Source organism: Streptomyces sp. NPDC093089 (genome assembly GCF_044754405.1).
In the GTDB taxonomy this organism is placed as follows: Bacteria; Actinomycetota; Actinomycetes; order Streptomycetales; family Streptomycetaceae; genus Streptomyces.
Genome location: NZ_JBIVPA010000001.1, coordinates 33,049 through 146,463 on the forward strand (window position 1 = coordinate 33,049; position 113,415 = coordinate 146,463).

The 113,415-nt window shown below is 73.5% G+C and carries 96 protein-coding genes, 1 tRNA gene and 3 pseudogenes (1 of these 100 only partly in view); 28 read left to right on the top strand and 72 right to left on the bottom strand.

The window, feature by feature from the left end; genetic code table 11:
* Positions 1 to 153: 153 nt before the first annotated feature.
* The gene (locus tag ACIQFX_RS00155; RefSeq protein WP_402456944.1) at positions 154 to 2,676 is read right to left on the bottom strand and encodes an ATP-dependent Clp protease ATP-binding subunit; all 2,523 of its coding nucleotides are present in this window, start codon (positions 2,674 to 2,676) and stop codon (positions 154 to 156) included.
* A gap of 472 nt (positions 2,677 to 3,148) precedes the next feature.
* On the opposite strand from ACIQFX_RS00155, the gene ACIQFX_RS00160 reads away from it, so the two are divergent.
* Positions 3,149 to 3,739: an SCO3374 family protein gene (locus ACIQFX_RS00160; protein ID WP_402456947.1), complete on the top strand. Its 591-nt coding sequence runs from the start codon at positions 3,149 to 3,151 to the stop codon at positions 3,737 to 3,739.
* Here the strand turns inward: ACIQFX_RS00160 and ACIQFX_RS00165 are convergent.
* From ACIQFX_RS00165 to ACIQFX_RS00210, 10 genes are all read right to left on the bottom strand, one after another.
* Positions 3,718 to 4,050 (bottom strand): Lsr2 family protein, encoded by a 333-nt coding sequence (locus ACIQFX_RS00165; RefSeq protein WP_017240029.1) that lies wholly within the window; start codon positions 4,048 to 4,050, stop codon positions 3,718 to 3,720. The two genes, ACIQFX_RS00160 and ACIQFX_RS00165, sit on opposite strands and share 22 nt — an antisense overlap.
* Positions 4,051 to 4,175: 125 nt before the next feature.
* A complete protein-coding gene (locus ACIQFX_RS00170; protein WP_402456950.1) occupies positions 4,176 to 4,712 on the bottom strand; it encodes an amino-acid N-acetyltransferase in 537 nt (178 codons plus the stop codon).
* Between the two features lie 9 nt (positions 4,713 to 4,721).
* Entirely contained in the window at positions 4,722 to 5,141 is a 420-nt protein-coding gene (locus ACIQFX_RS00175) for a BlaI/MecI/CopY family transcriptional regulator (RefSeq protein WP_402456954.1), read from the bottom strand.
* Between the two features lie 129 nt (positions 5,142 to 5,270).
* The gene (locus tag ACIQFX_RS00180; protein ID WP_376485175.1) at positions 5,271 to 5,450 is read right to left on the bottom strand and encodes a hypothetical protein; all 180 of its coding nucleotides are present in this window, start codon (positions 5,448 to 5,450) and stop codon (positions 5,271 to 5,273) included.
* Positions 5,451 to 5,464: 14 nt separating this feature from the next.
* A complete protein-coding gene (locus tag ACIQFX_RS00185) occupies positions 5,465 to 6,037 on the bottom strand; it encodes a hypothetical protein (protein ID WP_402458520.1) in 573 nt (190 codons plus the stop codon).
* A gap of 143 nt (positions 6,038 to 6,180) precedes the next feature.
* The gene (locus tag ACIQFX_RS00190) at positions 6,181 to 6,987 is read right to left on the bottom strand and encodes a type III pantothenate kinase (protein WP_376485176.1); all 807 of its coding nucleotides are present in this window, start codon (positions 6,985 to 6,987) and stop codon (positions 6,181 to 6,183) included.
* The gene (gene nadC, locus ACIQFX_RS00195) at positions 6,987 to 8,003 is read right to left on the bottom strand and encodes a carboxylating nicotinate-nucleotide diphosphorylase (protein ID WP_402456957.1); all 1,017 of its coding nucleotides are present in this window, start codon (positions 8,001 to 8,003) and stop codon (positions 6,987 to 6,989) included. Before nadC ends, ACIQFX_RS00190 begins: the two co-directional genes overlap by 1 nt.
* The gene (locus tag ACIQFX_RS00200; protein WP_402456960.1) at positions 8,004 to 9,698 is read right to left on the bottom strand and encodes an L-aspartate oxidase; all 1,695 of its coding nucleotides are present in this window, start codon (positions 9,696 to 9,698) and stop codon (positions 8,004 to 8,006) included.
* Positions 9,695 to 10,825 (bottom strand): pantoate--beta-alanine ligase, encoded by a 1,131-nt coding sequence (gene panC / locus ACIQFX_RS00205; protein ID WP_402456962.1) that lies wholly within the window; start codon positions 10,823 to 10,825, stop codon positions 9,695 to 9,697. The genes ACIQFX_RS00200 and panC overlap by 4 nt, the downstream gene beginning before the upstream one ends.
* The gene (locus ACIQFX_RS00210; protein WP_402456964.1) at positions 10,822 to 11,769 is read right to left on the bottom strand and encodes a Rossmann-like and DUF2520 domain-containing protein; all 948 of its coding nucleotides are present in this window, start codon (positions 11,767 to 11,769) and stop codon (positions 10,822 to 10,824) included. Before ACIQFX_RS00210 ends, panC begins: the two co-directional genes overlap by 4 nt.
* Positions 11,770 to 11,894: 125 nt before the next feature.
* Between ACIQFX_RS00210 and ACIQFX_RS00215 the strand changes: the two genes are divergently transcribed.
* On the top strand, positions 11,895 to 13,064 hold the full coding sequence (locus tag ACIQFX_RS00215; protein ID WP_402456966.1) for a threonine aldolase family protein: 1,170 nt from the start codon (positions 11,895 to 11,897) through the stop codon (positions 13,062 to 13,064).
* A gap of 205 nt (positions 13,065 to 13,269) precedes the next feature.
* Positions 13,270 to 14,358 carry a DUF5937 family protein gene (locus ACIQFX_RS00220; protein ID WP_402456969.1) on the top strand — a complete coding sequence of 363 codons (1,089 nt, stop codon included), beginning with the start codon at positions 13,270 to 13,272 and terminating at the stop codon, positions 14,356 to 14,358.
* 210 nt (positions 14,359 to 14,568) lie between these two features.
* On the opposite strand, the gene ACIQFX_RS00225 is transcribed toward ACIQFX_RS00220, so the two are convergent.
* Both ACIQFX_RS00225 and ACIQFX_RS00230 read right to left on the bottom strand, forming a co-directional pair.
* Positions 14,569 to 15,243: a response regulator gene (locus ACIQFX_RS00225; RefSeq protein ID WP_376485193.1), complete on the bottom strand. Its 675-nt coding sequence runs from the start codon at positions 15,241 to 15,243 to the stop codon at positions 14,569 to 14,571.
* 22 nt (positions 15,244 to 15,265) lie between these two features.
* Positions 15,266 to 16,468, bottom strand: coding sequence for a sensor histidine kinase (locus tag ACIQFX_RS00230; protein WP_402456972.1), 1,203 nt, complete (start codon positions 16,466 to 16,468; stop codon positions 15,266 to 15,268).
* Positions 16,469 to 16,565: 97 nt separating this feature from the next.
* On the opposite strand from ACIQFX_RS00230, the gene ACIQFX_RS00235 reads away from it, so the two are divergent.
* Both ACIQFX_RS00235 and ACIQFX_RS00240 read left to right on the top strand, forming a co-directional pair.
* A complete protein-coding gene (locus ACIQFX_RS00235) occupies positions 16,566 to 17,684 on the top strand; it encodes an SAM-dependent methyltransferase (protein ID WP_402456975.1) in 1,119 nt (372 codons plus the stop codon).
* A 43-nt stretch (positions 17,685 to 17,727) separates the two neighbouring features.
* Positions 17,728 to 18,870 (top strand): NADH-quinone oxidoreductase subunit D, encoded by a 1,143-nt coding sequence (locus tag ACIQFX_RS00240; protein ID WP_402456978.1) that lies wholly within the window; start codon positions 17,728 to 17,730, stop codon positions 18,868 to 18,870.
* Positions 18,871 to 19,098: 228 nt separating this feature from the next.
* On the opposite strand, the gene ACIQFX_RS00245 is transcribed toward ACIQFX_RS00240, so the two are convergent.
* The 4 genes from ACIQFX_RS00245 to ACIQFX_RS00260 all read right to left on the bottom strand — a co-directional run bounded on the left by ACIQFX_RS00245 (position 19,099) and on the right by ACIQFX_RS00260 (position 22,660).
* Complete coding sequence (locus tag ACIQFX_RS00245; protein ID WP_402456982.1) at positions 19,099 to 20,136, bottom strand: hypothetical protein; 1,038 nt, start codon at positions 20,134 to 20,136, stop codon at positions 19,099 to 19,101.
* Positions 20,137 to 20,266: 130 nt separating this feature from the next.
* Complete coding sequence (locus tag ACIQFX_RS00250; RefSeq protein WP_402456984.1) at positions 20,267 to 21,277, bottom strand: ABC transporter substrate-binding protein; 1,011 nt, start codon at positions 21,275 to 21,277, stop codon at positions 20,267 to 20,269.
* Between the two features lie 26 nt (positions 21,278 to 21,303).
* Positions 21,304 to 21,972, bottom strand: a complete 669-nt coding sequence (locus tag ACIQFX_RS00255; RefSeq protein WP_402456987.1) for an ABC transporter permease — start codon at positions 21,970 to 21,972, stop codon at positions 21,304 to 21,306.
* A 1-nt stretch (position 21,973) separates the two neighbouring features.
* Entirely contained in the window at positions 21,974 to 22,660 is a 687-nt protein-coding gene (locus ACIQFX_RS00260) for an ABC transporter permease (protein ID WP_402456990.1), read from the bottom strand.
* Positions 22,661 to 22,803: 143 nt separating this feature from the next.
* Here ACIQFX_RS00260 and ACIQFX_RS00265 point away from each other — a divergent pair, with 143 nt between their 5' ends.
* Positions 22,804 to 23,775 carry an ABC transporter ATP-binding protein gene (locus ACIQFX_RS00265; protein ID WP_402456993.1) on the top strand — a complete coding sequence of 324 codons (972 nt, stop codon included), beginning with the start codon at positions 22,804 to 22,806 and terminating at the stop codon, positions 23,773 to 23,775.
* A gap of 3 nt (positions 23,776 to 23,778) precedes the next feature.
* On the opposite strand, the gene ACIQFX_RS00270 is transcribed toward ACIQFX_RS00265, so the two are convergent.
* The gene (locus tag ACIQFX_RS00270; protein ID WP_402456996.1) at positions 23,779 to 24,891 is read right to left on the bottom strand and encodes an alpha/beta hydrolase; all 1,113 of its coding nucleotides are present in this window, start codon (positions 24,889 to 24,891) and stop codon (positions 23,779 to 23,781) included.
* 219 nt (positions 24,892 to 25,110) lie between these two features.
* Between ACIQFX_RS00270 and ACIQFX_RS00275 the strand changes: the two genes are divergently transcribed.
* From ACIQFX_RS00275 to ACIQFX_RS00300, 6 genes are all read left to right on the top strand, one after another.
* On the top strand, positions 25,111 to 26,916 hold the full coding sequence (locus ACIQFX_RS00275; protein WP_402456999.1) for a phosphatidylglycerol lysyltransferase domain-containing protein: 1,806 nt from the start codon (positions 25,111 to 25,113) through the stop codon (positions 26,914 to 26,916).
* Between the two features lie 28 nt (positions 26,917 to 26,944).
* Positions 26,945 to 27,805 carry a dihydropteroate synthase gene (gene folP, locus ACIQFX_RS00280; RefSeq protein WP_402457002.1) on the top strand — a complete coding sequence of 287 codons (861 nt, stop codon included), beginning with the start codon at positions 26,945 to 26,947 and terminating at the stop codon, positions 27,803 to 27,805.
* Positions 27,802 to 28,290: a nuclear transport factor 2 family protein gene (locus ACIQFX_RS00285; protein WP_402457004.1), complete on the top strand. Its 489-nt coding sequence runs from the start codon at positions 27,802 to 27,804 to the stop codon at positions 28,288 to 28,290. The genes folP and ACIQFX_RS00285 overlap by 4 nt, the downstream gene beginning before the upstream one ends.
* Positions 28,291 to 28,411: 121 nt before the next feature.
* Positions 28,412 to 28,771, top strand: coding sequence for a dihydroneopterin aldolase (folB, locus tag ACIQFX_RS00290; protein WP_017240053.1), 360 nt, complete (start codon positions 28,412 to 28,414; stop codon positions 28,769 to 28,771).
* The gene (gene folK, locus ACIQFX_RS00295) at positions 28,768 to 29,367 is read left to right on the top strand and encodes a 2-amino-4-hydroxy-6-hydroxymethyldihydropteridine diphosphokinase (RefSeq protein WP_402457007.1); all 600 of its coding nucleotides are present in this window, start codon (positions 28,768 to 28,770) and stop codon (positions 29,365 to 29,367) included. Before folB ends, folK begins: the two co-directional genes overlap by 4 nt.
* 49 nt (positions 29,368 to 29,416) lie before the next feature.
* Positions 29,417 to 29,896 (top strand): DUF3180 domain-containing protein, encoded by a 480-nt coding sequence (locus ACIQFX_RS00300; protein ID WP_402457010.1) that lies wholly within the window; start codon positions 29,417 to 29,419, stop codon positions 29,894 to 29,896.
* 814 nt (positions 29,897 to 30,710) lie between these two features.
* On the opposite strand, the gene folE is transcribed toward ACIQFX_RS00300, so the two are convergent.
* The 6 genes from folE to dacB all read right to left on the bottom strand — a co-directional run bounded on the left by folE (position 30,711) and on the right by dacB (position 38,033).
* A complete protein-coding gene (gene folE, locus ACIQFX_RS00305) occupies positions 30,711 to 31,316 on the bottom strand; it encodes a GTP cyclohydrolase I FolE (RefSeq protein ID WP_402457013.1) in 606 nt (201 codons plus the stop codon).
* A gap of 97 nt (positions 31,317 to 31,413) precedes the next feature.
* Positions 31,414 to 33,429: an ATP-dependent zinc metalloprotease FtsH gene (gene ftsH / locus ACIQFX_RS00310; RefSeq protein WP_402457016.1), complete on the bottom strand. Its 2,016-nt coding sequence runs from the start codon at positions 33,427 to 33,429 to the stop codon at positions 31,414 to 31,416.
* 186 nt (positions 33,430 to 33,615) lie between these two features.
* On the bottom strand, positions 33,616 to 34,155 hold the full coding sequence (gene hpt / locus ACIQFX_RS00315) for a hypoxanthine phosphoribosyltransferase (protein WP_043226634.1): 540 nt from the start codon (positions 34,153 to 34,155) through the stop codon (positions 33,616 to 33,618).
* Positions 34,156 to 34,196: 41 nt separating this feature from the next.
* Positions 34,197 to 35,216 (bottom strand): tRNA lysidine(34) synthetase TilS, encoded by a 1,020-nt coding sequence (gene tilS, locus ACIQFX_RS00320; protein WP_402457019.1) that lies wholly within the window; start codon positions 35,214 to 35,216, stop codon positions 34,197 to 34,199.
* A gap of 208 nt (positions 35,217 to 35,424) precedes the next feature.
* Positions 35,425 to 36,564 (bottom strand): zinc-dependent metalloprotease, encoded by a 1,140-nt coding sequence (locus ACIQFX_RS00325; RefSeq protein WP_402457022.1) that lies wholly within the window; start codon positions 36,562 to 36,564, stop codon positions 35,425 to 35,427.
* Between the two features lie 71 nt (positions 36,565 to 36,635).
* Positions 36,636 to 38,033, bottom strand: a complete 1,398-nt coding sequence (gene dacB, locus ACIQFX_RS00330) for a D-alanyl-D-alanine carboxypeptidase/D-alanyl-D-alanine-endopeptidase (RefSeq protein ID WP_402457024.1) — start codon at positions 38,031 to 38,033, stop codon at positions 36,636 to 36,638.
* Positions 38,034 to 38,136: 103 nt separating this feature from the next.
* On the opposite strand from dacB, the gene ACIQFX_RS00335 reads away from it, so the two are divergent.
* Together ACIQFX_RS00335 and ACIQFX_RS00340 are read left to right on the top strand one after the other, a co-directional pair.
* Positions 38,137 to 38,628, top strand: coding sequence for an inorganic diphosphatase (locus tag ACIQFX_RS00335; RefSeq protein ID WP_024758444.1), 492 nt, complete (start codon positions 38,137 to 38,139; stop codon positions 38,626 to 38,628).
* Between the two features lie 117 nt (positions 38,629 to 38,745).
* Entirely contained in the window at positions 38,746 to 40,404 is a 1,659-nt protein-coding gene (locus ACIQFX_RS00340) for a threonine/serine exporter ThrE family protein (RefSeq protein WP_402457027.1), read from the top strand.
* 173 nt (positions 40,405 to 40,577) lie between these two features.
* Here the strand turns inward: ACIQFX_RS00340 and ACIQFX_RS00345 are convergent, their stop codons facing one another.
* Complete coding sequence (locus tag ACIQFX_RS00345; RefSeq protein ID WP_402457030.1) at positions 40,578 to 41,285, bottom strand: DedA family protein; 708 nt, start codon at positions 41,283 to 41,285, stop codon at positions 40,578 to 40,580.
* A gap of 151 nt (positions 41,286 to 41,436) precedes the next feature.
* Between ACIQFX_RS00345 and ACIQFX_RS00350 the strand changes: the two genes are divergently transcribed.
* Complete coding sequence (locus ACIQFX_RS00350) at positions 41,437 to 41,808, top strand: YbjQ family protein (protein WP_402458523.1); 372 nt, start codon at positions 41,437 to 41,439, stop codon at positions 41,806 to 41,808.
* 219 nt (positions 41,809 to 42,027) lie between these two features.
* Here the strand turns inward: ACIQFX_RS00350 and ACIQFX_RS00355 are convergent, their stop codons facing one another.
* Positions 42,028 to 42,789 carry a MerR family transcriptional regulator gene (locus tag ACIQFX_RS00355; protein WP_402457033.1) on the bottom strand — a complete coding sequence of 254 codons (762 nt, stop codon included), beginning with the start codon at positions 42,787 to 42,789 and terminating at the stop codon, positions 42,028 to 42,030.
* A 127-nt stretch (positions 42,790 to 42,916) separates the two neighbouring features.
* Between ACIQFX_RS00355 and ACIQFX_RS00360 the strand changes: the two genes are divergently transcribed.
* A complete protein-coding gene (locus tag ACIQFX_RS00360) occupies positions 42,917 to 44,206 on the top strand; it encodes an ion channel protein (protein ID WP_402457036.1) in 1,290 nt (429 codons plus the stop codon).
* 65 nt (positions 44,207 to 44,271) lie between these two features.
* Complete coding sequence (locus tag ACIQFX_RS00365) at positions 44,272 to 45,684, top strand: glutamate decarboxylase (protein WP_402457039.1); 1,413 nt, start codon at positions 44,272 to 44,274, stop codon at positions 45,682 to 45,684.
* 20 nt (positions 45,685 to 45,704) lie between these two features.
* On the opposite strand, the gene ACIQFX_RS00370 is transcribed toward ACIQFX_RS00365, so the two are convergent.
* From ACIQFX_RS00370 to ACIQFX_RS00400, 7 genes and pseudogenes are all read right to left on the bottom strand, one after another.
* The gene (locus ACIQFX_RS00370) at positions 45,705 to 46,964 is read right to left on the bottom strand and encodes an exo-alpha-sialidase (RefSeq protein WP_402457042.1); all 1,260 of its coding nucleotides are present in this window, start codon (positions 46,962 to 46,964) and stop codon (positions 45,705 to 45,707) included.
* A gap of 92 nt (positions 46,965 to 47,056) precedes the next feature.
* Positions 47,057 to 47,821 carry an ABC transporter permease gene (locus tag ACIQFX_RS00375; RefSeq protein ID WP_402457045.1) on the bottom strand — a complete coding sequence of 255 codons (765 nt, stop codon included), beginning with the start codon at positions 47,819 to 47,821 and terminating at the stop codon, positions 47,057 to 47,059.
* Positions 47,822 to 48,033: 212 nt separating this feature from the next.
* Positions 48,034 to 48,966, bottom strand: a pseudogene (locus ACIQFX_RS00380) (ATP-binding cassette domain-containing protein); the annotation flags it as partial.
* Positions 48,967 to 49,094: 128 nt separating this feature from the next.
* Positions 49,095 to 49,709 carry a PadR family transcriptional regulator gene (locus tag ACIQFX_RS00385; RefSeq protein WP_402458526.1) on the bottom strand — a complete coding sequence of 205 codons (615 nt, stop codon included), beginning with the start codon at positions 49,707 to 49,709 and terminating at the stop codon, positions 49,095 to 49,097.
* Between the two features lie 44 nt (positions 49,710 to 49,753).
* Positions 49,754 to 50,302: a DinB family protein gene (locus tag ACIQFX_RS00390; RefSeq protein WP_402457048.1), complete on the bottom strand. Its 549-nt coding sequence runs from the start codon at positions 50,300 to 50,302 to the stop codon at positions 49,754 to 49,756.
* A gap of 155 nt (positions 50,303 to 50,457) precedes the next feature.
* Complete coding sequence (locus ACIQFX_RS00395) at positions 50,458 to 51,915, bottom strand: aldehyde dehydrogenase family protein (RefSeq protein WP_402457051.1); 1,458 nt, start codon at positions 51,913 to 51,915, stop codon at positions 50,458 to 50,460.
* 62 nt (positions 51,916 to 51,977) lie between these two features.
* Entirely contained in the window at positions 51,978 to 52,850 is an 873-nt protein-coding gene (locus ACIQFX_RS00400) for a helix-turn-helix domain-containing protein (protein WP_376485253.1), read from the bottom strand.
* A gap of 322 nt (positions 52,851 to 53,172) precedes the next feature.
* Here ACIQFX_RS00400 and ACIQFX_RS00405 point away from each other — a divergent pair, with 322 nt between their 5' ends.
* Positions 53,173 to 53,670, top strand: coding sequence for an ATP-binding protein (locus ACIQFX_RS00405; protein WP_402457055.1), 498 nt, complete (start codon positions 53,173 to 53,175; stop codon positions 53,668 to 53,670).
* A 152-nt stretch (positions 53,671 to 53,822) separates the two neighbouring features.
* Here ACIQFX_RS00405 and ACIQFX_RS00410 read toward each other — a convergent pair whose 3' ends face one another.
* From ACIQFX_RS00410 to ACIQFX_RS00425, 4 genes are all read right to left on the bottom strand, one after another.
* Positions 53,823 to 54,035: a DUF397 domain-containing protein gene (locus ACIQFX_RS00410; protein WP_376488882.1), complete on the bottom strand. Its 213-nt coding sequence runs from the start codon at positions 54,033 to 54,035 to the stop codon at positions 53,823 to 53,825.
* A 264-nt stretch (positions 54,036 to 54,299) separates the two neighbouring features.
* Positions 54,300 to 54,464 carry a 50S ribosomal protein L33 gene (rpmG, locus tag ACIQFX_RS00415; RefSeq protein WP_402457058.1) on the bottom strand — a complete coding sequence of 55 codons (165 nt, stop codon included), beginning with the start codon at positions 54,462 to 54,464 and terminating at the stop codon, positions 54,300 to 54,302.
* A gap of 96 nt (positions 54,465 to 54,560) precedes the next feature.
* Entirely contained in the window at positions 54,561 to 56,765 is a 2,205-nt protein-coding gene (locus ACIQFX_RS00420) for an FUSC family protein (RefSeq protein ID WP_402457061.1), read from the bottom strand.
* A 62-nt stretch (positions 56,766 to 56,827) separates the two neighbouring features.
* The gene (locus tag ACIQFX_RS00425) at positions 56,828 to 57,961 is read right to left on the bottom strand and encodes a DUF2786 domain-containing protein (RefSeq protein ID WP_402457064.1); all 1,134 of its coding nucleotides are present in this window, start codon (positions 57,959 to 57,961) and stop codon (positions 56,828 to 56,830) included.
* 221 nt (positions 57,962 to 58,182) lie between these two features.
* Here ACIQFX_RS00425 and ACIQFX_RS00430 point away from each other — a divergent pair.
* A pseudogene (locus tag ACIQFX_RS00430) lies at positions 58,183 to 58,962 on the top strand (ABC transporter ATP-binding protein); the annotation flags it as partial.
* A 173-nt stretch (positions 58,963 to 59,135) separates the two neighbouring features.
* Entirely contained in the window at positions 59,136 to 61,379 is a 2,244-nt protein-coding gene (locus ACIQFX_RS00435) for an FtsX-like permease family protein (RefSeq protein ID WP_402457067.1), read from the top strand.
* A gap of 472 nt (positions 61,380 to 61,851) precedes the next feature.
* Here ACIQFX_RS00435 and ACIQFX_RS00440 read toward each other — a convergent pair whose 3' ends face one another.
* Together ACIQFX_RS00440 and ACIQFX_RS00445 are read right to left on the bottom strand one after the other, a co-directional pair.
* Positions 61,852 to 62,400 (bottom strand): GNAT family N-acetyltransferase, encoded by a 549-nt coding sequence (locus ACIQFX_RS00440; RefSeq protein WP_402457070.1) that lies wholly within the window; start codon positions 62,398 to 62,400, stop codon positions 61,852 to 61,854.
* 157 nt (positions 62,401 to 62,557) lie between these two features.
* Entirely contained in the window at positions 62,558 to 63,487 is a 930-nt protein-coding gene (locus ACIQFX_RS00445) for an NADP-dependent oxidoreductase (protein ID WP_402457072.1), read from the bottom strand.
* Positions 63,488 to 63,683: 196 nt separating this feature from the next.
* Here ACIQFX_RS00445 and ACIQFX_RS00450 point away from each other — a divergent pair, with 196 nt between their 5' ends.
* A complete protein-coding gene (locus ACIQFX_RS00450) occupies positions 63,684 to 64,928 on the top strand; it encodes a LuxR C-terminal-related transcriptional regulator (RefSeq protein ID WP_402457075.1) in 1,245 nt (414 codons plus the stop codon).
* Positions 64,929 to 65,027: 99 nt separating this feature from the next.
* Positions 65,028 to 66,713 (top strand): bifunctional 3'-5' exonuclease/DNA polymerase, encoded by a 1,686-nt coding sequence (locus tag ACIQFX_RS00455; protein ID WP_402457078.1) that lies wholly within the window; start codon positions 65,028 to 65,030, stop codon positions 66,711 to 66,713.
* 187 nt (positions 66,714 to 66,900) lie between these two features.
* Here the strand turns inward: ACIQFX_RS00455 and ACIQFX_RS00460 are convergent, their stop codons facing one another.
* Positions 66,901 to 68,217: a hypothetical protein gene (locus ACIQFX_RS00460; RefSeq protein WP_402457081.1), complete on the bottom strand. Its 1,317-nt coding sequence runs from the start codon at positions 68,215 to 68,217 to the stop codon at positions 66,901 to 66,903.
* A gap of 119 nt (positions 68,218 to 68,336) precedes the next feature.
* Positions 68,337 to 68,846, bottom strand: a complete 510-nt coding sequence (locus ACIQFX_RS00465; protein ID WP_402457084.1) for a SigE family RNA polymerase sigma factor — start codon at positions 68,844 to 68,846, stop codon at positions 68,337 to 68,339.
* A gap of 154 nt (positions 68,847 to 69,000) precedes the next feature.
* Here ACIQFX_RS00465 and ACIQFX_RS00470 point away from each other — a divergent pair, with 154 nt between their 5' ends.
* Both ACIQFX_RS00470 and ACIQFX_RS00475 read left to right on the top strand, forming a co-directional pair.
* Positions 69,001 to 69,387: a DUF6479 family protein gene (locus ACIQFX_RS00470; RefSeq protein ID WP_402457087.1), complete on the top strand. Its 387-nt coding sequence runs from the start codon at positions 69,001 to 69,003 to the stop codon at positions 69,385 to 69,387.
* A gap of 72 nt (positions 69,388 to 69,459) precedes the next feature.
* Positions 69,460 to 70,407, top strand: a complete 948-nt coding sequence (locus ACIQFX_RS00475) for a sigma factor-like helix-turn-helix DNA-binding protein (protein ID WP_402457090.1) — start codon at positions 69,460 to 69,462, stop codon at positions 70,405 to 70,407.
* Positions 70,408 to 70,621: 214 nt separating this feature from the next.
* On the opposite strand, the gene ACIQFX_RS00480 is transcribed toward ACIQFX_RS00475, so the two are convergent.
* The 8 genes from ACIQFX_RS00480 to ACIQFX_RS00515 all read right to left on the bottom strand — a co-directional run bounded on the left by ACIQFX_RS00480 (position 70,622) and on the right by ACIQFX_RS00515 (position 80,352).
* Positions 70,622 to 71,314 (bottom strand): pyridoxamine 5'-phosphate oxidase family protein, encoded by a 693-nt coding sequence (locus tag ACIQFX_RS00480; RefSeq protein ID WP_402457093.1) that lies wholly within the window; start codon positions 71,312 to 71,314, stop codon positions 70,622 to 70,624.
* Positions 71,315 to 71,415: 101 nt separating this feature from the next.
* A complete protein-coding gene (locus ACIQFX_RS00485) occupies positions 71,416 to 72,765 on the bottom strand; it encodes a lysine N(6)-hydroxylase/L-ornithine N(5)-oxygenase family protein (RefSeq protein WP_402457096.1) in 1,350 nt (449 codons plus the stop codon).
* A 70-nt stretch (positions 72,766 to 72,835) separates the two neighbouring features.
* Positions 72,836 to 74,116 (bottom strand): APC family permease, encoded by a 1,281-nt coding sequence (locus ACIQFX_RS00490; RefSeq protein WP_402457098.1) that lies wholly within the window; start codon positions 74,114 to 74,116, stop codon positions 72,836 to 72,838.
* A 216-nt stretch (positions 74,117 to 74,332) separates the two neighbouring features.
* Positions 74,333 to 76,789, bottom strand: coding sequence for an FAD-dependent oxidoreductase (locus ACIQFX_RS00495; RefSeq protein ID WP_402457101.1), 2,457 nt, complete (start codon positions 76,787 to 76,789; stop codon positions 74,333 to 74,335).
* The gene (locus ACIQFX_RS00500) at positions 76,782 to 78,410 is read right to left on the bottom strand and encodes a methionine--tRNA ligase (RefSeq protein WP_402457104.1); all 1,629 of its coding nucleotides are present in this window, start codon (positions 78,408 to 78,410) and stop codon (positions 76,782 to 76,784) included. The genes ACIQFX_RS00495 and ACIQFX_RS00500 overlap by 8 nt, the downstream gene beginning before the upstream one ends.
* Positions 78,407 to 79,006 (bottom strand): cupin domain-containing protein, encoded by a 600-nt coding sequence (locus ACIQFX_RS00505; protein ID WP_402457107.1) that lies wholly within the window; start codon positions 79,004 to 79,006, stop codon positions 78,407 to 78,409. The genes ACIQFX_RS00500 and ACIQFX_RS00505 overlap by 4 nt, the downstream gene beginning before the upstream one ends.
* A 222-nt stretch (positions 79,007 to 79,228) precedes the next feature.
* A complete protein-coding gene (locus tag ACIQFX_RS00510) occupies positions 79,229 to 80,134 on the bottom strand; it encodes a hypothetical protein (RefSeq protein ID WP_402457110.1) in 906 nt (301 codons plus the stop codon).
* A gap of 2 nt (positions 80,135 to 80,136) precedes the next feature.
* Positions 80,137 to 80,352: a hypothetical protein gene (locus ACIQFX_RS00515; protein WP_402457113.1), complete on the bottom strand. Its 216-nt coding sequence runs from the start codon at positions 80,350 to 80,352 to the stop codon at positions 80,137 to 80,139.
* 232 nt (positions 80,353 to 80,584) lie between these two features.
* Between ACIQFX_RS00515 and ACIQFX_RS00520 the strand changes: the two genes are divergently transcribed.
* Positions 80,585 to 81,802 (top strand): LuxR C-terminal-related transcriptional regulator, encoded by a 1,218-nt coding sequence (locus ACIQFX_RS00520; RefSeq protein WP_402457115.1) that lies wholly within the window; start codon positions 80,585 to 80,587, stop codon positions 81,800 to 81,802.
* 42 nt (positions 81,803 to 81,844) lie between these two features.
* Here ACIQFX_RS00520 and ACIQFX_RS00525 read toward each other — a convergent pair.
* The 4 genes from ACIQFX_RS00525 to ACIQFX_RS00540 all read right to left on the bottom strand — a co-directional run bounded on the left by ACIQFX_RS00525 (position 81,845) and on the right by ACIQFX_RS00540 (position 85,376).
* Positions 81,845 to 81,918 (bottom strand) — tRNA-Thr (locus ACIQFX_RS00525).
* Positions 81,919 to 82,003: 85 nt separating this feature from the next.
* The gene (locus ACIQFX_RS00530; protein ID WP_402457118.1) at positions 82,004 to 83,566 is read right to left on the bottom strand and encodes an alpha/beta hydrolase; all 1,563 of its coding nucleotides are present in this window, start codon (positions 83,564 to 83,566) and stop codon (positions 82,004 to 82,006) included.
* 282 nt (positions 83,567 to 83,848) lie between these two features.
* Positions 83,849 to 85,051, bottom strand: coding sequence for a DNA polymerase III subunit delta' (locus ACIQFX_RS00535; protein WP_402457121.1), 1,203 nt, complete (start codon positions 85,049 to 85,051; stop codon positions 83,849 to 83,851).
* 133 nt (positions 85,052 to 85,184) lie between these two features.
* Positions 85,185 to 85,376 carry a hypothetical protein gene (locus ACIQFX_RS00540; RefSeq protein ID WP_402457124.1) on the bottom strand — a complete coding sequence of 64 codons (192 nt, stop codon included), beginning with the start codon at positions 85,374 to 85,376 and terminating at the stop codon, positions 85,185 to 85,187.
* 188 nt (positions 85,377 to 85,564) lie between these two features.
* On the opposite strand from ACIQFX_RS00540, the gene ACIQFX_RS00545 reads away from it, so the two are divergent.
* Both ACIQFX_RS00545 and ACIQFX_RS00550 read left to right on the top strand, forming a co-directional pair.
* On the top strand, positions 85,565 to 86,956 hold the full coding sequence (locus ACIQFX_RS00545; protein WP_402457127.1) for a sensor domain-containing protein: 1,392 nt from the start codon (positions 85,565 to 85,567) through the stop codon (positions 86,954 to 86,956).
* A complete protein-coding gene (locus ACIQFX_RS00550) occupies positions 86,944 to 87,588 on the top strand; it encodes a LuxR C-terminal-related transcriptional regulator (protein WP_376487326.1) in 645 nt (214 codons plus the stop codon). Before ACIQFX_RS00545 ends, ACIQFX_RS00550 begins: the two co-directional genes overlap by 13 nt.
* Positions 87,589 to 87,790: 202 nt before the next feature.
* Here the strand turns inward: ACIQFX_RS00550 and ACIQFX_RS00555 are convergent, their stop codons facing one another.
* The 14 genes from ACIQFX_RS00555 to ACIQFX_RS00620 all read right to left on the bottom strand — a co-directional run bounded on the left by ACIQFX_RS00555 (position 87,791) and on the right by ACIQFX_RS00620 (position 108,212).
* Positions 87,791 to 90,436, bottom strand: a complete 2,646-nt coding sequence (locus ACIQFX_RS00555; protein ID WP_402457131.1) for an FtsX-like permease family protein — start codon at positions 90,434 to 90,436, stop codon at positions 87,791 to 87,793.
* Entirely contained in the window at positions 90,433 to 91,347 is a 915-nt protein-coding gene (locus ACIQFX_RS00560) for an ABC transporter ATP-binding protein (RefSeq protein WP_402457134.1), read from the bottom strand. The genes ACIQFX_RS00555 and ACIQFX_RS00560 overlap by 4 nt, the downstream gene beginning before the upstream one ends.
* A 148-nt stretch (positions 91,348 to 91,495) precedes the next feature.
* Positions 91,496 to 94,891, bottom strand: a complete 3,396-nt coding sequence (gene tmk / locus ACIQFX_RS00565; RefSeq protein WP_402457138.1) for a dTMP kinase — start codon at positions 94,889 to 94,891, stop codon at positions 91,496 to 91,498.
* A 129-nt stretch (positions 94,892 to 95,020) separates the two neighbouring features.
* Positions 95,021 to 97,852, bottom strand: coding sequence for a type I DNA topoisomerase (gene topA / locus ACIQFX_RS00570; protein ID WP_402457141.1), 2,832 nt, complete (start codon positions 97,850 to 97,852; stop codon positions 95,021 to 95,023).
* Between the two features lie 262 nt (positions 97,853 to 98,114).
* Positions 98,115 to 98,312, bottom strand: a complete 198-nt coding sequence (locus tag ACIQFX_RS00575) for a hypothetical protein (protein ID WP_376487318.1) — start codon at positions 98,310 to 98,312, stop codon at positions 98,115 to 98,117.
* A 248-nt stretch (positions 98,313 to 98,560) separates the two neighbouring features.
* The gene (locus ACIQFX_RS00580) at positions 98,561 to 99,352 is read right to left on the bottom strand and encodes an ABC transporter permease (RefSeq protein ID WP_402457144.1); all 792 of its coding nucleotides are present in this window, start codon (positions 99,350 to 99,352) and stop codon (positions 98,561 to 98,563) included.
* Positions 99,353 to 99,366: 14 nt separating this feature from the next.
* On the bottom strand, positions 99,367 to 100,140 hold the full coding sequence (locus ACIQFX_RS00585) for an ABC transporter permease (protein ID WP_402457147.1): 774 nt from the start codon (positions 100,138 to 100,140) through the stop codon (positions 99,367 to 99,369).
* On the bottom strand, positions 100,137 to 101,249 hold the full coding sequence (locus ACIQFX_RS00590) for an ATP-binding cassette domain-containing protein (protein WP_402457150.1): 1,113 nt from the start codon (positions 101,247 to 101,249) through the stop codon (positions 100,137 to 100,139). Before ACIQFX_RS00590 ends, ACIQFX_RS00585 begins: the two co-directional genes overlap by 4 nt.
* 75 nt (positions 101,250 to 101,324) lie before the next feature.
* Positions 101,325 to 102,329 carry an ArsR/SmtB family transcription factor gene (locus tag ACIQFX_RS00595; RefSeq protein ID WP_402457153.1) on the bottom strand — a complete coding sequence of 335 codons (1,005 nt, stop codon included), beginning with the start codon at positions 102,327 to 102,329 and terminating at the stop codon, positions 101,325 to 101,327.
* A complete protein-coding gene (locus ACIQFX_RS00600) occupies positions 102,326 to 103,888 on the bottom strand; it encodes a methyltransferase (RefSeq protein ID WP_402457156.1) in 1,563 nt (520 codons plus the stop codon). The genes ACIQFX_RS00595 and ACIQFX_RS00600 overlap by 4 nt, the downstream gene beginning before the upstream one ends.
* Positions 103,889 to 103,973: 85 nt before the next feature.
* The gene (locus tag ACIQFX_RS00605; RefSeq protein WP_402457159.1) at positions 103,974 to 104,624 is read right to left on the bottom strand and encodes a small secreted protein; all 651 of its coding nucleotides are present in this window, start codon (positions 104,622 to 104,624) and stop codon (positions 103,974 to 103,976) included.
* Between the two features lie 183 nt (positions 104,625 to 104,807).
* Positions 104,808 to 107,126, bottom strand: a complete 2,319-nt coding sequence (locus ACIQFX_RS00610) for a sodium-translocating pyrophosphatase (protein WP_402457162.1) — start codon at positions 107,124 to 107,126, stop codon at positions 104,808 to 104,810.
* Positions 107,127 to 107,384: 258 nt separating this feature from the next.
* Positions 107,385 to 107,843, bottom strand: coding sequence for an ATP-binding protein (locus tag ACIQFX_RS00615; protein ID WP_402457165.1), 459 nt, complete (start codon positions 107,841 to 107,843; stop codon positions 107,385 to 107,387).
* A gap of 15 nt (positions 107,844 to 107,858) precedes the next feature.
* Positions 107,859 to 108,212 (bottom strand): STAS domain-containing protein, encoded by a 354-nt coding sequence (locus ACIQFX_RS00620; RefSeq protein WP_015034520.1) that lies wholly within the window; start codon positions 108,210 to 108,212, stop codon positions 107,859 to 107,861.
* A gap of 80 nt (positions 108,213 to 108,292) precedes the next feature.
* Here ACIQFX_RS00620 and ACIQFX_RS00625 point away from each other — a divergent pair, with 80 nt between their 5' ends.
* Positions 108,293 to 110,995 carry a DEAD/DEAH box helicase gene (locus ACIQFX_RS00625; protein WP_402457168.1) on the top strand — a complete coding sequence of 901 codons (2,703 nt, stop codon included), beginning with the start codon at positions 108,293 to 108,295 and terminating at the stop codon, positions 110,993 to 110,995.
* A gap of 40 nt (positions 110,996 to 111,035) precedes the next feature.
* On the opposite strand, the pseudogene ACIQFX_RS00630 reads toward ACIQFX_RS00625, so the two are convergent.
* The 5 genes and pseudogenes from ACIQFX_RS00630 to ACIQFX_RS00650 form a co-directional block, all read right to left on the bottom strand.
* Positions 111,036 to 111,428, bottom strand: a pseudogene (locus ACIQFX_RS00630) (Rv3654c family TadE-like protein); the annotation flags it as partial.
* On the bottom strand, positions 111,314 to 111,673 hold the full coding sequence (locus ACIQFX_RS00635) for a TadE family type IV pilus minor pilin (protein ID WP_402457171.1): 360 nt from the start codon (positions 111,671 to 111,673) through the stop codon (positions 111,314 to 111,316). The pseudogene ACIQFX_RS00630 and the gene ACIQFX_RS00635, both read right to left, overlap by 115 nt.
* On the bottom strand, positions 111,660 to 111,905 hold the full coding sequence (locus ACIQFX_RS00640; RefSeq protein WP_402457175.1) for a DUF4244 domain-containing protein: 246 nt from the start codon (positions 111,903 to 111,905) through the stop codon (positions 111,660 to 111,662). The genes ACIQFX_RS00635 and ACIQFX_RS00640 overlap by 14 nt, the downstream gene beginning before the upstream one ends.
* A gap of 195 nt (positions 111,906 to 112,100) precedes the next feature.
* A complete protein-coding gene (locus ACIQFX_RS00645; RefSeq protein ID WP_402457178.1) occupies positions 112,101 to 112,871 on the bottom strand; it encodes a type II secretion system F family protein in 771 nt (256 codons plus the stop codon).
* On the bottom strand, positions 112,868 to 113,415 hold the 3' portion of the coding sequence (locus ACIQFX_RS00650) for a type II secretion system F family protein (protein WP_402457181.1). Its footprint extends 346 nt past the window's final position; the window shows 548 of its 894 coding nt (coding positions 347-894); the start codon falls outside the window, past its right edge; it ends in the stop codon at positions 112,868 to 112,870. Before ACIQFX_RS00650 ends, ACIQFX_RS00645 begins: the two co-directional genes overlap by 4 nt.

Below are 113,415 nucleotides of genomic sequence, written 5' to 3' on the forward strand. Positions count from 1 at the left end.
ACGCGCCCCCCCCCCCCCCCCCCCCCCCCCCCCCCCACCCCCCCCCCCCCCCCCCCCCCCCCCCCCCCCCCCCCCCCCCCCCCCCCCCCGCCCGCGGCCCCCCCCCCCCCCCCCCCCCCCCCCCCCCCCGCCCCTCTGCTCAGGCGCTACGCCTTACGCGTCCTTCGAGAGGTTCGGGCCGGTGCCGCCCGTGGCCTCGATCGGCGGGGCGTCCGGCAGGGCCGACTTCTCCTCGCCGCGGAAGGTGAAGGTGCGCTCCTCGCCCTCGCCCTCCGTGTCCACGACCACGATGTGGCCGGGGCGCAGCTCGCCGAAGAGGATCTTCTCCGAGAGCGTGTCCTCGATCTCGCGCTGGATCGTCCGGCGCAGCGGCCGGGCGCCCATCACGGGGTCGTAGCCCTTCTTGGACAGCAGCTCCTTCGCGGACTGGGAGAGCTCGATGCCCATGTCCCGGTCCTTCAGGCGCTCGTCGACGCGGCTGATCATGAGGTCGACGATCTGGAGGATGTCGTCCTGGGTCAGCTGCGGGAAGACGATGATGTCGTCCACACGGTTGAGGAACTCGGGGCGGAAGTGCTGCTTCAGCTCGTCGCTGACCTTCGCCTTCATCCGCTCGTAGTTGGACTTCGTGTCGCCCTGGGCGGCGAAGCCCAGGTTGAAGCCCTTCGAGATGTCCCGGGTCCCGAGGTTGGTGGTCATGATGATCACCGTGTTCTTGAAGTCCACGACCCGGCCCTGGGAGTCGGTCAGGCGACCGTCCTCCAGGATCTGGAGAAGGGAATTGAAGATATCGGGGTGGGCCTTCTCGACCTCGTCGAAGAGGACGACGGAGAACGGCTTGCGGCGCACCTTCTCGGTGAGCTGGCCGCCCTCTTCGTAGCCGACGTATCCGGGCGGCGAACCGAAGAGGCGGGAAACCGTGTGCTTCTCGCTGAACTCCGACATGTCGAGGGAGATCATCGCGTCCTCGTCGCCGAAGAGGAATTCGGCGAGGGCCTTCGAAAGCTCGGTCTTACCGACACCGGACGGACCGGCGAAGATGAACGAGCCACCGGGGCGCTTGGGGTCCTTCAGACCGGCACGCGTACGGCGGATGGCACGCGAGAGGCCCTTGACGGCGTCCTTCTGGCCGATGACGCGCTTGTGGAGCTCGTCCTCCATGCGGAGCAGGCGGCTGGACTCCTCCTCGGTCAGCTTGAAGACCGGGATGCCGGTGGCGGTCGCGAGGACCTCGGCGATCAGCTCGCCGTCGACCTCGGCGACGACGTCCATGTCGCCGGCCTTCCACTCCTTCTCGCGCTTGGCCTTGGCGGCGAGGAGCTGCTTCTCCTTGTCGCGGAGCGAGGCGGCCTTCTCGAAGTCCTGCGAGTCGATCGCGGACTCCTTGTCGCGGCGGACGCCGGCGATCTTCTCGTCGAACTCGCGGAGGTCCGGCGGCGCGGTCATCCGGCGGATGCGCATCCGGGAGCCGGCCTCGTCGATCAGGTCGATCGCCTTGTCCGGGAGGAAGCGGTCCGAGATGTACCGGTCGGCCAGGGTCGCGGCCTGGACGAGGGCCTCGTCGGTGATGGAGACCCGGTGGTGGGCCTCGTACCGGTCGCGCAGACCCTTGAGGATCTCGATGGTGTGCGGCAGCGACGGCTCGGCGACCTGGATGGGCTGGAAGCGGCGCTCGAGGGCCGCGTCCTTCTCCAGGTACTTGCGGTACTCGTCGAGGGTGGTAGCACCGATGGTCTGGAGCTCACCGCGGGCCAGCATCGGCTTGAGGATGCTGGCGGCGTCGATCGCGCCCTCGGCGGCGCCCGCACCCACGAGGGTGTGGAGCTCGTCGATGAACAGGATGATGTCGCCGCGGGTGCGGATCTCCTTGAGGACCTTCTTCAGGCGCTCCTCGAAGTCACCGCGGTAGCGGGAGCCGGCGACCAGCGCGCCGAGGTCCAGGGTGTAGAGGTGCTTGTCCTTGAGGGTCTCGGGCACCTCGCCCTTGACGATGGCCTGCGCGAGGCCTTCGACGACGGCGGTCTTGCCGACGCCGGGCTCACCGATGAGGACCGGGTTGTTCTTGGTGCGGCGGGACAGCACCTGCATGACCCGCTCGATCTCCTTCTCGCGCCCGATGACCGGGTCGAGCTTGGATTCGCGGGCCGCCTGGGTGAGGTTCCGGCCGAACTGGTCGAGGACCAGGGACGTCGAGGGCGTGCCCTCGGCAGGACCGCCGGCCGTGGCGGCTTCCTTGCCCTGGTAGCCGGAGAGCAGCTGGATGACCTGCTGTCGCACCCGGTTGAGGTCGGCGCCCAGCTTCACGAGGACCTGGGCGGCGACGCCCTCGCCCTCGCGGATCAGGCCGAGCAGGATGTGCTCGGTGCCGATGTAGTTGTGGCCGAGCTGGAGGGCCTCGCGGAGCGAGAGCTCCAGGACCTTCTTGGCGCGAGGGGTGAAGGGGATGTGCCCGGACGGGGCCTGCTGGCCCTGGCCGATGATCTCCTCCACCTGCTGGCGGACCGCCTCGAGCGAAATCCCGAGGCTCTCCAGGGCCTTAGCGGCGACACCCTCACCCTCGTGGATAAGGCCCAGAAGGATGTGCTCGGTGCCGATGTAGTTGTGGTTGAGCATCCGGGCTTCTTCCTGAGCCAGGACGACAACCCGCCGCGCGCGGTCGGTGAACCTCTCGAACATCGTTAATCGCTCCTCAGAGCGGTCAGTCAGTTAGGGGTCGATCCCCTCCCTGTCCTTCCGCAGCTTAGTCCCGCAAGCGGGGACCGCTCATTCCAACTGCCGACATCCGTCCGGATCACCCCCTCTTCCGCGGGGAGACCTGCTGCCGAACAGCCGACAAATGCTCCAACCCGATGGTGCGAGACGATGTTCCCGCAGGCCAAGTAGTTACCCGCGCCATCACTACGCCGATGGCGAACGTGAGACGCCGAAGCCCGCGAGTCGCCCCTCTCCACTAGGAATGTCTTACCCGTATGGACTGACACTCCATGCGGCGCACCCCGGTTCCCTCCGCTACCAGCGAACACCCTTGCGCGGTCGAATGCACGCGTACGCCCCATCACGGACACCTTGCGCGTCCGAAGGAGCACTGAACGTCACCGTGGAGCCGCCGGGGGCGTAACCAACACGCCCTCGCGGGAGTTCCCCGGGCATGGCCCTCACCGTCCCGACGCCCCGCACGCCGATCGACGGCGGCGTCGCGCGGTGGTACGAGGACTCGCTCGGCTGGGCGACGGTGGCCGGTCCGCCGGTGCAGCTCGTCACCGGACTGCGGTTCGACGTCCTGGAGCTGCCCGCCGCGGCCGGTCGGGGTGTGCTGCGCCGGATGGGCGCGGCGACGGGTCCGGTGGCCCTGATGGGGCGCCGGATGCGGCTGCTGGTGGCCGCGGGGAGCGCGGAGGAGCTCCCGGGACTGCTCGACTGGCTGGAGTGGGGCGGGATCTCACTGGATCTCGCCGGTCTCGGCGCCGACGGCCGGATGGCCGCGCCCCTTCCCCCGGGGCGCGGCGGCTCCGGCGCGCGGGGCGCCGCCGTGTGGCTGCGGGCTCCCGTGCCGGGGTGCGAGGTCGAGTCCTCGCTGCCGGCCCTGCGGTCCGCTCCGTGGGGCGGTGCGGATGCCCCCTGCCTGGTGCGTCTCGTGGCCGCCGCCGCCGCGGAGTGCCACCGGGTGCGGCTGCTGAGTGCCCGTACCCGGGGGTCGGCGGCTCAGCAGCTGTCGCCTCAGCGGTTCGCGTCCTCGTAGGCCGCCTTGACGGTGGCGGGCACGCGGCCGCGGTCGTTCACGTCGTAGCCGTTCTCCTTGGCCCACGCGCGGATCTTGGCGGTGTCGGGGCTGCCGGCCGCGACGCGGCCCTTGCCGCGACCGCCCGTGGTGCGGCCACCGGTGCGACGGCCACCCGCGGTGTACGGCTCCAGCAGGCCGCGGAGCTTTTCGGCGTTGGCGGTGGTGAGGTCGATCTCGTAGGTCTTCCCGTCCAGCGCGAACGTCACCGTCTCGTCCGCTTCGACGCCGTCGAGGTCGTCGACAAGAAGGACCTGAACCTTCTGTGCCACCGGATTTCCTTTCATCGAAAATGCAGTACGCGGAAAGGAAACCGCTTTTCCCGGAAAAACACAAACCCCTGGCAGAGGTTCAGAACCCTGGCAACGCGGGAAACGTGCGCGATTCGGACATAGGGTTACAGGTGCAGAAGCATCCGGCTGTTGCCCAAGGTGTTCGGCTTCACTCGTTCGAGACCGAGGAACTCGGCGACTCCCTCGTCATAGGAACGCAGGAGCTCGCTGTAGACATCTCCGTCGACCGGGGTCTCGCCGATCTCGACGAAGCCGTGCTTCGCGAAGAAGTCGACTTCGAAGGTCAGGCAGAATACCCGCCGCACCCCGAGCCATCGGGCCGTGTGCAACAACTTGTCGAGCACCTGATGTCCGACGCCGGCTCCCTTGAAGTCGGGATCGACGGCGAGAGTGCGGACTTCGGCGAGGTCTTCCCACATCACGTGGAGGGCGCCGCAGCCGACGACGGTGGAGTCGTCGTCGCGTTCCGCGACCCAGAACTCCTGGATCGACTCGTAAAGGGTCACGGTCGCCTTGTCGAGCAGGATGCCGCGCTGCACGAAAGGATCGACGAGGCGGCGGACCGCGGCGACATCGGTGGTGCGGGCCCTGCGGACGGTGACGGCTTTGGCGGAGGCGGCCGGGAAGGCGGGCGTCGACATGGGGGGACGCTATCGCTCCCCGGCCCCGGTTCCGTCGGCGCCCTCCTCGGGCGGGGTGGCCTGCGGAGTGTCGCGCTGGACGATTCGGATGGCGTCGTTCAGGGCTTCGCGCTGGTCCTGCGACATCATCCCGAAGAAGGCGACGAGGGCGGCGGCCGGGTTGTCGCTCTGGGCCCATGCCTCGTTCATCAGGGCGGCCGAGTAGGCGGCCCGGGTGGAGACCGCGGTATATCGATAGGCGCGGCCTTCGACTTCGCGGCGCACCCAGCCCTTCTGATGGAGATTGTCCATGACGGTCATGACGGTCGTGTAGGCGATGGACCGTTCCTGCTGGAGGTCCTCCAGAACTTCCCGGACGGTCACCGGGCGGTTCCATTGCCAGACGCGCGTCATGACGGCGTCTTCGAGCTCTCCCAATGGACGGGGCACAACGTCACTTTAGTGCGCAAGGGGCCGATTAACGTCCATTGACGGAAGGAAACGAAGCAAAAGGGACGCACGACCTCGAAGGGTCGTGCGTCCCGGGTGTCGCGGTGGCCGCCCCCGAGGGGGCGGTCGTCAGGAGGCGGTGGTGCCGTCCGCCTGGCGGGCGGCCTCGGCGCGGGCGAGCGCGGCGTCCACGACCGCGTCCTCCTTGGCCTTGTTCGGGCCGCCCTGGCTCTTCACGATCGTGACGACGAGGCCGATGAAGAACGCGGCCATCACGACGGGGGGCAGGAGCGCGGATACGTAGTCCATGACGACCAGGGTAGCTATCCGGCGGCCCGCTCCTCGGGCGGGGGCGGGGGTACGGGGCGGCGGCGCGGCGGGAACACCTCGGAGGGCTTGGGCACCGGGCGCTCCGCCGGGACCGGCGGGGTGGGCTTGGGCTCGTCGGCCGCCGCGCGCCCGCCGGGGAGCGCGAGCAGGCGGGCCCGGGGCGCGCCGGACGTCGTGGCGACGGTGACCCGGGAGACCCGGGCCAGGCGGGCGCGTACGGAGCGCTCGGCGAGGACCTGGCAGCGGGCGAGCAGCTCGGCGGCCTCCGCGTTGCCCCGCAGCGCGCGCAGGGCGGCGAGGTCGTCGGCCGCGGGGTCGTACCCGCCGGCCAGGGCGTCCCTGAGCATCTCCAGGTAGCCGCCGAGCGACCCGGGCAGCGCCTCGCGGTAGCGGGCCAGGTCGGCCAGGAGGAAGGCGCGCAGCCGGCCGGCCTCGCGCACGGCCTCGTCCACGGATTCGGCCAGGCGCAGGCAGTCCTGGACGTCCTCGTCCTGGAGGGGGGCGGGGTGGAGGGCGGTGGCAAGGGCACGACGGAGCACACGCAGCTCGTCCGCGCTGAACGCCATGCCGCCGCGGGATCCGTATGGCGTGGGCATGGGCCGACACTACGCGCTAATCGGACAATTTCTGCTTAGCGATCATTCCGGCGCGCCGGAATGATCGTCCACCGCGCCGGCTTCCGCGACCGCGGCCCTCGCGGGTCGCCGCCTCACATGCGGGAGACGTTCCGCTCGTACACCAGGCGCAGGCCGATCAGGGTCAGCCAGGGCTCGTGCTCGTCGATCTCGGCCGACTCGCCGAGGACCATCGGGGCGAGCCCGCCCGTGGCGATGACGGTGACGTCGGAGGGGTCGCCGTTCGGGCCGACCAGCTCGCGCTTCATGCGGGCGACGACGCCGTCGACCTGGCCCGCGTAGCCGTAGATGATGCCGGACTGCATCGCCTCGACGGTGTTCTTGCCGATGACGTTGCGCGGGCGGGCCAGCTCGATCTTGCGGAGCATGGCGCCCTTCACGCCCAGCGCCTCGACCGAGATCTCGATGCCGGGCGCGATGGCCCCGCCCGCGTACTCGCCGCGCGCGGTGACCGCGTCGTACGTCGTCGCCGTGCCGAAGTCGACGACGATCGCGGGACCGCCGTACAGCTCGACCGCCGCGGCCGCGTTGATGATGCGGTCCGCGCCGACCTCCTTCGGGTTGTCGGTGATGACCGGGACGCCCGTCTTGACGCCCGGCTCCACCAGGACCGCCGGCACGTCCCCGTAGTACCGGCGGGTCACCTCGCGCAGTTCGTGCAGCACCGAGGGGACCGTCGCGCAGATGGCGATCCCCTCGATGCCGTCGCCCAGCTCGACGCCGAGCAGCGGGTGCATGCCCATGAGGCCCTGGAGCAGGACCGCCATCTCGTCGGCGGTCCGGCGCGGGTCCGTGGAGATCCGCCAGTGCTCGACGATCTCCTCGCCGTCGAAGAGGCCGAGGACCGTGTGCGTGTTGCCGACGTCGATGGTGAGCAGCATCAGGCCCGCACCTCGCGCAGGTCCAGGCCGATGTCGAGGATCGGGGAGGAGTGGGTGAGCCCGCCGACCGCCAGGTAGTCCACGCCGGTCGCCGCGTACGCCGCCGCGTTCTCCAGGGTCAGCCGGCCCGAGGACTCCAGGACCGCGCGGCCCGCGACGATCGCGACGGCCTCCTCGGTCTCGATCGGGGTGAAGTTGTCGAGCAGGATCAGGTCGGCGCCCGCGTCCAGGACCTCGCGGACCTGGTGCATCGTGTCGACCTCGACCTCGATCGGCACCTCGGGGAACAGCTCCCGCACGGCCTTGAAGGCCTCGGCGACGCCGCCGGCCGCCACCACGTGGTTGTCCTTGACGAGGGCCGCGTCGGACAGCGACATGCGGTGGTTGACGCCGCCGCCGCAGCGGACCGCGTACTTCTCCAGGGCGCGCAGGCCCGGGGTGGTCTTGCGGGTGTCGCGGACCTTCGCCTTCGTGCCCTCCAGGGCGTCCGCCCACGCGCGCGTGGCGGTGGCGATGCCGGAGAGGCGGCACAGGATGTTCAGCGCGCTGCGCTCGCCGGTGAGCAGGTCGCGGGTGCGGGCGGTGACGCTGAGGAGCGTCTGCCCGGCCTCGACGCGCTCGCCGTCCTCGACGTGCCGCTCGACCTCGAACTCGTCCGCGCAGACGATGGACAGGACGGCCTCGGCGACCCTCAGACCGGCCACGACACCGGCCTCGCGGGCGGTGAAGTCGGCGGTGGCGACGGCGTCCTCCGGGACGGTCGCCACGGTCGTCACGTCGACGCCGCCGTCGAGGTCCTCGGCGATCGCCAGGTGGGCGATGTCCTCGACCTGGACGGGGTCGAGACCGGCCTCGGCGAGGAGCTCGGCGAGCGCGGGGTCGAGACCGCACTCGAACTCCTCGCCCTCGCCGCCGCAGCCGCAGCCGTCGCCGCAGCCGCCGGCCTCGGAGGGGGCGCTGATCTGGATCAGAGGGACGTCCACGGGCTCGGGACGGGCTTCCTCGGGCGTGCTCACTTACGGCTCCCTGGGGGCGTCGACGGTGGGGGGAAAGTCGAAGGTGTCGGTGGTGCGGACGTCCAGGGCCCGCTCCGGCGTGAGGCGCACGACGAGGTGCCGGCGCCAGTCCGCGTCGTCGCGGTCCGGACGGTCCTCGCGCCAGTGGCAGCCGCGGGTCTCCTCGCGGCGGCGGGCCGCGGCGACCAGGACCCGGGCGACGCACAGCAGGTTGGTGGTCTCCCAGGACTCCACACCGGGCTCGGCGGCCTTGGTGTCGTCCGTGCCGCCGGCCACGGCGTCGCTGTGCAGGGCGTCGAGGGCCTCGGCGGCCGTCCGCAGGCTGGTCTCCGAGCGGAGCACGCCCGCGCCGGCCGTCATCACCCGCTGGACGCGGGTCCGGGTGCCCGCCACCGGCAGCGGCAGGGTCACCGGCGCCGGGTGCGGCACCGGGGCACCCACCGTGCGCGGGGCGGCGGCCGTGACGTCCTCGGCGATCCGCTCGGCGAAGACCAGGCCCTCCAGGAGCGAGTTCGAGGCGAGCCGGTTGGCGCCGTGGACGCCCGTACAGGCCACCTCGCCGCACGCGTACAGGCCGGGGACCGTGGTCCGGCCGCGCAGGTCGGTGCGGACGCCGCCGGAGGCGTAGTGGGCGGCGGGGGCGACCGGGATCGGCTCGGTCACCGGGTCGATGCCGTGCGAGCGGCAGGCGGCCAGGATCGTCGGGAAGCGCTGCTCCCACATCTCGGCGCCGAAGTGCCGGGCGTCGAGGTACATGTGCTCGGTGCCCTGCTCCAGCATCCGCCGCGTGATCGCCTTGGCGACGATGTCCCGGGGCGCGAGCTCGGCCAGCTCGTGCTGCCCGAGCATGAAGCGGACCCCGTCGGCGTCGACCAGGTGGGCGCCCTCGCCGCGCACCGCCTCGGAGACCAGCGGCTGCTGGCCCTCGGAACCGGCGCCGAGGAACAGCACCGTGGGGTGGAACTGGACGAACTCCAGGTCGGAGACCTCCGCGCCGGCCCGCAGGGCGAGCGCGACGCCGTCGCCGGTGGAGACGGCCGGGTTGGTGGTGGCCGAGAAGACCTGGCCCATGCCGCCGGTGGCCAGGACCACCGCGGGCGCGTGGACGGCGCCGACGCCGTCGTGCTGGCCCTCGCCCATCACGTGCAGGGTCACGCCCGCCGTACGGCCCTCGGCGTCGGTCAGGAGGTCGAGCACGAGGGCGTGCTCGATGAAGCGGACGCCCCGGTCCCGTATCGCCTCGACCAGGGCGCGGGAGATCTCCGCGCCGGTCGCGTCGCCGCCCGCGTGGGCGATCCGGCGGCGGTGGTGGCCGCCCTCGCGGGTCAGCGCGATCTCGCCGTCGGAGCTCTTGTCGAAGTCGGCGCCGGTCGCGATCAGCCTGCGGACGGCGTCCGGGCCCTCGGTGACGAGCAGCCGGACGGCGTCCTCGTCGCAGAGGCCGGCGCCGGCGACCAGGGTGTCGTCGAGGTGCTGCTCGGGGGTGTCGCCCTCGCCGAGCGCGGCGGCGATGCCGCCCTGGGCCCAGCGGGTCGAGCCGTCGTCGAGCCGCGCCTTGGTGACGACGACCGTACGGAGGCCGGCGGCGGTGCACCGCAGGGCGGCGGTGAGACCGGCGACACCGGAGCCGACCACGACGACGTCGGCTTCGATGGCCCAGCCGGGCGCGGGGGCGTGCAGCCGTATTCCGGTCACTTGGCGGCTCCGAGCGGAGTGGTTCCGGTCCCGGTGGTTCCGGTCCCGGTGGTCCCCGGGACGGGGGTCCCGAAGACGAGGGGGATGTTGTCGATCAGCCGGGTGGCGCCCACGCGCGCGGCGACGGCGAGGATCGCGGGACCGTCGTGGTCGTCGTCGACCTCGGTGAAGTCGCTCGGGTCGACGAGGGCCAGGTAGTCGAGGGCGAGCGGCGGCCGGACCTTGGCCGCGTCGTCGAGGACGGCGCGGGCCGCGGCCCGCACGGCCTCGGCCCCGCCGCGCTCCGCGGCCTGGGCGACCGCGTGGGCGTCGGCGGCAGCACGGGCCTCGCCGAGCCGGGAGAGCCCCTCGGCACGGTTCTCGGCCCGGCCCTGGGCGCCGGGCAGGGAGGTGGCACGCGCGCGCAGCGCCTCCTGGGCGGCGAGCCGGTCACCGGCGGCGAACAGCGCGCGGGACAGCGCCAGCGCGGTACGGCGCTCCTCGGCCGACAGGTAGCGGTTGCGGCTGGACAGGGCGAGGCCGTCGGCCTCGCGGACGGTGTCCACGCCGACGATCTCGACCGGGAAGTTCAGGTCCTGGACCATCCGGCGGATCAGGGCCAGCTGCTGCGCGTCCTTCTGGCCGAAGAAGGCCAGGTCGGGGCCGGTGAGGTGGAGGAGCTTGGCGACGACGGTCAGCACGCCGTCGAAGTGGCCGGGCCGCGAGGCGCCTTCGAGGCGCTCGCCCATCGGGCCCGCCGTGATGCGGACCTGGGGCTCCCCGCCCGGGTAGACCTCGTCGACGGAGGGCGCGAAGACGGCGCTCGCGCCCGCGTCGAGGGCCAGTTCCAGGTCGGCGTCGAGGGTGCGCGGGTAGCGGTCGAGGTCCTCGCCCGCGCCGAACTGGAGCGGGTTGACGAAGACGGTGACGACGACGAAGCCCTGGTGGCCCACGCGCTCGCGTGCGGCCCTGATCAGGGTGGCGTGGCCCTCGTGGAGGGCGCCCATGGTCATGACCACGGCGGTACGGCCGGGCGTGCTCCAGTGCGCGACGGCGTCCTGGAGGTCCTCGACCGCGCGGAGCAGCTCCGCCGGCTGGTGGCGGACGGTCCGGCCGTCCTCGGCGCTCTTGCGGGCGGACAGGGTCATCGGTCGTCTCCTTGCGGCCCGTCGGCGGGGCCGGTGCTGTCGGCGGCGAGCACGCCCAGCAGGTCCTCGGCCAGTTCGGGCTTGAGCAGGCCGTGGGCAAGCGCCCGGTCGGCGGTCGTACGGGCCATCGCCAGGTAGCCGGCGACGGTGCCGGGCGCGTGCTTGCGCAGCTCGGCGACGTGGGCGGCGACCGTGCCGGCGTCACCGCGCGCGACGGGGCCGGTGAGGGCCGCGTCGCCGGACCGCAGGGCGTTGTCCAGGGCGGCGCCGAGGAGCGGGCCGAGCATCCGGTCGGGGGCGGCGACGCCCGCCTTGCGGAGCAGTTCCATCGACTGGGCCACCAGGGTGACCAGGTGGTTCGCGCCGAGGGCCAGGGCCGCGTGGTAGAGCGGGCGGGCCTCCTCGGCGACCCACTCGGGCTCGCCGCCCATCTCGATCACCAGGGCCTCGGCGGCGAGCCGCAGCTCCTCGGGCGCGGTGACGCCGAAGGAGCAGCCGGCGAGCCGCTGGACGTCGACCGCGGTACCGGTGAACGTCATGGCGGGGTGCAGCGCGAGCGGCAGGGCGCCGGCCCGGCGGGCGGGGTCCAGGACCCGCGCCCCGTACCGCCCGGAGGTGTGGACGACCAGCTGTCCCGGCCGTACGGCCCCGGTGTCGGCGAGGCCCTCGACCAGGCCCGGCAGGGCGTCGTCGGGGACGGTCAGGAGGACCAGGTCGGCGAGGGCGAGGACGCGGGCGGGCTCGACGACCGGGACGTCGGGCAGGAGGTCCGCGGCACGGCGCCGCGAGGCGTCGGAGACCGCCGACACGGCGACGGGACGGTGTCCGGCGAGCCGGAGGGAGGCGGCGAGCGCGGGGCCCACGCGGCCCGCGCCGACGACTCCGACGGTGAGCCGGGCGGGTCGGTCCTCGGCTCGGGGCTCTGGCGCTGCTGGTGCGTTCACGGTGGGGACGGCCTTCCGTTCCAGTCCTCGGCGGGTACCGGACGATTTCTGGTCATGCTACGCCAGCGTTTCGCGCTGCCCCGTGGCTGTCCACAGGGTGTGGGCGGTGGTGTGATGATCACCCCATGAATCCTGTGAGCCCTGTGAGCCCTGTGGACGAGGAAGCGGCCCGGCTGTACCGGGCCGGGCTGTGGGGAGGCGCCGCCCGCAAACTGTGGGACACCTCCGTGGACGGCGCGGTCGGCCCCCGGCTGCGCGAACTGGCCGACTGGGCGGAGGCCGCCAGCCACGGCGACGCGCCGGTCGACACGTACGGGAACGGGCTCGTGGAGGAGCTGGAGCGACGCGTCGCCGAGGAGCTCGGCTTCCCCGCAGCCGTGTTCTTCCCGACCGGCACCATGGCCCAGCAGGTCGCGCTCCGCTGCTGGTCCGGCCGCACCGGCAGCCCCGTCGTCGCCCTCCACCCGCTCGCCCACCCCGAGGTCCACGAGAACGGGGCGTTCGGCGCCGTCTCCGGGCTGCGCACGGTCCACCCGACCGACGCGCCGCGGCTGCCGACCGCCGAGGAGGTGCGCGACCACCCGGAGCCCTTCGGGACCCTGATGCTGGAGCTCCCGCTGCGGGACGCCGGCTTCGTCCTGCCGTCCTGGGAGGAACTGACCGGGGTCGTGGAGGCGGCCCGGGAGCGGGACGCGGTGGTCCACTTCGACGGGGCCCGGCTGTGGGAGTGCCCGACGCACTTCGGCCGCGGCCTCGCGGAGATCGCCGGGCTCGCCGACAGCGTGTACGTCTCGTTCTACAAGTCCCTCGGCGGCCAGTCCGGGGCCGCGCTCGCCGGCCCCGAGGACGTCATGGAGGAGGCCCGGATCTGGCGGCACCGCTACGGCGGCATGCTCTTCCAGCAGTACCCGGCCGCGCTCGCCGCCCTCCGGGGCCTCGACGTCGAGCTGCCCCGGCTGCCCTCGTACACGGCCCACGCGCGCGTGGTGGCCGACGCGGTCCGCGAGGCGTTCGCCGACGCCGGGATCGGCTGGTCCCGCGTCCACCCCGAGACCCCGCACACCCACCAGTTCCAGGTCTGGCTGCCGTACTCCCCCGACACCCTCACCGCCGCGTCCGTCGCGGCCACCGAGGCCACCGGCACCGCCCTCTTCCGCCGCTGGTTCTCCCCCGGTGCGGGCGGCCCGCCCGGAGTCGCGGCGACCGAGCTCACCGTCACGGCACCCGGCCTCGCCTGGACCGCGCAGGACGTGAAGGAGGCGGTACGGGACTTCCTGTCGCGGATCGAGGGCTGAGGCGGGGGCGGGCTTCGAGGTCTGCGGCCGGCACCGGGCGCCGGCCGACACGGCGGCCACGGCTGGGGCGGGGCGAGGGCCGGCAGCGGAGCGACGGCCGGGGCGGGGCGGCTGGGGCGGCGTTCCGGGGCGGACGGACGTGTCGATTGACGGCCCGCGTCAAACGACGCGACAGGGCCCGGGGCGCACCCCGCACCATGGACGGGTGAGCGTGACCATCGACATCACCGGACTGCCGCGCGAGCGGATCGTCTTCTGCCCCTCGCCACTGGCGGAGCTGGGCGCGGCCCTGCACGCCCTCGCCGAGCCCGCGCACCACGCCCGGCTGCACGCCTGGACGACCACGACGGCGGCCGCGCTGAAGCCGGAGCTGGCGGACCGGCTGCACGAGGCCGACTTCATGTGGCGCTCCACCCGCTCGGACATCCTGCTGCCGGCCAGGCCGCGCGAGACGCTCACCGAGGAGCTGGACGACCTCGACGGCGTGGACGACGAGATCTTCGTGGGCTCGGCCCTGGAGATCTCCTGCTCCAGCCAGTACCCGCACGGCGCCCCCTCGCCGCTCGTCGACGAGCGGATGCGGCGCCGAGTCCTCGACCTGGCCGCCGCGCGCGGCCCGCGCCAGGCCGCGTTCGTGGAGCGGATGCTCGCCGACCCGCCCGGCACACGCGCGTGGGTGCGGCGGCTCCTGGAGGACTGCGACGAAGCCTTCTTCGGCGACACCTGGCGCCGGGTCCGGGTCCAGCTCGCCGCCGACGCCCGCCACAAGACCGAGCTGATGCGGCACAAGGGCCTGGCCGAGGCCGTCGCCGACGCCTCCTCGGCGATGGTCCTGGAGGAGGACGAGCAGGGCTCCCGGATCGTCGTCGACAAGCTGGTCCACGGCCGTACGAGCGCCGAGGGATCGGGAGTGACGTTCCTGCCGACCGCGTTCGGCTGGCCGCACCTCTTCGCCCTGCACGCGCCCGGCTGGCAGCCCGTCGTCCAGTACCCCGTGCCCACCCGCGACCTCGGCGGCACCGCGTCCGTCGAGGCGGTCAAGCGGCGCCTGGAGGCGGTCGCCCATCCGATGCGGATGCGGCTGTGCCGCAGCCTCGCCCGGGGCGCGTACACGACGAGCGAGCTCGCCGACGCGTACGGCATCACCGCCCCCGAGGTCTCCCGGCACCTGGCCGTCCTGCGGAAGGCCGATCTGCTCACCACCCAGCGCCGCGGCCGGTACGTCCTCCACCAGCTCGACGTGTCCGCCGTCGCCCGCCTCGGCAGCGACTTCCTGGAGTCGGTCCTGCGCTAGTGCTGTGGCCGGAAAGGTCTGCCGGTTCGCGGCGTCCGGTGCACGGGGCCTCCCCAGGCCCGCCAGGGCCGAGGGGACGCGTCGCAAGGCGGAGGGTCGCGGCTCGTACTGGACGTACGTGCGCGGTCCGACAACGCGGCGAGGTGCCGCGCCGGGCGTCGTGAGGCGGTGAACCCTTCCGGTCACAGCGCTAGCGGCCGGTGGGTGGGGTCAGGCCGGGCCGCCGCCCGCGCGGACCAGGCCGGACTCGTACGCGAGGACCACGACCTGGACGCGGTCGCGGAGGCCCAGCTTGGTGAGGATGCGGCCCACGTGGGTCTTGACGGTGGCCTCGGAGAGGACGAGCCGGGCGGCGATCTCGCCGTTCGACAGGCCCTGGGCGACGAGCATCATGACCTCGCGCTCGCGGTCCGTCAGCCGTTCGAGGCCCTTGTGCTCGGGCTCCTTGCCCGACGACGGGAGCATCGGCGAGAAGCGGTCCAGGAGCCGGCGGGTGGTGGACGGCGCCACCACCGCGTCGCCGCTGTGCACCGAGCGGATCGCGCCGAGCAGCTCCGCGGGCGGCACGTCCTTCAGCATGAAGCCGCTCGCCCCCGCCTTCAGCCCCGAGAACGCGTACTCGTCGAGGTCGAAGGTCGTCAGGATCAGGACCTTCGGGGCGTCCGGCTCCGAACAGATCCGCCGGGTCGTCTCCACCCCGTCCAGCTTCGGCATCCGCACGTCCATCAGGACGACGTCGACCGCCGTGGACCGCAGTACCTCGAGGGCCTCGACGCCGTCGCCCGCCTCCGCGACGACCTCCATGTCCGGCTGGGCGGCGAGCACCATGCGGAAACCGGTCCGCAGCAGCACCTGGTCGTCGACGAGCATCACGCGGATGGACATCAGGTCAGTTCCTTAAGGGTCGTCAGTGCGCGGACTTGAGGGGGAGCAGGGCGCTGATCCGGAATCCGCCGCCCGGACGCGGGCCCGCGTCCAGCGTGCCGCCGACCATGCCGACCCGCTCCCGCATGCCGATCAGACCATGGCCCCGGCCGTCGGCGCCGCCGTCCTCGTACATCTCCTGCGGCGCTCCCCGGCCGTCGTCCTCGACGAGCAGCCCCAGACCGTCGTCGAAGTAGACCAGGCGGACGCTGGCTCCGACGTCCGGCCCGCCGTGCTTGCGCGTGTTGGTGAGGGCCTCCTGCACGATCCGGTACGCGGTGAGCTCGACGCCGCTCGGCAGCGGGCGCGGGCTCCCCTCGATCGCGAAGTCGACGGTGAGACCGGCGCCCCGGACCTGCTCGACGAGGTCCTCGATCTGCCGCACGTCGGGCTGGGGCACGTACTCCCCGGCCTCCTGGTGCTCCCCGGTGCGCAGGATGCCGAGCAGCCGGCGCATCTCGGCGAGGGCCTGCCGGCCCGTGGTGGAGATGGTCTCCAGGGCCTGCTTGGCGGTCTGCGGGGAGGAGTCCATCACGTAGGCGGCGCCGTCGGCCTGGACGACCATCACCGACACGTTGTGCGCGACGACGTCGTGCAGCTCGCGGGCGATCCGGGCCCGCTCGGCGGCGACCGCGACCTTGGCCTGGGCCTCGCGCTCCTTCTCCAGCCGGGAGGCCCGCTCCTCCAGCTGCGCGAAGTAGGCCCGGCGGGTGCGGAGCGAGTCGCCGAGCACCCAGGCCAGCACGAACGGCACGGTCATGATGACCGTGAAGAAGACCTTGGCGGCGCCGGATTCGGTGTCCTCCATCGGCCATCTCAGCTGGGAGAGCGTGGCGGCGCAGAGGCCGCCGGCGAGTGCCAGCCGGGACGCCCAGCGGGGTCCGTCGTGCGCCGCGACGGTGAAGATGATCACGAGCATGGCGAAGTCGGCCACGAACGGCACGAGGCCGAACACGAGCTGGACGACCCCGAGGGCGACCGCGAGCAGCAGCATCTTCTCCGGCGCGCGCCGGCGCAGGGCCACGACCAGCGAGAAGAGCACGGCGACGACACCGGAGCCGACGGGATGGTCGGCCGCCGGGTGGGTCGATCCCACCCACAGCAGGGAGAACCCGAGGAGGACGACGGCCCAGAAGGTGTCGACGCCCGTCGGGTGTCTGCGGAGGAAGTCGTAGAGGCGCTGCACGTCACCCAGAGTAGGGACAGCGAGATGGTGCAGGGATCAACCGTGGGGTCGATCCTTGGTGCGGAGCCCGTACTCCCCGAGGTGGAGACTGGAGCCCGTGACGGATGAGACGTGTCAGTGGCAGGGGTGGCGCGAGGCCACGGAACGGGCGCTGTACGGCCCCGGGGGCTTCTACCTGCGGCCCGAGGGACCGGCGGGGCACTTCCGCACCTCCGTGCACGCCTCCCCGCTCTTCGCGGGGGCCGTCGCCCGGCTGCTCCACGAGGTCGCGGAGGAGCTGGGATCGGCCGAGGTGGACCTGGTGGACGTGGGCGCGGGACGCGGCGAACTGCTCACCGGGGTGCTCGCGGCGACCGCCGGCAGCGGCCTCGCCGTCCGGGCGGTCGCCGTGGAGCGCGCCGCCCGGCCCGCCGGGCTCGACCCCCGCGTCGAGTGGACCGACCGCATCCCGCCGGGCGTGCGCGGGCTCCTCTTCGCGAACGAATGGCTCGACAACGTGCCGGTCGACGTCGCCGAGGCCGACGCGACCGGCACCGCCCGGTACGTGGAGGTCCGCGCCGACGGCACCGAACGGCTCGGCCCGCCCGTCTCCGGCCCCGACGCGGACTGGCTGACCCGCTGGTGGCCCCTGCACGAGCCGGGCGCCCGGGCCGAGATCGGGCTCCCCCGCGACCGGGCCTGGGCCCTCGCCGTCTCCTCCCTCACCGCAGGCCGCGCGGTCGCCGTCGACTACGCCCACGTCCGCGGCGCCCGGCCGCCCTTCGGCACCCTCACCGGCTTCCGCGCGGGTCGCGAGGTCCCCCCGGTCCCCGACGGCACCTGCGACCTCACCGCCCACGTCGCCATGGACGCCTGCGGGGGCCTGCCGGCCGGGGAGCCCCGCCTACCGGCCAGGGAACCCCGGCCTTACGACGGCGCCGGCGGAGCCGCGGCGCCCGGGCCGGACGCCCACGCGGGCGCGTCCACGGCCCACGCCCCTGCCCCTGCCCCTGCCCCTAGCCCTAGCCCTAGCCCTAGCCTCGGCCCCGAGCTGGTCACCCAGCGGGAGGCCCTGCGGCGGCTCGGCGTGTCCGGGGAGCGGCCGCCCCTCGCCCTGGCCTCGACCGACCCCGTCGGCTACGTCCGCGCCCTCGCCTCGGCGGGCGAGGCCGCCGAACTCACCGCCCCCGGCGGCCTCGGCGACTTCCTCTGGCTCACCCAGCGGGTCCCGCTGTGAACGGGGCGAACGGGCGTCGGGGGCACGGGGGATACTGGGCCGCATGACGGAGACGACGGTCGGGATCGGCGGGGCGGCGGAGAGCACCGACATGGTGCTGAACATCGGGCCGCAGCACCCTTCGACCCATGGAGTGCTCCGGCTGCGGCTCGTGCTCGACGGTGAGGTCGTGCGGGAGGCCGAGCCGGTGATCGGATACATGCACCGGGGCGCCGAGAAGCTCTTCGAGGCCCGGGACTACCGGCAGATCATCATGCTGGCCAACCGGCACGACTGGCTCTCCGCGTTCTCCAACGAACTCGGCGTGGTCATGGCCGTCGAGCGGATGCTCGGCATGGAGGTCCCGGAGCGCGCCGTCTGGACGCGGACGCTGCTCGCCGAGCTGAACCGGGTCCTCAACCACCTGATGTTCCTCGGCTCGTACCCCCTCGAACTGGGCGGAATCACTCCCGTCTTCCACGCCTTCCGGGAACGCGAGGAACTCCAGGCGGTCATGGAGGAGGTCTCCGGCGGCCGGATGCACTACATGTTCAACCGGGTCGGCGGCCTCAAGGAGGACCTGCCCGCCGGATGGCTGGGCCGGGCCCGACAGGCCGTCGCCGACGTCCGGTCGCGGATGGACGTCTACGACCGCCTCGTCCTCGGCAACGAGATCTTCCGCGGCCGCACCCGCGGCATCGGCGTCCTGTCGCAGGCCGCCGTGCACGCGTACGGGGTGTCCGGGCCGATCGCCCGCGCCTCGGGCGTCGACTTCGACCTCCGCCGCGACGAGCCCTACCTCGCCTACGGGGAGCTCCAGGACACCCTGCGGGTCGCCGTGCGCGACGAGGGCGACTGCCTCGCCCGGTTCGAGTGCCTCCTCGACCAGACCCACAACTCCCTCGACCTGGCCGACGCCTGCCTCGACCGCATGGCCGAGCTGCCCGCCGGGCCGATCAACCAGCGGCTGCCGAAGGTGCTCAAGGCGCCCGAGGGCCACACGTACGCCTGGACCGAGAACCCGCTCGGCGTCAACGGCTACTACCTCGTCTCCAAGGGCGAGAAGACCCCCTACCGCCTCAAGCTCCGCTCCGCGTCCTTCAACAACATCCAGGCGCTCGTCGAACTCCTCCCCGGCACGCTCGTCGCCGACATGGTCGCCATCCTCGGCTCCCTCTTCTTCGTCGTCGGCGACATCGACAAGTAACCCCCGCCGCGACCTGCGCCCCCACCCCGTTGCGGGCAATCGTTCCGCTGAGCCGGTGCCCGCCCTCGCGCCCGCGCCCCCCGTTGCGGGCAATCGTCCGCCAGGGGCGGGACGATTGCCCACACGGGCGGTGGGCGACGGCGGCGCGCGGGCGCGGCCCACACGGGCGGCGGGGCCGACGCAGGCGCGGGCGCCGGGTGCGCGGGACCCGCGGCGGTGCCGGTGGGGTCAGGAGTTGACGGCGCCGCGGAGGTGGGCGAGGTCGAGTTGTTCGGTTTCGTCGTGGGCGGTGAGGTCGATGACGTGGCCGATGGTGCGCGGCGGGGTGGGCGCGGCGACGGGGGTGAGGAAGGGCGCGTCGGTGGAGGTCTCGGCGGCGAGGACCTCTTCGCCGACGACGTCGGCGAGGTCGGTGTCCTGGACGGCCTCGATGGCGGCGGCCTTCTGCGTACCGAAGAAGTCGAAGCCGCCTTCGGGGCGCGGGACGGGCCTGCGGGCCGCGTAGGGGACGATCGCGCTGGCGGTCGGCACCGCGGGCAGGGCGGTGGCGGCGGGCGCGGCCGGCGGGAGGGCGAGGGTGGAGGCGGCCGTGCGGGTGTGTTCGGTTCCGGCGGCCGCCGCGTGCTTCCCCTGCGGCTCCTCCGTTTCGCGGGCCCGTTCGGCGAGGTCGCGGGCGCGGGCGGCCTCGGTGGTGCGGCGGGCCTGCTGTGCGGCGGCGTTGCGGGGGAGGTCGCGCAGGGCCTGGGCGGCGCGGCGGTAGTCCTCCGGGGTGGGGGAGGAACCGGCGGCCGGCAGTGCCTTGGCGTCGGAGGCGGTCTCCAGGGCGAGGACGCGGGCGCCTTCCAGGGCGCTGGCCCGCTCGGTCTCGGCGGTGGCGTACCGGCGGAGGAGGTCGGCGTGCTCGCCGCGCAGTCCGGCGAGTTCCACGCGCTTGGCGCGGAGCTTGGCGTCGAGTTTGCCGCGCAGGGCGCGGGACTCGTCCAGGTCGGACTCCAGCTCGGCGGTCCGCTCCTCGGCCTTCCACTGGTCGGCGGCGCGCGCCCGGTCGAGTTCGGCGACCCGGAGTCCGGCTTCCCGGTCCCAGCTGCGCATGAGGACGGCACCGGTGACGGCCGCGGCCGCCGCGGCGGCGGCGAGCAGCCGGGCGACCACCAGGTTGCCGGGCAGCCAGGCGGCCGCGGCGCACACGACCGCGGCGCCGGCGACCGCGGAGGGCGGCAGCAGCTTGTGCAGAGGCGGGGAATGGCGGTGGCGTCCACGTGGCATGGCCTGAAATTTACCGTGCGTAGGCGGCATGTGGGGTGTCGCCCCGGCAATCTCTTGGCCACTTCTCGCCGCGAGAAGTGGATATCGGCCGTTCCGGTTCCGTTTCGGGCCGACTGCCCTCACCCGCGGACTACTTGTCGACCAGCCCCTTCTCCGCGAGATAGGCCTTGGCGACGTCCTCCGGCTTCGCCCGCTCGGCGTCCACCTTGCGGTTGAGTTCGGCGAGATCCGCTGTGGTCAGCACCCGGGTGAGCCGGTCGAGCGCGGCGGCTATCTCCGGGGAACCGGCGTCCTTCGCGTTGACGACGGGCAGCACGTTGTCGGCGTTCTGCAGCTTCTTGTCGTCGGTGAGGAAGACGAGGCCGTAGCCGTCGATCGTGGCGTCCGTGGTGGTGGTCAGGACCAGCTGGTCCACGCCGTCCTTGACGGCCTGCTTCGCCTGCGGGGTGCCGACGCCCTTGGGGTCGATGCCGGTCACGTCGATCCCGTACGTCTTCTTCAGACCGGGCGCGCAGAACGGCCGCACCGCGCATTCGTCTCCGGCCGCGATCTTCACCTTCAGCTTGGAACGGCCGAGATCGGAAAGCGTCGTGAGCTTGTTCTTCGCGGCGAATTCCCTCGTCACCGCGAAGGCGTTCTGATCGACGGCACCGCCGACCGCGAGGATCTTCAGACCGCGCGGTTCCGCGAGCTTCTTCAGCGCCTCGACGGTCGCCGCCGCGTCGCCCGAGGCGACCGGCTTCTCCTCGGGCGCCTTCGGCCCGTTCACCTTCGCGTTGAGGAATTCCGCGAGCGTCGCCGCGTATTCCGGTACGACGTCGATCTCGCCCTTCTCCAGGGACGGCTCGTACAGTTCACGGTTCTTCACGGTCGTGACGGACACCGAGTATCCGGCGGCCTCCAGCGACTGCGCGTACAGCTCGGCGAGCACCTTGGCCTCGGTGAACGCCGCCGCGCCGACCACCAGCGAGCCCTTGCCCCCGGCGGCCGCGCCGCCGGAGTCGGAGCCGCCCGAGCTTCCGGAGCCCTTCTTGCTGCCTTCGAGGCTGTCGCCGCCGCACGCGGCGAGGGCGACGGTCAGCGCCGCCGTGCCCAGCGCCGCAGCCGCGGTGCGCGAGATCCTGTTCACCGAATCACCCATCTCAGATCGTTCGTTCAGCCGTCGGGTCAGCGGGCCCGCGCCGGGCCCGCGAGCAGTCGGTCCGCGCCCACCAGCACGCCCTCCACGAGCAGGGCGAGCAGGGCCACGAGCACGGCGCCCGCGACCACCTGCGCGGTGTCGTAGGTGGCGAAGCCGGCCGTGATGATCCGGCCCAGACCGCCCTGGCCGACCATCGCCGCGACCGTCGCCGTGGCCACCACCTGCACCGCCGCCGAACGCACCCCGGTCATCACCACCGGCCGGGCCAGCGGGAGTTCGACCTGCCGGAAGAGCTGGCCGCCGGTCATCCCCATGCCGCGCGCGGCCCGCACGGCGGACCGGTCGACCTCCCGCACCCCCACGTACGCGTTGGTGAGGAGCGGGGGTATCGCGAAGAGCACCAGGGCCACGACGGTCGGCACGTAGCCGGCGTTCCGCAGGGGCGACACCATGAAGAGGGCGAGGACCGCGAAGACGGGGACCGCCCGCCCCACGTTCGACACGTTCACCGCGAGGGCCCCGCCCCGGCCGAGGTGGCCGAGCCAGAGGCCGAGCGGCAGCGCGAGCGCCGCGGCGATCAGCAGCGCCGCCCCGCTCACGTACACGTGCTCGGCGAGGCGCTGCCCGATGCCCTCCTCGCCCGTCCAGTGCGCGCCGGTGGTGAGCCAGGCCCAGGCATCCGTCACGACCCCCACCTCACCCACCTCCCGGCGCGGTCCGTATCCGGGTCCACGGCGTGAGCAGCCGCTGGAGGCCCAGGAGGAGCAGGTCGGCGGTGACGGCGAGCAGGACGCACAGCGCGGAGGCGGCGAGCATCTGCGCCTTGAAGAAGGTGGGCAGCGCATCCTCGATGAGATTGCCGAGGCCGCCACGGCCGACGACCGAGCCGACCGTGGTCAGCGCGATCGTGGAGACCGTCGCCATGCGTATGCCGGCCATCAGCACCGGCAGCGCCAGCGGGAGTTCGACCTGCCAGAGCAGCCGCCACGGGCCGTACCCCATGCCGCGGGCGGCCTCCCGCGTCTCGGCGGGCACCGCGGCGAGCCCGGCCAGCGTGTTCCGCACGAGGATCGTCAGGGCGTACAGCACGAGGCCGGTGACCACGAGCGCCGCGGAGAGGCCGAAGAAGGGCAGCAGCAGGGAGAACATCGCGAGCGACGGCACCGTGTAGAGCAGGGTGGTCAGCCCGAGGACGGGTCCGGCGAACCGGGGCCTGGCCCGCACCAGCAGCGCGAGGGGGACCGAGACCGCGAGGGCGATCAGCACGGACGCGGCAGTGATTCCCACATGCTGGAGCAGCGCTTCCGTCAACTCCGTGCTCCGGGTGCGGAGATACTCCCCGCAGATCCAGTCGTTCGCGACCAGACAGTTCGGCGCGCTCATCGTCCCTCCCCCCGGGCCGTCCACCCTCCCGAACGCTTGTCTGACGACCCTAACCCCCGCCACCGACAATCCCCCGGACCCGCCACAATGCGGCAACACTCCCTTCACACACCCCCGGTGCCCAGGGGACAGAATGGGGAACCATGATCCGGTTCGAGCACGTGACCAAGCGGTACGCCGACGGCACCACGGCCGTCGACGACCTCTCCTTCGAGGTCGCCGAAGGCGAACTCGTCACCCTGGTCGGGCCGTCCGGCTGCGGCAAGACGACCACGATGACGATGGTGAACCGGCTCGTCGAGCCGACCTCGGGCCGCATCCTCGTCGACGGCGAGGACATCGCCGGCGCCGACCCGGTCGCCCTGCGCCGCAAGATCGGCTACGTCATCCAGCAGGTCGGGCTCTTCCCCCACCGCACGGTCCTCGACAACACGGCGACCGTCCCCGCCCTCCTCGGCTGGAAGAAGGCCGCCGCACGCGCGCGTGCCGCCGAACTCCTCGACCTCGTCGGCCTCGACCCGGCGACGTACGGCCCCCGCTACCCCGCCCAGCTGTCCGGCGGACAGCGCCAGCGCGTCGGCGTCGCCCGCGCCCTCGCCGCCGACCCGCCCGTCCTGCTCATGGACGAACCGTTCGGCGCCGTCGACCCCGTCGTCCGCGAGCGCCTCCAGAACGAGTTCCTCGCCCTCCAGGCCACCGTCCGCAAGACCGTCCTCCTCGTCACCCACGACATCGAGGAAGCCGTCCGCATGGGCGACCGCATGGCCGTCTACGGGCACGGCCGCATCGAGCAGTTCGACACCCCCGCCACCGTCCTCGGCTCCCCCGCCACCCCGTACGTCGCGGACTTCGTCGGCAGCGACCGCGGCCTCAAGCGGCTCGTCGTCACCCCCGTCACCGAGGCCGACCTCGACCCGTGGGCGAAGGACGCCGCCACGACCGGGGACGGCGCCCCCGCCCCCGTACCCCTCGGGACCTCCCTCAAGGACGCCCTCGCCGCACTCCTCCAGCACGACACCGGCCGCCTCACGGTCACCACCGCCGACGGCACGCCCCTCGGCGTCCTCACCCCGGCCGGCGTCCACCGCGCCCTGCGCCGGGCCACCCCGGAGTGAACGTCAGCCCGCGCTGAGCTTCCCGCCCATCCAGACCAGGCCCGGCGGGATCTCGCGGTTCCACGTGTTGAAGTTGTGGCCGCCGCTCTCCAGCGTGATCGACGAGACCTTCGCCGGGCTCTTCACCTTCCGGACGAACTCCCGCGTCCCCTTCAGGTTGTCCTCGCCCCGCTTCGACGTCGTCACCAGGAACGACGACTCCCCCTGCGGCAGGTGGTCCAGGCTCCACAGCAGGTCCGACCGCCGGCGCAGCGCCTCGTCCCCGTGGAAGAGGTCACCCGTCGTCACGTCCTCCGCCGCCCGGTAGTACGCCGAGAACCCCGCCCCCGCCGAGAACCGGTCCGGATGGCGCAACGCGATCTTCAAAGCGCAGTACCCCCCCGTCGAGTTCCCCATGAACCCCCAGTTCCGGGGCTTCGTCCCCACCCGGTACGTCTCCGAGACGGCCCTCGGCAGGTCCTCCGCGAAGAACGTCTCCGTCTTCGGGCCCCCGGGCACGTCCACGCACTCGGTGTCCCGCGGCGGCGCCACCGTCGGCCGCAGCATCACCAGGACCATCGGCTGCATCCGCCCCTCCTTCGCCTGGAGGTAGGCCGTCTTCGGATACTTCAGCCCCTTGATCAGGTTCTCCGCCGTGCCCGGGTACCCGGTGAGCACCACCGCCGCCGGGAACGTCCGCTTCGCGTACCGCGGCTGGAAGTACTCCGGCGGCAGGTAGACGTACGCCGGCGAGACGATGCCCGACCGGTCCCCCGCCACGACGACCTGCTGTATCTGGCCGCCGACCGCCGGACGGCCGCCGCCCGGCACGTCCAGCGCCCGCGTCCCCACCACCCGCACGTCCTTCGAACCCGCCCCGTGGTCGACGACCACCCCCATGTCCTGCTCCTGCCCGAACAGGTCCGCCCACGAGCCGTAGAAGAGGAACGACCGGTTCGCCGCCAGGCCCACCGCCGCGAACAGCGCCACCTGCGTCACGAGCAGCAGACCCACCCGCCCCACCACGCTCCGCCACCCGCCGCGCGCCAGCCGCGGCCACAGCAGCACCGTGGCCGCGAACAGCACCACGGCCAACACCACCGCCGACCAAAGGACCTTGTTGCTGGTGAGACCCATGAGACGTCCGAGCCTTCTTTCCGAGAATTTCCTGCGCACCGATGAACCCGACTCCGCACGGCTCCGTCCTAGAAGGCGCACCAGCCGGAGGAAGCCCGCCGAAACACGCGACGGGACCCGACCGGAGTCGAGAACCCTCGCAGGACCCCTCGCGGGACCACAGGAACCACGGGAGCACGGGAAGCCATGTCTGTCACGGTAGATGGGGACAAATCAGGAATGGTTCCGGTTCGAGTACGCCGGATCCTCCGCGGCCCCCGCCCCGAGAAAGTCCCCGCCCTCGTCGGCACGGCCTGCACCCTCATCGGCCTCATCGACATCGCCGCCGGCGTCTTCCCCCGCTTCCGCGCCAGCCGCATGCACGCCGTCGCCGAAGTCCTCCCCGGCACCCTCGGCCCCCTCTCCGCCGCCCTCTCCCTCAGCGCCGGCGTCCTCCTCCTGCTCCTCGCCCACGGCCTCAAGCGCCACAAACGCCGCGCCTGGCGCGCCGCCGTCGTCCTCCTCCCCCTCGGCGGCCTCGCCCAGTTCGTCTGGCGCCACTCCGTCCTCGGCACCCTCCTCTCCCTCGCCCTCCTCGCCCTCCTGCTCCGCCACCGAAACGAGTTCGCCGCCCTCCCCGACCCCCGCAGCCGCTGGCGCGCCCTCGCCAACTTCGTCGTCATGGGCGCCGGATCCATCGCCCTCGGCCTCGTCATCGTCAGCGCCCACCCCCGCCGCGTCATCGGCGACCCCAGCCTCACCGACCGCCTCGAACACGTCCTCTACGGACTCTTCGGCGTCGAAGGCCCCGTCGCCTACACCAAGGGCGTCGACTGGACCGTCGGCTACTCCCTCGGCGCCCTCGGCATGCTCACCGCCCTCACCACCATCTACCTCGCCTTCCGCCCCGAACACCCCGCCGCCCGCCTCACCGCCGACGACGAGACCCGACTCCGCACCCTCCTCGACCAGCACGGCGGCCGCGACTCCCTCGGCCACTTCGCCCTCCGCAGCGACAAGGGCGTCGTCTTCTCCCCCAGCGGCAAAGCCGCCGTCTGCTACCGCGTCGTCTCCGGCGTCATGCTCGCCAGCGGCGACCCCATCGGCGACGTCGAAGCCTGGCCCGGCGCCATCGAACGCTTCATGGACGAAGCCAAAGCCCACTCCTGGACCCCCGCCGTCATGGGCTGCTCCGAGACCGGCGGCCAGGTCTGGACCCGCGAAACCGGCCTCGACGCCCTCGAACTCGGCGACGAGGCCGTCGTCGACGTCGCCGACTTCTCCCTCTCCGGCCGTGCCATGCGCAACGTCCGCCAAATGGTCAAACGCATCGAACGCAACGGCTACACCACCCGCGTCCGCCGCGTCCGCGACCTCGACGAAGCCGAACTCGCCCGCGTCCGCCGCGCCGCCGCCGACTGGCGCGGCACCGACACCGAACGCGGCTTCTCCATGGCCCTCGGCCGCATCGGCGCCCCCGGCGACGGCGACGCCGTCATAGCGACCGCCCACAAGACCGACGACACCGACACCCCCTACGGCGACCTCAAGGCGATCATCCACTTCGTCCCCTGGGGCCCCGACGGCATGTCCCTCGAACTCATGCGCCGCGACCGCACCGCCGACCCCGGCATGAACGAGCTCCTCATCGTCGCCGCCCTCCAAGCCTCCCCCGACCTCGGCATCGAACGCGTCTCCCTCAACTTCGCCATGTTCCGCGCCGCCCTCGCCCGCGGCGAGAAGATCGGAGCCGGACCCGTCCTCCGCGTCTGGCGCGGACTCCTCGTCTTCCTCTCCCGCTGGTTCCAGATCGAATCGCTCTACAAGTTCAACGCCAAGTTCCGGCCACGCTGGGAACCCCGCTTCGTCGTCTACCGCACCAGCCGCGACCTCCCCCGCATCGGCCTCGCCGCCATGCAGGCCGAAGGCTTCGTGAACCTCTCCCTGCCCCGCCCCTTCACCCGCAGACGCACCCCACGAGCCCCCCGCCCCTGCCCCCACGTCATCACCGCCCCCACAGCCGAGCGCGAGATCCGCGCGGCCTGATCTCGCCCCCGGGCCCTACGCTGGACACATGAGTACGACGATCGACCGGGGAACCGCCCGAGGCCTGCCGGAGTGGGACCGCTGCGCGGTCATGGGCGTGGTCAACGTGACCCCCGACTCCTTCTCCGACGGCGGCCGCTGGTTCGACACCACGGCCGCCGTCAAACACGGCCTCGACCTCGTCGCCCAAGGCGCCGACCTCGTCGACGTCGGCGGCGAATCCACCCGCCCCGGCGCCACCCGCGTCGACCAGGAAGAAGAACTCCGCCGCGTCGTCCCCGTCGTCCGCGGCCTCGCCGCCGAAGGCGTCACCGTCTCCGTCGACACCATGCGCGCCCACGTCGCCGCCCGCGCCGTCGACGCCGGCGCCGTCCTCGTCAACGACGTCAGCGGCGGACTCGCCGACCCCGACATGGTCCCCGCCGTCGCCGCCGCCGAAGTCCCCTTCGTCGTCATGCACTGGCGCGGATTCAGCCAGGACATGAACAGCCTCGCCGTCTACGACGACGTCGTCGGCGAAGTCCTCACCGAACTCCGCACCCGCCTCGACGCCGTCGTCACCGGCGGCATCGACCCCGAACGCATCGTCGTCGACCCCGGCCTCGGCTTCGCCAAACTCGCCCCCCACGACCTCGCCCTCGTCGCCCACCTCCCCGAGCTCCGCACCCTCGGCCGCCCCCTCCTCGTCGCCGCCTCCCGCAAACGCTTCCTCGGCCACGTCCTCACCCGCGAAGGCGCCACCCCACCCCCCGCCCGCGAACGCGACGCCGCCACCGCCGCCGTCTCCGCACTCGCCGCCCACGCGGGCGCATGGGCCGTCCGCGTCCACGAGGTCCGCGCCACCGCCGACGCCGTACGAGTCGCCCGAGCCGTCGAAGGAGCCGCGTGAGCCGCACGGACCGCAGCACCGACGAAACCGCCGTCGAAGCCGCCAACACCGCCTTCTACGAAGCGATGGAAACCGGCGACTTCGAAACCGTCTCCGACCTCTGGCTCGACGACGGCGCCACCCCCATCACCTGCGTCCACCCCGGCTGGCCCGTCCTCACCGGCCGCGGCGACGTCCTCCGCTCCTACGCCCTGATCATGGCCAACACCGAGTACATCCAGTTCTTCCTCACCGACCTGGAGATCTCCCTCACCGACGACACCGCCGTCGTCACCTGCACCGAGAACATCCTCAGCGGCGGACCCGCCGAAGACGGCGCCGAGCTCGGCCCCCTCGTCGGCCAGCTCGTCGTCGCCACCAACGTCTTCCGCCGCACCCCCCAAGGCTGGAAGATCTGGTCCCACCACGCCTCACCCGTCCTCACCGACACCGACGAGGACACCCCCGAACAACCCGGCCCCAACGGCACCGAACCCCCCGCCTGACCCGCCCACCGCCCCCGAGGGCAAGCGCTGTCGGCCCCCGCAGGTAGATTCGACAATGGACACCCGGCCGTCCGCACCCGGCTGCGTGGCCACCCGAACTACGACAGCAGGAGTGATTCGCGTGGATCGTGTCGCGCTGCGCGGCCTCAAGGCCCGAGGCCACCACGGCGTCTTCCCCAAGGAGCGCGAGGAGGGCCAGACCTTCATCGTGGACCTGGTCCTCGGCCTGGACACCCGCCCCGCGGCGGCCGACGACGACCTGGCGAAGACCGTGCACTACGGCATCGTCGCCGAAGAAGTCGTCGACGTCGTCCAGGGCGAGCCCGTCGACCTCATCGAAACCCTCGCCGAGCGCATCGCCCAGCAATGCCTCAGCCACGCAGGGGTCCAAGAGGTGGAAGTCGTCGTCCACAAGCCGGACGCACCCATCACCGTGCCCTTCGACGACGTGACCATCACCATCACCCGGAGCCGACGATGAAGCCGACACAGAGCGACCCCACCGTCCAGCCCGTACCGGCCTCCGTCGTCGCCACCGTCGACGCCGCCGACACCACCCTCTCCAACCCCCGCTGGGCCGTCCTCGCCCTCGGCGCCAACCTCGGCAACCGGCTGGAAACCCTCCAAGGCGCCCTCGACGCCCTCGCCGACACCCCCGGCCTCCGCGTCAAAGCCGTCTCCCCCGTCTACGAGACCGAACCCTGGGGCGTCGAACCCGGCAGCCAGCCCTCCTACCTCAACGCCGTCACCCTCGTACGCACCACCCTCCCGCCCTCCTCCCTCCTGGAGCGCGCCCACGCCGTCGAAGAAGCCTTCCACCGCGTCCGCGAAGAACGCTGGGGCGCCCGCACCCTCGACGTCGACATCATCACCTACGCCGACGTCGTCTCCGAGGACCCCGTCCTCACCCTCCCCCACCCCCGCGCCCACCAGCGCGCCTTCGTCCTCGCCCCCTGGCACGACGTCGACCCCGAAGCCCAGCTCCCCGGCCACGGCCCCGTCGCCACCCTCCTCGCCGCACTCGGCAGCGAAGGCGTCACTCCCCGTGTCGACCTGGAACTCCGTCTGCCCGAGTAGTCGTTAGGCTCGTGGCAGACCGCCCCGCGACCACGAAGAAGGACACCCGGTGAAACAACTGCGGCTCAAGGTGCTCACCGCACTGTTCCTCGTGTCCGGAATCCTCTCCTGGGGCGCCGCCCGACTCTGGGACTCGGTCGGCACGCTCCCCAGCGTGCCGATCGCCGCGCCCATCGTCCTCGCCGTGATCGCCGTCGTACTGACCGCGACCGCCCTCTCCCTGCGCATCCGCCTCAAGGCCCAGCGCGAGCGACGCCCCGGCGCCAAGGGCGTCGAACCCCTCATGGCGGCCCGCGCCGTCGTCTTCGGCCAGGCCAGCGCCCTCGTCGCCGCCCTCGTCGCCGGCATGTACGGCGGCACCGGCGTCTTCCTCCTCGGCTCCCTCGACGTCCCCGCCCGCCGCGACCAGGCCCTCTACGCCGCCCTCGCCGTCGCCGCGGGCATCGGCGTCATCGTCGCCGCCCTCTTCCTGGAACGCGTCTGCAAGCTCCCCGAGGACGACGACAAGAACCGGGCCACCGCGGCTTGAGCCCTACCAGGCCTCCCGCGCCAGATGCCCGTTCACCAGGAACGTGGGATGCGGGGCGAGCCGGTACCCGTAGAACGTGAACGGCTTCGCCCCCCAGCGCCGGCCGGACACGGACCTCGCGGCCCCGCACCCAGGAGGACTCGGGCGGGTCCAGGGGGTGCCGCTCGGGGTGGAAGGTCCCCTGGTCGGCCCAGCGGTTCGACACGTAGAGCCGCGAGGCCCCTTTGTCCCTGGCTCGCGGGGTGAAGAGCGCACCGACGATCGGAGCGATCTCGGCCAGGAACGGGACACGGGCGCTCGTGATCACGCGTCCGCCCCACCCCTTGACCGGGCAGCCGTCCCCTTCGACGTAGCCGTCGAGGAACCCTTCGAAGGTCTCGGTGTCCCGTAGGACCACCCTGGGGAAGCGTTGCCTCATGTGGCGGGTGTCCCCACCGACGTGGTGCCGCAGCGCGTCGGAGAGATACGAGGAGACCCCCGCACACGGAAGCCGGGCGGGTCCCGCTTCGGATAGCCGGACGGCCGGGTCACCGCCTCCAAGCGGGCCGGCAGGCCCGTGCAGGCCGTCAGGGCCGTCGCGTAGCGCGGCGCGAAGACCTCCTCGTTCACGACCAGCGACACGTAGTTCTTGCCGACCGTCCCGTCGGCACACGTGGCGCCGACGAAGTACCGGAACCACGTCCCTGGCGTGCGCGCAGCCGTCCACCAGGTTGACCAGCATCTTGCTGGTCGGTCCGTCCCCCATACCGCCCCCCTGATCAGCGATCGAATCTGCCGATCAGGGACGGTATGGAGCAAGACGGACAGTCCGCTCCTAGCGGGCCAATATCAGGGACATGGCCTCAGAGCGTGTAGTGGCGTCACGAAGTTGACCGCGTACCGCCGAGGTCGTCGTCTTCGCGCCCGGCTTGCGGATGCCGCGCAGCGACATGCACATGTGCTCGGCCTCGATCACGACGATCGCGCCGCGAGCTTCAAGGATCTTCATGAGCGAATCGGCGATCTGGGTGGTCAGGCGCTCCTGAACCTGCGGGCGCCGCGCGAAGACGTCGACCAGACGGGCCAGCTTCGAGAGCCCCGTGATCTTGCCGCTTTCCGCCGGGATGTAGCCCACATGGGCCACACCGTGGAACGGGAGCAAATGATGTTCACAGAAGGAAACGAGTTCAATGTCCTTCACCAAGACCATTTCATCGTGACCAAGGTCAAAAGTCGTGGTCAGAACATCCTCGGGCTCCTGCCGCATCCCTGCCAGCAATTCCCTGTATGCACGCGCAACGCGTGCAGGCGTCTGCTGCAAACCCTCGCGGTTCGGGTCCTCGCCGACGGCGATGAGGAGTTCGCGGACGGCGGCCTCGGCGCGCTTCTCGTCGAACTCGCCGATCGTGCCCTCGCCGTCCAGGGTCACCGGGTCGGTCATCTCTGTGCCTCGTTCCGTCTGACTGATGTGCGCGAAAAGCCGCGCCCCCACAGGCTAAAACCTGTGGGGGCGCGGCAGCCATTCCGGGGTGGGGCGGTCAGTCCTCGGGGTTGTCCACGGGGGCGATCTCGATGCCCTTGGTGGTGTCCACGGGGGTGGCCGATCCGTTGGCGCTGTTCGTCAGGGCGAGCTCCTTGGGGGAGAGCACCGGCGGGCGCGTCGAGGGCGTGCGGCGGGAGGAGCCGGTCCAGGCCGGGCGGGCCGGGCGCTTGACGATGGGGGCGAAGATCTCGGCGATCTCCTCCTTGCCCAGCGTCTCCTTCTCCAGGAGGGCGAGGACGAGGTTGTCGAGGAGGTCGCGGTTCTCGACGAGGATCTCCCACGCTTCGTTGTGGGCGGTCTCGATGAGCTTCTTGACCTCTTCGTCGACCAGTGCGGCGACTTCTTCCGAGTAGTCGCGCTGGTGCGCCATCTCGCGGCCGAGGAAGGGCTCGGTGTTGTCGCCGCCGAACTTGATGGCGCCGAGCCGCTCGGTCATGCCGTACTGCGTGACCATCGCGCGGGCCGTGCTCGTGGCCTTCTCGATGTCGTTCGCGGCGCCCGTGGTCGGGTCGTGGAAGACGAGCTCCTCGGCCGCGCGCCCGCCCAGCATGTACGCCAGCTGGTCGAGCATCTCGTTGCGCGTGGTCGAGTACTTGTCCTCTTCCGGGAGCACCATCGTGTAGCCCAGGGCGCGGCCGCGGGACAGGATGGTGATCTTGTGGACGGGGTCGGCGTTGGGCGAGGCCGCCGCGACCAGGGCGTGTCCGCCCTCGTGGTACGCGGTGATCTTCTTCTCCTTGTCCGACATGATGCGGGTCCGCTTCTGCGGGCCCGCGACCACGCGGTCGATCGCCTCGTCCAGGGCCTTGTTGTCGATCAGCTTCTGGTCGCTGCGGGCGGTGAGGAGCGCCGCCTCGTTGAGGACGTTGGAGAGGTCGGCGCCGGTGAAGCCGGGGGTGCGTCGGGCGACGGCGCCGAGGTCGACGTCCGGGGCGACCGGCTTGCCCTTCTGGTGGACCTTGAGGATCTCCAGGCGGCCCTGCATGTCGGGGCGGTCGACGGCGATCTGCCGGTCGAAGCGGCCGGGGCGCAGGAGGGCGGGGTCGAGGATGTCGGGGCGGTTGGTCGCCGCGATGAGGATGACGCCGCCCTTGACGTCGAAGCCGTCCATCTCGACCAGGAGCTGGTTGAGGGTCTGCTCGCGCTCGTCGTGGCCGCCGCCGAGGCCGGCGCCGCGGTGGCGGCCGACGGCGTCGATCTCGTCGACGAAGACGATGGCCGGTGCGTTGGCCTTGGCCTGCTCGAAGAGGTCGCGGACGCGGGAGGCGCCGACGCCGACGAACATCTCGACGAAGTCGGAGCCGGAGATCGAGTAGAAGGGGACGCCGGCTTCGCCGGCGACGGCGCGCGCGAGGAGCGTCTTACCGGTGCCGGGGGGGCCGTAGAGCAGGACGCCCTTGGGGATCTTGGCGCCGACGGCCTGGAACTTGGCGGGTTCCTGGAGGAATTCCTTGATCTCGTGGAGTTCCTCGACGGCCTCGTCCGAGCCGGCGACGTCGGCGAAGGTGGTCTTCGGGGTGTCCTTGGTGATGAGCTTGGCCTTGGACTTGCCGAACTGCATGACGCGGGAGCCGCCGCCCTGCATCTGGTTCATCAGGAAGAGGAAGACGACGACGATCAGGACGAAGGGGAGGAGCGAGAGCAGGATCGAGACGAAGGGCGACTGCTTCGTCGGGGAGACGGTGTAGCCCTTCTCGATCTGCCCGGCTTCGAACTTCTCCTGGAGCTTGTCGGCGATGTCCACGCCCTGGCTACCGATGTAGCTGGCCTGGACCTTGCTGCTCTTGTCGATCTTCTGGCCGTCGATGAGTTCGATCTTGATGATCTGCTCGTCGCCGGTGGTGACCTTTGCCTGCTTGACCTGGTTCTTGTCGATCGCCTGGACGACCTTGCCGGTGTCCACCGTCTTGTAGCCCTCGGACGAGCCGACGACCTGCATCAGCACGACCACGGCGAGGACGGCCAGCACGATCCACATGACCGGCCCACGGAAGTATCGCTTCACGTCCATCCATACGGGGCGAGAACGCCCCGTCCCTCCTGCCCGTAGGAAAATGCTGCTGTGAGTGCTGCTGTGTGAAAAAGCTGTTCTTCGGACGGTACCTCAGCATCGTCGCCCGCGACCGCCTTCCCGTGGTTCAACGGAGGGAAGGCGGTGCGGGTTCCCCGAACGGCGGGTTCGCCGGTGGGGGGGTGCTCAGCCGCCGTAGACGTGCGGGGCGAGTGTGCCGACGAACGGGAGGTTCCGGTACTTCTCGGCGTAGTCGAGGCCGTAGCCGACGACGAACTCGTTGGGGATGTCGAAGCCGATCCACTTGACGTCGATGGCGACCTTGGCGGCCTCGGGCTTGCGGAGCAGGGTGCACACCTCGAGGGAGGCGGGCTCGCGCGAGCCGAGGTTCGACAGGAGCCAGGACAGGGTCAGGCCGGAGTCGATGATGTCCTCGACGATCAGGACGTGCTTGCCCTTGATGTCGGTGTCGAGGTCCTTGAGGATCCTGACGACGCCGGAGGACTGGGTGCCGGCGCCGTAGGAGGAGACGGCCATCCAGTCCATGGTGACGGGGGTGGACAGGGCGCGAGCCAGATCCGCCATCACCATCACGGCGCCCTTGAGGACACCGACGATGAGCAGGTCCTTGCCCGCGTATTCCGCGTCGATCTTCGCGGCCAGCTCGGCCAGCTTGGCGTCGATCTCTTGCTTGGTGATGAGCACCGACTGGAGGTCGGTGCCCATGTCCTTCTCGTTCACCCGGGTCACTTTCGTTGCAGCGTGCGTCAGCCTTGCCGGATGACCAGTCTGCCACCCTGGCGGCGGGCTTCGACTCGGCCGGGCAGGTTGATGGCTCCCTGGCCGCGCCATCCGGTGATGAGTCGGTCGACTTCTTCGATGTGGCGGGCGAAGAGGGAGCCGGCGGGGGCGCCCTCCGCGATGACGGCGCGGCGCAGGACGCGGCGGCGTACGGCGGGGGGCAGCCCGAAGAGCTTGGCGCATTCGAGGGCGCCCGCTTCGTCGCGTACGGCGGTCTCGGCGTCGGCGGCCCAGGTGTCGAGGGCGTCGGCGTCGTCGCGGGAGAGCTGGGCCGTTCGGGCGAGGGCTTCAACGACGCCTTTGCCGAGTGCCTTTTCGAGGGCGGGGAGGCCTTCGTGGCGGAGTCGGGAGCGGGTGTAGGCGGGGTCGCTGTTGTGGGGGTCGTCCCAGACGGCGAGTTCTTGGGCGATGCAGGCTTTGCGGACGGTCTGGCGGTCGAGCTGGAGGAAGGGGCGCCGGTAGCGGCGGGTGGCGCCGGAGACGGCGGCCATGCCGGAGAGGGAGCGGATGCCGGAGCCTCGGGCGAGGCCGAGGAGGACGGTTTCCGCCTGGTCGTCGCGGGTGTGGCCGAGGAGGACGGCGGTGGCTCCGTGGCGTGCGGCGGCGGCGTCGAGTGCGGCGTAGCGGGCGTCGCGGGCGGCGGCTTCGGGGCCTCCTTCGCGGCCGACGGTGACGGTGACGGCCTCGACGGGGGTGAGGCCGAGGGCGGTCATGCGTCCGGCGACCTCGGTGGCGCGGCTGTCGGAGCCGTCCTGGAGGCCGTGGTCGACGGTGATGCCGCCGGCTCGTACGGGGAGTTTGCGGGCTTCGAAGGCGAGGGCGGAGGCGAGTGCCATGGAGTCGGCGCCTCCGGAGCACGCGACGAGCACCAGGGGTGTGGGTGCGTCGGGTGTGGTGGTGGGGTTGGTCTGGTGCTCGGTGAGGACGTCGTGGAGTACGCGGCGGACCGCCAGGCGTATCGCCGCGACCGCAGGATGGGGACCCATGTCCGGTGCCCTTCGTGATGGGGGTGGGGTGCCTCGGTCGGAGTCTTAACGGTCGGAAAGGGGGTTTCGGTCACTCAGAGTGCGTCGATGGTGACAGAAACCCGGCCGTTACCCGAGCATTGCACGGCTCACCCCCTGCTCAGGGTCCCTCGGATGGGTGATTGGTGAGGGGTTCTGACGTGTTCCTTCGTCGTCTGCCGCACCTGTCTCACGAGTCTGCCTTACGGTGCACCCTCGCGATCCAGTCGGCGGGGGCGGCGATCTCGGTCTTGGTGGGGAGTGTGTTGGGGGAGGTCCAGACGCGGTTGAAGCCGTCCATGCCGACCTGGTCGACGACGGCGCGGACGAAGCGCTCGCCGTCGCGGTACTGGCGGAGTTTGGCGTCGAGGCCGAGGAGCTTGCGGAGGGCGAGGTCGAGGCGGGAGGCGCCGCGGGCGCGGCGTTGCTGGAACTTCTCGCGGATCTCGGCGACGGAGGGGACGACCTCGGGTCCGACGCCGTCCATGACGTAGTCCGCGTGGCCTTCGAGGAGGGACATGACGGCGGTGAGGCGGCCGAGGATCTCGCGTTGCTCGGGGGTCTGGACGAGTTCGACGAGGGAGGGGGCGGGTTCGCCCTCCTCGCCTTCGGGGCGGCCGCCCGCGAGGGTCTGGGCGACTTCGCGGAGGCGTTCGACGACGGTGCCGGGGTCGACGTCGGTGGCGGCGAGGAACGCCTGGATCTCGCCTTGGAGGTGGTCGCGGAGCCAGGGGACGGCGGTGAACTGGGTGCGGTGGGTCTCTTCGTGGAGGCAGACCCAGAGGCGGAAGTCGTGGGGGGAGACGTCGAGTTCGCGTTCGACGTGGACGATGTTGGGTGCGACGAGGAGGAGGCGTCCGCCGCCGTTGGCGCCGGCCGGGAGGTCGCGGGTGGCGGGGGCGAAGGTCTCGTACTGGCCGAGGATGCGGGAGGCGAGGAACGAGAGGAGCATGCCGAGTTCGACGCCGGTGATCTTTCCGCCGACGGCCCCGAGGACGGCGCTGCCGGAGGTGGCGGCGCGGCGGTCCTGCATCTTGCCGAGGAGCGGGGTGAGGAGTTCGCGGAAGCCGGCGACGTTGGCCTTGATCCAGCCGGCGCGGTCGACCACGAGGACGGGTGTGTCGTGGGGGGCGGTGCCTTCGGGGATCATCCGCGTGTAGGCGCGGACGTGTTCTTCGGAGGCTTTGGCGTGCCTGCGGAGTTCGGCGACGACCTCGCGGGCCTCGTCGCGGCTGACTTCGGGTCCGGGCCGCACGAGGCGGGTCGCGGTCGCGACCGCGAGGTTCCAGTCGACCATCCCTGATGTGCCTGCGCCACCGGTGCTCGTCATGCGTCAACCGTACGGTCTCGGGGCCCGATCGGTGTCGGTTCGGTGCGGGTCGACGCGGGTCCGGGCGGGTGTCAGTCGGTTTCGGTCAGGGCTGCGGCGAGGCGGTCGAGGGCGGGTTGGGCTTCGTAGGGGGAGAGGGTGCGGCCGGCGAGGAACGCGAAGGCGAGGAGGCGGCCGTCGGGGGTGACGACGGTGCCGGCGAGTGTGTTGACGCCGGTGAGGGTGCCGGTTTTGGCGCGGACGAGTCCGGCGCCGGCGGGTGTGGCGCCGTAGCGGCCGGCGAGGGTGCCGGTGAAGCCGCCGATGGGGAGGCCGGTGAGGAGGGGGCGGAGGGTGGGGCGGGCGGGGTCGGCCGCGCGGGTGAGGATTCCGGTGAGGAGGGCGGCGGAGACCTTGTCGCGGCGGTCGAGTCCGCTGCCGTCGGCGAAGCGGGCTCCGGTGACGGGGAGGCCGAGGCGGGCGATCTCGTCGCGTACGGCGCGTTCGGCGCCTTGGAAGCTGGCGGGGCGCCGGTGGGCGAGGGCGGTCTGGCGGGCGAGGGCTTCGGCGAGGTCGTTGTCGCTGTGGGTGAGGGTGCGTTCGGCGAGGTCGGCGAGGGGTGCGGAGTAGGTGCGGGCGAGGGGGGCGTTGCGGGGGGTGCGGCCGGGTGCGGGGGTGCCGGTGACGTCGATGCCGGCTCGGGTGAGGAGGTCGGCGAAGGTTCTGGCGGTGTCGCCGGCGGGGTCGGCGGTGCGGGGTGCGGGGCCGCTGCGGCTGCCGTCGAGGCGGCCTTCGTCGGTCATGAGGGCGACGACGGGGGCGATGTTCTCGTTGGGGCCGATGGGGTGGAGTGCGGGGCCTTGGTAGAGGTGCGTGTCGTAGGTGAGGCGGACGGAGGTGCGGCCGTTCTTCTTGAGGTCGCGGGCGGTGTCGGCGGCGAGGGTTCTGAGGCGGGTCGGGTCGAGGGTGGGGTCGCCGCCGCCGGTGAGGGTGACGGTGCCGCCGTCGGGGGTGGCGGTGACGGTGGTGGCGATGCGGTGGTCGGGGCCGAGGGCGGAGAGTGCGGCGGCGACGGTGGCGATCTTGACGGCGGAGGCGGGGGTCATGGGGGTGGCGGCGCCGTGGTCGTACAGCCGGCCGCCGGTGGTGGTGTCGACGACGGAGGCGGTGCGGAGCGGGCCGAGGCCGGGGTCGGCGAGGAGGGGGGCGAGGACGCGGGCGAGGTCCGCGGGGGGTCCTGCGGGGGCCGGGGCGTGCAGGGCGGCGAGGACGCCGGGGGCGCTGGGTGCGGGGGCGGGGCGGTGGGGTGCGGCGGGGGCCGGGGCGGCGGCGTGACGCGTGCCACCCGTCGCGGGGGCGGCGGCGCGGGCCCGCTCGGCCGTACGCTGGCCTCCGTCCCATGGTCCGGCCGCGGTGACGGCTGCGGCCGCCAGGGCGAGTCCGAGGGCGGCGGAGCCCGCCGTGAGCTGCCACGTCTTCGGCTCCGGCATCTGCTGACCAGCCCCTTTCGCGATCACACACGTGCGTGAGGGACACTTAATCACCGCGCGTCGTCGCGAGCATTCACTTGTGTTGATTCAGGAGGAGCCACCCGTGGAGTTCGACGTTCTCATCGAGATCCCCAAGGGATCGCGGAACAAGTACGAGGTCGACCACGAGACCGGTCGCATCCGTCTGGACCGTCGTCTCTTCACGTCGACGGCCTACCCGACCGACTACGGCTACGTCGAGAACACCCTGGGTGAGGACGGCGACCCGCTGGACGCGCTGGTCATCCTCGACGAGCCGACGTTCCCGGGCTGCCTGATCAAGTGCCGCGCCATCGGCATGTTCCGCATGACGGACGAGGCCGGCGGCGACGACAAGCTGCTGTGCGTCCCGGCGACGGACCCGCGCATGGAGCACCTGCGGGACATCCACCACGTGGCGGAGTTCGACCGTCTGGAGATCCAGCACTTCTTCGAGGTCTACAAGGACCTGGAGCCGGGCAAGTCGGTCGAGGGTGCCGACTGGGTCGGTCGCGCCGAGGCCGAGGAAGAGATCGAGAAGTCCTACGCGCGCGCCAAGGAGCAGGGCGGTCACTGAGCCCCTGCTGTCGTGATCGTGTGAAGGCGGTGCACCTCTCCCGGGTGTACCGCCTTTCGCACGTCCGTCGCACCTTCATACTGGAATTCACGATTCCCTGGGGATGAGGCGGAGAGAGTGGTGGCGGAGCCGGAGGGCCCCGAGGAGGCTCCTGAGGACCGGAAGCCGCAGTCGGACGAGGCGCGGAGCGCGTTCGCCCCGCCGGCCGGGGTGGAGCATCCCCCACCGCCCGAGGAGGAGCATCCGACGTCGGAGTTCGCGCTGCCGCCCGGGACGACGACGGAGCCGCCGTCGGAGCAGGGGGGCTCGGCGTTCGCGACGCCGGCGACCTATTCGGCGAAGACCTCGCCGCCCGTGTTCACTCCGGCGTACGGGGTTCCCCTGGTGCGGCTCTCGCAGGACGCGCCGTGGCAGGACCGGATGCGGACGATGCTGCGGCTGCCGGTGCACGAACGGCCGGTGCCGGAGGCGGTCGGCAAGGAGGACGAGTCGGGGCCTTCGGTGCCACGCGTGCTCGACCTGACCCTGCGTATCGGTGAGCTGCTGCTCGCGGGCGGGGAGGGCGCGGAGGACGTCGAGGCGGCGATGTTCGCGATCTGCCGCTCGTACGGTCTGGACCGGGTGGAGCCGACGGTGACGTTCACCTTGCTGTCGGTGACGTACCAGCCGTCGCTCGTGGACGACCCGGTCACGGCGAACCGGACGGTGCGGCGGCGGGGGACGGACTACACGCGGCTCGCGGCGGTGTACCAGCTGCTCGCGGACATCAACGCGCGGGCGCACGAGGTGTCGCCGGAGGAGGCGTACCGGCGGCTGGCGGAGATACGGCGGAACCGGCATCCGTATCCGGGGTGGGTACTGACGGCGGCGGCGGGGGTCCTCGCGGGGGCGGCCTCGGTGCTGCTCGGCGGTGGTCCGACGGTGTTCTTCGTGGCGGCGCTCGGCGCGGTGCTCGGTGACCGGCTCGCGTGGTTGTGCGCGGGGCGGGGTCTGCCGGAGTTCTACCAGTTCCTGGTGGCGGCGATGCCGCCGGCGGCGATGGGGGTGCTCCTGACGCTGCTGCACGCGGATCTGCGGCCGTCGGCGGTGATCACCGGTGGTCTGTTCGCGCTGATTCCGGGGCGGGCGCTCGTGGCGGCCGTGCAGGACGGTCTGACCGGTTTCTACATCACGGCCTCGGCGCGGCTGCTGGAGGTCGCGTACTTCTTCGTGGCGATCGTGGTGGGCGTGCTGTCGGTGCTGTACGTCGCCGTGCAGTTCGACGCGGAGTTGAACCCGGAGGGGGCGCTGCGGGCGGTGGAGCGGCCGGTGACGCAGATCCTGGCGTCGATGGTGCTGTGCGCGACGTTCGCGGTGCTGTTGCAGCAGTCGCGGTCGACGGTGCTGTTCGCGACGCTGAACGGCGGGGTGGCGTGGGTGGTCTACGCGTCGATCGCGGTGACGGCGCAGGGCTCGACGGTGATGGCGACGGCGGTGGCGGCGGGCCTGGTGGGTCTGTTCGGGCAGTTGATCGCGCGCTACCACCACACGTCGTCGCTGCCGTACGTGACGGCGGCGATCGGGCCGCTGCTGCCGGGTTCGGCGACGTACTTCGGTGTGCTCGCCATCGCCCAGAACAATCTGGACCAGGGCTTCGCCTCGCTGGCGAAGGCGGCGGCGCTGGCGCTGGCCATCGCGATCGGGGTGAACCTGGGGAGCGAGCTGGCCCGGCTCTTCATGCAGGCGCCCGCCGCGGCGTCGGCGCGGCGGGCGGCGAAGCGGACCCGAGGCTTCTAGGGGCTGTCCGGCGGATCGGATCCGGGTGGATCCGATCGGGTGGATCAGGTCCGGGTGGACCGGATCAGGGTGGATCAGGTCCGGGTGGATCGGATCGGGTGGATCAGGTCCGGTGGGTCGGGGTGCGGTGGGTGTCCCGGCGTGATCGGCGGGACACCCCGTGGAGCCTGTGGCTACCGCTTGGCGTGGCGGCCGCCGCGGGGCGCGCCCGGGTTCGGGGTGCCGGGGGCGTCGTGGTCGCTGTCGGCCCGGTCCGCCTTCTTGGACTGGGAGCGGGCCCGGAGGAGCTCGACGACGACCGGGATCACGGAGATCAGGACGATGCCGACGAGGATCATCTCGATGTGCTTGTGCACGAAGTCGATCTTGCCGAGGGAGGCGCCGAGCAGGGTCACGCCGGCGCCCCACAGCACGCCGCCGATGATGTTGAACGTGATGAACGAGCGGTAGTTCATCCGGCTGACACCGGCGATGATCGGCGTGAACGTCCGCACGATGGGGACGAAGCGGGCCAGGATCAGCGACTTCGGGCCGTGCTTCTCGAAGAACTCGTGCGCCTTCTCGACGTTCTCCTGCTTGAAGAGCTTGGAGTCGGGGCGCTTGAAGAGGGACGGGCCGACCTTCCGGCCGAAGAGGTATCCGACCTGGTCGCCGACGACGGCGGCGACCACCACCAGGGTGCACACCAGCCACAGCGGCGTGTCCAGTTTGCCGGTGGTGACGAGGAGGCCGGTGGTGAAGAGGAGCGAGTCGCCGGGCAGGAAGAACCCGATGAGGAGACCGGACTCGGCGAAGACGATCACCAGGACACCGATCAGACCAAAGGTCTGGATCAGATAGTCCGGGTCCAGCCAGCTCGGTCCGAGGGCAAGCGTGTTCACGGGTTCCGGGCTCCTGCGGTCGGTGGGGGTGTGGGGGACGGCTGGTCCCAAGCTATCAACGCGGGCGGGACGCCCCCGGTTCCACCCGGGTCCCACGGGATGCGGACCGGGCTGCCGCCCCCGAGGGTAGGGGATCAGGAGGTGCATGCCGATGGGCATCGAGGACTACGGAGGCGGCCAGGGGCCGCACCCCGACGTGCTGGTCGTGACCACGAACGACGTGCCGGGACACGAGGTCCGGCAGGTGATCGGTGAGGTCTTCGGGCTCACCGTGCGCTCGCGCCATCTGGGCAGCCAGATCGGGGCGGGGCTGAAGTCCATGATCGGCGGTGAGCTGAAGGGCCTCACGAAGACCCTCGTGGAGACCCGCAACCAGGCGATGGAACGCCTGGTGGAGCAGGCCCGGGCGCGCGGTGCGAACGCCGTGCTGATGTTCCGCTTCGACGTGACGGAAGCGGCGGACGTCGGCACGGAGGTCTGCGCCTACGGCACGGCGGTGGTGATCGCCCCGCACGCCCTCTGACCGTCCGGCTCCTGGGCCCGGCCTCGGGGCGAGGCCGGGCCCTTCGCCGGGCAGGGCCCTTCGTCGAGTCGGGCCCTTCGTCGGGCCGGACCCTTGCCCGGGCCGGGCTCTGCGCGGAGCCCGGCCCGGCGCGGGGTCCGGCCCGGCGCGGAGCCCGGCCCGGAGCCCGGCTCTGCGTGCGGCGGACGGCCCTGCTCCGGTCAGGCGGCCCTGTGCCGGTCAGGCCGCCCGGCGGGCCGCGTTCGCCCGGACGGCCCCGAGGAGGTGCTCGGGGAGGCCGGGGTGGATCGACTCGTAGAAGGCGTGGAAGTTCTCGTCGGCGACGTACATCTCGGCGAGGCCCTCGTGGGTCTTCGGGTGGCAATCGAAGAACCAGGTGGTGATGGGGCGGCGATGGGCCTCGGCGAGGTCCATCGCCTCCTCGGAGCCGGGGGCGCGGCCCTCCTCCATGAGGGCCGCGTAGGCGGCGCCCCAGGCGTCCACCTCGTCCTTCATGCGCTGCCAGTCCTCCTTGCCGTACGTGGCGGCGCGGGCCTGCGCCAGCTCGTGCGAGGAGGTGCCGCCCCAGCGGCGGGCGGACTCCTCGGCGTACCGCTCGGGGTCCTTGTCCCCGAACACCTCGAACTTCTCCTCGGGAGTGAGGTTGATGCCCGTCTTCTTCGCCTCCATGGCGTGCTCGACGGCCGCCGCCATCCTCTGGAGCTCGCCGATCCGCGCGGTCAGCAGGGTGTGCTGGCGCCGCAGGTGCTCCTGCGGGTCGGCGTGCGGGTCGTCGAGGAGGGCGGCGACCCCTTCGAGGGGGAAGCCGAGCTCCCGGTAGAACAGGATCTGCTGGAGCCGGTCGAGGTCCGCGTCGTCGTAGCGGCGGTGCCCCGCCGCGCTGCGGCCGCTCGGTGAGAGCAGCCCGATCGCGTCGTAGTGGTGCAGGGTGCGCACGGTGACCCCGGCGAGGCCGGCGACCCGTCCCACGGAGTGGTCCATCGGCTTTCCTCCCCCTTTCCCTTTCGGTACGCAGGACAGCCTCGGACCTGACGTGACGTGAGGTGCAAGCCTCTTCCGGCGCGAATCTCGGGATGTTGTGCGGCTTTTGCTCACTTATGGTGGGTCGGTGGCCACCGATCATGCTCCGTCCGCGTCGACACCCGGCGTCGCCGAGACCCCGCTGCGGATCCTGCTGCCCCAGGTGCTGCCCGCCCTCGTGGTCGGACTCCTTGCGAGTCTGCTGTTCCTGGGAATCAGCACCCTCGCGGAGCAACTCGAGGGCGTCCTCTGGGGCAACCTGCCGGACGCTCTCGGCATCGGCCGCTACTCCTCCCTCTGGATCATCTGCATGCTCACGGCCACCGGCATCGCCGTGGGGCTCGTGGTCTGGAAGGTGCCCGGACACGCCGGGCCGGACCCGGCCTCCATGGGGCTCGGTGGAGCACCGCTCCCCGTCGGCATCGTGCCGGGGCTCCTCCTGGCCAGCGTCCTCGTGCTCGCCGGCGGTGTCAGCCTCGGCCCCGAGAACCCGATCATCGCGGGCAACATCGCCCTCATCTACTGGCTCGGCCACCGGATCGCCCCTGCGGTCCCGGCCGCCGCCTGGGTCGCCCTCGCCTCGGCCGCCACCGTGGGAGCCCTCTTCGGGACGCCCGTGGCGGCCGCCCTCGTCCTCTCGGAGGCCCTGGCGAGCCAGGGGGGCCAGGGCTCCCTGTGGGACCGGCTCTTCGCCCCGCTGCTCGCCGCCGGCACCGGCTCGATGACCACCCAGCTCCTCGTGGGGCCGAGCTTCGACATGGACCTGCCGCCGCTGACCGACCCCGGCTACGGCGACCTGCTCGCCGCCCTGGTCATCGCCTCCGCGGCGGCGGTCTTCGGTCTCGGCTGCTGCTACCTCTTCCCCCGCCTCCACACCGCCTTCGGACGCCTGCGCCACCCCATGCTGATGCTGCCCCTGGGCGGCCTCGTGCTCGGCCTGCTGGGTGCCGTCGGCGGGCAGCTGACCCTCTTCAAGGGCCTGGAGGAGGTCGAGGAGCTGACCGCGAAGATCGGCAGCTGGTCCTCGGGGGAACTCGCCGAGCTGGCCGTGATCAAACTCGTCGCCCTCGTCGTCGCCGCGTCCTGCGGCTTCCGGGGCGGCCGGATCTTCCCCGCCGTCTTCATCGGAGCCGCCTTCGGGCTGTTCGCCCAAGCCCTGGTCCCCGAGGTCCACCCGGCGGTCGCCGTCTCCTCCGCCGTCCTCGGCGTCCTGCTCGCCACCACCCGGCAGGGCTGGATCAGCCTCTTCACCGGCGCGATCCTCGCCCCCTCCGCCGCGATGCTCACCCTGCTCTGCCTCGCCTCCCTGCCGGCCTGGCTGATCGTCACCGGCCGCCCCCAGCTCGAACTCGACAAGCAGGGCAACTCCCTGCGCTGACCGCCCGTCCCCGCCTCCCCCGCCCCCACCGGGCGGGTCGCCCCACCGGACAGAAGGAGTCCCCCATGCCGCTCCACCAGGGCCCCCACCCCTCCCCGCCCGAGCGCCGGCTCTCGTTCAACCCCTTCTACGGGGAGGCCAACCCGGTCGGCGGCATGACCGAGGCTCCCCCGCACCACCGCCTGCCGGACGGGCCGCTGCCGCCGATGAGCGCCTACCAGCTCGTCCACGACGAGCTGATGCTCGACGGCAACTCCCGGCTCAACCTGGCCACCTTCGTCACCACCTGGATGGAGCCCCAGGCCGGTGTCCTCATGGCCGAGTGCCGCGACAAGAACATGATCGACAAGGACGAGTACCCGCGCACCGCCGAACTGGAGCGCCGCTGCGTCGCCATGCTCGCCGACCTGTGGAACGTCCCGGACCCGGCGACCGCCGTCGGCTGCTCCACCACCGGCTCCAGCGAGGCCTGCATGCTCGCGGGCCTCGCCCTCAAGCGCCGCTGGGCCAAACGGAACGCCGACCGCTACCCGGGCAGCGCCCGCCCCAACCTGATCATGGGCGTCAACGTCCAGGTCTGCTGGGAGAAGTTCTGCAACTTCTGGGAGGTCGAGGCCCGGCTCGTCCCCATGGAGGGCGACCGCTTCCACCTCGACGCCGAATCCGCCGCCGCGCTCTGCGACGAGAACACCATCGGCGTCGTCGCCGTCCTCGGCTCCACCTTCGACGGCTCCTACGAGCCGGTCGCCGAGATCTGCGCCGCCCTGGACGCCCTCCAGGAACGCACCGGCCTCGACATCCCCGTCCACGTCGACGGCGCCTCCGGCGCGATGGTCGCCCCCTTCCTCGACGAGGACCTCGTCTGGGACTTCCGCCTCCCCCGCGTCTCCTCGATCAACACCTCCGGCCACAAGTACGGCCTGGTCTACCCGGGCGTCGGCTGGGCGCTGTGGCGCTCGCCCGACGAACTCCCCGAGGAGCTGGTCTTCCGCGTCAACTACCTGGGCGGCGACATGCCCACCTTCGCCCTCAACTTCTCCCGCCCCGGCGCCCAGGTCGTCGCGCAGTACTACACCTTCCTCAGGCTCGGCAGGGAGGGCTACCGGGCGGTGCAGCAGACCTCCCGGGACGTGGCCCGGGGCCTCGCCGAACGGATCGAGGCGATGGGCGACTTCCGCCTCCTCACCCACGGGAACGAACTGCCCGTCTTCGCCTTCACCACCACCCCTGACGTCACCGCCTACAACGTCTTCGACGTCTCCCGGCGCATGCGCGAACAAGGCTGGCTGGTCCCCGCCTACACCTTCCCCGCCCACCGGGAGGACCTCTCCGTCCTCCGCGTGGTCTGCCGCAACGGCTTCTCCGCCGACCTCGCCGACCTCTTCGCCCGGGACCTGCACAAACTCCTTCCCGAACTACGCCGCCAGTCCGGCCCGTTGAACGCCGACACGGAAGCGGCGACCTCCTTCCACCACTGAGCCGGGCCCGGGGCCGGCCCTCAGTCGGCCCCGTCCCCGCAAGCGAGCCGGAACTCCGACCACCGCACCCCGTCCGCGGTCAGCGCGTACCGACAGCGGGACTCCTCGCGCAGCAGACCGAGCGGGGTGCGGCGGACGTAGTGGCTGCCGTCGCCGAGCCCGGCGAACGTACGGCCGCCGTCCACGCTCGCGTACCCGGACAGCTCTCCGCCGATCTCCACCCGGCCGCCCGGGCCCGGCACCGGCAGCCCCATCAGCGTGCGCGGCTCCTTCTTCGGACCCGTGGTCCACGTCCGCTGCCACGTGACACCGCCGTCGACCGAGCGGTGCAGCGCCCTCATCGGGTTCTTGACGGGCTCGCCGCCCGTCAGCTCCCCCAGCTCCGCCGCGTACACCGCGTCCGGTCCGACCGCGACCACGACCCGCCCTCCCGGCCGGTCCGTCGGGCTCGGCAGCCGGCTCACGGTCCAGCTCCGGCCCGCGTCCCGGGAGAAGGCGACGGCCACCCGCCCGGACAGCGGATCCGTCCCCGAGACCCACCAGGACCCGTCGGGCTCCGGCTGCCCCGCGGGCTGCGGGTGCGCCCCGAGGAGCGGCGCCCCGGCCAGCGCGCGGCGCCGCCCGTCCTGCGGCGACACCACGACCAGCCGCTCCCGCGCGCACCCGTCGAGCGAGGCCCCGGCCGGTGCCGCGCACTCGGTGGCGAGCACCGCGCCGACGGGTATCCCCGCGACCTCGCCGACCGTCCGCCGGTCCACGGGGTGCCAGCTCCGGCCCCCGTCCCGGGTGAACCAGGTCCGCTCCGGCCGGCCGCCGCCGCCGTCCTCGATCAGTGCCCGGCCGGGCCCGAGCGCCAGCAGGTTCGCCGAGGCGCCCTGCGACACCGGTATCTCGGGCAGCGGCGACCGCCGCACGACCCACTCCTCCGCCCCCGCGTCCCGCACGGCCACCTGCTGCCGGCAGAAGCCGCTCCCCGGCGCCGCTTCGGCGCTCACGCACCCGACGAGCAGCGCGAACCCGCTGCCGTCCCGCGCGAACCCCAGGCTGTGCGCCCAGCCGGGCAGCCCTTCCCCGGACGGCATCCGGGGCGGCGCCCCGAACGCCCCCGCGGCGGCCGGGACCCCCGAACCGCCCTTTGCCGCACCCGACTTCGAGGTCTCGCCCGAACCAGCCTTCTCCACCCCCGACTTCGGGGCCTCACCCGAACCCCCCGTACACCCGCTCAGTACGACCAGAACCAGCGCCACGACGGCGCCGGCCACTGCCACCGGCCTGCGCATCGCACGTCCCCCCGTCCTCCCTCGGGCGGCCCGCGACGGGCCGCTGCTTTCAATACACCGCTCGCCGCCTCCGGGTTCCCACTTCCGCGCCGCTACTTCCCGAGGCGCCCGAACTTCCGTACCGCCAGCGGGAGGAAGACCGCCAGCAGGAGCAGCGGCCACACCACCGCGGCCGTGACGTGCCCCGGTTCGCCGCCCGGGTTGCCGAAGAGTTCCCGGACCGCCGTCGCCGTCGCCGACATCGGGTTCCACTCCACGAACGCGCCGAGCCAGCCCGGCATCGAGTCCGGAGAGGCGAAGGCGTTGGAGAGGAAGCCGACGGGCCAGACCAGGATCTGCACCGCCTGTACCAGCTCGGCCCGCCCGGCGACCAGGGCGAGGTGGATCCCGATCCAGAGCATCGCGAACCGCAGCAGGAGCAGCAGTCCCAGAGCCCCCAGCGTGCTCCCGGGGCCGCCGTGCGTCCGCCAGCCGATCGCGTACCCGACGCCGACCATCACGAGCAGCCCCACCGTCGACTGGAGCATGTCGGCGGCCGCCCGCCCCACGAGCACCGCCCCGTCGGCCATCGGCAAGGAGCGGAAGCGGTCGACCACGCCCTTGTCCAGGTCCCGCGTCACGGCCGTCATGGTGCCTTCGAGGCCGAACACCATGGTCAGCGTCAGCATCCCGGGCACCAGGAAGTCGACGTAGTCGCCGTCGACGCCCCGCCCGCCGCCGACCAGATAGCCGAACATCAGCAGCATCATCACCGGGAAGGCGAGCCCGACCAGGACCGCCACCGGCTGCCGGGCCCAGTGCGCCAGCTCCCTGCGGGTCATCGTCCAGCAGTCGCCCACCACGTACGCGGCACTCATGCCGTCACCTCCGTCCGCCGGGAGGCGCCCGGGCCCGAGTCCGGGCCCGGGTTCGAGTCCGGGACCGGGTTCGAGTCCGGGCCCGGGTTCGAGTCCGGGACCGGGTTCGAGTCCGAGCCCGGGTTCGAGTCCGAGCCCGGGTTCGAGTCCGGGCCCGGGTCCGGGGGCGCACCCGCCTCCCCCTCCGTCCGCCGGGCCGCGCCCCGGTCCGCTCCCCCCTCCGTCAGGTGCAGGAAGACCTCGTCCAGCGTGGGCCGCCGCAGGGCGATGTCCTCCGCCTCGATCCCGGCCGCCCCCAGCGCCCGCACGGTCTCGGTGAGCGAGGCCATCCGGTCCCGTACGGGCGCGCTGAGGAGCCGCCGGTCCGTGTCGACGCCCACCGCGCCGCGCGCCACCGGCAGCAGGCCGGCCGCTTCGTCGAGCCGGTCCGCGTCGCGGACGACCACGTCGATGCGGTCCGCGCCGACCCGCGCCTTGAGCTCGTCGGGCGTGCCGTCGGCGACGACCCGCCCGCGGTCGACCACGGAGACGCGGTCGGCGAGCCGGTCGGCCTCCTCCAGGTACTGCGTGGTCAGCAGCACCGTGGTGCCCCCGCCGACGAGCGAGCGCACCGCGTCCCAGACCTCGGCGCGGCCGCGCGGGTCGAGCCCGGTCGTCGGTTCGTCGAGGAAGAGCACCTCGGGCTCGGTGATCAGCGAGGCGGCCAGGTCGAGGCGCCGCCGCATGCCGCCGGAGTACCGCTTGACGGGCTTGCGCCCGGTGTCGCCGAGGCCGAAGCGCTCCAGGAGTTCGTCGGCCCGCGTCCCGGCGCGGCGGGCGCCCAGGTGGTGGAGTCTGCCGAACATCTCCAGGTTCTGCCGTCCGCCCAGCTCCTCGTCGAGGGCCGCGTGCTGGCCGAGCAGTCCGATCCGCCGCCGCACCTCCCGGGCCTCGGTCCGCACGTCGTGGCCCGCCACCCGCACCAGGCCCTCGTCGTGGCGCAGCAGCGTGGCCAGGATCCGTACGGTCGTGGTCTTGCCCGCGCCGTTGGGTCCGAGCAGGCCGTGGACGGTGCCGCGCCCGACGGTGAGGTCGAGGCCGGCCAGGGCGTCCTTCCCCCCGTACCGCTTGCGCGCGCCCTGTACGAGGATCGCTTCCGCCGCCATGTCGATTCCTCCCGAAAGCTCGTGGTCAAGCTTCGTAGTCAAATTTGACCAGTGATCGCCGACGGAGCAAGGTATGCCCTCGGCGTCAACTAGTCAAACTTGATGAGCGGGTCCCCGGTCGCGTCCGGTCAGGTCGCGAAGGGGTTCTCCTCGCCCTCGGCGAGCACGCCCACGAAGGGGTCGCCCTCGCCCGCGAACACGTACGCCCCGCCCTCGATCCGCTCGATCAGGCCGAGCGTCCACGCCTTGCCCGCGTCCGCCGAATGAACCCACAGGTGCATGATCTCGCCGATGTGCCCGAGCTGCTCCGGACCGTCCTCGGGGGTGTAGTACTCCGTGACGCGCGCCCGCCACTCGTCGAGCGCGCGGACCCGGCGGCGCAGCAGCTCCGCCGCCTCCTCGCGGGGGAGGTCGACGATGAAGCCGATGCCCGCCGACAGGACGTCCGTCTTCTGGTCGTACGTGGTCAGCGCCTCGCGCAGCAGCGCGAAGTACTCCTCGGTGCCCCGCTCCGTCAGCTCGTACTCGACGCGCGGCGGACCGCCGACCGTGCTCGGCGCGCTCTCGTGGGCGTGCAGCATCCCCTGCTTCGCCAGCTGTTTCAGCGCGTGGTAGATCGAGCCGGGCTTGGCGTGGGACCACTCGTGCGCGCCCCAGTACTCGAGGTCGTTGCGCACCTGGTAGCCGTGGGCGCGGCCGTGCTGCCGCACCGCGCCCAGGACGAGAAGCCGGATCGCCGACATCCCCCTACCTCCCTGGTTCATTTCGACCAGGGTACGCGCGGGCGTCACGCCCCCTGGTCGGCGCGCTCCTCCGCGATCAGCGCGAAGGAGCCCTTGCCGTCGAGGGACTCGCGGATGATGTCCGCGTGCCCGGCGTGCCGGCCCGTCTCCTGGACGAGGTGGAGCAGCATCCAGCGGATCGACACCCGTCCGCCCTTCGGGAACCAGGGCGCCTCGGGCAGCGGGAAGGTCTCGTCCAGGCTCGGCACGGAGCGGACGAAGTCCTCGGTCTCCTTGGCCACGCCCGCCCAGAAGGCGATGGCCTCCGGGATCGTCTCGTCCTCGACGAGCCGGAAGCCGTCGCCCCAGGTGTCCTGGGTGCGCCGGCGCTCGTTCGGCCGCTGCTGCGCGAGGCGGAGCCAGTTCAGCTCGACCTCGGCGACGTGCTTGATCAGGCCGGACAGGCTGAGCTCGCTGGCGCTGGGGCGCCCGGCCGCCTGCTCCTCGGTGAGTCCGCGGACGGAGCGGCGGAGCGCCGCTCGCTGCTCCTCGATGAAGTTGAGGAACGCGCCGCGCTCGTCACCGGGGGCCTCGATGGGAACAAGGGCAACCATGCTGTCCGCCTTACGTGGTCGTGGCTTCTTTCGACACGGACCACGCTATGGACCCTTGCGGACAGCTTCTGTCCGCAAGGGAAACTCGTCCCGGGTTCGTCTGTCCCGGGTTCGTCCGTCCCGGGTTCGTCCGTCCCGGGTTCGTCCGTCCCGGATCAGAACGGGAAGCGGCTGCGGCCGTGCTGGATCGAGATCCACTTCTGGGTGGTGAACGAGTCGACCATCGCGTCGCCGTTGAGGCGCCCGATGCCCGAGTGCTTCTCGCCGCCGAAGGGCACGATCGGCTCGTCGTGCACGGTGCCGTCGTTGATGTGGATCATGCCGGTGTGGATGCGCTTGGCAACCCGTACGCCCCGCTCGACGTCCCCGGTGTGGACGGCACCGCTGAGCCCGTACGGGGTGTCGTTGGCGATCCGGACGGCCTCCTCCTCGCCGTCGAAGGGGACGATGAGGGCGACCGGGCCGAAGATCTCCTGGCCGAGGACCGGGGAGTCGGCGGCGAGGCCGGTGAGGACGGACGGGGAGACGAGGTTGCCGTCGACCGTGCCGTGCAGCAGGGCCGTGGCGCCGGCCGCCACCGTCTGGTCGACGAGCGAGGAGACGGACTCCGCCTGCTGGGAGTTGATGAGCGGGCCGATGTGGGTGGCGGGGTCGGCCGGGTCGCCGACGCGCAGGGTCTTCACCTTCGCCACGAACTTCTCGGTGAACTCCTCCTCCAGCGTGCGGTCCACCAGGATGCGGTTGGCGGCCATGCAGACCTGGCCCTGGTGCACGAAGCGGCTGAAGACGGCCGCGTCGACCGCGTAGTCGACGTCGGCGTCCTCCAGGACGATCAGGGCGCTGTTGCCGCCGAGTTCGAGGACGGCGTGCTTGAAGTTCTGCGCGCAGACCGTGGCGACGTGGCGGCCGACCTTGTCGGAGCCGGTGAAGGAGATGACCTTCGGGACCGGGTGGGTCAGGAGCGCGTCGCCGATCTCGGCGATGTCGGTGACGACGACGTTCAGCAGCCCGGCCGGCAGGCCGGCCTCCTCCAGGACCTTGGCGACGAGGGTGCCGCCGCAGATCGGGGTGTTCTGGTGCGGCTTGAGGACGACCGCGTTGCCGAGCGCGAGCGCGGGTGCGACCGACTTGATCGACAGGAGAAAGGGGAAGTTGAAGGGGGAGATGACGCCGACGACGCCGACCGGGACGCGGTAGACGCGGTTCTCCTTGCCGTCGACCGGCGAGGGCAGGATGCGGCCCTCGGGGCGCAGCGCCAGCTGTATCGCCTCGCGCAGGAACTCCTTGGCGAGGTGGAGCTCGAAGGCCGCCTTGAGGCGGGTGCCGCCGAGCTCGGCGACGATCGTCTCGGCGATCTCCTCCTCGCGGTCCTCGACGATCCGCAGCGCGCGCTCGAAGACGAGCCGGCGCGCGTACGGGTTGGTCTCGGCCCACTCGGCCTGGGCGCGCTCGGCGGCCCGGTAGGCGCGGTCGACCTCGTCGGCGGTGGCGACGGTGATCGACGCGAGCTTCTCCCCGGTGTACGGGTTGAAGTCGATGATGTCCCACGAGCCGCTGCCCGGCTTCCACTCGCCGTCGATGTACTGGTGGGCCAGGTCGGTGAAGTGCGACATGGTGGAGACCCCTCTACCCGCTACCTGCAGTGCGACTGATGTGGCGTCATCGTACTGATGTATCAGGAGAGTTGGAGGAGACCCCGGAGAAGGTCCCGGCTTTCGGCCGGATCCGGACCGTCCTTCTGCAGTTTCTCCATCACCCGCTGGTACTGGGCGACCTCCTCGCGCTTGTCGAGGTAGAGGGCGCTGGTGAGCTGCTCCAGGTAGACGATGTCGGAGAGGTCGGACTCGGGGAAGCTCAGCATCGTGAAGGCGCCGCTCTCGCCCGCGTGGCCGCCGAAGCTGAAGGGCATCACCTGGAGGGTGACGCCGGGGTGCTCGGAGATCTCGATGAGATGCCTCAACTGCCCCTGCATGACGGCCCGGTCGCCGTACGGGCGGCGCAGCGCGGCCTCGTCGAGCACGGCGTGGAACTGCGGGGCGCGCTCGGAGACGAGCACCTTCTGGCGCTCCAGGCGCAGCGCGACCCGGCGGTCGATCTCGGCGCGCGGGGCGTCGGGCATGCCCCGGGTGACGACGGCCTGGGCGTACGCCTCGGTCTGCAGCAGGCCGTGGACGAACTGGACTTCGTAGACGCGGATGAGGGAGGCGGCGCCTTCCAGGCCGATGTACGTCTGGAACCAGCCCGGCAGGACGTCGCCGAAGCTGTGCCACCACCCGGCGACGTTGGCCTCGCGGGCGAGTCCGAGGAGCGAGCCGCGCTCGGCCTCGTCCCCGACCCCGTACAGCGTGAGCAGGTCCTCGACGTCCCTGGCCTTGAAGCTCACCCGCCCCAACTCCATACGGCTGATCTTGGATTCGGATGCCCGGATCGAATAGCCGGCCGCCTCGCGGGTGATGCCGCGCGACTCGCGCAACCGCCTCAGCTGGGAGCCCAGCAGGATGCGCCGCACCACGCTCCCGCTCGCTCCGCTCGATTCGCCTGCGGTCACGGCTCCCAGCCTCCCCATTTACGGTGTCGAGCCCCCGTCGAGCCCCGGATTCTGCCACCAAACGCTTCAGCGCGTACACATTCGATTACGGAAAGGCGGCGAGATCCGGGCACTCGCGGGCACACGGCGCGCACATGGTGGAAAGTTCCCTCCGTCGAGCGGACGACTTATGCACAGATTCCGCACGGGGACGGACAGGTCCGGCGCGTGCACGTGCATCTGCCCTTGCATCCAGTGGTCGCATTCGGAACCATGGACCCCGCGCAGCCGCGTACTCGTTCGTGTTGTCGCACCACAGTCGCGATTCCCGGGAGTGCCTCGCATGGGGACGAATGGATCGACCGTGCTCGAGCCGTTACGGCAGGGCCTACCGCCGCTCGATCCCGGCGCCGTCTCCACCTCCGCGTCCTGCGCCCTGCCCGCCCGGTACGAAGCCGTGCGCGGGGCCCGGAAGTTCACCAGCGCGACGCTCGACCGCTGGGAGCTGACCGAGCGCTTCGACGACGTGGCCCTGGTCGTCTCCGAGCTCGTGACCAACGCGCTGCGCCACGCCGTACCCACCGAAGCACCCCCGGAAGAAGGCCAGAACCCGCCGGTCAGGCTGCACCTCATGCGCTGGGCCTCGCGCCTGGTGTGCGCCGTGCGCGACCCCAGCAGGGAAAGCCCGGAGGCGCGCGGCGGCGAGGAGGACTTCTCCGCCGAGTCGGGGCGCGGACTGTTCCTGGTGGACTCGTTCAGCGACAGCTGGGGGTGGCACCCCCTCGCCGGCACGCTCCAGGGCAAGGTGGTGTGGGCGCTGTTCCGGATCGGTCCGGAGTAGCGGCGCCGCCGCGGGAGAGACAGAGAAGCGGCAGAGACAGAGAAGGGGAAGGGCCCCGGCGCACACCGCCGGGGCCCTTCCGCATGTCTTCCGCGCGCCTGCCGCACGCCTTCCGTGCACCTTCCGCGCTTTTCGAACTAGAGTTCCCACAGTCACACGAGGTGGTCGAACTCCCCGTCCTTGACGCCCAGCAGGAGCGCCTCTATCTCCGCGGGCGTGTAGACGAGCGCGGGACCCTCGGGGTGGCGCGAGTTGCGCACGGCAACGTTTCCCCCCGGGAGTTTGGCGAACTCGACACAGGATCCCTGGGAGTTGCTGTGCCTGCTCTTCTGCCACACGACACCGGACAGCTCCGTGGCAGCCATGCCGTTGTACGCGCGATGCGCATGGTGCACTGGTAGCTCCCCGAGTTGCTTGGTGCAGGTGTCAACTTCCTCGGATCATAGCTGTGTTCACATGCCCATGCATGAGCAGATGCACGTGCACGAGGGGTGGCGTAGTGGCTACGCGACACAGCGTGCCGCTGCCGCCTTCGGGCCAAGTTCCCCTGATCAGACGTTCCTGACGGGCCGTACGGTTCCCCGCGCGGCCCGCTCGCGATCCTACGGCGCCCGATCCCGGGCGCCGGGTCAGCGCTCCTCTCGGAAGTCGACGTGCCGGCCGGCGACCGGGTCGAACTTGCGCAGGGTGAGGCGGTCGGGGTCGTTGCGCCGGTTCTTGCGGGTGACGTAGGTGAATCCGGTGCCGGCGGTGGACCGGATCTTGATGACGGGTCGGAGCTCGTTGCGTGCCATGGAGGCGAGGGTAAATGAAAATGGGATCCATTGCCAATAGCCTGGAGGAGAGCTGGGTCACCCTCGCGAGCCTCCGCTCCATCGCCGGCGGGCTCCCTATCGCGCGTGCCTGGAGTCCGTCAGGGCCACCGCGACCTCGTCCAGGGCGTCCAGGAGGAGCACCGCGCCCTTGTGGAGGAGGAAGTGGTCCGGTGGATCGGCGGACCAGGCGGTCACCGTCTCGCGCAGGTCGTCCCACTGGGGCTCCTTGCGCTCCCGCACCTGCTTCGCGCCCCGCTCCGTCGACCGGTGCAGGGACTCCGCCAGCGTCGCGGCGGCGGGCACGGGCGGCGCCCCGCGCTCCGGCAGGTGCGCCTCCATGAGCATCGCCACCCGGCCGAACTCGGCGAGGGCGTGCTCGGCCTGCTCCGCCGCCGCGTGCGACAGGCCCCGGTGGCGCACCGGCTCGTGGGTCGCCCGCTCCAGGGCCTCCTGCCAGGCCACCCTGGCCGCGCGGGTGTCCAGGACCGCCTCCCGGACGTCGGGGCAGACGGGACCGACCGGGTCGGCGTACCGCGCGGTGACGACGGCCGCGTACCGGCCCACCGCCGCCAGCCAGTCCGCGAGCCGGCCGCGCAGCCGGGGCGTCTCCCAGGCCGGGTAGACGGCGTACGCCAGCATCGCGAGGAGCCCGCCGACGAGGGTCAGGAGCACCCGGTCCCGCACGGTCTGCGTGACCCCCGCGCCGTCCATGCCCAGCAGGAAGACGACGTACGCGGAGACGCAGACCTGGCCGGCCGCGTACCCCGTCCGGATCAGCAGGTACATCCCGAACGCGCTCAGCACGGCCAGCGCCGCCAGCAGGTACGTGCCCGGGTGCGCCCACTGCACCACCGCCGTCGCCAGCGCCACCCCGACGAGCGTGCCCCCGAACCGGGCCACCGAGCGCGCGTACGTCTGCGAGAAGTCCGGCCGCATCACCATCACCGAGGCCATCGGCGCCCAGTAGCCGTGCCCGAACGGCAGTACCGCCCCCAGCAGGTAGCCGGCCGCCGTGACCACCGAGACCCGCACCGCGTGGCGCAGGATCGGCGAGTCGGGACGCAGCTCGGCGCGCATGTTCGCCACCACGATCGGCACCAGCCGGACGAGGGGAGGACGGGTCCGGGAGGCACGGGCGGGCGGCCTGGCCGCCGAGGGCGCGGGGGGTGCGGGGGTCGTGGTGGGCGCGGGGGTCGTGGTGGCCCCTGCGACCGCTGGGGTCGTGGTGGCCCCCGCGGCCCCGGTGGTCGCTTTGTCCGGCGGTGGCGCCGGGGCTTCCCCCGGGGACGTCTCCGTGCGCGGATCCGCCGTCTCCACGACGTCGCCGAGGAGGGCGGCGAGCCGGTGGGCGGCGCGGCGGGAGGGGCCGGAGAGGATGGCGCCCGTGTCGGGGGTGCGGAGCGCGGCGACGGCGGGCGGGGGGAGCACGACCGGTTCGCCGTGGCGGATGGCGTGGGCGGCGGCGTCCAGGAGCGCGCCCGCGGCGGCGAGCAGCTCCCGTACCCGGTCCCGCTGCGGCCCCTCCTCCGGGACCCCGACCGCCGGGTCGGCCAGCGAGGCGAGCACCGGGCGGATGCGCTCGGCGAGCCCGCGCGCGCCGTGGAGCTCCGCCGGGCGGCGGCGGGCCTGGCGGGGCGTGACGGCGGCGGCGCTGCGGGCCGTCATCAGCGGTACCGGCTCGAAGGGCGCGACCGGGTCGTGGCGGAGGCGGCGGGCGTAGTCCGCCTCCGCGGCCAGCGCGTCCGCCAGGGCGTCGCGCTGCGCGCCCCAGCGGCGTACCGGGAGGAGCACGACCAGCGCGGCCTGCACGACGCCGCCCGCGAAGATCACGGCGGCGTGGCCGGCGGCCGTGGCGACGGACGTGGGGAGCGTGACCGTCACCAGCATGATCGCCACGTTGGACGAGGCGATGATCCCGGCGGTCGGCCCCGCGGCCCAGGCCAGGCCCGAGAGGAACGTCCAGGAGAGCAGCAGCGCCAGGAACAGCACCTCGTGCGCGCCGGTGAGGTAGCCGAGGAACGTCGACACGGCGAGGCTCGCCCCGGACGCGAGGGCGAGGGTGGGCCGGGGGCGCCACGAACGCTGGAACGTGGCGATGGCCGCCTGGAACGCCCCGAAGGCCGACGACGCGGCGACCGCCGGGCCGAACAGCGCGAGCGAGAAGCCCACGACCAGCGCCAGCCCCAGCGCGCCCCGCGCCGCGATGGCGGGCTCCAGCGGCCGCCGCTCCACGGTGAGCCCCGAGCGGGAGGTCGCCTTCAACGCCCGGAGCCAGCTCATGCGCCGAGCGTATCCGCGATCCCCCACCAAACCGACATTTACCCCATCGGTCACCTCATCGGCTACGCCTCCGGCCGGTCCCGCAGGGAAGCGCGGTCCGGGTGCAGCCCGGCCCGGTCGGCGGCCGAGGAGCCGTGGTTCCAGCCGTCCTCGTCCCAGGCGGCACGCACGCGCGTGGTGCGGGTCTCGGGGAAGAGCTCGTCGGTGCGGCTGGTGACCGCGAGGTCTCGGGAGGCCAGGGCCGGCAGCAGCGACGGAGCCTCGGAGGCGACACGGCGGGACGTCGAGGCCAGCCGGGCGCCCAGCCGGTTGGCGTACGCGAGCAGGAACGACTGCCGGAAGGACTTCGTACGCTTGCGGCCGCCCGCCCTCTGCTCCGCCTCCGCCCGCGTCATCGCCGCCGTCCCCTGGACGAGCAGCGACGTGTACAGCAGCTCGACCGGGTCCAGGTCCGCCTCGAAACCGACCACCGTCGAGAAGCCGTACGCCTCGTTCCACACGGCCCGGCAGTGGTTCGCCGTGGCGACCGCGTCGAGCAGGATCGCCTTCGCCTGCTCGTACGGCGGCTCCACCCCGATCCGGATCGCCCCGGGCGTCTCCGGGGACGGCGCACCCGCCGCAAGCGTCGCCTCGTCCAGGCTGTGCCGGGCCATCAGCTCCTGGGCCTTGGCCGTCAGCGCCTCCGCCTCCTCCGGATACCCGGTCGCCTCCGCCTTCGCGAGCAGTGCCCGGATCCGCGTGAGCATCCGGGGTTCACCGACCGCCGCCGGCGGCAGGACGTCGCCCGGGACCGGGCCCACCGCGTCCAGGCGCGGCAGCCGGACCAGGAGCCGGTACAGCTCCAGGACGGTCGTCGCGTACGAGAAGCGGTCCGTCGGTCGGACGGCCGCCCCGTCCAGCTCGTCGAGCTGCGCCTGCCAGCGGTGCGGCAGCCTGCCGTACCCGGCCGTCTCCGTCCTGACCAGCCCGCACAGCAGCCGGACGTGCTCGTCCGACAGCTCGCGGCGGGCCGTCCGGACCAGGTCCGCCGGCTGCCAGCCGCGTCCCCACAGCACGCGGACGAACTCCTCGCCGCGCCGGACCAGTTCCCCGTCCGCGCCCCGGTCGGCGGCGAGCAGCGACGCCGCCGTGTCGAGCGAACCGTCGTCGCTCGCGTACAGCGCTTCGAAGGCCCTGTCGATGGTGGTGGTGCTCACGCCGCGCCCCTCGTATCCCTTACGTCTCTCACGCCGGTCACGCCTCCCGCGTCCCACGCCCCCACCACGATGGTCTCAGCCGTCACCGCCTCCCGCGGAACCCGGACGGGTGGGACGGGAGCTCGCGCGGCCCGTCCGTACCGGAGGGGTGGGGCCAGGCATACCCCCGGACGCCCGCCAGTGGTCGTGATCCGCGCGGGCCGAAACGGTTCGCTGGAGTCATGACCACGACGACCCCAGCCCCCGCCGCCCCCACCGTCGCCGTACGGCTGCGCGGGCTCACCCGGCACCACCGGGACGTCCGCGCCCTCGACGGCGTCGACCTCGACTTCGACGCCGGGACCTTCACCGCCGTCATGGGCCCCTCGGGCTCCGGCAAGTCCACCCTCCTCCAGTGCGCGGCCGGCCTCGACCGGCCGACCAGCGGCAGCGTCGAGGTCGGCGGCGTCGCCCTCGACGGGCTGAGCGAACGGCGCCTCACCCTCCTCCGGCGGGACCGCATCGGCTTCGTCTTCCAGTCCTTCAACCTCCTGCCCTCCCTCACCGCCGCGCAGAACGTCGCCCTCCCCCTCCGCCTCGCCGGCCGCCGCCCGTCCCGTACGCGGGTGAGGGACGCACTCGCGCGCGTGGGCCTCGCCGGACGCGAACGGCACCGCCCCGGCGAACTCTCCGGCGGACAGCAGCAACGCGTCGCCATCGCCCGGGCGTTGATCACGCACCCCGCCGTCCTCTTCGGCGACGAACCCACCGGCGCGCTCGACTCGACCACCAGCCGCGAGGTCCTCGACATGCTCCGCGACCTCGTCGACCGGGACGGACAGACCGTCGTCATGGTCACCCACGACCCCGTCGCGGCCGCCCGCGCCGACCGCGTCGTCTTCCTCGTCGACGGACGCCTCGCCGGCGAACTGCCGGCCCCGACGGCGGAGACGGTCGCGGCCCGCATGGCGACGCTCGAAGCGGGAGCGGGAGCAGGGACGGGGACGGGAGCAGGGACGGGAGCGGGAGCGGGGGCAGGGACGGGGACGGGAGCGGGAGCAGGGACGGAAGCGGGAGCGGGGGCAGGGACGGTGGCCGGGCCGACAGGTGGCATGGACGCCGGAACCGGAGCAGGCGGGACGGCGGGAACGGCGACGACTGCGGCCGGTACCGACGGCCTCGTGGGGAGCTCCGCATGCTGACCGTCGTCCTCTCCGGGCTCCGGGCCCGCTGGGCCTCCTTCCTCGGCGGCTTCGTCGCACTGGCCCTCGGGGTCGGACTGCTCACCACCATGGGACTCGGCCTCTCCGCCACCTTTCACGCGCCCGAGCGTTCTCCCCAGCGGTTCGCCTCGTCGCCGGTCGTGGTGCAGGGCCGGGACCAGCTGGTGCTCGACGTGCTGCGGGGTCCCGAAACCGCGTCCGTGGCGCTACCGCTCGACCGTCCACAGCCTGTGGACAAGGAAGTGCTACGGGAACTGCGGGCCCGCTGGACGGTGACCACGGGCGCCGGCAGCCCTCGCGCCGACGGCCCTCGTGCCACCAGCCCCGACGCCGTCGGGGTCGACGGGCCGGCCGACGAGGTCAGGGCCCTGGTCGGCGACCGGGCCCAGGTCCTCACCGGCGCCGACCGGGTGCGCGCCGACCCCGACCCCGAGCGGGACGCCCGGGCGCTCACCGCGCTGAACGCGCTGCTCGGCACCGCCGGCGGGGTGACCGCGTTCGTCTCGGTGTTCGTGGTGGCCTCCACGTTCGCGTTCGCCGTCGCGCTGCGCCGCCGCGAGTTCGGACTGCTGCGGACCGCCGGAGCCACCCCCGGGCAGGTCCGCCGACTCCTCCTCGCCGAGGCCGCCGCGCTCGGCGTGATCGCCTCGGCCACCGGGTGCGCGCTCGGCGCCCTGGGCGCGCCCCTGCTGGCCCGCACCCTCGTCGACGGCGGCCTCGCGCCCGCGTGGTTCACGATCGGCGGGGCCGGCGGGGCCGGCTGGCCCTTCCACGCGGCCTTCTGGACCGGGGTGACGGTCGCCCTCTGCGGCGCCGTCGCCGCCTCACGGCGGGCTGGCGAGGTGGGCCCGACGGCCGCACTGCGCGACGCGGACGTCGACACGGACACGCTGCCCCTGGGCCGGGCCCTGCTCGGCACGGGACTGCTCCTCGCCGGGGCCGGACTGCTCGCCTGGACCTACGCCACCGAACCGTCCGAGCTGCTCAAACGGAAGACGTACACCACCCTCCCGATGCTCCTGACCGGCGGCGTCGCCCTCCTCTCCCCCCTCCTCGTCCGCCCCGCGGCCCGGCTCCTCAGGCTCCCCGGCGCGGTCGCGACACTCGTACGGGAGAACAGCGCCGCCTCCGTCCGCCGCACCGCCGCCGTCGCCGCCCCCGTCCTCGTCACCGTCGCCCTCGCCGGAACCCTCTTCGGCTCGGCGACCACCGTCACGCATACGCGTGGCACCGAGGGACGGCAACAGACGACCGCTCAGTACGTCGTGACCGGAAGCGCGTTGCGGCCGGTGCCCGCACCGGCCGGAACCCTGCTCTCCCCCACCGCGACCACCTCCCTCTTCGCCCGGGACGGCGACGAAGCCGTCGTCAAGTACGGCGCCCGCGCGGTCACCGACCCGGCGGCCTTCGCCGCCCTCGCCCACCTTCCGGTGGTCGCCGGCGACCTCCGCGACCTGGACGACCGTTCCATCGTCGTCAACGAGGAGTTCGCACACCACCGCGTCGGCGAGACCATCGACGTCTGGCGAGCCGACGGCACCGGCCCCGTACGCCTCCGCATCGCCGCCGTCCTCGCCCTCGGCACCGGCGACAACGGCCCCTACATCACCCGCGCCCACGCCCCCGACGCCCCCGTCGACCGCATCGACGCGCGCGCCGACGGCGATACGGCGACGGAACAGCGGGGCCTGGGAGCCAGCGGCGGCGGCGGTAGGGCGGTGGAGCAGGGCCCGGAGACGAGCAGCGGCGGCGATACGGCGACGGAGCAGGCCCTCAAGGCGAGCGGCGGGACGGTTCGGACCGCCGACGCCTGGGCTGCCGCCAACCACCCGACGAGCACCCCCCAAACCCGGCTCGGCATGATCCTCGTCCTCGGCATCGCGCTCCTCTACACCGTCATCGGCCTCGCCAACACGCTCCTCATGGCGACGTCCGTACGAGGCCCCGAACTGGCCTCACTCCGGCTCGCCGGAGCCACCCGCGCGCAGATCCTCCGGACCGTCACGGGCGAGGCGACGCTCGCCGTCGCCATCGGCACCGTCCTCGGCCTCGCCGTCACCGCCGCCGTCCTCGGCACCCTCGCCGCCGCGCTCTCCGCCCTCTCCGCCCCCGTCGCCCTCGCCCTCCCCCTCACCCCGCTCGCCGCCTCCACCGCCCTCTGCACCCTCGTCGCCCTCGCCTCTTCAGCCCTCCCCGCGTGGCGCCTCACCCGCTGACCCGCCATGGTGGGACAACGGGGCGGTGACAAGGGTCGGAGCCGGGTCACCGCCCCACCCCACCGCGCCCCCACCAGTGGCTGCACCCCGCCACCCGTCGCGCGGGCCGGCCCCCGCGACCCCTACTCGGGCCGGCGCTCCCGTCGCCCGCTGCCCGCTGCCGCGCCCTGGGCCCTGACCCGCACCGGTAGTGAGCCGTGCACCGGGTGCGGGTTCGGGCGCGGAAGCCTGGGCCCGGCTGGGGGTGCCGTCCGTTGTGCCCACCCGTCCCGCCCCTGGCGGACGATTGCCCACAACAAGGTGGGCCCGGCCGAGCCGAGGTGGGCCAGGCCGAGCCGGGGTGGGCCCGCCCCTGGCGGACGATTGCCCACAACGGGGTCGGCGGCCGCACGGGCGCGGCCCGCGACCCGGGCGGTGGGGCGCGGGCCCGTGGCGAGGGGCTGGGCGGGGGGCTCGCGGGCCCCGGTATGGGCTAGGGCTTGGGCCAGTCGGGGGCGAGGATGGACCAGATTTGCTGGTCGTGGCGGGTGCCGCGGTAGGGGGCGCTTTGGCGGAGGGTGCCGTCGAGGGTCATGCCGAGGCGGCGGGCAACGGCGATGCTGGGGGCGTTGTCGGAGTTGACGATCCATTCGACGCGGTGGATGCCGCGCATGCGGATGGCCCAGTCGATGAGGACGTGGGCGGCGCGGGTGACGAGGCCGCGGCCGGTGGCGGCGGGTTCGAGCCAGCAGCCGGCTTCGGCGGTGCCGTTCCTGGTGTCGAGGGTGCGGAGGATGACGGCGCCGACGAGGGTGTCGTGGAGCCAGATGCCGTGGATGCGGCCGGTGTCGGCGGCGGCCTTCTCGGCGTAGAGGCGGAGGAAGGCGCGGCTGGACTCGAGGTCGGTGACGACGTCGGGGAGGCCGTTGCGGGCGCCGATGAAGTCGCGTCCACGGTCCATGTGGGCGAGGAACTCGTCGGCCTGCCAGGTTTCGAGGGGGCGGAGTTCCGCGCCGTCGTCTCCCAGGGATATCGCGTACATCGTCGTCGCCTTCCACGGTCGGGGTCCAGCCGTCACGTCCAGCCATCAGGTTCGGCTGCCACGTCCAGCCATCAGGTTCGACTGCCACGTCCAGCCGTCACGTTCGGCTGTCACGGCGGAGGGATCTTCTCATTCGTCGACCGTGAGAGTGGTGGCCCTACGGGATCAGGACCAGCTTGCCGCGCATGTGGCCGGACTCGCTCAACTCCTGTGCGCGGGCGGCCTCCTTGAGGGGGAGGGTGTCGGCCAGGCGGACCGCGAGGGTGCCTTCGGCGGCGAGGTGGGCGTGGGCGGTGAGGCCGCGCCGCACGTCGTCGGGGTCGCCCGAGACACCGGAGAAGGTGATGCCGAACTCTTCGGCGTCGGTGGCGGCGATGGTGGCGATCCGGTTCTTGTCCGCCGTTCCCTCTCCGCCGAGGAGGTCGATGGCGACGGGCAGGACGCCGTGGCCGGCGGCGTCGAAGACGGCGTCGACGCCGCCGGGGGCGGCGGCCCTGACCCGGTCGGCGAGGCCGTCGCCGTACGCCACGGGGATCGCGCCGAGCTCGCGCAGGTACGCGTGGTTGGACTCGGAGGCACTGCCGACGACCGCGATCCCGGCGGCGACGGCGAGTTGGACGGCGACCGAGCCGACGACGCCGGCGGCGCCGTGGAGGAACAGCGTCTCGCCCTCCCGGGCGCCGATCAGGTCGAGGACCCGCTGCGCGGTCTCGCCCGCCACCGGGAGGCTCGCGGCGGCCTCCCAGGAGAGACCGGCGGGCTTGGGGGCGACGGTGCCGGCGATGGCGTACTCGGCGTAGGCGCCGGTCTTGGTCCAGCCGAGGACCTCGTCGCCGACGGCGAGGTCGGTGACGCCCTCGCCGAGGGCGTCGACGGTGCCGGCGAACTCGAGGCCGGGGACGGCGGGGAAGGTCGTCGGGTAGAACGCCTCGACCCAGCCGTAACGGCGCTTCCAGTCCACCGGGTTGATCCCGACCGCGGCGACCTTCACGCGGACCTCGCCGGGGCCGGGCTCCGGTACGGCGACTCCGGTCGCGTGGCGCAGCACCTCGGGGCCACCGAACTCCTCGTACACGATCGCTTCCATCTCAGCCTCCACCGCTACTCGTTACTGCTCTGCTCGTGCTGCTCTGCTCGTCGTCGGGATGTCCTCGGAACTGGCTTCCGCTCTCCGATGCCTTCATCCTGCGCCCGCACGCACCCCGCCCCCGCCCTCCCAACGGCCAGTCCCACCTGGCCGAAAGACCGGCCCCGTCCGGTCGCCCGTGAATAGGCTGGACCGCATGGACGCGCTCACGCTGACCGCCGCGTACGAGATCCTCCGGCAGCCGCTCGGGGAGATCCTTCCGAGGGTTTCCGCGGCCCTCGCGCCCGTGGTCCCGCACGTGGACGCGGCCGAACTGTCCACGCACTGCGCCCACTCGCCGTTCAAGGCGATCGGCGGTACGGAGGGGCTGACGGGCTCCGAGCTGGCGCCGCTGCTGACGGCGGGCGTGCCGGGCAGCCCCTGGCAGGGGGTGGCGACGGTCGGCGGGCGGGAGCGCGAGGTCGTCGCCGTCACCAGCCACGCGACCCGGCGCGGTGCGCTCCTCGTGCTCGTACGGGAGGACGGCACCGCCCCGGCGGACGCGGCCGGACTCGCCGCCGCCCAGGCCTTGTGGGACGTGGTGACCAGCCATTTCGACCGGTTCGCGACGGAGGCCGTGCCGGGTGCCCTGGCCCGGTCGCGGGCCGCGGCCGACACCCGCGCGCGCGTGATCGCCGAACTGACGGCCGCGCACACGGCCGCCCTCTCGGGCGTGCTCGGCGTGCTCCGCAGCCGCGCCCTGGACGACACGACGGCCCGGGCCACGGCGACCGACCTCGCCGCCTCGGCGCTGATCGACATGCGGGCGGCCCAGCGGCACGACCGGGCACTCGCCGAGGAGCCCGCCCAGGACGCCTTCGAGCGGCTCGCCGGCGAACTGCGGCCCATGCTCCGCCACAGCACCGTGCGACTCGAGCTCGGCGCCCCCGACTCCCCCCGTACCCTCGCCGCGGACGTCGCCCACAGTGCGCGGGCCATCGTCCGCTCGCTGCTCCTCGTCGTCCTCGAACAGGACTCCGTGCGCCGCGTCCACGTCGGCTGGCAGCTCACCGAGCACGAACTCCGCGCCTCCGTACGCGACGACGGCGCCGGCGCGCTCGCCGCCTGCGACCTCGGCGCCGGCACGATCCGCGACCGCCTCGACGTCCTCGGCGGCCGCCTCGACATGGACGCCGTGCCCGGTTGGGGCACCACGCTCACCGCCGTCCTCCCCCTCGCGACCCCCTCGGCGCCGGCCGACGCCGCGCACCCGCTGGCCGGGCTCGGCGAGCGGGAGGTGGAGGTCCTCCGGCACCTGGCGCTCGGGCACCGCAACCGGCGGATCGCCGAGGAACTCCACATCAGCGAGTCCACCGTGAAGTTCCACGTCGCCAACATCCTCGGCAAGCTCGGCGTCGACTCGCGGGGCGAGGCCGCCGCCCTCTTCCACGCCGCGGCCTGAACCCGCCCTCCACACGCCCGCACCGATCCCCCGCCGGTCCCGTGACCCGCGCTCGCGCCGCCCCTGGGAGTGTCAGTGGGGGGTGCCAGACTCGGACGTATGGGCGAGAGATGGGCACTGGGGGTCGAGGAGGAGGGGGCGTGGGTGGTGCCCCTGGGGGCGGCCGGGGAGCCTGCGGGGGAGGTGGTGTGGGAGCCGGATCTCGTCGAGGCGGTGCGGCGCCGACCGGAGGTGGCGCGGTGGGTGTGGCGGTCGACGGCGGAGGTGTACCCGCGGCTGCTGGCCGCGGGGGTGCGGGTCGAGCGGTGCTACGACGTGGAGGACGCCGAGCAGCTGCTGCTGGGGCACGAGGGGCGGCTCGGGGAGCCACGTTCGGCGGCGGCGGCGTGGGCGCGCCTGCGAAACGCCCCGGTGCCGCCGGATCCGCCGCAGCGGAGCGCGGAGCCGGGCTCGCAGGACTCGCTGTTCGAGCCGCGCCCGGTGGTGTCCGTACCGTTCGAGGGCTTGCTCGCGGTGTACGCGGAGCAGCTGCGCCGGCACGACCGGACCGGGCATCCGGGGCGGATGCGGCTGCTGACGGCCTCGGAGTCGGCGGGGATGCTGGTGGCCGCCGAGATGCACCGGGCGGGGCTGCCGTGGCGGGCGGACGTGCACCGGGAGCTGTTGAACGAGCTGCTGGGCGAGCGGTACGCGGGCGGGGGCGAGCCGCGGCGGCTGGCGGAGCTCGCGGACGAGGTGTCGGCGGCGTTCGGCCGCCGGGTCCGGCCCGATCTGCCGGCCGACGTGGTGAAGGCCTTCGCGCAGGCCGGGGTGCGGTTGAAGTCGACCCGCCGCTGGGAGCTGGAGGAGGTGGACCACCCGGCGGTGGAGCCGTTGATCGCGTACAAGAAGCTGTACCGGATCTGGACGGCGCACGGCTGGTCGTGGCTGGCGGACTGGGTCAGGGACGGCCGCTTCCGGCCGGAGTACCTGCCCGGGGGGACGGTCAGCGGACGCTGGACGACGAACGGCGGCGGGGCGCTGCAGATCCCGAAGGTGATCCGGCAGGCCGTGGTCGCCGACGAGGGCTGGCGGCTCGTGGTGGCGGACGCCGACCAGATGGAGCCGCGCGTGCTCGCCGCGATCTCCCGCGACCCGGGTCTGATGGAGGTGGCGGGGCACCCCGGCGACCTGTACACCCGGCTCTCGGACCGGGCCTTCTCCGGCGACCGCGCCCACGCGAAGCTGGCGCTGCTCGGCGCGGTCTACGGGCAGACCAGCGGTGACGGCCTGAAGAACCTGGCGGCGCTGCGGCGCCGCTTCCCGCGTGCGGTGGCCTATGTCGACGAGGCGGCGAAGGCGGGCGAGGAGGGCCGGCTGGTCCGGACGTGGCTGGGCAGGACAAGTCCGCGCGCGGTCGGCTCGGGCGACGACGACGAGGCGGGACTGCCGCAGGAATCCGGCGAACCGGAGGCGGAGAGCGGCGAGTTCGTCCCGGGCTACGCCTCCGGGAACGCCCGGGCGCGCGGCCGGTTCACCCGTAACTTCGTCGTGCAGGGCAGCGCCGCCGACTGGGCCCTGCTGATGCTGGCGGCGCTGCGGCGCTCCCTCTCCGGGATGCAGGCGGAGCTGGTGTTCTTCCAGCACGACGAGGTGATCGTGCACTGCCCGGCGGAGGAGGCCGGGGCGGTCACGGAGGCGATCCGGGCGGCGGGGGACGAGGCGGGGCGGATCGCGTTCGGCGAGACGCCGGTGCAGTTCCCGTTCACGACGGCCACGGTCGAGCGCTACTCGGACGCCAAGTAGCCCCCGGCGTCCAGCGCTCCTCGGACGCCGAGTAGCCACGACGCCGAACGCTCCTCGGACGCCGAGTGGGCGAGCACAGCCGAGTGGGCGAACCCGGGCCCCGGGCCCCCGGGGCGACGGGCCCCCGGGGCGACGGGCCCCCGGGGCGACGGGTCGCCCCGCCGCCCCTCTCCCCGTGCGGAGCGGCCTACTTGCGGGGGAGCTTCTGCCACTTCGGGTTCAGGGCGATCTCCTTCAGCTGGGCGAGGGTCAGCGCGGGCTCGGCGCGCGTGGCGGCCTCGTGCTGGGCGCCGGTGTTGAAGGCGGAGACGACGACCCGGAAGCCGGCCGGGGTGATGGTGTCGGCGGTCCACCAGACGACGCCGGCGCCGCCCTTCTCGCCGGGCTGCTGGGTGAGCTTGACCTTGCGGCCGTCGGGCAGCGTGGTGACGTCGCCGGAGCCGAAGAGGTCGTCGAGGGAGTTCTTCATGTTCGCCTGGACGTTGATCTGGACGAGGCTCTTGCCGTTGCCGTCGTCGACGACGACGTAGGCGAACTCGCCGCTGCCGCCCTTGTCCGTGACTTCGAGGCCCTTGGGCAGGAGGGAGCGCAGGGTGGCCCGGACCGAGTCGCCGACCGGCTCGGTGTGCCGCTGGGCGACCTTGCCCGGGGCGACGTTGGCCGGGGCGACGTTGGCCGGGGGCAGCTGGGGCAGCTGCTTGAGCAGCGGACGCCAGGCGTCGGTGGTGACGAGGGCCTTCAGCTGGGCCGGGGTGAACGGCGGGTTCTCCCGGCTGATGGCGGCGCCCTTCTCGGCGGCCGCGTTGTACTCTCTCGCGTCGACCAGGAAGCCGTCCTTGGTGAGCAGGACCGCACGCCAGGACTTGGTCTCCTCGCGCTTGTCGGGGTACTCGTACCCCTGGAAGACCATCAGTCGGGCGCCGTTCGGCAGCCGCTCCTCGGTGCAGGCGTCGTACGGGACGAAGGCCTGGCTCGGGCAGGTGACCTGGTTCGATCCCCCCTCGCCGCCGCCGGAGGCGCGGTAGAGGCCGACGGAGACGGCCGCCTTGCCGCGGCCGTCGTCGTAGACGCCGCCGGCCGCGTTGCCCTTGCCGTCGAGGTCGGCGATCTCCCACTTCCCGGCCGGGGCGTGGGCCTTGAGGACGGCGGCGATGTCCTTGACGGGGATCTGCGGCTGCGCGGCCCTCTTCGGGTCGGGGACGGCGGACGCGGTGCCGGGGGCTTCGGTCGGCTTGGGGGCGGCGGCCACGGAGGCGGTCGTCGCCTGTCCGCCGGATCCGACCAGGGATCCCCCGTACACGCCGCCGACGCCGACGGCGGCGAGCGCGAGGGCGCCGCCCGTCACCGCGAGGCGGCGGCGCACGAGGCGGCGCCGGCCGCGGGAGAGCCCGCCCGCGACGAGCTCGCCGCGGCCCTCGACGGAGAAGCCGTCGCCGGCTCGGCGCAGGACGGCGCCGAGTTCCTCCTCGAAGCCTTCGTGCTGGGAATCGTCGTTCTGAGGCATGCCGAAATCACCGTCTCCGGTTCGTGGGTGAAGAAGTCCAGTGGTCAGTCGCCGATGGGCGACGGTCTGCGTCTGCGTCTGCGGATGGCGGGCGGTGGTCAACCGGCAGCCGGCGGCGGTCAGCGGGCGGCGAACTCGGCGATGTTGCCGCCGAGTCGTTCCCGCAGCTTCGCCAGCGCCCGTACCGAGCGGGTGCGGACCGCGGCGGAGCTGACGTGCAGGGCGTCGGCGGTCTCCTCGATGCTGCGGTCCTCCCAGTACCGCAGCACCACGACCGCCCGGTCCTTGGGTGCGAGTCCGGCCAGCGCGTCGAGCAGGGCGATCCGGAGCGCGGGGTCCTCGCCGTCGTCGGGGGCGCGGTCCGGCAGCTCGCCGAGCGGGCGCTCGGTGGCGGACCGTCGCCGCTGGTGGCTGAGGAAGGTGCGCACCAGTACGGTCTGGGCGTACGCGGCGGGGTTGCCGATCCGGGCCATGCGCCCCCACAGCGCGTACATCCGGCCGAGGGTCTCCTGGGTGAGGTCCTCGGCGAGGTGGGTGTCGCCGCTGGTCAGCAGGCAGGCGGACCGAAAGAGGTGCCCCGTGCGTGCGGAGGCGAACTCCAGGAACTCGTCCGCGCGGGACTTTCTCATGCCCCTCCCTTCCCTCGTGGTCACGTGGTGTGGTCGCCGTACACCTCATTGACGCGATGGGGTCGGATAAATGTTTCAGGGGGACACGGACGAATTCCGAGGGGATCTCCCGCCCGACGTATCCGAATAAGCGGAATCGGGTAATCCTGAAGGTATGAACACTCTCAGCGCAGCAGAGATCCTGGCCGCTGGGGTTTGGCAGTCAGGGCTTGGACAGGTTCTCGGCGGACTGGTCGTCGTCGCCGTACTCATCGGCGCGGTCTGGCTCGGTTTCCGCGTCCGGGACCGCGAATCCGCGCCACCCAAGCCAGACGAGCAGCCGCACCGGCCCGACACCGGCGCCCTGCCGGGCGAGGCGTCCGAATACCGCAGGGCCGAGGAGATGCCGCAGAACGACGGCGAGCACCGGCTCATGCCGTACCAGCTGAAGGGATCCGGCGGTACGGAGAGCTCGCCCGACCCGCCCAGCGAGGAGAAGCGCAAGTGGGGCGGGATCTCCAGCGGTGGCTTCGGCAGCGGGGGCACCGGACACGGCGACTGACGCCGGGCGAACCCAGGGCCGCCGCCGGGGCACCGACGGCGGCCGCACCCCGCGTCGCGGAGGTCACACCCCGTGGATGACGACACGCACGACAGGGACGACCGGGCCGTCGCCGCCCGCTTCGAGGAGGAGCGGCAGCGGCTGCGGGCCGTCGCGTACCGCCTGCTCGGCACGTTCGACGAGGCCGACGACGCCGTACGGGAGGCGGTGCTGCGCGCGGCACGGGAGGCGGTACGGGCCTCGGTGCGGCGCGGCGACCCGCCGACCGAGATCGTCGCCCGGGTCTGCCTGGAGCGGCTCCGGGCCCGCGAGACCCACCGGGGGAAACCCTGGGACCCCTGGGACCCCTGGGCCGTCCGCCCGCCGCACCGGCCGGACCGGCCCGAGGAGGCCTCCGACCCCGGCCGGCGGGCCCTCCTCGCCGCCGACCGCGACTCCACCGCCCCGGACCTCCCGCAGGTCCTGGACGGCCTGACACCCTCCGAACGGCTGGCGTACGTCCTCCACGACCTGTTCGCCGAGCCCTACGAGGAGATCGCCGGGATCCTGGACCGCTCCCCGTCCGCCGCCCGCCAGCTGGCCGGCCGGGCCCGGCACCGGGTGGGCGGCGCGGAGGAGATGCCGCACCCCGATCCCGACCGCGGCCGCGAGGTCGTCGCGGCCCTCCTGACGGCCGCCCGCAACGGCGACCTCGACGGCCTCCTCGCCCTGCTCGACCCGGACGTGGTGCTTCGCGCCGACGCCGCCGCCGTCCGTGCCGGGACGGCCGCGGCGCACGGGGCCCCGGCGGTCGCCCGGCCCGTCGCCCGGCACGCGCGCGCGGCGCGTCCCGCCCTGGTGGACGGCATGGCGGGCCTGGTCGAGGGCGACCCGGCGGGGAGCGGCGACACCACCGCCGTCCTCGGCTTCACCGTCCTCCACGACCTGATCACCTCCGTCGACCTCCTGGCCGACGCGGACCACCTCAGCCGCCTGGACCTCCAGCTCCTCGACGGCACGCGCCTGCCGCCGGCGGCGTGAGACCGTCCCCGGCGGCGTGAGACCGTCCCCGGCGGCGGCGTGAAACGGTCTGCGGAGGCGTGAGACCGTCCGGGCCGGGGACCATCCCCGGGCCGGATGGCGCTGACCACCCCGGACCGGACCGCGCGGGGCCACCCCGGACCGGACCGCGCGGGCCACCCGCGAGTCGTCCGGCCGGGCCCCCAGGCCGGCCGGCACGGGTGTCACGCCGGACTCAGCGGGCGTCCGTCGGTCGGCCCGCACGGGAGGAGACGTGGGCCGGCGGCACGGAGTCCGCCGGGAGGGCGGGGTCGGTGACGGGGTCGCCGAAGGTGGTCACCACGGGGAGGACCCCCGCCCACAGTCCGAGCGCCGCGTCCTCGGAGTCGCCGTCGTCCGGCGGGCCGCTGCGGGTCTTCACCGAGGCCTCGGTGAGGTCGAGCGCGAGGACGGAGGTCGCGGCCAGCTCCTTGCGGCTGGGCCGGCGCACGTACTCCCACTGCCCCGGGGAGCTCTGCTCGGTGAGCGCCCGCAGGCCGCGCAGCTTCTCGTCCGGGTCGGTCACGACGCGGGGCACGCCGTAGACCATCGCGCAGCGGTAGTTGACGCCGTGCTCGAAGACGGAACGGGCCAGGACGAGGCCGTCGACGTGGGTGACGGTGACGCAGACGGTGGTGTCCGGGGCCTGGACCAGGCTGCGGCTGGCGACGGACCCGTGCAGGTAGAGCCGGTCGCCGTCCACGCCGTACGCGGTGGGCACCACCATCGTCGTCCCGTCGACGGTGACGCCGAGGTGGCAGAGGAAGCCCGCCGCGAGCACGGCGTCCAGGTCGGCGCGGCGGTGGCTTCCCTTCTCCCGCATGCGACGCAGCCGGGTCCGCTCGGTGACGGCCAACTGGTCGTCGGAAGTGGCGGTGGTGGTGCTCATGGTTCCCTCTCGCTCCGAATCCCGGTGTGCAGGTGCAGACGTGCAGACGTGCAGACGTGCAGACGTGCAGATATACAGGTGTGCAGGTGTTGTACGGGGTCTCAGCCCGTCACCGCCACTGGCGCCCGCCTGTCGGAACGGCGGTGCTCCGCAAGGGAGTCGCAGATCTCTCCGGCGCGGACGGCGGCCATCGACAGCAGGTTGGCGGTGATGCCGTGCGAGTGTTCGGTGCCGCCCATCAGGTAGATGCCGGCCCCCATCTCCGGAGCGGTCTCCACCCGGTAGTCGCGGCGCACCCGCAGCCGGCCGGCCTCGTCGCGCAGGCAGGCGGCGTCGAGCTCGCCGAGCAGCAGGGTCGGGTCGGGCTCGCCGTAGCCGGTGGCGTACACGACGGCGTCGGCCGTCATCGTCTCCGTCTCGTCCGTGGCGAGGTTCCGCACCTCGACGCGGACGCCGTCGGGGCCCTCCTCGACGGCGGTGAGCCGGGTGACGCCGAGGATCCGCAGCCGCTGCTCGCCGCGCACCTTCTCCTGGTACGAGCGGCGGTAGAGCTCCTCGATGAGGTCCATGTCGACCACGCCGTAGTTGGTGTTGCGGTGGTAGTCCATGAGCGTGCGGCGGACGGACGGATCGGCGCCGTGGTACAGGTCGACGGCCTCCGGGTCGAAGATCCGGTTGGCGTACGGGCTGTCGTCGGCCGGGCTGTACCCGTACCGGGTGTGCACGGCGACGACCTCCGCGTCCTCGAACGTGCGGTGCAGGTGGTCGGCGATCTCGGCGGCGCTCTGCCCCGCGCCCGCCACCACGAACCGGCGCGGGGCGTCGCTCGGCAGCGCGGCGAGCCGGTGCAGGAACTCGCTGCTGTGCCAGAGGCGTTCGGACGACTCGACGCCCTCGGGGAGCCGGGGCACGAGGCCGGTGCCGATGACCAGGTTCCGCGCCCGGTAGGTGACGGCCTCCGCCTCGGCGCCGCTGCCGGCTCCGCCGAGCGCGGCGACGTCGACCTCGACGACGGGGCCGCCCCGGCCCGCCCGGTCCGCGGGGCGGATGGCCGTCACTTCGAGGCCGTAACGGACCATGTGGTCCACGCCGTTGGCCGCCCACTGGAGATAGTCGTGGAACTCCTCCCGGGTCGGGAACAGCGCCTTGTGGTTGATGAAGTCGACCAGCCTGCCCCGGTCGTGCAGATAGGGCACGAACCCGAAGCGGCTGACCGGGTTGCGCATCGTGGCCAGGTCCTTGAGGAACGAGACCTGCATCGTGGCGTCCGGGATGAGCATGCCCCGGTGCCAGCCGAACGCGGGCTGCTTCTCCAGGAAGACCGCCGTCAGCTCCTCGCCGGGCGCGGCCTGCTCGTTGTGCTCCTCGATCGCGATGGCGAGGGCGAGGTTGGCGGGCCCGAAGCCGACACCGACGACGTCGTAGACGGGAGTGGTCTCGTTCGTGCTCATGGCGGAAAACCTTTCGGAATCGGAGAAACCTGATCAGGACGTACGAGCAGGAGTGCGGGGGTTACGAGGGTCACGAGGGGTACGGGGGAGTCCGAGGGGGACGAGGGGTACGGGTGCGGCCGGCCGTCAGCGCCACGCACCCGGCGGCGAGGACCAGCGCGAACAGCAGGCCCGTACCGGCGAAGGACAGGAACACGACCGCGATCAGCAGGGTCACGACGGCCGTCACGCGCAGCGGGCGCCCGGTGCCGCGCGCCCTCAGCGCGGCCGCGGCGGCCGCCACGTACAGGAGCAGGAAGGCGCTGCTGGTGACGACGAGCACCGGCTCCTCGCCGGTCCCCGCGACGGTCAGCGCACCGAGCACCGCCGCGTAGGCGAGGGCCAGGGCCACCGTCGCCCACACCGGACGGCCGGCCAGCCGCCCCGGCAGGATCCGCTCACGCGCCGCCGCCCGGACGACCCGCGTCGCGCCGAGGACCCACGCGTTGGTGGCGACCACCGCGAGTCCCAGCGCCAGCAGGTCGCCGGCGACGGCACCGCCCTCGCCGAGCGAGGCCCCCAGCAGGGCCGTGATGACGACCGGTTCGTCGCCCGGGACGGCGAGGTACGCCGCCGTCACCGCCACGTACAGCAGGCCCACGATCGGGACCGCCCAGCGGATCGCCCGCCGGTAGCTCCGGGCCGGGTCGTCGACCTGCTCGGCGAGCGTCGACACGTTCTCCCAGCCCAGGAACGAGAAGAACGCGGTCACCACGGCGATCCCGACCCCGCCCCAGCCGTGCGTGACGAACGGCGTGTACTCCCCCGCGTCGAAGCGCGGCACCGCGAGCACCACCGCCCCGCCGAGCCCCAGCAGCAGCACCACCAGCGCGGCGGCCTGGACCCGGGCGCCCGCCGTCAGACCCAGCAGCGTGAACGCCGCCGACACCGCCATGAACCCGATCGCGATCGGATACACCGGCCCGTCCGGCTCACCCAGCAGCCCCAGCAGGCACCGGGCCGACACGATGCCCATCACCGGGTTCCCGATCACGTACGTCGCCACGAGCAGCAGCCCCGCCGCCCGCCCCGGCCTCCGCCCGAACCCCGCCTCCACCATCGCGGCCAGCCCCGCCGCGTCCGGCCGCCACGCCGACATCTCCGCGAAGAACCGCGCGAACGGATACGAGCTCACCGCCAGCGCCAGCCACGCGAGCAGCGCCGCGGGGCCCGCCTGCCGCTCCGTCAGCCCCGGCACCAGCAGAATCCCCGTCCCCACCAGGCTGCTGACGTAGAACACCACCAACGCCCTGACGCCGAGCCCCTCACGGCCCCCCTCGACCGCCTCCGGCCGAGCCACCACATCCGTCACACCGCCACCTCCCCTTCCAACCATCCAGAACATCCAACTCACCAGTCCGACCCACCTCGTTGTGGGCACAACGGACGCCTCACCCCTGTCCAGCCCACCCCGTTGTGGGCAATCGCTCCTCCCCCGGACTCCGTCCGGGGGGACCCCCGGCGGAACGGCTGGGCACAACCAGGGAGGGCGCGCGGGCTCGGCGCGGGGGCAAGGTCCCGCGTGGGGTCAAAGGCCCGTGAGGACCTCCAAGGCTTCGGCGGCGGCGAGCTCGGCCGCAGCGGGCGCGGTCTTGAACCCCGCCCCGGACCACCCCGTCGCGAGGACGACGCGGCTGCCGGCATGGGAGCGCCCGAGGTGCGGCCGGGACCGGGGCGCGTAGAGGTCGACGCCGCGGCGCCCGGCGAGGAAGCGGGTGGCGGGGTCGGCGAGCCAGGGCCAGCGGACGGCGGCCCCCTCGCGGATGTACGCCACTTGCTCGTCGGTGAGCGTGTCGTCGCCCCCGGGGGGCACGTCCCATTCGTCGACGGGCCGTCCGGCCATGTACCCGCCGGCGGCTTCACCGCTGAGCTGGGGTCTGCCCCAGACGCCGGTGACGAGGTCGACGACGGTCGGCAGGCCGGCCGTGGCGGGGTGGTGGAAGAAGCCGTAGCGGATGCTCTTGGTGCGTCCGGCGTCCGCGCCGCTGAGCCGGTGTCCGGCGATGTGCCCGGTCCCGCCGCCGGCGGCGAGGACGACGGCGCGGGCTTCGACGGGGCCGCCGGGTTCGAGGAGGACCCGGACGCGGTCGGCCCCGGGCGGGGCGACGAGTTCGCGGACGAGCGCGGGCAGCAGCCGGGCCCCGTGGGCGAGTGCGCGGTCGCGGTAGGCGCGGGCGGCGCGGGGCGGGTCGGCGTAGCCGGCTTCGGGTTCCCAGACGGCGGCGGTGATGCCGTCGACGGCGAGTCCGGGGAAGCGGGCCGCGATCTCGCCGGGGGCGAGGAGTTCGGCGGGCACGCCGGCGCCGTTGAGCTCGGCGACGCCCTTGCGGGCCTGTTCCATGTCGGGGTCGCCGCAGAGGACGAGCGATCCGGTGGTCATGAAGCCGTACGGGCCGGGGGCGAGCGCGGCCGGCCCCCAGGCGAGCTGGTGGCTGCGCAGGGCGAGCCCCCGCAGGTACGGGTCGGGTTCGTAGGACCGTACGAGCCCGCCGGACATCGCGGTGGCGTGGTCCTGGCTGCCGTCCATGGGGGCGACGAGCGCGACCCGGGCGCCGTGCCGGGCGAGTACGGACGCGGTGGCGGCGCCGACGACCCCGGCGCCCACGATGATCACGTCGTAGGCCCGGCCGCGGACGGGCGCGGTGGTGCGGGGCGCGTCCGGCACGGGCGTGAAGTCCCATCCGACGCTTCCGGCCTCCGGTTCTCCGCGCGCGGTGAACCCCCGGTCGGCATGGGCCCGTACGGCGGCGAGCAGGGTGCGTCCGGTCCGCTCGGGGTCCTCGGTGAGCGCGGCGGTGGCGGCGGCGAACGCGGCGTCGACATGGGTCTCGGGGCCGCCGCGCATGCGGGCCACGTGGGCGGCGGGGCGACCGGGCGGCTCGGCGAGCAGCGCGGCGAACTCGTCCACCGCGCAGTCGTCGGTGAAGTAGAACGCCCCGCCGAACCCTGCGGCCCGCCACTCCCGCCCGATCCGCGCCGCCCCGGCGTGGGTGCCGCACACGACGAGCGCGGTGATCGCGGCGACGGTCCCCGCGGTCGGCCCGTCGCCACCGTCGATCACCTCGACGGCGGCGACGGGGCCGCCGGTACCGGTACCGGAGCCGAGGCCGGTCCCGGCGCGGGAGCCCGTACCAGGCGCAGTGCCGAAACCGGTGCCGAGGCCCGTACCGGCCCCGCGGCCCGCCGCCCCACCGGCGGGCCCGGACGACGCGTCCGTTCCCGGAAGCCGCCCCGCCGGCATCGCCGGTACCGCTACCGGCACCGCGCCGGTGGCGGGACCGCTGCCGTCCGAGACGACGGCGCCGAACGGAAGGGCGGGCCTTGCGGGGGGTGCGGTGGGTCGGGGTGCGCGGACGAGTCGGGCGAGGCAGGTTCCGTAGGGGGTGCCGTCGTGGGCGACGGCGATGCGGGTGTGCCCGGCGGAGCGCACGGCCGCCAGCAGGTCGGCGGCCTGGGCCCGGTCGTCCGGGCACCAGCGCAGGATGGTGCCGGTGCTGTCGGCGAGCAGGTCGGGCGTGGTGGCGAGGGGCAGGAGGACGGGGAGGCCGGCGGCACGGTAGACGGGCAGGGCCACGCGCGCGCCCGCGCTGTTGAAGTGTCCGACGACCAGCGTGTGGCGGCCTTCGGCGACGACGGCCTCGGCGATCTGCAGGGCGGTCTCGGTCTCGCCGCGGTCGTCGTACAGCTCCCAGGTGACGGCGGATCCGTAGTGGGCGGCGGCCCGCTCCAGGTGTTCGCCCCAGGCGGCCCGTTCGCCGGAGAACGGGCCGACGACCGCCCCGCGCGGCAGCGCGTCCGCCGCGGCCTCGGCCTCGGCGGACCGCAGGCCGGTCACGGCGCCGGCCCAGGTGCCGAGGGCGGACACGACGCCGCCCGGGGTGACGACCGCGGCCGCGTCCCCGGAGACGGCCTCGGTCTCGATCGGGCCCGGCGCCGTGTCCTCGGCGCCGATCCCGGCCTCGCCTTCCCACAGCAGGTCAGGCACTGAAGACCGCCCCGGGCCAGGCGGCCACCGGCGTCCCCGGGGCGAGGGGGGCCAGGGCGTCCAGGTCCACCCGCCGGGGCTCGGACGGGAGCGCGAGCAGGCCGGCGAGGCGGGCGGAGCCGTACGGAAGGGCGGGCGCGGCCCAGGCCGACAGGGCGGCGGCGACGGCGAGCTGGGCGGCGAGGGCGGACCGGTGGGCGGGGCCGCCGGCCGGGCGCTCCCGCTCGAAGCCGGTGACGTGTCCGAAGTCCTCGGCGAGGGCGACGATCTCGTCGAGGAGGGCGACGGCGCGCCGCGCGTCGTACCCCTCGACGCCGTACGCGTCCCTCAGCTGGTCGACGGTTCCGGCGAGCCGGTCGCGGAGCCGTTCCCAGGCGGGGCCCTGCGGCGCCTCGGCGGGTGCGGCGCCGTCCGCGTCCTCGGCGACGGCGGTGAGGAGGCGGCCGAGCCAGCCGTCCCAGCGGTCGGCGAGACGGGCGCGGCTGAGTTCGAGGGCCTGCGAACTGAAGCTGGTCTGGCGGCCGTTGGGCCGGTCGGACAGGACGTGGTAGCGGAGCACGTCGGCGCCGGTGCGGTCGAGCTCCTCGTGCGCCCAGATGGCGTGGCGGCGGCTGGTGGAGAACTTGAGGCCTTCGAGCCGGTAGAACTCGTTGACCACGAAGGCCTTCGGCAGCGCGATCCCGGGGTCGTACGCCCGGAACGCGGCGGGGAACAGCAGCGCGTGGAAGTAGCCGTTGTCGAAGCCGAAGAACTGGACGGGGGCGGGCGCGGGCCCGGTGCCGCCGGCGCCGGTCCACTCCAGGAGGTAGCCGGGGGCCATCTCGAACCAGACGTAGATCCGCTGCTCGGTGAAGCCCGCGACGGGCACCGGCACGCCCCACTCGGAGGGGTGGCTGACGGCGATCTCGGGAAGCCCTTCGGCCCGCATCCGTTCGCACAGCGACCGCAGGTGCGGCGGCATGTCGACCTGCTCCCAGAAGTCGGCGAGCTCCTGCTCCCAGGGGGCGAGGGGGAAGTAGAGCCGTTCGCAGTCGCGGAGTTCGGGGGTGGCGCCGCAGCCGGTGCAGACGGGGTCGGCCAGGTCGGCGCAGTCGTTGGGGCGGCCGCAGGGCTCGCAGGCGTTGCCGTTGGAGCCGGATCCGCAGTGCGGGCAGTCGCCCTTCAGGTAGGCCTCGTACAGCCACCGCTCGCAGCCGGTGCAGTACGGCAGCGGTGCCGTACGGGCGACGATGTGCCCGGCGTCGTACAGGCGCTGGAAGAACTCCTGGACGGCCGTCTGGTAGCCGATGTCGCGGCGCGGGCGGACGATCGCGTCGAAGTCGGCGCCGGCCCGGTTCCACACGGACTCGATGGAGGCGCCGTAGCCGTCGGCGACCTCCTCGCCCTTGCGTCCGCCGTCGTTGATGCCGCGGACGGGCACGTAGCTCTGGTGGTCGTCGAGGCCGGTCGTGTAGAGGACCGGCCCGGCGCCCTCGGCGGCGAGGAAGCGGCGCAGGACGTCACCGGCGAGGTACGGGCCGGCGAGGTGGCCGATGTGCAGGTCGCCGTTGGGGGTGGGCGGGGTGGCGGTGATCCACTGGGCCGTCGTCCGGGTCGTCCGGTGCGTCACGTTGTCGCTCATGCGGCAACCTCCTCGTTCTCGTCGGTGCTTGCGGTGGCGTCGGTACGGTGGGCGCCGGCGTCGGCGCTGCCGGTACCGGCGGTGCTGCCGGTGCTGCCGGTGCTGCCGGTGCTGCCGGTGCTGCCGGTGCTGTCATCGCTGTCACTGCTGTCGCCGGTCCGCGCGGGCTCGCGCAGCGGCCAGTACAGGGAGACCCAACTCAGCTCGGTGTCGCCGGTGTTGTGGACGACGTGCTCCTGGTTGCGCGGCAGGACGACGACGTCACCGGCGCGGAACGGCGGTTCGAGAGCACCGTCGAGCGTCACCGACCCCGAGCCCGCCAGGATGATCATGACCTCGTCCTGGTTGTGGCAGTCCGGGTCCGAATCGCCCCCGGGCCGCAGGAAGCAGGCCATCGCCCCGACGGGCGTCTCCTCCCCGCCGGACCACGGGATCAGCCGCTGACAGGCGAGCCCGAACTCATCCGTGGCGGAACTGCGGTCGATGCGGAAGCGGTTGGCCATGGCGGCGGCTCCGGTGGTCTCGGCGAGATCGCTGTACGGGGTCGGGGCGAGGGGCTGCTCCCCCGGCGGCGGGATGGGCGCGGTGAACGGCATGGGATCTCCTCGGACGGGACGACGGCGGCGGGCGCGACAGGCGCCGGCGGCGGGCGGCGGGCAATGGCGGCGACGGGCAGCGGACGACGGGCAGGGGGAATCACGGCACGGCGGCACGGCGAGGCGGCGCCACCACCGCACAGCGAGGTGGCGAGGCGGCGATGCGGGGCGGGCGACCCCCACGACTCAGGCCCAGCCCCAGGCCCAGGCCCAGCCCCAGGCTCAGACGCCGACGTGCGGGTCCAGTCCCCGTACCGCCGAGACCGGGATGCGGGCGAGGCCCGCCATGACCTGGCGGGGCCCGGCGCCCCACCCGTACCGCCGCTTCAGCGGGGCGACATGGGTGGCGATGAGCGCGAGCAGCGGGGTGAGGTCGGCGGGGGCGGCGCCGAGCAGGGCGAGGAGCTGCTCGGTGCGGGTCAGTCCGGCGCCCGGGCCGATCCCGTGCACGGCGGCGTCCTGCCAGGTGGCGCCGGCGCTGCCGGCGACGACGGTGTTGTGCAGGGCGAAGCCCTGGTTGTCGTGGGCGTGGATGCCGACGGGAGCGGTGACGGCGGCACGGGTGGACTGGACGAGTTCGATGACCCGCTCCGGGCGGAACGAGCCGAGCGAGTCGACGAGGAACACGGCGTCGAGGGGGCCGAGCGCCGCGGCCTCGCCGAGACAGCCGTCGAGTTCGCGGTGGGAGGCGAGGTCGATGTCGGTGAGGAAGAGGCAGACGCCGAGCCCGGCCTCCCGCAGCCGCCGCAGCGGGGCGGCGGCGCGGGCCACCCGGTCGTACCGGACGGAGAGCCGCACCAGGCCGACGGGGACGGAGCCTGCGGCGAGCGCCTCGGCGATCCGGCCGGCGGCGGCCGTGGCGGCGGTGTCCGTGACGGGCAGGGCGGCGGTGTCCAGCAGGACGGAGAAGCGCGGCCCGTACCGCTCGTCGTGGTCGCCGGGAAGGGGGACCGGCAGCAGGTCGCCGAAGGGGGCTCCGGGGCCGGCGGGGTCGTGGACGGTGCCCAGCTCGACGATGTCGACGCCGATCCGCGCGCAGACCGCGAGGTAGTCGGCGGCCAGCGCGGGGGGTACGGAGCCGCCGGTGAGCTGCCCGCCGGTGCGCAGGGTGCAGTCGAGCAGGGTCATGTTCATCCCCAGCCGGTGTCGTGGGTGCCCGGACCGCCGACGGTCGTGCCGGTTCCGGTGCCGTCGGTGCCGTTCGGGCCGCTCAGGACGGCCGCGCCCCATCCGGTGTCGTGCGTTCCGGCGCCGCCGGCGGCCTGGGTCGCGGTGACGGTGGCCAGACCCGCGAGGCCGGTGATCAGCGTGGTGGCGAGGAGGCTGGTGCGGATCCGCCGCTTCATGTCGGGTGTCTCTTTCCGCGAGGGGGCGTCGCGAGGACGCCGCGAGGAGGTCACGAGGAGGTCGTGATGGATTGAGCGGGATGACGAGCTTCACGGGCTGTGCGAGCTTGGTGAGCTTTGACCTTCTGGGCGGTGGGATGAACGTATCCCCGGCTGCATGCCTATGGGTCCGACCGCATGGCTCATGAGCCTGCATGGCAGCAACAGGACGCCATGACAAACGGGGGACAACGTGTCGACAACCGACATAAGGCAGGGCTCCGGCAGCACTCGAACACCCCGGAAAGCCGACCCGGGAACCACCTTCCCCACACCTCCCGCCTCCGCACCGGCCGCGCCCACGCCGGCCACCACCGCACCTCCCGCCCCCGCACCGGCGCCGGCCGCCACCGCACCTCCCAAGCCCACGCCCACGCCCACGCCGGCCACCACAACCCACACCGCAGCCACACCCGACGACGACCCGCTGACCCGCGTCTACGGCCGCGTACTCGACCGCGACCCGGCGCGGCCGGCAGCACACCCCACCGAGCTCGCGGAGGAACTGCACCTCCCGCTGGCCCGGGTGGAATCCGCCGTCTCCGCCCTCCTCGACATGGGCCTGCTCCGCCGCACCCCGGAACGCGCCGTGCTGCCCGTGGCACCCGACGACGCCGTCCAGCGCACGCTCGGGCCGCTGGAACGCGAGATGCGCGCCCGCCGGCGGCACATGGAGCGCAGCCGCGAGCAGCTGATGGCGTTCATGCCGCTGTACGAGTCACACCTGCGCCGGCAGACCCACCTGCGGCAGACCGAGCACGTCGAGCTGCTCACCGACCTCCGCTCGGTGCGGGAGGCGATCACCGAGCTCGGCCGCACCTGCGAACGCGAGGTCCTCACGGCCCAGCCCGGCGGCGGCCGACGCGCCGAGGTCCTGGAGGAGGCCGTGGCCCGCGACGAGGAACTCCTGCGCCGCGGCGTCCGCATGCGCATGCTCTACCAGCACACCGCCCGCTTCTCCGCCGGCACCTGCGCCTACGTCGAGCGGGTCGGCCGGCTCGGCGCCCAGGTCCGCACCCTCGACGACGAGTTCATGCGCCTCCTCGTCTTCGACCGCACCACCGCGGTCATCCCGGTGCCCGACGACCCCCAGGCCGCCGTCCTCATCCGCGAGCCGCACGTGGTCGCCTTCATGGTCGGCGCCTACGAACGCCTCTGGCTCGAAGGCCTCCCGTTCGAGACCGAGTGGGACCGCCAGACGATCATGGACATCTCCGACGAGCTCAAGCAGACCATCGTCCGCCTCCTCACCGAGGGCCTCACCGACGCCGCCATCGCCCGCCGCCTCGGCCTCTCCGTCCGCAGCTGCCGCCGCCACGTCGCCGACGTCATGTCCGCCCTCGGCGCCGAAAGCCGCTTCCAGGCCGGCTACCTCCTCGCCCAGCAGGAGGCCACCGCCCTCCGCACATGAAAAAACCCCAGGTCACGGCGAGTGAGTCCTGGGGTAATTCCGAGCCGCCTTCGGGATTCGAACCCGAGACCTACGCATTACGAGTGCGTTGCTCTGGCCAACTGAGCTAAGGCGGCATGCTGTGCAGACACATCGTGGGTGCAGCAGCGCGGCCAAGTCTACACAGTTTCCGGGGGTGGTCCGACCACCCCCGGATCAGGGCTATGAGCAGCGCTTTCCGTCCTGGGGAGGGGTGCCTTCGAGGAGGTAGGTGTTGATGGCGGTGTCGATGCAGTCGCTGCCGCGTCCGTAGGCGGTGTGGCCGTCGCCCTCGTAGGTGAGGAGGGTGCCGGAGGAGAGCTGGTCGGCGAGGGAGCGGGCCCACCGGTACGGGGTGGCGGGGTCGCGGGTGGTGCCGACGACGAGGATGGGGGCGGCGCCGTCGGCGGTGATGCGGTGGGGGTGGCCGGTGGGCTGCGCGGGCCAGTAGGTGCAGTTGAGGGCGGCCCAGGCGAGGCCCGCGCCGAAGACCGGGGAGGCCTTCTCGAAGGCGGGGACGGCCTTCGAGGCGTCGGTGGGGCCGGCGTAGGCGGGCGGCAGGTCGAGGCAGTTCACGGCGGCGTTGGCGAACATCAGGTTGGCGTAGGTGCCGTCCGCCTCGCGTTCGTAGTAGCTGTCGGCGAGGGCGAGGAGGCCGGAGCCCTCGCCGCCGATGGCCCGGGTGAGGGCCTCGCGCAGCTGGGGCCAGGCGCCCTCGTCGTACATGGCGGCGATCACGCCGGTGGTGGCGAGGGACTCGCCGAGCGCGCGGCTCTCGCCGGTGGGCACCGGCTCGGCGTCGACGTCGCGGAAGAACGCCTTCAGGGCCTCGCCGGCCGCCGCGACCGACTCGGTGCCGAGGGGGCAGTCCGGCGTGCGGACGCAGTCGGCGGCGAAGGCGCGGAAGGCGGTCTCGAAGCCCGCGGTCTGGTCGCGGTTGAGGTCGACCGCGGAGAGCGAGGGGTCCATCGCCCCGTCGAGGACGAGGCGGCCGACCCGGGCGGGGAACAGCTCGGCGTAGGTGGCGCCCAGGAAGGTGCCGTACGACGCCCCCACGTACGTGAGCTTCTCGTCGCCGAGCACCGCCCGCAGGATGTCCATGTCGCGGGCCGTCTCGACGGTGGAGACGTGGGGCAGGATCGTGCCGGACTTCTTCTCGCAGCCGGCCGCGAAGTCCTTGAACGCGGCGCTGAGCGCGTTGACCTCCGCCGTGTCGTCGGGGGTCTGGTCGACCTGCGTGTACGCGTCCATCTGCGGGCCCGTCAGGCAGTCGACCGGCTCACTGCGGGCGACTCCGCGCGGGTCGACGGCCACCATGTCGTAGCGGGCGCGGACGGGTGCGGGGTAGCCGATGCCCGCGTACCCCTGGAGGTAGCCGACGGCGGAACCGCCGGGCCCGCCGGGATTGACCAGCAGCGAGCCCAGCCGCTTCCCGGGCCCGGTGGCCCGCGCCCGCGAGACGGCCAGCTTCACGTCACCGGCCTCCGGGTTCGCGTAGTCGAGCGGGGCGAGCAGCGTCGTGCACTGGAAACCCGTGACCCCGCAGTCGCGCCAGGACAGCTTCTGCGCGTAGTACTTCTTCAGCGCCGCGGCCTCCGGCGAGGCGGCGGCGGAGCCCGCGGCCGAGGCGCCCGGCGGGGTGCTCCGCGACGCGGCGGCGTCGCTTCCGCCCGAGCAGCCGGAGAGGATCAGCCCGGCGGCGGCGAGAGCCGTGGCGGACGTGCGGAGCAAACGCCTGGAATCCATTCCCGGAGCGTATCCGGACGAGTACGGAACGTGTCCAATCGCGCTCCCCGCAGGGAGGCTCCCCGCCGTACGCTCCCTGCCGTGCGCTCTCAGCCGTGCGCTCTCAGCCGTGCGCTTCCCGCCGTGCGCTTCCCGCCGTACGCTCTCCGCCGTGCGCTTCCCGCCGTGCGCTTCCCGGATCCCGTCCCGGGACTGGGCGCAATCCGTCGGGCGTCCTCCCGGACGGGTCCCCGATCCCGTCCGGAGAGCGGGGCGCGATCCTTCGGACGACCCGAAAGGGGCCTAATCGCGCAGGGCCAGTGTCATCGCCTCCATGGCGAGCAGCGGGGCCACGTTGCGGTCGAGGGCGTGGCGGCAGGCGAGGATCGACTCGATGCGGCGGAGGGTGCGCTCCGGGGTGGTCTCGCGGGCGATCTGCTCGATCGCGTCCCGCACGTCCGTGTTGGCCAGGGCCGTGCGGGAGCGGAGCTGGAGGGCCAGGACGTCGCGGTAGAAGCCGGTGAGGTCGGTGAGCGCGAGGTCGAGGCTGTCGCGCTGGGTCCGCGTCCTGCGCCGCTTCTGGTCCGCTTCCAGGTCCTTCATCACGCCGGCCGTGCCCCGCGGCAGCCGACCGCCCGGGGCCACGCCGAGGGCGGTCTTCAGCTCCTCGGCCTCCTTGGTGTCCAGCTCCTCGGCGACCTGCTTCGCGTCCTCCTCCGCCACGTCGAAGAGTTCCTGGGCCGCCTTGAGGCAGCCGCCGACGTCCCCGACGCGCAGCGGCACCTTGAGGACGGCGGCCCGGCGCGCGCGTGCCCGCTCGTCGGTGGCGAGCCGGCGGGCCCGGTCGACGTGCCCCTGGGTGGCGTGGGCCGCGGCGTACGCCGCCTCCGGCTCGATGCCGTCGCGCCGTACGAGCACGTCGGCGACCGCCTGCACCGACGGCGTGCTCAGGTTCAGGTGGCGGCAGCGGGACCGGATCGTGGGCAGCACGTCCTCGATGGAGGGTGCGCAGAGCAGCCAGACGGTCCGCTGGGCGGGTTCCTCCACGGCCTTCAGGACGGCGTTGGCCGACTTCTCGTTCAGCCGCTCGGCGTCGGCCACCAGGATCACCTGCCAGCGGCCGTTCGCCGGCGCCGTGTACGACTTGCGCACGGTGTCGCGCATGTCCTCCGCGCGGACCACGGCACCGACGGCCTTGACCGTCGTCACGTCCGCGTGGGTGCCGATCAGCGCGGTGTGGCAGCCGGTGCAGAACCCGCAGCCCGGCGCACCGCCCAGCGCCCGGTCGGGGCTCACGCACTGCAGCGCGGCGGCGAACGCCCGCGCCGCCGTCTCCCGGCCGGCTCCCGGCGGGCCGGTGAAGAGCCACGCGTGGGTCATCTTCGAGGCCTCGGGGCCGGGCTCTCCGGCGGCATGGGCGGTCACGAACGCGTCGGCGTCCCGCGCGGCGGCGGCGAGCTGCTCCTCGACCCTCGCCTGTCCGACCAGGTCGTCCCATACGGCCATGTCTGCCCCTCCTCAGGTACGCCCTCCATTGTGGGGCAGTCCTCTGACAGCCCCCGCCGGGCGACGGCGCGACGGTTCTCCGACGACCCCGCCGGACAAGCCCCATCGGGGGGCGGCGGCGCGGCACTCCGCGTCACACGCGGGCCCGGTCCCCGTCCCGGTCACGCGGGCGGGTCAGCCACAGGCCGACGGCGGAGCCGATCAGGACGGCGCCGGTGCAGACGCTGCCGGCGATCCTGAGGCCGCCGGTCCACCCGGAGAAGGAGCTGATGAAGACGTTGGCCAGGACGCTCGCGGTGAGCAGCAGCCAGAGAAGGGCGCGCACGGGGTGCCTCCGTGAAGGGGGTTCGGGGTGGGCCGCCGGTCGTTCCCGGCGACCCTCCGCCGCCGGTGGTTCCCGGCGACCCTCCGATCCTCGTGCGGGCCGGGCCCGCGCACAGCGGTGCCCGCTCCCGGAGCGATGGTGTAGCCCGCTCCACCGTCCACCGTGCGACCGCCGCCTAGGCTTGCCCCATGCGTGAGGCGATCAAAGAGGCGGCCCGGGCGTGGCTCCATCTCGCGATCGGGGCCGCGCTCTCGCTCCTCTGCCACCTGATGGTGGGCGTCGCCCTGTTCACGGCGCTCCTCACCGCCACGGTGATCGGCGCCGGGGTGCTTCCCGAGAGCGTGCTGCTGCTGCGCCGGATCGCCGGCTGGGAGCGGCACCGTACGGCCGCGTGGACGGGTTCGCCGGTCCCCGAGGCGTACCTGCCGTTGGAAGGGCCGCTCCCCGCGCGCGTGCGGACGGCCGTCACCGACCCCGGCACCCGGCGGGACCTGGTCTGGGCCGCCGCGCAGCTGCTCTACGGCTCGGTGCTCTGGTACCTCTCGCTCGTCCTGTGGGCGCCCGCGCTGCTGGTCGACGGGGTCTGGACCGGGCTCGCGGGGCGGCGGCCGGTGGCGCTGCCGCTGATCGCCGGGCTCGCCGGGCTCGCGGCCGAGTGGTCGCGCGCGCTGCTCACGCCGACCCCGTCGGCGGCCCGGGCCGCCGCGTTGGCCGCCCGTATCGAGCAGCTGACGGCGACCCGGGCGGGCGCGGTCGCCGCGCACGGCGCCGAACTGCGCCGGATCGAGCGCGACCTCCACGACGGCGCGCAGGCCCGCCTGGTGGCGCTCTCCATGCGGATCGGCCTTGCCCGGCGCGCGTACGCATCCGATCCCGCGACCGCGCGCAAGCTCCTGGACGACGCCCAGACGCAGGCCGAGGAGGCGCTGGCCGAGCTGCGGCACGTGGTGCGCGGCATCCACCCGCCGATCCTCACCGACCGCGGTCTGACCGGGGCGGTACGGGCCCTCGCCGCGAGCAGCGGCCTGGACGTGGCGGTCACGGTGACGGGCCTGGGCGACGTCCCCGCCGCCCGTACGGACCCCTCCACGGTTACGGACCCGTCCACCGGCACGGACACCACCCCAGGCACAGCCCCGTCCACGGTTACGGACCCCACCCCGGGCACGGACCCCACCCCGGGCACGGACCCCAGCCCCGGTACGGATCCCAGCCCCCGCACAGCCACCGCAGCCCCTGCCGCTCCCGCCACCTCCGCAGACCCCCCGACCCCCTCCGACGAGCCCCGCGCGCCCGCCGCCGTCGAGGCGGCGGCGTACTTCGTCGTGGCCGAGGCGCTGACGAACGCGGCCAAGCACAGCGGAGCCGCGCGGGCCTCCGTGGCGCTCGCCCGTGAGCGGACCGGGCTACGCGTGCGCGTGCAGGACGAGGGGCGGGGCGGGGCCGAGGCGGGGGAGAGCGGCGGCTCCGGGCTGACGGGCATGCGCCGGCGGGTGGCCGCGCTGGACGGCACCGTACGACTGACCAGCCCCGAAGGGGGCCCGACCGTGATCGAAGTGGAGCTTCCGTGCGTGTGGTGATCGCCGAGGACAACGCCCTCCTGAGGGAGGGCCTGGTGCTGTTGCTGACCTCCTCCGGCCACGAGGTCGTCGGGGTCGCGGCCACCGGGCCCGAGATCCTGCCGCTGCTCCTGGAGCACCGCCCGGACGTGGCCGTCCTCGACGTGCGGCTGCCGCCCGGCTTCCGCGACGAGGGGCTGCGGGCGGCGCTCGCGGCCCGCGAGCGGCTGCCGGACCTGCCGGTGCTCGTGCTCTCCCAGTACGTGGAGGAGACGTACGCGGCGGAGCTCCTGGGCGGCGGCGCGCGGGGCGTCGGCTACCTCCTGAAGGACCGGGTGGGACGGGTCGACGAGTTCCTCGACGCCCTGGAACGGGTCGCCTCCGGGGGTACGGCCCTGGACCCGGAGGTCGTCACCGAACTGCTGGCCCGCCGCCGCGACGACCCGCTGGACTCCCTCACGCCCCGCGAGCGCGAGGTCCTGGAGCTGATGGCGCAAGGGCTCGACAACGGCACGATCGCCCGCTCGATGGTGGTCACCGAGCGGGCCGTGCACAAGCACATCGGCAACGTCTTCGCGAAGCTCGGCCTGCCGCCGAGCGACGGCGGCGGCCACCGTCGCGTCCTCGCCGTCCTGGCGTACCTCGACGCATGACGGGCCGGGCCGGCGCCGGCCCGGCATCCCCACCCACCACCAGGTGGGACCCACCCACCACCGGGTGGGACCCCGCCCGCCGACGGCCTGACCAAGGCCGCGTGCCGGCGCCCCGCCCGCCCCCGCCACCCACCGCACACCGCACACCGCACACCGCCCCACAACGCGCGGGACCCGCCCCCGACGCCTCCCCCAGGCCTCGTCAGCCCCGCACCCCCCGTCCCGCGACGGGCAGGAGCACCCCGGCCGCCACCGTCACCACCACCGTTCCCGCGATGAGCGCGGCCTGGGCGGGCGGCAGGTACGGGAGGCCTCCGGTGAGGGCCCAGGCGAAGGCGGTGAGCGGGAGCGCGGCCACCACGGCTCCGAGGACCAGGCCCGTGGCGGTCAGGAACCCGGCCTCCAGGCCGAACATCCGGCGCAGTTGGCCGGCGGAGGCGCCGACCTGCCGGAGCAGGGCCAGCTCGCCGCGCCGTCCCGCGCCGATCAGGGCGAGGGTGCTGAGGACCGACAGGAGGGTGAGCCCGCCGATGGCGCCGACGACGGCGGCCGAGACGATCCCGTTCAGCTCGGCCCCGGGGAGCGTCACCTGCTCGGGGGCGACGGACGTGGCCGCCGGGGCCAGGCCGGGCGTCGGGGGGCCCAGCGATGTCCGGCCGGTCGACGCCAGTACGCGCGCGGGGTACGGATCGCTCATGTGCGGGGCCAGTTCGGACTTCGGCAGCAGGAACTCACCGAGGGCGAGAGAGCGTTCGTAGACCGCCACCACCCGCAGCCGCTTCGGCGTGCCGTCGCCGAGCCGCAGCTCGACGGTCGAACCGGGCTTCACCTCAAGGGAGTCGGCCGTACTCGCGCCGACGGCGACGGTGCCGGGGCGGCCGAGTCCGGCCAGGTCGCCCGCGACGACACCGGGGTCGAGCGTGCCCGCGAGGCCGGCGGCGTCGACGCCGAGGACGGGGAGCCGGTCGAGGCGCGGCGAGCCGGCCTGTGTGCGGGCGAGGACGACCGTCGAACGCAGCACGTCCGTGGCCGACTCCACCCCCGGCAGCCGCCGCACCCGCTCCGCCGTCGTCCCGGAGAACGCGAGGTCGGCGGTGGTCGCCGCCCGCGCCTGCGCCCCCGCGGCCCGTTCCATGGTCGTGCCCGCCGAGAGCTGTACGACGGCGAAGGCGGTGACGAGGACGACCGGGACGAGCGCGGCGCCGAGGCGGCGCGAGTGCGCGGTCGCCCCGGCCGCCGTGAGCCGGCCGGGCACGCCGCCGAACCACCGGAACGGCCGGTCGAGGACGGTCATCGAGGCCCGCGCGATCCACGGGCCGAGCAACGCGCACCCGACGACCAGCGTCACCGTGGCCGCCCCGGCGGCGGCCGCGGCCGCGTCGCCGCCCTGGGCCGCGGCGGTGCCGGCCGCCGTCGCGCCGAGCACGAGCAGCGCGATCCCGGAGACGCGGCGCGCGGCGCCCCTCCCCGGCCGCCCCGGCCGCCGGGCGGCGAAGAGGACGACGAGCCGGGCGATCCCCACGACGACCGCGGCGACCACCAGGACACCGGCGAACAGCCAGGACGGAACGGGCAGTTCGAGCCCCTCCGGCACGACTCCCGCACGGCCCCGCAGCGCCGACCACAGCGCGGGGAACGCCGGTACGGCCGCCAGCCCGCCGACCAGCGCCGCCGCCCCCGCGACCCGGGTCACCTCCCGGCCGGCCGCCGCCCGCACCTGCCGGGGCGTCGCGCCGACGGAGAGCAGCAGGTCCCGCTCGGCGGAGCGCTGTCCCAACGCCTGGGCGACCAGCGACGCGAGGACGAGTACGGCGACGAGGACGACCGTCCCGGACACGGCGGCGAGCACCTGGAGGAGGTCTCCCCGTGCGGGGAGCGCACCGAGGTGCTCGGCACCGCCTCGCCCGTCACCGGTGAGCGCCCGGAGCGGCCGACCCGCGGCGGTGTCCTTCAGGCCCGCGGCGTCCAGGGCCGCCCGCACGCGCGCGTGGAGGGTCCCCACCGGCACACCGGGTTCCCCGAGAACCCCGACGGCGTCCACGGTCCCCGGATGCCCTGCGAGCCTCCGCGCCTCCCCCGCCGTGAAGTACAGCGCGGTCGGCCCGTTCGCCAGACCGACGACCGTACGCCCGGCGATGGTGTCCCCGACCCGGACACCTCCCCCGGACGCGGACGCGGACACAGACGCGGCCCCGGATCCGGGGCCGGCCCCGGCCCCGCCGTCGCCGACTCCCGCGACGACCTCTCCGGCCCGCCGGGGCTCCCGCCCCTCGACCAGCCGGTACGGAGCGAGCTCGGCGGCCTCCCACGACCGCCCGGTGTAGGTCCGCGCCCCGACACCGGGGGCGGCATCGGAGACGGCACCCGTCCCGGCACCCGTCCCCGCGCGTCCGGCGGCTCCCTTCCCCGTACCGGAGGCGGCACCCGCCCCGACACCAGTGACGGCACCCGTACCCGCGCTGCCGCCGGCACCCGCTCCCCGTTCCCGTACGACGAACGTGTCGTCCGGCACGGCGGCCCGGACGCCGGGGACCGTGCGGAGGACGTCGGCGGTGGCCGCCGGGATCCGTACCCGCTCGGTGAGGCCGGCCGTCACGGTGGTGGGCTCGCTGCCCCACGGGGTGGCCCGCCAACGGACCTCCTGGTCGCCGGCGACGACGACGGGCGCGGCCGCGAACCGCTCCACGCGCGCGTGGCCGAGTCCGGCCGAGCCGAGGGCGAGGGCCAGGGCGCCGAGCAGCGCGGAGGTGACGGCGACGGCCGCGAACACGGCCGCCCACGCCTTCCGGTGCGTCCGCAGCGACCGGCCGGCGAGCAGTCCCACCGCGGCGTTCCCCCTCCGGCTCATCGCGCCACCGCCGCGAACCGCCCGGCCCCGCCGAAGCCGCCCCGCCCCTGCCGCACTCCGGCCTCGGCACCAGCCCCGGCCCCGGCACCCCGCCCATCCCGCACACCGGCCCAGCCGAAGCCGCCCCGCCCGTCCCGCGCCCAGGTCCCAGCCCCGCTCCCCACCCCAACCCGTACCCCCAGCGCCTCCCGTACCCCGGTCTCGTCCGGTTGGTCGAGGCGGCCGACGAGGCGGCCGCGGTCCAGGAAGACGGCTTCGTCCGTCCAGGCGGCGGCCACGGGGTCGTGGGTGACGAGGACGACGGTGCGGCCCCGCTCGTCGACGGCGCGGCGCAGGAGGGCGAGGACGCCGGCGGCGGTGACCGGGTCGAGGGCGGCGGTGGGTTCGTCGGCGAAGACGACCTCGGGTTCGTTGACGAGGGCGCGCGCGATGGCCACCCGCTGCCGCTGGCCGCCGGAGAGGTGCTCGGGAGTGTCGTCGGCGCGGTCGGCGAGCCCCACCGCGTCGAGGCCGGCGAGGGCTCGGGCGTCGAGTTCGCGGCCGCCGCGGGCGCCGGCGAGGAGCAGCGGCAGGGTGACGTTCTCGCGGACGTTCAGGGCGGAGACGAGGTTGAGCGACTGGAAGACGAAGCCGATCCGGTCCCGTCGGAGGCGGGTGAGGCCGGACGCCTTCAGCGTGGCGAGGTCGGTGCCCCCGATCCGTACCGTCCCGGCCGTCGGTCGTTCGAGCCCGGCCGCGCAGCGCAGCAGCGTGGACTTGCCGGAGCCCGACGGGCCCATCACCGCCACGAACCGGCCGCGTGGCACGGTCAGGCCGACCCCGTCGAGCGCGGGGGTGCCGCGTCCGTACGTCCGGGTCACCCCGTCCAGCGCGAGGGCCGGGCCGCTCTCCGTCACTGCTGTCGTCATCATGCCGACAACGCTAGGAAAGCGCAGGTCACAGCGGTATGGGGCTGGCTGCCCGGTGGGGGGTGGAGCTGGCTACACCCCCCACCGGGGGCGACCACCGGCGGAGGCCCCCACCGGGGGGACCCGCGTCGAAGGCCCCCACCGGGGGAGGTCAGCCGCGGCGGGCGTCGTCCTCGTCGTCGTGCGGGCCGAACAGCTCGTCGGCGAGGGTCGGCAGATCGTCGAGCGGGGTCTCCTCGGCCCAGTCGGAGCGGCGCGGGCGTCCGCTCTCGTCGAGCTGGGGCAGCTCGCGGGTGCGGTCGTTCGCGCCGTGCGGCTCCGCCTCCGTACGGTGCGCGGCGGGCTCGTCGCGGAAGATGCCCTGCGGGACCCGGTCGGCGGGGTCGGACGCACGGGGGCGTGCGGGAGCGGTGTCGCGTACGGGCGGCAGGACCGCGGTCTCGTCGATGCCGCGGGTCTCGCGGACCACGGGCAGGACGGCCGTCTCGTCGGCGGCCGGGCGCACGATCGGGGTGGCCACGGTGACCTCGTTCGCCGAGACCTCGGGCTCGTCCGGCTTCGCGATCGGGGTCTCGACGGTGACCTCGTCCGGCTTCACCATCGAGGTCTCGACGGTGACCTCGTCCGGCTTGACGATCGGCGTCTCGACGGTGACCTCGTTCGCCGAGGCCTCGGCGGCGGCACGCGCGGCGGCTGCCTTCGTCGCTGCGGCCGCCCGCTCTCCGGCGGCCTTCTCCGCGGCGGCCTTCTCCGCGGCGGCCTTCTCGGCAGCCGCCTTCTCCTGCGCGGCCTTGGTGGCCGCGGCCCGCTGGGCGGCGGCCAGCTCGGCGGCGGCACGTTCCGCAGCGGCCTTCTCGGCGGCGGCCTTGGCCGCGGCCTCGGCGGCGACCTTCGCGGCGGCGGCCCGCACCGCGGCCTCCTCGGCCGCCTTCGCGGCGGCGGCGGCCTCGGCCGTCCGGCGGGCCTCCTCGGCGCGGAGCAGGGCCTCCTCGGCCTTGCGCTGCTTCTCCAGGCGGCGTTCCTCGGCCTCGGCGCGCAGCCGGGCCTCCTCCTCGGCCTCCTTGCGGAGCCGCTCCTGCTCCTCCTGGCGGGCCTTCTCCTCGGCCGCGAGGCGCTTGCGCTCCTCCTCGGCGGCGAGCTCCGCGGCGATCCGGGCCTCCTCGGCCTGGCGGCGGGCCTCCTCCGCCTGCCGTTCGGCCTCCAGGCGGCGCGCCTCTTCCTCCTCGCGCCGCTTGCGCTCCTCCTCCTCGGCGCGGAGCTTGGCGAGCTGCGCCTGCCGCTCGCGCTCCAGGCGCTCCTCCTCGGCCTTGCGGGCCGCCTCTTCCTCGGCCTGGCGGCGCGCCTCTTCCTCTGCCTTCCGGCGCGCCTCCTCGGCGGCCTTCACCTCGGCCTCGGAGAGCGGCAGCATCCGGTCGAGCCGGTGGCGGACGACGGTGGTGACGGCCTCCGGCTCCTGGCCGGCGTCGACGACGAGGTAGCGGCTCGGGTCGGCGGCCGCGAGGGCGAGGAATCCGGACCGTACGCGCGCGTGGAACTCCGGCGGCTCGGACTCCAGGCGGTCGGGGGCCTCGGTGAACCGTTCCCTCGCGGTCTCCGGGGAGACGTCGAGCACCACGGTCAGGTGCGGGACGAGTCCGCTGGTCGCCCAGCGGGAGATGCGGGCGATCTCGGTCGGGGACAGGTCGCGGCCCGCGCCCTGGTAGGCCACGGACGAGTCGATGTACCGGTCGGAGAGGACGATCGCGCCCCGCTCCAGGGCCGGCCGGACCAGCGAGTCGACGTGCTCGGCGCGGTCGGCCGCGTACAGCAGGGCCTCGGCCCGGTTCGAGAGCCCCGCCGACGACACGTCGAGGAGGATCGAGCGGAGCCGCTTGCCGATCGGGGTGGCGCCGGGCTCGCGGGTGACGACGACCTCGTGGCCCTTGGCGCGGATCCACTCGGCGAGCGCCTCGACTTGGGTCGACTTGCCGGCCCCGTCGCCGCCCTCCAGGGCGATGAAGAAGCCGGTCGGCGAGGGTGCCTGGGCCGGGTCGGAGCCGCGCAGCGCGTCGCGCAGGTCGCGGCGGAGCGGTACCCCGGCGCGGTCGTCGGTCTTGGCGAGGACGAGTGCGGCGACCGGCAGCAGCAGCGCGCCGACGAGGACGAGCGTGAAGGCGGCGCCGCCGTGCTCGAAGACGAAGTCGCCGGAGGCGAGCCGGTGCGGCCCGATCGCGGCGGCGAGGAGCGGCGCGGCGAGCGCGCCGACGGCCATGCCGACGCGGGCGTTGGCCTGGAGGTGCTCGGTGGTGCGCGCCCGGCGGGGCTCCTCGGTCTCCTGGTCGACGAGGTGGTGGCCGGTGTTCGCGGCGACCCCGGCGGCGTATCCGGCGAGGGCGGCGAGGAGCAGCACGGTCGCCGTGTCGGGCACGAGGCCCATGGCGATGAGGGCGACGCCGGTGACGGCGGTCACGAGGGCGAGCAGCCGGCGCCGGGACAGGACGGGCAGGACGGAGCCCGCGGTGCGGATGCCGACGGCGGTGGCGCCGCTGAGCGCGAGGACCAGGAGCGCGTACGTGACGGGCCCGCCGCCGAGGTCGTAGGCGTGGAGGACGGCGACGGACGCGGCGGCGGCGATGGCCCCGGCGACGGTGGCGCAGGTCAGGACGAGCAGCGGCAGGGCGCCGGTGCGGCCCTTCTCGGCCGCGGCCTTGCCCTCCTCCGGGGTGCCCTTCCCGGCCGACGGCCGGCGCAGGCCTTCGAGGGGCGAGCGGGGTCGGGGGGTCTCCCCGCCGGGCAGCGCCATCGCGTACACGACGGTGACGGAGGCGGCGAAGAGCCCGGCGGCGACGTACGAGCCGAGGGCGGCCTGGTGCAGGGAGAACCAGTCGAGTCCGGCGCCGAGGAGGTTGCCGACCAGGGTGGTGACCAGCAGGGCGGCGGCCGCGGCCGGGACGGCGAGGAAGCCGGTGCGCTGGGAGAGCCGGCGCAGCGCGCCGAGGTGGTCGGGCAGCGGCCGCACGGCGGCGCCTTCGAGCGGCGGGGCGGGCAGCAGCGCGGGCGCGGCGCCCTCGCGGCCGATCGTCCAGAGCCGCTCGGCCGCACCGGTGACGAACACGGTGCCGAGCACGTACCAGAAGGCGTCGCGGGGGACCCAGTCGATCCACAGGGGGGCGGCGACGAGGAGCGCGATCCGCACTCCGTCGGCGCCGATCATGGTCCAGCGCCGGTCGAACGCGCCGCCGGGGCCGGTGAGCGCGGTCAGCGGCCCGAGGAGCACCGCTCCGAAGACGACCGAGGCCAGCAGGCGCACGCCGACGACGGCGGCCACGGCGAACGCGGCCCCCCGGTAGCCGCCCCCGAGCGCGCCCTCGGCGACGGCCGCCTGAAGGCCGAGGAGGACGAGGACGAGGAGGGCGAGGACGTCACCGGTGCTGCCGAGCGCGTGGGCGCTCCACAGCCGGCGCATCGGCTGGTGGCGCAAGAGGGCGCCGACGGCGCGCTCCCGGGAATCCGCGACGAGTGCGGCGTCGGAATCGCCGAGGCGGTCTGGCTGCTCTGCTCGCGTCATCCGTCCACCCTATCCGGACGGCCTCCCTCGTCGCGGCCCCCGCCCGAACATCCGGACGAGGCTGTGACGGTACGGCGACGGGGGCGGAGACAGCCGGTCTCCGCCCCCGTCGTCCCGCGTGGTGCGGTACTACTCCGGCTTGGCCGCGGCCGTCTTCTTGGCGGCGGTCGTCTTCTTCGCCGTCGTGGTCTTCTTCGCGGCCGTCTTCTTGGCGGTGGTGGTCTTCTTCGCCGCCGTCTTGGTGGCCGTCTTCTTCGCGGTGGCCTTCTTGGCCGGGGCCTTCTTGGCGGCCTTCTTCGCCGGTCCCTTGGCGCGCTTCTCCGCGAGGAGCTCGTAGCCGCGCTCGGGCGTGATCTCCTCGACGCTGTCGCCGGTGCGCAGGGTGGCGTTGGTCTCGCCGTCGGTCACGTACGGGCCGAAGCGGCCGTCCTTGACGACGACGGGCTTCTCGCTGACGGGGTCGGTGCCGAGCTCCTTCAGCGGCGGCTTGGCCGCGGCGCGGCCCCGCTGCTTCGGCTGGGCGTAGATCGCGAGCGCCTCTTCGAGGGTGATCGTGAAGAGCTGCTCCTCGTCGGTGAGCGACCGCGAGTCCGTGCCCTTCTTCAGGTACGGGCCGTAGCGGCCGTTCTGGGCGGTGATCTCGACACCCTCGGCGTCCGCGCCGACGGTCCGCGGCAGGGACATCAGCCGGAGGGCGTCCTCCAGGGTGACGGTGTCGAGGGCCATCGACTTGAAGAGGGAGGCGGTGCGCGGCTTCACCGCGTTCTTGCCGGTCTTCGGGGTGCCCTCGGGCAGGATCTCGGTGACGTACGGACCGTAGCGGCCGTCCTTGGCGACGATCTGGTTGCCGCTGACCGGGTCGGTGCCCAGCTCGAAGTCGCCGCTCGGCTTGGCGAGCAGTTCCTCGGCGTGCTCGACGGTCAGCTCGTCGGGCGCGAGGTCGTCGGGGACGTCGGCGCGCTGGTGGCCCTCGGCGTCCTTCTCGCCGCGCTCGACGTACGGGCCGTAGCGGCCGACGCGGAGCACGATGCCGTTGCCGACGGGGAACGAGGAGATCTCGCGGGCGTCGATCGCGCCGAGGTCGGTGACGAGCTCCTTGAGGCCGCCGAGGTGGTCGCCGTCGCCGTTCCCGGCGTCGGCCGCGGCGCCCTGGCCGGTGCCGTCGCCCTCGCCGAAGTAGAAGCGCTTCAGCCACGGCACGGACTGGGCCTCGCCCCGCGCGATGCGGTCGAGGTCGTCCTCCATGCGGGCGGTGAAGTCGTAGTCGACGAGCCGCCCGAAGTGCTTCTCCAGGAGGTTGACGACGGCGAAGCTCAGGAAGGACGGCACGAGGGCCGTGCCCTTCTTGAAGACGTAGCCGCGGTCGAGGATGGTGCCGATGATCGACGCGTACGTCGACGGGCGGCCGATCTCGCGCTCTTCGAGCTCCTTGACCAGCGAGGCCTCGGTGTAGCGGGCCGGCGGCTTGGTGGCGTGGCCGTCGACGGTGATCTCGTCGGCGGTCAGCGCGTCGCCCTCGGCGACCTGCGGCAGGCGCCGCTCGCGGTCGTCGAGCTCCGCGTTCGGGTCGTCGGCCCCTTCCACGTACGCCTTCATGAAGCCGTGGAAGGTGATCGTCTTGCCGGAGGCGCTGAACTCGGCGTCGCGGCCGTCGGCGGCGCGGCCGCCGATCTTCACGGTGACCGAGTTGCCGGTGGCGTCCTTCATCTGGGAGGCGACGGTCCGCTTCCAGATGAGCTCGTAGAGACGGAACTGGTCGCCGGTCAGGCCGGTCTCCGCCGGGGTGCGGAAACGATCACCCGAAGGACGGATCGCCTCGTGCGCCTCCTGCGCGTTCTTGACCTTGCCCGCGTAGACGCGGGGCTTCTCCGGCAGGTAGTCGGCACCGTACAGCTGCGTGACCTGCGCCCGGGCCGCCGCGACGGCGGTGTCCGAGAGGATCGTGGAGTCCGTACGCATGTAGGTGATGAAGCCGTTCTCGTACAGCTTCTGCGCCACCTGCATGGTCGCCTTCGCACCGAAGCCCAGCTTGCGGCTCGCCTCCTGCTGGAGGGTGGTGGTCCGGAAGGGCGCGTACGGCGAGCGGCGGTACGGCTTCGACTCGACCGAGCGCACGGCGAACGCCGTGTCGGCGAGCGCGGCGGCCAGGACCCGCGCGTTCGCCTCGTCCAGGTGGAGCACGCTGTCGGTCTTCAGGCGGCCGTCGGCGCCGAAGTCGCGGCCCTGCGCGACGCGCTTGCCGTCGACCGTGTTCAGCCGGGCGACCAGCGAGGACGGGTCGGAGGCGTCACCGGTACGGCCGGTGCCGAAGGTGCCGGTGAGGTCCCAGTACTCGGCGGAGCGGAAGGCGATGCGCTCGCGCTCCCGCTCGACGACGAGCCGGGTGGCGACGGACTGCACGCGGCCGGCGGACAGCCGCGGCATGACCTTCTTCCACAGGACCGGCGACACCTCGTAGCCGTACAGCCGGTCGAGGATGCGGCGGGTCTCCTGGGCGTCGACCATGCGCTGGTTCAGCTCGCGCGGGTTGGCGACGGCCTCGCGGATCGCGTCCTTGGTGATCTCGTGGAAGACCATCCGGTGGACCGGGACCTTGGGCTTCAGGACTTCCTGGAGGTGCCACGCGATGGCCTCGCCCTCGCGGTCCTCATCGGTGGCGAGGAAGAGTTCGTCGGACTCGGCGAGGAGCTCCTTGAGCTTCCTGACCTGGGCCTTCTTGTCCGCGTTGACGACGTAGATGGGCTGGAAGTCGTGCTCGACGTCGACCCCGAGCCGGCGCACCTCGCCGGTGTACTTCTCCGGCACCTCGGCGGCACCGCTGGGGAGGTCGCGGATGTGCCCGACGCTCGCCTCGACGACGTAGCCGGGGCCGAGGTAGCCCTTGATCGTCTTCGCCTTGGCAGGCGACTCGACGATGACGAGTCGGCGGCCGCCGGGTGCGGTCTCGCTGGTCGGGGACAACTTCGCTCTTCTCTCCGGGGTCGACACTCTCTGGCACGTACGGCACTGGCACGCACGGCAGCGGCACGGACGGTGACGCTCCCGTCGCTGCGGAGTGTGACGGTACAACCCGCCCCCGTGTCAAACGGCGAAAGCCCGCAACGGCCACTCGAACGGTAACCCGAGTTTTGGCATTCCTGCCGCCCGGACTCCCGGACGGGTGGGGCGGGCGGTCGGGCCGGTGCCGTCGCCGGAGGGACCGGGGCCGGACCCCGGGCGGGATTCAGACGCGGCCGAAGCACCAGAGGCCGAGGGCCAGGACGGCGGCACCGGACAGGGCCGTCAGCGCGACCGCGGTACGCGGCGCGACCCCGTACACCACGGGCTCACGGTGCAGTGAGCGCACGGCCGTCCACAGCAGCAGCGCGCCTCCGAACAGCGTGAACGCCGCCCCCGCGAAGATCGCCGGCCCGCTCTCCATGCCCGTACCCCGTTCCGTCCACGTGCGGTGTTCGTCTCCCGGGGCCGAGGCTGGCACCTCCGGGCGTCATGGGTGCGAATTCCGGGTGAACGACGCGGGGCGCCCCGGAGGGTTTCACGAAGATGGCCGGTAGTGACCCATTCCTCACCCTTCTTTTTTCCCGTTCCGTTCCTCCCCCACCCCCGCCCCACCCTCCCCACCCCTCCCCAGTCCTCTCAGCCCCTCTCCCCCATCTCACGTCTCTTCCGTCACATCGTGTCGAGCGTGGCCCGGCGTCGGCTGCCGCGCTCGAAGACGCCGAGCAGGGCGACGGCGAGCAGCGCCCACCCGGCCCCGACCGCGAGCTCGGCACCGAGCAGCGCCCCGTCGAGACCGGCGCCCGCGGTCAGCCCGCGGGCCGCGTCCGCCGCGTGCGTGAGCGGCAGCAGCTCACCGGCGGTCCGCATCCACCCGGGCAGCGTCTCCCGGGGCACGGCGGCTCCCGTCAGGAGGAGCAGCACCGAACTGGCCACGTTCGACACCAGGAACACGTCACGGAAGCGGAGCCCGAGCGCCCCCAGCGCGAGCCCGAACGCCGAGCAGGCGCCCGCCGCGACCAGCAGCACAAGGCCGAGCCCGGGCAGCGCCCCGGCGGGCACGGGCAGCCCGAGCACGAGCGAAGCCGTGGCGAGCACGAAGGCGCTGACGAGCAGTCCGTTGAGGACGTACGGGAGGGCGCGCCCGATCCACAGCGGGACCCGGTGCCGGGGCGAGAGCAGGACGGCCCCGAGGGTGCCGTACCGGCGCTCGTTCGCGACGGCCATCGTGCCGCCGTACACGCAGGAGGCGGAAGCTGCGAGGACGGCGTTTCCGACGAGGTGGAAGCGGTCGTCGGCGACACCCAGTTCCCTGCCCAGGAAGACGAAGAAGAAAACCTGGAGCAGCGGCCCGACCAGCAGGGTTCCGATGAACATCGGCGGGGTGGTCCAGTTGAACAGCGCCCGGTAGGAGATCGCCCCGCCGACGACGACGAGCCGGGCGGTGCCGAGGAAACGGAACATGTCTCTCTGGCCTTTCAGGTGAGGGCGAGGGTGGCCGCGGCGCGCGCCCGGCGTTCCACGCGGCCGAGGACGAGGACGGCGGCCAGGGCGTACGCGGCGCCGAGCGCGACGGCCGCGAGCAGCGGTGCGCCCACGTCCCCGCCGGAGGTCGCCGCGTGCACGGCCCGCGCGCCCCAGGTCGTGGGCAGCGCCCAGGAGATCGGATGCGTCCAGGCGGGCAGCACCGTCACCGGCACGAGGAGCCCGGACAGCAGCCAGACGGGGGTGTCGAGCGGGTTGGCGAGGGCGTTGGCGTTGCGCAGCAGGACGAAGGTGGCGGCGAGCAGCAGCCCCGTCATCCCGAGCGCGAGGACGCAGACCGGGACGGCGACCAGGAAGAGCAGCGGGTGCGCGAAGTCGAGCGGCACGTCGAACAGCAGCACGCCCCACAGGACCGTCGCCCCCATCGCGTACGTGCCGATGACGGCGGTCGCGAGGGTGATCGGGAGCAGCACGAGCGCGAGCGGTGCCGGTGCCACGACCAGGGTCTCCAGGGTGCCGAGCCAGCGCTGGTTCTGCACCGCGCCGCCCGAACCGAAGAGCACCGACCCCCAGATGCCCATGAGTCCGGCCCCGACGGAGGCGGTGAGCAGCCGGTCCGGGTCTCCGGCGGCGCGGAACAGGTAGACGGCCAGGGTCGCGTAGACGAGCGGGACGAGGACGGCGAAGGTGATCTCGATCGGCGAGCGCGTCATGTACGCGACGTGGGTGCGCACGCCGACGAGGATCAGCCGGGTGACTCGCCTCATACCGGCACCTCCGCGGAACCGCCGGCCTCCGCCGGCCCGGCTCCGAAGCCGGACGTGGGGTCCTCCGCCCCGGTCCCGGCACCGGACGCGATGCCCGCCGCCCCGGTCCCGGCGGCGCCCGCGCCCGCTCCCCCGCCCGCCGCGTCCTCCACGATCGCGATGTAGGCGTCCTCCAGGGACGGTTCGCGGCTCGTGACCCGTCCGACGCGGATGCCTTCCAGCGCGGCGAGGACGGGTCCGTGCAGGTCGGAGGCGCCGCGGCCGGTCTGCACGGTCACGGTCTGGAGCGCGCCCCGGTCCTCGGCGGAGACGCCCCGCACCCCGGGCACCCGCCGCACCCGGTCGAGCCGCTCCTCGTCCACCCCGTAGGCCTCGATCTCCAGCACGTCCCTCTCCCGCACGAGGGACTTGAGGCTGTCGGGGGTGCCGAGGGCGCGGATCCGGCCGCCCGCGATGACGGCGATCCGGTCGCAGAGCTCGTCGGCCTCGGCCATGTAGTGGGTGGTGAGCAGCACGGTCGTGCCGGCCGCGGCCAGGTCGGCGACGGTGCGGCGCAGGTCGCGGGCGGCGACCGGGTCGACGCCGATGGACGGCTCGTCGAGGAAGAGGACGTCGGGCCGGTGCAGCAGGCCGCGCGCGATGTGGAGACGCTGGCGCATGCCGCGCGAGTAGCCCTCGACGCGTTCCTTCTCCCGGCCCAGGAGGCCGACCAGGTCGAGGAGTTCGGCGATGCGCCGCTTCTGCTCGCGGGGCGGGACGCCGTACAGCTCGGCGAAGTAGCGGAGGTTGTCGAGCGCGGAGAGCCGGTCGTAGAGGCCGCGGTCGCCGCCGAAGACGTACCCGATCCTGCGGCGCACGGCGACGGGGTCGCGGGCCACGTCGTGGCCGAACACCCGGGCCGTGCCGGAGGTCGGCAGGAGCAGGGTGTTGAGCATCTTGATGGTGGTGGTCTTCCCCGCGCCGTTGGGCCCGAGCAGGCCGAACAGCTCCCCCGGCGCCACCTCGAAGGTGACCCCCCGCACGGCATCGGTCTCGGTGCGCCGGGACTTCGGCCACCCGGTCCTGCTGGTGTAGGTGCGGCGCAGCGCGTCCGCCTCGATTGCGAGCATGCGGCGGACGTTAGGAGCCCCCGCCGGGCCGCGGCCATCGATTCGGGACCCCCCGAATCGTCCCGCGCGCGGGCGTCACGCGACCGCGCTCAGCACGCCCTCCCCCGTGAGCAGCGCGAGCAGCGAACGTCCGGTGTCGGTGAGTTGGTAGTACACGGAGCGTCCGACGCGGTGCCGGGTGACCACACCGGCCTCGGAGAGCACGGAGAGGTGCTCGGAGACCGTGCTGGGTGCGAGTCCGAGCCGGTCGGCGAGGCCGGCCGTGGTCAGCGGCCCGCCGAGCTCGCGCAGGACCGCCGCGCGGCCCCGGCCGAGCATCAGGCCGAGCCGGTCCTCGGCAACGGGCTCGGGCGGTTCGCGCAGCGCGGCGGCGCCCCGGGCCTGGAAGCTGAGCGCGAAGACCTCGGGGTCGTCGGTCGAGTAGAGCCGGCAGCCCTCGGCGAAGACGAGCGGCACGAGGACGAGCCGCCGCTCCCCCGGCGCGTACTCGGCGTCGACGTGCTTGGTCAGTTCGAGTACGGGCGGCTGCCACCGGCCCCGCGTCTCCAGGCCGGCGAACAGCGCGTCGACGCCCTCGGTCGCGAACGTCCTGGCCCGGACGAGCACTTCGTCCTCGACGAGTCTCCGCATCGTCGGCCAGTAGGGCTCGATCGCGCCCTCCCAGTAGGCCGCGTACGCGTCGGCGAGGGCCGCGCAGGCCGCCTCCGGGTCCTTCAGGTAGGGCCGCAGGAAGGGCGCGTCGGCCATGCCGGGGTAGCAGGCCGCCGCCTGCTCGCGGACGAAGTCCGGGGCGGTGGCCCGCAGCGCGGCCAGCTCCTCGTGCACGTGGACCGTGCCGAACGGCCGGGGCAGCAGGAAGTCGGAGACGTCGTACCGCCCCTCGGCGAACAGGTCCCACAGCGGGCGGAGCCGGTCGTCCTCGCGCCACACCTCGCGCGCCTGCCCGACCCACTCCTGGTACGGCCAGGAGGGGTGCCGCCAGGGCAGCGCGAGGTGCATCGAGCAGAACGCGTCGCGCAGCGGGCTGATCGCGATCCGGGTCGCCCCGAGCGAGGCCTCGTCCAGCTCGATCCGTATCAAGCGCCGCCCTCTTCCCCGTACTCCCCGGAGGTCTCCGCGCCGGCGGGCAGGAGGAAGCCCTCCTCGACGAGCAGCCGGATCGCCTGCGGGGTGCGGTCCCGCAGGACGACCGGGTCCTCTCCCATCAGCTGCCCGATCGCGTCGAGGATGCGGCCGGCGCTGAGCGTGCCGTCGCACACGCCGGCGAACCCGGCGCCGACGTGGTCGACCTTGGTGGCGCGGCGCATGCCACGGTTCTGCCGGAGCACGACGTGCTCGGGGTCCTCGGCGCCCGGCAGCCCGACCTGCTCCTGCATCACCTCGGGCGCGAGCGTGAACCGGTCGGCGAGGAGGGCGGCGTCGTCGTGGGTGCGCAGGTAGTCCTGGCGCTCGAAGTGGGCGCGGACGGTGGGTCCGAGGGGCTGCTCGACGGGGTGCGGCCACTCCTCGACGAGGATCGACGGCTCGACCGCTCCGGACGCCACGGCGTCGTTCCGCCGGATCGTGATCCAGCCGAAGCCGACCGCGCGGGTCTTGCGGGCCTCGAACTCGTCGAGCCAGCGGCCGTACGCCACCCGGTACGCGTCCGGGTCGCCGCGGTGGTCGCCGCTGTCGCGCAGCCAGAGCTCGGTGTACTGGGTGACGTCCTGGACCTCGCGCTGGACGATCCAGGCGTCGCAGCCGCGCGGCACCCAGGACCGCAGCCGCTCCTGCCAGTCCTCGCCCTCCACGTGCTGCCAGTTGGCGAGGAACTGGGCGTATCCGCCGTCGTTGAGCCGCTCGCCCGCCTCCTGCACGAGCGTGCGGCACAGGTCGTCACCACCCATCCCGCCGTCCCGGTAGGTGAGTCGGGCGCCGGGGGAGATCACGAACGGCGGGTTGGAGACGATCAGGTCGTACGTGTCGCCGTCGACCGGCTCGAAGAGCGAGCCTTCGAGCAGCTCGGCCTCGCGGGCCCCGGAGAGCGCGAGCGTGAGCCGGGTGAAGTCCAGGGCGCGCCCGTTGAGGTCGGTGGCGGTGACCAGGGTGGCGTGCTGCGCGGCGTGCAGCGCCTGGATGCCGGAGCCGGTGCCGAGGTCGAGCGCGGAGGAGACCGGGGTGCGGACGGTGATGCCGGCGAGGGTCGTGGAGGCGCCGCCGACGCCGAGGACGACGCCCTCGTCCTTCTGGCCGATGCCGCCCGCGCCGCCGACGGCGCAGCCCAGGTCGGAGACGATGAACCAGTCCTCGCCGTCCGGGCCGCCGTACGGCCGGACGTCGACCGTGGCGAGCACGGCATCGTCCTCGCGGACCACCCAGCCGTCGTCGAGGGCCTCATCCAGGGGCAGTGCGGCGGCGGCGACGTCGTGCGCGACGGGTCGCTGGAGCAGGAAGAGCCGGACGAGGGTCTCCAGCGGCGAGTCGCCGCGCGTGGCGCGCAGGGCGGGCACGGTCTCGCTGCGGGCGAGCGCCGAATAGGCGGGGGCGCCGAGCAGGTCGAGCAGTCCGTCGGCGGTGAAACCGGCGGCGAGCAGGGCCTCGCGCAGACGGGCGGCGTGCGCGGGCACCGGGAGGCGGGGGGGCAGGCTGGTCGTACTCACCGTTCCATTGTGACCGCCGCCACCGACATCCGGACCGCCGACCCGGCGGCGGACGGCCGATCGCCGCCGCCACCGGGCCGGGGGCCTACTCCTCGGACTTGGTCGCCGCGGCCGTCTTGGTGGGCTTGGCGGAGGCCTTCCCGCTCGGGGTGGAGCCGGGGTTCGGGGAGGCGGAGGTCTTCGGCGGGACCGAGGCCGTCGGCTTCTGGCAGCCGGGCTGCTTGGCCATGGCCTGGCCCAGCTCACCCTCCTCCAGCTTGGACAGGGCGTTCTGGTCCATCTTCTCGATCTTGGTGAGGCCGTCGGCGACGCCCTGGAGGCCGTCCGCGAACTTCTGCTGGTTCGTCGGGTCGAGCGCGTCGACCTGCTTCTTGAGCCCCTCGTAGGCCACGGCGGTGGCGTTGAGCTCCTTGATCGCGTCCTGCTGGACCTTCGCGCCGTTCTCGACGGGCGGGGCGCCGGCGGCCTCGACGGCCTTGGCGAGGGCCCTGTCGGCGTCGGCGATGTCCTGGAACGCCTTCGAGTCGGCGGCCTGGATCTCGGCCGGCTTGCTGTCGGCGGCGGTCGAGATGATGATCTGGTGGGCGTCGGCCCGCTTCTGGATCTGGGGCTTCGCCTGATCGCAGAACGCCTTCGCCCAGTCACCCACCTTGTCGCCCTCGTCGTCGCTGCATCCGGACAGCGCGAGCACCAGTACCGCGCCGCCGGACAGTGCGGCCGCAAGCTTCTTGTTCAACGGATCGGTCCCTTCCAAGGGTCTCGGCCCCGGAACATACACGCCGAACGGGCTACTTCCACCTTTCGTGGGACTGATTCATCCCATATTGCAGCCCTTTGAACCAAGCGATGACTCTCACACCCACCCCCGAGACCCGCGGGAATGAGACGGACGACACGTCGGACGTCCACGGATCAGACGTCAGGAGACCGTCACCGAGCGCCTCTTGGAGACCCGGACCGCGGCGACGACCACGGCGAGCGCGATCACCGCGACCGCCGCCCGCAGCCAGGGGCTCGCGTCGTCGCCGTATCCGAACCGCACGACGGCCGGGGCGATCAGCAGCGCGACCAGGTTCATCACCTTCAGGAGCGGGTTGATCGCCGGGCCCGCCGTGTCCTTGAACGGGTCGCCGACGGTGTCCCCGATGACCGTCGCCGCGTGCGCCTCGCTGCCCTTGCCGCCGTGGGTGCCGTCCTCGACCAGCTTCTTCGCGTTGTCCCAGGCGCCACCGGAGTTGGCGAGGAACACCGCCATCAGCGCGCCCGCGCCGATCGCCCCGGCGAGGTACGCGCCGAGCGGGCCGACGCCGAGCGCGAAGCCGACCGCGATCGGGGCCATCACGGCGAGCAGCCCGGGCGTGGCGAGTTCGCGCAGCGCGTCCCTGGTGCAGATGTCGACGACCCGTCCGTACTCCGGCTTCTCGGTGAAGTCCATGATCCCGGGGTGCTCGCGGAACTGCCGCCGCACCTCGTACACCACAGAACCGGCCGACCGGGACACCGCGTTGATGGCGAGTCCCGAGAAGAGGAAGACGACCGCCGCGCCGAGGATCAGCCCGAAGAGGTTGTTGGGCTGCGAGATGTCCATCGAGAGGGTCAGCGCGTCCGCCTTCCCGCCGAGCTCCCCCACGTCGGCGATCGCGGTGGCGATGGCGTCCCGGTACGAGCCGAAGAGCGCCGAGGCCGCCAGGACGGCCGTGGCGATGGCGATGCCCTTGGTGATGGCCTTCGTCGTGTTGCCGACCGCGTCGAGGTCGGTCAGCACCTGCGCGCCCGCGCCCTCGACGTCCCCGGACATCTCCGCGATGCCCTGCGCGTTGTCGGCGACCGGGCCGAAGGTGTCCATGGCGACGATCACGCCGACGGTGGTGAGCAGGCCCGTCCCGGCGAGCGCGACCGCGAACAGCGCCAGCATGATCGAGCCGCCGCCGAGCAGGAACGCGCCGTACACGGTGAGCCCGATGAGCAGGGCCGTGTACACGGCGGACTCCATGCCGAGGGCCACGCCCGCGAGCACGACGGTCGCGGGCCCGGTGAGCGAGGACTTCCCGACGTCCCTGACCGGCCGCCGGCTCGTCTCCGTGAAGTAGCCGGTGAGCTGCTGGATCAGTGCGGCCAGCACGATGCCGAGGGCGACCGCGACCAGCGCGAGGACCCGCGGATCGCCGCCGTGGTCACGGATGCCCGGCTCGGTGACGCCTTCGAGCTCGGCGTACGAGGACGGCAGGTACGTGAAGGCGGCGACGGCGACCAGCACGAGCGAGATCACCGCCGAGACGAGGAACCCGCGGTTGATCGCGCTCATGCCGCTGCGGTCCGCGCGCCGCGGGGAGACCGCGAAGATGCCGATCACCGCGGTGACCACGCCGATCGCCGGGACGATCAGGGGGAACGCGAGCCCGTGGTCGCCGAAGGCCGCCTTGCCGAGGATGAGCGCGGCGACCAGGGTCACGGCGTACGACTCGAAGAGGTCGGCGGCCATGCCCGCGCAGTCGCCGACGTTGTCGCCCACGTTGTCGGCGATGGTGGCGGCGTTGCGCGGATCGTCCTCCGGGATGCCCTGCTCGACCTTGCCGACCAGGTCGGCGCCGACGTCGGCGGCCTTGGTGAAGATGCCGCCGCCCACGCGCATGAACATGGCGATGAGCGCGGCGCCCAGACCGAAGCCCTCCAGGACCTTCGGCGCGTCGGCGGCGTACACGAGGACGACGCACGCGGCCCCGAGCAGTCCGAGGCCGACGGTGCACATGCCGACCACCCCGCCCGTACGGAAGGCGATCCGCGTGGCCCGGTGCGCGACCTCCGTCAGGTCCTTCTCGGGTTCGCCCGGCGCCGGAGTGGCCTCCCTGGCCGCCGCGGCGACCCGCACGTTGGCCCGTACGGCGAGCCGCATGCCGATGTACCCGGTGACCGCCGAGAAGAGCGCCCCGACCAGGAAGAACAGCGAGCGGCCGGCCCGCTGGGACCAGTCGTCCGCGGGCAGCAGCATCAGCAGGAAGAACACGGCGCCCGCGAAGACGGCGACCGTCCGCAGCTGCCGTGCGAGATAGGCGTTCGCCCCCTCCTGCACGGCGGCGGCGATCTCCCTCATCCGCTCGGTGCCCTGGCCGGCCGCGAGCACCTGGCGTACGAGGAGCCGCGCGACGACCAGCGCGGCGAGGGCGACGCCTGCCACGACGACCACGATCGTCCTGTTCCCGCTCGTGAGCACCGCGGCGGCGAGGGATGTGGGGTACATGGGGACGGATCATAGGGAGACGAACCCTCCCAGATGGGGATGCCGCCGAGCCACCACACGAATGCACCCATCCGACACGGGACGGGGTACGGGGCGGGGGTACGAGGCAGGGCGGGGCTGTGCGGAGTACGGGGCGGGGGGCGGGCGGCCGGGCGGGCGGCTCCCGGCTCCCGGCTCCCGGCTCCCGGCTCCCGGCTCCCGGCGGAACGGAAAGAGGCCCCGCGGGTGCGGGGCCTCTTTCCTTCTGCGTGTAACGGGTCAGGACAGGACGTCCGCCGGGCTCACCGGCCAGCTCATCCGGATGGTGCCGCCGTCCTCGCCGGCGCTCACCTCGACGTCGTCGACGAGCCCGCGGATCACCGCGAGCCCCATCTCGTCCTCACCGTCGGCGTCGTCGAAGTCCTCGGCCGGGGCCGAGGCACGCGCGCCGGGGACACCGGCGGCATCGGCCGCCGCCACCCCCGCACCCGGCACCTCGTCGCCGACCTCGATGGAGAACGTCTTCTCCTCCTCGATCAGCACGACCCGGATGGGCGTGGTGACGTCGTTGCTGCGATGCAGCCCGACCGCACGGGAACACGCCTCGCCGACGGCGAGACGCACCTCGTCGAGGACCGCCTCGTCCACCCCCGCCCGGCGCGCCACCGCGGCCGCCACCAGGCGGGCCGTGCGGACGTGCTCGGGCTGAGCGCTGAAGCGGAGTTCAACGGTGGCCATGCGAACCCCCTGGGCTCAGTCGACGGCGTTGACGGCCTCGTCGACCGAGGTGTGGATCGGGAACACCTTGGTGAGGCCCGTGATCCGGAAAATCTTGAGAATGCGCTCCTGGTTGCAGACGAGGCGCAGCGAGCCCTCGTGCGCGCGCACGCGCTTCAGGCCGCCGACGAGCACACCGAGGCCGGTGGAGTCGAGGAAGTCCACGCCCTCCATGTCGACGACCAGGTGATAGCTGCCGTCGTTCACCAACTCGACCAACTGCTCGCGCAGCTTGGGCGCGGTATACACATCAATCTCGCCACCGACCTCGACGACCGTACGGTCGCCACCAGCGCCGGACACATTGCGAGTCGACAGGGACAGGTCCACGGATCCTCCAGCACCTTGCTATCGGGCGATCGCCCCCTCGGGCCTCCCGGGCGGAGCCAGGGAACTGATCGCCAGCCGCGATGGCATTCAATCACTTACCAGCAGCCATGCACGACGCCTTGGAAGCATTGTCCGTCATGGCAGTGACACACTCGGTGCCGATGGCCAAGAATCAGCGCCCCAGTCGACCGGCCGGGGACACGGGCAGTCGCCCCTCCCCCGGCGTGGTCCTCGACCGGCTCGCCGCAGGCGAGAGCCGGTCTTCGCGCATCACCCATACGGAGCACATGCCCGCCCGGGAGGGCCGTCATGCCGTCTGGCCGCACCGGATCCGCCCGGAGGTGATCGCGGCGATCCAGGCGGCCGGGATCGACCATCCGTGGGAACACCAGGCGACGGCCGCCGAGCACGCCCTGGACGGCGAATCCGTGGTGATCGCCACGGGCACCGCCTCGGGCAAGTCGCTCGCCTACCTCGCCCCGGTCCTCACCACCCTCCTGGACGGCTCCGAGGCCGCCAACGGGCGCGGGGCCACCGCCCTGTACCTCTCGCCCACCAAGGCCCTCGCCGCCGACCAGCGGCGCGCCGTGCGGGCGCTGGCCGCCCCGCTCGGCAACCGGATCCGCCCCGCCGTCTACGACGGCGACACGCCGGTCGAGGAACGCGAGTGGGTCCGCCAGTACGCGAACTACGTGCTGACCAACCCCGACATGCTGCACCGGGGCGTACTCCCCTCCCACCCCAGGTGGTCCTCCTTCCTGCGCGCCCTGCGCTACGTCGTGATCGACGAGTGCCACACCTACCGCGGCGTCTTCGGCTCCCACGTCGCCCAGGTGCTGCGCCGCCTGCGCCGGATCTGCGCCCGGTACGGCTCCGAACCGGTCTTCCTCCTCGCCTCCGCCACCTCCGCCGACCCCGCCCTGGCGGCCGGTCGCCTCACCGGCCTGCCGGTCACCGAGGTCTCCGACGACGCCTCCCCGCGCGGCGAGCTGGTCTTCGCCCTGTGGGAGCCGCCGCTGACCGAGCTGCACGGCGAGCGCGGCGCCCCGGTGCGGCGCACCGCCACCGCGGAGACCGCGGACCTGCTCACCGACCTGACCCGCCAGGGCGTCCGCTCGGTCGCCTTCGTGCGCTCCCGGCGCGGCGCCGAGCTGATCTCGGTGATCGCCCAGGAACGGCTGGCCGAGACCGACCGCGCCCTGGCCCACCGGGTCGCCGCCTACCGGGGCGGCTACCTCCCCGAGGAGCGGCGTGCCCTGGAGCAGGCCCTGCACTCCGGCGAGCTCCTCGGCCTGGCCGCCACGACCGCCCTGGAGCTGGGCGTGGACGTCTCCGGCCTCGACGCGGTCGTGATCGCCGGCTATCCGGGCACCCGGGCCTCCCTGTGGCAGCAGGCCGGCCGCGCCGGCCGCTCCGGCGAGGGCGCCCTCGCCGTCCTGGTCGCCCGCGACGACCCGCTGGACACCTTCCTCGTCCACCACCCGGAGGCGATCTTCGACCAGCCGGTCGAGTCGACCGTCCTCGACCCCGACAACCCCTACGTCCTCGCCCCCCATCTCTGCGCCGCCGCCGCCGAACTCCCGCTGACCGAAACCGACCTGACGCTCTTCGGACCGGCCGTCCCCGACCTGCTGCCCCAGCTGGAGGGGGCCGGGCTGCTGCGCCGCCGCGCCACCGGCTGGTACTGGACCCGCCGCGAGCGGGCCGCCGACCTCACCGACATCCGGGGCGGCGGCGGAAGCCCCGTCCGGATCGTCGAGTCCGGCACCGGCCGACTGCTCGGCACGGTCGACGAGGCCGCCTCCCACACGGCCGTCCACGAGGGCGCCGTCCACCTCCACCAGGGCCGCACCTACCTGGTGCGGGAGCTCGACCTCGAGGACTCCGTGGCCCTCGTCGAGGAGGCCGCCCCGCCGTACTCCACCACCGCCCGCGACACCACCTCCATCGCCGTCCTCGAAACCGACACCGAGATCCCCTGGGGAGCCAGCCGCCTCTGCTACGGCTCCGTGGAGGTCACCAACCAGGTCGTCTCCTTCCTGCGCCGCCGGCTGATCACGGGCGAGGTCCTCGGCGAGACCAAGCTCGACCTGCCGCCCCGCACCCTGCGCACCCGGGCCGTGTGGTGGACGGTCACCGAGGACCAGCTCGACGCCGCCCGGATCGACCCGGAGATCCTCGGCGGCGCCCTGCACGCCGCCGAGCACGCCTCCATCGGCATGCTGCCGCTCTTCGCGACCTGCGACCGCTGGGACATCGGCGGCGTCTCCGTCCCGCTCCACCCCGACACGCTGCTGCCCACCGTCTTCGTGTACGACGGCCACCCTGGCGGTGCGGGCTTCGCCGAGCGCGCCTTCCACACGGCCCGCGCCTGGCTGACCGCCACCCGAGAGGCCATCGCCTCCTGCGAGTGCGAGGCGGGCTGCCCCTCCTGCATCCAGTCCCCCAAGTGCGGCAACGGCAACGACCCGCTCCACAAGCGCGGCGCCGTACGCCTCCTCACGGAACTCCTGAGGGAAGCCCCGGAAGCCCCGCCGTCGGTCTCTCCACCGGATGGCCGGGAGACCCTTCCGGCGGTCTCCCCGGCGGACGGCCGGGAGACCCCTCCGGCGGTCTCCCCGGCGGAAGCTTCAGAGCCCCCACCGGAAGCTCCGGAAGCCCCACCAGTGGCCTCTCCCCCGGAAGCTCCGGAGGCCACGCCGTCGGCCTCTCCCCCGGAAGGGGAGCCCCGGGCGACGCCGCCGGCGGAGGAGCCTCCTCCGCCGGTCCCGCCCGCGAGCTGACCTCCGGCCGGTACGGGCCGCGTACGACCCGGGCGGTCACCTCGGCGACCTCGCCCCGCAGCGCGCACACCGCCAGCTCGGCACCCTGCGCGGCCGCCACCCGGGACGCGGCGGCACACGCCTCTCCCTCGCCCCAGAGCGCCCGGTCCGCGGCGGCCAGGGCGGCCAGATCGGCCGCCCCGCCCGCCCGGTGCCTGGCTGCCACGGCCTGCCCGAGCGCCAGCACCGACCCGAACACCACGCACAGCGCACACGCCGCGAACGCCACCCAGACGGTCGCCGCGCCCCGATCACGGCCCGGCTGCCGACGGCCCGCCGTCACGGCGGCCCTCCGACGGCAGCCGCGTCCTCCGCGAGGGCCGCCGCGTCCGCGTGCAGGGTGAGGCCCATGCCCCGGGGCCCGGGGGCCTCCGCGTCCACCGTCACCCGCCACAGCTCTCCGGAGCGCGTCACCGCCACCCGGGCGCCCTCGGGCGCGGCGGCGCGGGCCGCCGCCTCGGCGGAGGCGAGCGGTTCGGAGCGGGCCGCCGCCCGCGCCCCCGCCCGTGCCGCGTCCACGCACCGGATCTGCGCCGCCGCGGCGGCGAGCGCCCAGAGCAGGGTCACGGTGAGCAGCGCGAGCACCGGCAGGACCATCGCCGCCTCCACGGTCGCGAAGCCCCGGTCAGAACGGCGCATCGAGGGCCTTCCCGATCACCGATTCCAACGCTCCGGAGACCGTGCCACTGGTCACGATCTTGTAGAGCACGGCGGCGAACGCCGCGGCCGCGATCGTCCCCACCGCGTACTCGGACGTGGTCATCCCGGCGTCGCGGCGCGCCGCGGCCCGCCGGGCCCGCCACCACCCGCTCACCGACACCGCCACCTTGCCCACCACACCTGCTGCCGCCCCTGCCACCTTGACCGCCATACCTGCCTCCTCGCCCCGTCCTGCCGTACCTGCCGCACGTGCCGTGTTCGTCCTGACTGCGGTGCCTGCCTTACCTGCCGCACGTGCCGTGCTCGTCCTGCCTGCCGTGCTCGCCCTGCCTGCCGTGCTTGCCATGCCTGTCCCGCCTGTCGTGGTCGTCGTGTTCCGCCGCTGTCGTGCCATGCCCTGGTCCCGTCATCCGTCGAGCAGTCCCGTCGCCAGTCCGATCACCACCGGGGCCACTCCCACCGCGAGGAAGGCGGGCAGGAAGCAGAGCCCCACGGGGGCGCTGATCAGGACCTGGGCCCGGCGGGCCCGGGTCGCCGCCGTGCGGGCGCGGGCCGCGCGGAGGGCGGTCGCGTGCCGGGCGACGGCCTCCGCCGCGGGCGCTCCCGAGGAGCCGGCCCGTTCCATGCAGCGGGCCAGTCCCGAGGCGCCCGGTATCGCGCCGAACCTCCGCCACACCTCGGCCGGTTCACCGCCGAGGCGCAGCTCGGCCGCCGTGCGGGTCAGGCGCTCGCCGAGCGGTCCGCCCAGTGACCGGCCCACGGCCTCCGCCGCCTCGCCGGGCCCGGCGCCGGAGGCGGCGCAGGCCGCCAACAGGTCGGCGGCGAGCGGAAGGTGACGGTTCGCCTCCTCGATGTCGGCGGGGGAGGACGCGCGCCGCGCGGCCCCCTGTCGCAGGCCGGCGGCCACCAGGACGCCCGCGCACAGACCGCCGACCGCGCCGAAGAGCGCCCAGCCGAGACCGACGGCCACGAGCGTCGCCGTCCCGTGCGCCAGCCACGGCGGAGGCCCGGCCCGGACCGTGCGGGTGGGCGGCGCGGGCTCCGGGAACAGGTCTCGCAGTCTCCGTCGCTGCGTCCGCACCCGCCGCCCGAGCACCAGCAGCGCCCAGAGGATCTTCGCGGCCCCGTACACGACGAGGGTCAGGAGCGCCGACGTCTGAAGTGCGTTCAGGGTCACGGCCGTTCCCCTCCCTTGACGATCCGGGCGGCCCACCACAGGCCGGTCGTTTCCAGGGCCCCGCCCACGACCAGGCAGCCGAGGCCCGCGGGCGTGTGCAGGAGGACCCGGAGCGGGTGGGCGCCCAGTGCGGCGCCGAGGGCGAGGCCGGCGGCCGGGAGCAGGGCGAGTACCACCACCGTCGCCCAGGCGCCGGCCAGTTCGGCCCGCAGTCGCTCCCGCTGCTCGCGGTGGTCGCGCAGGGCCGCCTCCAGGCGGTCGAGGCCCGCGGCCAGGCCGGCGCCGCCGTCGACGGCCACCTGCCAGCAGGCAGCCATGCCGGCGAGACCGTCGGCGCCGTCCTGCCGGGCAGCCCTGCGGAGTGCCTCCGGCACGTCGCCGCCGAACCGGGCCGCCGCGAGCACGCCCGCCTCCTCGCGGTCGAGCGCGCCCGTCTCCCGGGCGGCGAAGGCCAGCGCCTGCGCCGGCTGCCACCCGGCCCTCAGTTCGCCGACGACGGCCGCGCACAGGGCCACCACCCGCTCGGCCCGCGCCTCGCGTTCCC

Excerpts from the sequence above, each read along its gene's own strand:
- ACIQFX_RS00155 (WP_402456944.1), bottom strand. The coding sequence starts at position 2,676 with ATGTTCGAGAGGTTCACCGACCGCGCGCGGCGGGTTGTCGTCCTGGCT.
- ACIQFX_RS00160 (WP_402456947.1), top strand. The coding sequence starts at position 3,149 with ATGGCCCTCACCGTCCCGACGCCCCGCACGCCGATCGACGGCGGCGTC.
- ACIQFX_RS00170 (WP_402456950.1), bottom strand. The coding sequence starts at position 4,712 with ATGTCGACGCCCGCCTTCCCGGCCGCCTCCGCCAAAGCCGTCACCGTC.
- ACIQFX_RS00180 (WP_376485175.1), bottom strand. The coding sequence starts at position 5,450 with ATGGACTACGTATCCGCGCTCCTGCCCCCCGTCGTGATGGCCGCGTTC.
- ACIQFX_RS00185 (WP_402458520.1), bottom strand. The coding sequence starts at position 6,037 with ATGGCGTTCAGCGCGGACGAGCTGCGTGTGCTCCGTCGTGCCCTTGCC.
- ACIQFX_RS00190 (WP_376485176.1), bottom strand. The coding sequence starts at position 6,987 with ATGCTGCTCACCATCGACGTCGGCAACACGCACACGGTCCTCGGCCTC.
- panC (WP_402456962.1), bottom strand. The coding sequence starts at position 10,825 with ATGACCCTGTCCGCCCGCAAGAGCGCCGAGGACGGCCGGACCGTCCGC.
- ACIQFX_RS00215 (WP_402456966.1), top strand. The coding sequence starts at position 11,895 with ATGAATCCTGTGAGCCCTGTGAGCCCTGTGGACGAGGAAGCGGCCCGG.
- ACIQFX_RS00225 (WP_376485193.1), bottom strand. The coding sequence starts at position 15,243 with ATGTCCATCCGCGTGATGCTCGTCGACGACCAGGTGCTGCTGCGGACC.
- ACIQFX_RS00240 (WP_402456978.1), top strand. The coding sequence starts at position 17,728 with ATGACGGAGACGACGGTCGGGATCGGCGGGGCGGCGGAGAGCACCGAC.
- ACIQFX_RS00245 (WP_402456982.1), bottom strand. The coding sequence starts at position 20,136 with ATGCCACGTGGACGCCACCGCCATTCCCCGCCTCTGCACAAGCTGCTG.
- ACIQFX_RS00250 (WP_402456984.1), bottom strand. The coding sequence starts at position 21,277 with ATGGGTGATTCGGTGAACAGGATCTCGCGCACCGCGGCTGCGGCGCTG.
- ACIQFX_RS00260 (WP_402456990.1), bottom strand. The coding sequence starts at position 22,660 with ATGAGCGCGCCGAACTGTCTGGTCGCGAACGACTGGATCTGCGGGGAG.
- ACIQFX_RS00265 (WP_402456993.1), top strand. The coding sequence starts at position 22,804 with ATGATCCGGTTCGAGCACGTGACCAAGCGGTACGCCGACGGCACCACG.
- ACIQFX_RS00270 (WP_402456996.1), bottom strand. The coding sequence starts at position 24,891 with ATGGGTCTCACCAGCAACAAGGTCCTTTGGTCGGCGGTGGTGTTGGCC.
- ACIQFX_RS00275 (WP_402456999.1), top strand. The coding sequence starts at position 25,111 with ATGGTTCCGGTTCGAGTACGCCGGATCCTCCGCGGCCCCCGCCCCGAG.
- folP (WP_402457002.1), top strand. The coding sequence starts at position 26,945 with ATGAGTACGACGATCGACCGGGGAACCGCCCGAGGCCTGCCGGAGTGG.
- folK (WP_402457007.1), top strand. The coding sequence starts at position 28,768 with ATGAAGCCGACACAGAGCGACCCCACCGTCCAGCCCGTACCGGCCTCC.
- folE (WP_402457013.1), bottom strand. The coding sequence starts at position 31,316 with ATGACCGACCCGGTGACCCTGGACGGCGAGGGCACGATCGGCGAGTTC.
- ftsH (WP_402457016.1), bottom strand. The coding sequence starts at position 33,429 with ATGGACGTGAAGCGATACTTCCGTGGGCCGGTCATGTGGATCGTGCTG.
- hpt (WP_043226634.1), bottom strand. The coding sequence starts at position 34,155 with ATGGGCACCGACCTCCAGTCGGTGCTCATCACCAAGCAAGAGATCGAC.
- tilS (WP_402457019.1), bottom strand. The coding sequence starts at position 35,216 with ATGGGTCCCCATCCTGCGGTCGCGGCGATACGCCTGGCGGTCCGCCGC.
- ACIQFX_RS00325 (WP_402457022.1), bottom strand. The coding sequence starts at position 36,564 with ATGACGAGCACCGGTGGCGCAGGCACATCAGGGATGGTCGACTGGAAC.
- dacB (WP_402457024.1), bottom strand. The coding sequence starts at position 38,033 with ATGCCGGAGCCGAAGACGTGGCAGCTCACGGCGGGCTCCGCCGCCCTC.
- ACIQFX_RS00350 (WP_402458523.1), top strand. The coding sequence starts at position 41,437 with ATGGGCATCGAGGACTACGGAGGCGGCCAGGGGCCGCACCCCGACGTG.
- ACIQFX_RS00355 (WP_402457033.1), bottom strand. The coding sequence starts at position 42,789 with ATGGACCACTCCGTGGGACGGGTCGCCGGCCTCGCCGGGGTCACCGTG.
- ACIQFX_RS00365 (WP_402457039.1), top strand. The coding sequence starts at position 44,272 with ATGCCGCTCCACCAGGGCCCCCACCCCTCCCCGCCCGAGCGCCGGCTC.
- ACIQFX_RS00370 (WP_402457042.1), bottom strand. The coding sequence starts at position 46,964 with ATGCGCAGGCCGGTGGCAGTGGCCGGCGCCGTCGTGGCGCTGGTTCTG.
- ACIQFX_RS00375 (WP_402457045.1), bottom strand. The coding sequence starts at position 47,821 with ATGAGTGCCGCGTACGTGGTGGGCGACTGCTGGACGATGACCCGCAGG.
- ACIQFX_RS00385 (WP_402458526.1), bottom strand. The coding sequence starts at position 49,709 with ATGTCGGCGATCCGGCTTCTCGTCCTGGGCGCGGTGCGGCAGCACGGC.
- ACIQFX_RS00390 (WP_402457048.1), bottom strand. The coding sequence starts at position 50,302 with ATGGTTGCCCTTGTTCCCATCGAGGCCCCCGGTGACGAGCGCGGCGCG.
- ACIQFX_RS00395 (WP_402457051.1), bottom strand. The coding sequence starts at position 51,915 with ATGTCGCACTTCACCGACCTGGCCCACCAGTACATCGACGGCGAGTGG.
- ACIQFX_RS00405 (WP_402457055.1), top strand. The coding sequence starts at position 53,173 with ATGGGGACGAATGGATCGACCGTGCTCGAGCCGTTACGGCAGGGCCTA.
- ACIQFX_RS00410 (WP_376488882.1), bottom strand. The coding sequence starts at position 54,035 with ATGGCTGCCACGGAGCTGTCCGGTGTCGTGTGGCAGAAGAGCAGGCAC.
- rpmG (WP_402457058.1), bottom strand. The coding sequence starts at position 54,464 with ATGGCACGCAACGAGCTCCGACCCGTCATCAAGATCCGGTCCACCGCC.
- ACIQFX_RS00420 (WP_402457061.1), bottom strand. The coding sequence starts at position 56,765 with ATGAGCTGGCTCCGGGCGTTGAAGGCGACCTCCCGCTCGGGGCTCACC.
- ACIQFX_RS00435 (WP_402457067.1), top strand. The coding sequence starts at position 59,136 with ATGCTGACCGTCGTCCTCTCCGGGCTCCGGGCCCGCTGGGCCTCCTTC.
- ACIQFX_RS00440 (WP_402457070.1), bottom strand. The coding sequence starts at position 62,400 with ATGTACGCGATATCCCTGGGAGACGACGGCGCGGAACTCCGCCCCCTC.
- ACIQFX_RS00445 (WP_402457072.1), bottom strand. The coding sequence starts at position 63,487 with ATGGAAGCGATCGTGTACGAGGAGTTCGGTGGCCCCGAGGTGCTGCGC.
- ACIQFX_RS00450 (WP_402457075.1), top strand. The coding sequence starts at position 63,684 with ATGGACGCGCTCACGCTGACCGCCGCGTACGAGATCCTCCGGCAGCCG.
- ACIQFX_RS00455 (WP_402457078.1), top strand. The coding sequence starts at position 65,028 with ATGGGCGAGAGATGGGCACTGGGGGTCGAGGAGGAGGGGGCGTGGGTG.
- ACIQFX_RS00460 (WP_402457081.1), bottom strand. The coding sequence starts at position 68,217 with ATGCCTCAGAACGACGATTCCCAGCACGAAGGCTTCGAGGAGGAACTC.
- ACIQFX_RS00465 (WP_402457084.1), bottom strand. The coding sequence starts at position 68,846 with ATGAGAAAGTCCCGCGCGGACGAGTTCCTGGAGTTCGCCTCCGCACGC.
- ACIQFX_RS00470 (WP_402457087.1), top strand. The coding sequence starts at position 69,001 with ATGAACACTCTCAGCGCAGCAGAGATCCTGGCCGCTGGGGTTTGGCAG.
- ACIQFX_RS00480 (WP_402457093.1), bottom strand. The coding sequence starts at position 71,314 with ATGAGCACCACCACCGCCACTTCCGACGACCAGTTGGCCGTCACCGAG.
- ACIQFX_RS00485 (WP_402457096.1), bottom strand. The coding sequence starts at position 72,765 with ATGAGCACGAACGAGACCACTCCCGTCTACGACGTCGTCGGTGTCGGC.
- ACIQFX_RS00500 (WP_402457104.1), bottom strand. The coding sequence starts at position 78,410 with ATGAGCGACAACGTGACGCACCGGACGACCCGGACGACGGCCCAGTGG.
- ACIQFX_RS00505 (WP_402457107.1), bottom strand. The coding sequence starts at position 79,006 with ATGCCGTTCACCGCGCCCATCCCGCCGCCGGGGGAGCAGCCCCTCGCC.
- ACIQFX_RS00510 (WP_402457110.1), bottom strand. The coding sequence starts at position 80,134 with ATGACCCTGCTCGACTGCACCCTGCGCACCGGCGGGCAGCTCACCGGC.
- ACIQFX_RS00515 (WP_402457113.1), bottom strand. The coding sequence starts at position 80,352 with ATGAAGCGGCGGATCCGCACCAGCCTCCTCGCCACCACGCTGATCACC.
- ACIQFX_RS00530 (WP_402457118.1), bottom strand. The coding sequence starts at position 83,566 with ATGGATTCCAGGCGTTTGCTCCGCACGTCCGCCACGGCTCTCGCCGCC.
- ACIQFX_RS00535 (WP_402457121.1), bottom strand. The coding sequence starts at position 85,051 with ATGGCCGTATGGGACGACCTGGTCGGACAGGCGAGGGTCGAGGAGCAG.
- ACIQFX_RS00545 (WP_402457127.1), top strand. The coding sequence starts at position 85,565 with ATGCGTGAGGCGATCAAAGAGGCGGCCCGGGCGTGGCTCCATCTCGCG.
- ACIQFX_RS00555 (WP_402457131.1), bottom strand. The coding sequence starts at position 90,436 with ATGAGCCGGAGGGGGAACGCCGCGGTGGGACTGCTCGCCGGCCGGTCG.
- ACIQFX_RS00560 (WP_402457134.1), bottom strand. The coding sequence starts at position 91,347 with ATGATGACGACAGCAGTGACGGAGAGCGGCCCGGCCCTCGCGCTGGAC.
- tmk (WP_402457138.1), bottom strand. The coding sequence starts at position 94,891 with ATGACGCGAGCAGAGCAGCCAGACCGCCTCGGCGATTCCGACGCCGCA.
- ACIQFX_RS00575 (WP_376487318.1), bottom strand. The coding sequence starts at position 98,312 with ATGGAGAGCGGGCCGGCGATCTTCGCGGGGGCGGCGTTCACGCTGTTC.
- ACIQFX_RS00580 (WP_402457144.1), bottom strand. The coding sequence starts at position 99,352 with ATGTTCCGTTTCCTCGGCACCGCCCGGCTCGTCGTCGTCGGCGGGGCG.
- ACIQFX_RS00585 (WP_402457147.1), bottom strand. The coding sequence starts at position 100,140 with ATGAGGCGAGTCACCCGGCTGATCCTCGTCGGCGTGCGCACCCACGTC.
- ACIQFX_RS00590 (WP_402457150.1), bottom strand. The coding sequence starts at position 101,249 with ATGCTCGCAATCGAGGCGGACGCGCTGCGCCGCACCTACACCAGCAGG.
- ACIQFX_RS00610 (WP_402457162.1), bottom strand. The coding sequence starts at position 107,126 with ATGTACCCCACATCCCTCGCCGCCGCGGTGCTCACGAGCGGGAACAGG.
- ACIQFX_RS00615 (WP_402457165.1), bottom strand. The coding sequence starts at position 107,843 with ATGGCCACCGTTGAACTCCGCTTCAGCGCTCAGCCCGAGCACGTCCGC.
- ACIQFX_RS00625 (WP_402457168.1), top strand. The coding sequence starts at position 108,293 with ATGGCATTCAATCACTTACCAGCAGCCATGCACGACGCCTTGGAAGCA.
- ACIQFX_RS00635 (WP_402457171.1), bottom strand. The coding sequence starts at position 111,673 with ATGCGCCGTTCTGACCGGGGCTTCGCGACCGTGGAGGCGGCGATGGTC.
- ACIQFX_RS00640 (WP_402457175.1), bottom strand. The coding sequence starts at position 111,905 with ATGGCGGTCAAGGTGGCAGGGGCGGCAGCAGGTGTGGTGGGCAAGGTG.